At 70.7% G+C, this 99,099-nt stretch carries 99 protein-coding genes and 5 tRNA genes (1 of these 104 cut by a window edge); 48 read left to right on the top strand and 56 right to left on the bottom strand.

The window, feature by feature from the left end:
• The 6 genes from ppk1 to DEIMA_RS17130 all read right to left on the bottom strand — a co-directional run.
• On the bottom strand, window positions 1–492 hold the 5' portion of the coding sequence (ppk1, locus tag DEIMA_RS16040) for a polyphosphate kinase 1 (protein WP_425358169.1). 1,011 nt of this gene lie to the left of the window's left edge; the window shows 492 of its 1,503 coding nt (coding positions 1–492); it begins with the start codon at window positions 490–492; the stop codon falls past the left edge of the window.
• Complete coding sequence (locus DEIMA_RS18975; RefSeq protein ID WP_148234988.1) at window positions 489–1,046, bottom strand: polyphosphate kinase; 558 nt, start codon at window positions 1,044–1,046, stop codon at window positions 489–491. The genes ppk1 and DEIMA_RS18975 overlap by 4 nt, the downstream gene beginning before the upstream one ends.
• A gap of 153 nt (window positions 1,047–1,199) precedes the next feature.
• Window positions 1,200–2,123: a hypothetical protein gene (locus tag DEIMA_RS16045; protein ID WP_013558337.1), complete on the bottom strand. Its 924-nt coding sequence runs from the start codon at window positions 2,121–2,123 to the stop codon at window positions 1,200–1,202.
• A gap of 93 nt (window positions 2,124–2,216) precedes the next feature.
• Complete coding sequence (locus tag DEIMA_RS16050; RefSeq protein WP_148234989.1) at window positions 2,217–2,465, bottom strand: hypothetical protein; 249 nt, start codon at window positions 2,463–2,465, stop codon at window positions 2,217–2,219.
• Between the two features lie 88 nt (window positions 2,466–2,553).
• Entirely contained in the window at window positions 2,554–3,477 is a 924-nt protein-coding gene (locus tag DEIMA_RS16055; RefSeq protein WP_013558339.1) for a hypothetical protein, read from the bottom strand.
• Between the two features lie 9 nt (window positions 3,478–3,486).
• Window positions 3,487–6,606 carry an eCIS core domain-containing protein gene (locus DEIMA_RS17130; protein WP_013558340.1) on the bottom strand — a complete coding sequence of 1,040 codons (3,120 nt, stop codon included), beginning with the start codon at window positions 6,604–6,606 and terminating at the stop codon, window positions 3,487–3,489.
• A gap of 203 nt (window positions 6,607–6,809) precedes the next feature.
• On the opposite strand from DEIMA_RS17130, the gene DEIMA_RS18900 reads away from it, so the two are divergent.
• Entirely contained in the window at window positions 6,810–6,941 is a 132-nt protein-coding gene (locus DEIMA_RS18900) for a hypothetical protein (RefSeq protein ID WP_280985074.1), read from the top strand.
• A 254-nt stretch (window positions 6,942–7,195) separates the two neighbouring features.
• Here the strand turns inward: DEIMA_RS18900 and fabF are convergent, their stop codons facing one another.
• The 6 genes from fabF to DEIMA_RS16095 all read right to left on the bottom strand — a co-directional run bounded on the left by fabF (window position 7,196) and on the right by DEIMA_RS16095 (window position 12,835).
• The gene (gene fabF, locus DEIMA_RS16070) at window positions 7,196–8,431 is read right to left on the bottom strand and encodes a beta-ketoacyl-ACP synthase II (protein WP_013558341.1); all 1,236 of its coding nucleotides are present in this window, start codon (window positions 8,429–8,431) and stop codon (window positions 7,196–7,198) included.
• A gap of 181 nt (window positions 8,432–8,612) precedes the next feature.
• Entirely contained in the window at window positions 8,613–8,843 is a 231-nt protein-coding gene (gene acpP, locus DEIMA_RS16075) for an acyl carrier protein (RefSeq protein ID WP_013558342.1), read from the bottom strand.
• Window positions 8,844–8,930: 87 nt separating this feature from the next.
• Window positions 8,931–9,689: a 3-oxoacyl-[acyl-carrier-protein] reductase gene (gene fabG, locus DEIMA_RS16080; RefSeq protein ID WP_013558343.1), complete on the bottom strand. Its 759-nt coding sequence runs from the start codon at window positions 9,687–9,689 to the stop codon at window positions 8,931–8,933.
• Complete coding sequence (gene fabD / locus DEIMA_RS16085) at window positions 9,686–10,612, bottom strand: ACP S-malonyltransferase (RefSeq protein ID WP_013558344.1); 927 nt, start codon at window positions 10,610–10,612, stop codon at window positions 9,686–9,688. Before fabD ends, fabG begins: the two co-directional genes overlap by 4 nt.
• Complete coding sequence (locus DEIMA_RS16090) at window positions 10,609–11,595, bottom strand: beta-ketoacyl-ACP synthase III (protein WP_013558345.1); 987 nt, start codon at window positions 11,593–11,595, stop codon at window positions 10,609–10,611. Before DEIMA_RS16090 ends, fabD begins: the two co-directional genes overlap by 4 nt.
• A 139-nt stretch (window positions 11,596–11,734) precedes the next feature.
• The gene (locus DEIMA_RS16095) at window positions 11,735–12,835 is read right to left on the bottom strand and encodes a S1C family serine protease (RefSeq protein WP_013558346.1); all 1,101 of its coding nucleotides are present in this window, start codon (window positions 12,833–12,835) and stop codon (window positions 11,735–11,737) included.
• Between the two features lie 49 nt (window positions 12,836–12,884).
• Between DEIMA_RS16095 and DEIMA_RS16100 the strand changes: the two genes are divergently transcribed.
• The 4 genes from DEIMA_RS16100 (at window position 12,885) to tig (ending at window position 14,965) form a co-directional block, all read left to right on the top strand.
• On the top strand, window positions 12,885–13,322 hold the full coding sequence (locus DEIMA_RS16100; protein WP_013558347.1) for a gamma-glutamylcyclotransferase family protein: 438 nt from the start codon (window positions 12,885–12,887) through the stop codon (window positions 13,320–13,322).
• 53 nt (window positions 13,323–13,375) lie between these two features.
• Window positions 13,376–13,452: transfer RNA gene (locus DEIMA_RS16105), tRNA-His, on the top strand.
• 41 nt (window positions 13,453–13,493) lie between these two features.
• Window positions 13,494–13,578 (top strand) — tRNA-Leu (locus DEIMA_RS16110).
• Between the two features lie 73 nt (window positions 13,579–13,651).
• Window positions 13,652–14,965: a trigger factor gene (gene tig, locus DEIMA_RS16115; protein ID WP_013558348.1), complete on the top strand. Its 1,314-nt coding sequence runs from the start codon at window positions 13,652–13,654 to the stop codon at window positions 14,963–14,965.
• Window positions 14,966–15,028: 63 nt separating this feature from the next.
• On the opposite strand, the gene DEIMA_RS16120 is transcribed toward tig, so the two are convergent.
• The gene (locus DEIMA_RS16120) at window positions 15,029–16,312 is read right to left on the bottom strand and encodes an HD domain-containing protein (protein WP_013558349.1); all 1,284 of its coding nucleotides are present in this window, start codon (window positions 16,310–16,312) and stop codon (window positions 15,029–15,031) included.
• Window positions 16,313–16,382: 70 nt separating this feature from the next.
• Between DEIMA_RS16120 and DEIMA_RS16125 the strand changes: the two genes are divergently transcribed.
• From DEIMA_RS16125 to DEIMA_RS16135, 3 genes are read left to right on the top strand one after another with little or no spacing between them, the layout of a single operon-like run.
• Entirely contained in the window at window positions 16,383–17,267 is an 885-nt protein-coding gene (locus tag DEIMA_RS16125) for a DMT family transporter (protein WP_043817515.1), read from the top strand.
• Entirely contained in the window at window positions 17,264–17,803 is a 540-nt protein-coding gene (locus DEIMA_RS16130) for an MOSC domain-containing protein (RefSeq protein ID WP_013558351.1), read from the top strand. Before DEIMA_RS16125 ends, DEIMA_RS16130 begins: the two co-directional genes overlap by 4 nt.
• Before the next feature lie 39 nt (window positions 17,804–17,842).
• Window positions 17,843–18,025, top strand: a complete 183-nt coding sequence (locus tag DEIMA_RS16135; RefSeq protein WP_013558352.1) for a hypothetical protein — start codon at window positions 17,843–17,845, stop codon at window positions 18,023–18,025.
• Window positions 18,026–18,071: 46 nt separating this feature from the next.
• On the opposite strand, the gene der is transcribed toward DEIMA_RS16135, so the two are convergent.
• Together der and DEIMA_RS16145 are read right to left on the bottom strand one after the other, a co-directional pair.
• Window positions 18,072–19,397: a ribosome biogenesis GTPase Der gene (der, locus tag DEIMA_RS16140; protein ID WP_013558353.1), complete on the bottom strand. Its 1,326-nt coding sequence runs from the start codon at window positions 19,395–19,397 to the stop codon at window positions 18,072–18,074.
• A gap of 196 nt (window positions 19,398–19,593) precedes the next feature.
• The gene (locus DEIMA_RS16145) at window positions 19,594–20,076 is read right to left on the bottom strand and encodes a DUF4188 domain-containing protein (protein ID WP_013558354.1); all 483 of its coding nucleotides are present in this window, start codon (window positions 20,074–20,076) and stop codon (window positions 19,594–19,596) included.
• A gap of 69 nt (window positions 20,077–20,145) precedes the next feature.
• Between DEIMA_RS16145 and DEIMA_RS16150 the strand changes: the two genes are divergently transcribed.
• From DEIMA_RS16150 to DEIMA_RS16160, 3 genes are all read left to right on the top strand, one after another.
• Complete coding sequence (locus DEIMA_RS16150) at window positions 20,146–20,670, top strand: PadR family transcriptional regulator (RefSeq protein WP_013558355.1); 525 nt, start codon at window positions 20,146–20,148, stop codon at window positions 20,668–20,670.
• Window positions 20,671–20,787: 117 nt separating this feature from the next.
• Window positions 20,788–21,270, top strand: a complete 483-nt coding sequence (locus DEIMA_RS16155) for an FKBP-type peptidyl-prolyl cis-trans isomerase (protein ID WP_013558356.1) — start codon at window positions 20,788–20,790, stop codon at window positions 21,268–21,270.
• Between the two features lie 111 nt (window positions 21,271–21,381).
• Entirely contained in the window at window positions 21,382–21,732 is a 351-nt protein-coding gene (locus DEIMA_RS16160; protein WP_013558357.1) for a hypothetical protein, read from the top strand.
• 9 nt (window positions 21,733–21,741) lie between these two features.
• On the opposite strand, the gene DEIMA_RS16165 is transcribed toward DEIMA_RS16160, so the two are convergent.
• The gene (locus tag DEIMA_RS16165; protein ID WP_043816875.1) at window positions 21,742–22,065 is read right to left on the bottom strand and encodes an FUN14 domain-containing protein; all 324 of its coding nucleotides are present in this window, start codon (window positions 22,063–22,065) and stop codon (window positions 21,742–21,744) included.
• 73 nt (window positions 22,066–22,138) lie between these two features.
• On the opposite strand from DEIMA_RS16165, the gene DEIMA_RS16170 reads away from it, so the two are divergent.
• Both DEIMA_RS16170 and DEIMA_RS18395 read left to right on the top strand, forming a co-directional pair.
• The gene (locus DEIMA_RS16170; RefSeq protein ID WP_013558359.1) at window positions 22,139–22,717 is read left to right on the top strand and encodes an RNA polymerase sigma factor; all 579 of its coding nucleotides are present in this window, start codon (window positions 22,139–22,141) and stop codon (window positions 22,715–22,717) included.
• An 82-nt stretch (window positions 22,718–22,799) separates the two neighbouring features.
• Window positions 22,800–24,308 carry an anti-sigma factor family protein gene (locus DEIMA_RS18395; RefSeq protein WP_013558360.1) on the top strand — a complete coding sequence of 503 codons (1,509 nt, stop codon included), beginning with the start codon at window positions 22,800–22,802 and terminating at the stop codon, window positions 24,306–24,308.
• A gap of 11 nt (window positions 24,309–24,319) precedes the next feature.
• Here the strand turns inward: DEIMA_RS18395 and DEIMA_RS16180 are convergent, their stop codons facing one another.
• Complete coding sequence (locus DEIMA_RS16180) at window positions 24,320–24,583, bottom strand: hypothetical protein (protein ID WP_013558361.1); 264 nt, start codon at window positions 24,581–24,583, stop codon at window positions 24,320–24,322.
• A gap of 53 nt (window positions 24,584–24,636) precedes the next feature.
• On the opposite strand from DEIMA_RS16180, the gene DEIMA_RS16185 reads away from it, so the two are divergent.
• Together DEIMA_RS16185 and DEIMA_RS16190 are read left to right on the top strand one after the other, a co-directional pair.
• Complete coding sequence (locus tag DEIMA_RS16185; protein WP_013558362.1) at window positions 24,637–26,277, top strand: adenine deaminase; 1,641 nt, start codon at window positions 24,637–24,639, stop codon at window positions 26,275–26,277.
• 34 nt (window positions 26,278–26,311) lie between these two features.
• On the top strand, window positions 26,312–26,674 hold the full coding sequence (locus tag DEIMA_RS16190; RefSeq protein WP_013558363.1) for a 2Fe-2S iron-sulfur cluster-binding protein: 363 nt from the start codon (window positions 26,312–26,314) through the stop codon (window positions 26,672–26,674).
• A gap of 74 nt (window positions 26,675–26,748) precedes the next feature.
• Here DEIMA_RS16190 and DEIMA_RS16195 read toward each other — a convergent pair whose 3' ends face one another.
• Entirely contained in the window at window positions 26,749–26,946 is a 198-nt protein-coding gene (locus tag DEIMA_RS16195; RefSeq protein WP_342622111.1) for a hypothetical protein, read from the bottom strand.
• A gap of 67 nt (window positions 26,947–27,013) precedes the next feature.
• Here DEIMA_RS16195 and DEIMA_RS16200 point away from each other — a divergent pair, with 67 nt between their 5' ends.
• The 3 genes from DEIMA_RS16200 (at window position 27,014) to DEIMA_RS16210 (ending at window position 29,599) form a co-directional block, all read left to right on the top strand.
• A complete protein-coding gene (locus DEIMA_RS16200) occupies window positions 27,014–28,060 on the top strand; it encodes an LptF/LptG family permease (RefSeq protein ID WP_052303336.1) in 1,047 nt (348 codons plus the stop codon).
• Window positions 28,057–29,157 carry an LptF/LptG family permease gene (locus DEIMA_RS16205; RefSeq protein ID WP_013558366.1) on the top strand — a complete coding sequence of 367 codons (1,101 nt, stop codon included), beginning with the start codon at window positions 28,057–28,059 and terminating at the stop codon, window positions 29,155–29,157. The genes DEIMA_RS16200 and DEIMA_RS16205 overlap by 4 nt, the downstream gene beginning before the upstream one ends.
• Window positions 29,158–29,341: 184 nt before the next feature.
• A complete protein-coding gene (locus tag DEIMA_RS16210) occupies window positions 29,342–29,599 on the top strand; it encodes a hypothetical protein (RefSeq protein WP_013558367.1) in 258 nt (85 codons plus the stop codon).
• A 63-nt stretch (window positions 29,600–29,662) separates the two neighbouring features.
• Here the strand turns inward: DEIMA_RS16210 and DEIMA_RS16215 are convergent, their stop codons facing one another.
• Window positions 29,663–31,114: an MBL fold metallo-hydrolase RNA specificity domain-containing protein gene (locus DEIMA_RS16215; protein WP_013558368.1), complete on the bottom strand. Its 1,452-nt coding sequence runs from the start codon at window positions 31,112–31,114 to the stop codon at window positions 29,663–29,665.
• A gap of 112 nt (window positions 31,115–31,226) precedes the next feature.
• Between DEIMA_RS16215 and DEIMA_RS16220 the strand changes: the two genes are divergently transcribed.
• The 6 genes from DEIMA_RS16220 (at window position 31,227) to DEIMA_RS16245 (ending at window position 36,799) form a co-directional block, all read left to right on the top strand.
• A complete protein-coding gene (locus tag DEIMA_RS16220; RefSeq protein ID WP_013558369.1) occupies window positions 31,227–31,670 on the top strand; it encodes a universal stress protein in 444 nt (147 codons plus the stop codon).
• A 46-nt stretch (window positions 31,671–31,716) separates the two neighbouring features.
• Window positions 31,717–32,421 (top strand): AIM24 family protein, encoded by a 705-nt coding sequence (locus tag DEIMA_RS16225; RefSeq protein ID WP_013558370.1) that lies wholly within the window; start codon window positions 31,717–31,719, stop codon window positions 32,419–32,421.
• Between the two features lie 409 nt (window positions 32,422–32,830).
• Window positions 32,831–33,715 carry a hypothetical protein gene (locus tag DEIMA_RS18400; protein WP_013558371.1) on the top strand — a complete coding sequence of 295 codons (885 nt, stop codon included), beginning with the start codon at window positions 32,831–32,833 and terminating at the stop codon, window positions 33,713–33,715.
• Window positions 33,716–33,866: 151 nt separating this feature from the next.
• Window positions 33,867–34,445, top strand: a complete 579-nt coding sequence (locus tag DEIMA_RS16235; RefSeq protein ID WP_043816877.1) for a precorrin-2 dehydrogenase/sirohydrochlorin ferrochelatase family protein — start codon at window positions 33,867–33,869, stop codon at window positions 34,443–34,445.
• On the top strand, window positions 34,442–35,545 hold the full coding sequence (hemA, locus tag DEIMA_RS16240) for a glutamyl-tRNA reductase (RefSeq protein WP_013558373.1): 1,104 nt from the start codon (window positions 34,442–34,444) through the stop codon (window positions 35,543–35,545). The genes DEIMA_RS16235 and hemA overlap by 4 nt, the downstream gene beginning before the upstream one ends.
• Before the next feature lie 93 nt (window positions 35,546–35,638).
• Window positions 35,639–36,799, top strand: a complete 1,161-nt coding sequence (locus DEIMA_RS16245; protein WP_013558374.1) for a DUF418 domain-containing protein — start codon at window positions 35,639–35,641, stop codon at window positions 36,797–36,799.
• Window positions 36,800–36,885: 86 nt separating this feature from the next.
• Here the strand turns inward: DEIMA_RS16245 and metK are convergent, their stop codons facing one another.
• On the bottom strand, window positions 36,886–38,091 hold the full coding sequence (metK, locus tag DEIMA_RS16250) for a methionine adenosyltransferase (protein WP_013558375.1): 1,206 nt from the start codon (window positions 38,089–38,091) through the stop codon (window positions 36,886–36,888).
• 190 nt (window positions 38,092–38,281) lie between these two features.
• On the opposite strand from metK, the gene DEIMA_RS16255 reads away from it, so the two are divergent.
• Both DEIMA_RS16255 and DEIMA_RS18905 read left to right on the top strand, forming a co-directional pair.
• A complete protein-coding gene (locus tag DEIMA_RS16255; RefSeq protein WP_013558376.1) occupies window positions 38,282–39,196 on the top strand; it encodes a class I SAM-dependent methyltransferase in 915 nt (304 codons plus the stop codon).
• 202 nt (window positions 39,197–39,398) lie between these two features.
• Complete coding sequence (locus tag DEIMA_RS18905; RefSeq protein ID WP_013558377.1) at window positions 39,399–39,953, top strand: CAP domain-containing protein; 555 nt, start codon at window positions 39,399–39,401, stop codon at window positions 39,951–39,953.
• A gap of 145 nt (window positions 39,954–40,098) precedes the next feature.
• Here the strand turns inward: DEIMA_RS18905 and DEIMA_RS16265 are convergent, their stop codons facing one another.
• The 14 genes from DEIMA_RS16265 to DEIMA_RS16325 all read right to left on the bottom strand — a co-directional run bounded on the left by DEIMA_RS16265 (window position 40,099) and on the right by DEIMA_RS16325 (window position 52,367).
• Window positions 40,099–41,763 (bottom strand): long-chain fatty acid--CoA ligase, encoded by a 1,665-nt coding sequence (locus DEIMA_RS16265; RefSeq protein WP_013558378.1) that lies wholly within the window; start codon window positions 41,761–41,763, stop codon window positions 40,099–40,101.
• Between the two features lie 105 nt (window positions 41,764–41,868).
• Window positions 41,869–42,105 (bottom strand): ferredoxin, encoded by a 237-nt coding sequence (locus DEIMA_RS16270; protein WP_013558379.1) that lies wholly within the window; start codon window positions 42,103–42,105, stop codon window positions 41,869–41,871.
• Between the two features lie 129 nt (window positions 42,106–42,234).
• Window positions 42,235–42,996: an NTP transferase domain-containing protein gene (locus tag DEIMA_RS16275; protein ID WP_013558380.1), complete on the bottom strand. Its 762-nt coding sequence runs from the start codon at window positions 42,994–42,996 to the stop codon at window positions 42,235–42,237.
• Between the two features lie 46 nt (window positions 42,997–43,042).
• On the bottom strand, window positions 43,043–43,582 hold the full coding sequence (locus DEIMA_RS18100) for a hypothetical protein (RefSeq protein ID WP_148234991.1): 540 nt from the start codon (window positions 43,580–43,582) through the stop codon (window positions 43,043–43,045).
• Between the two features lie 118 nt (window positions 43,583–43,700).
• On the bottom strand, window positions 43,701–44,072 hold the full coding sequence (locus DEIMA_RS16280) for a YkvA family protein (protein ID WP_013558381.1): 372 nt from the start codon (window positions 44,070–44,072) through the stop codon (window positions 43,701–43,703).
• Window positions 44,069–45,409, bottom strand: coding sequence for a sensor histidine kinase (locus DEIMA_RS16285; protein WP_013558382.1), 1,341 nt, complete (start codon window positions 45,407–45,409; stop codon window positions 44,069–44,071). Before DEIMA_RS16285 ends, DEIMA_RS16280 begins: the two co-directional genes overlap by 4 nt.
• 11 nt (window positions 45,410–45,420) lie before the next feature.
• Window positions 45,421–46,080 (bottom strand): response regulator transcription factor, encoded by a 660-nt coding sequence (locus tag DEIMA_RS16290; protein WP_013558383.1) that lies wholly within the window; start codon window positions 46,078–46,080, stop codon window positions 45,421–45,423.
• Between the two features lie 18 nt (window positions 46,081–46,098).
• Complete coding sequence (locus tag DEIMA_RS16295; RefSeq protein ID WP_148234992.1) at window positions 46,099–46,551, bottom strand: hypothetical protein; 453 nt, start codon at window positions 46,549–46,551, stop codon at window positions 46,099–46,101.
• 114 nt (window positions 46,552–46,665) lie between these two features.
• Window positions 46,666–48,489 carry an ABC transporter ATP-binding protein gene (locus DEIMA_RS16300; RefSeq protein WP_013558385.1) on the bottom strand — a complete coding sequence of 608 codons (1,824 nt, stop codon included), beginning with the start codon at window positions 48,487–48,489 and terminating at the stop codon, window positions 46,666–46,668.
• Window positions 48,486–50,261, bottom strand: coding sequence for an ABC transporter ATP-binding protein (locus tag DEIMA_RS16305; RefSeq protein ID WP_013558386.1), 1,776 nt, complete (start codon window positions 50,259–50,261; stop codon window positions 48,486–48,488). Before DEIMA_RS16305 ends, DEIMA_RS16300 begins: the two co-directional genes overlap by 4 nt.
• Before the next feature lie 54 nt (window positions 50,262–50,315).
• On the bottom strand, window positions 50,316–50,768 hold the full coding sequence (locus DEIMA_RS16310; protein WP_013558387.1) for a hypothetical protein: 453 nt from the start codon (window positions 50,766–50,768) through the stop codon (window positions 50,316–50,318).
• Window positions 50,769–50,833: 65 nt separating this feature from the next.
• A complete protein-coding gene (locus tag DEIMA_RS16315) occupies window positions 50,834–51,703 on the bottom strand; it encodes a metalloprotein (RefSeq protein ID WP_013558388.1) in 870 nt (289 codons plus the stop codon).
• 9 nt (window positions 51,704–51,712) lie between these two features.
• Entirely contained in the window at window positions 51,713–51,895 is a 183-nt protein-coding gene (locus DEIMA_RS16320) for a hypothetical protein (RefSeq protein ID WP_013558389.1), read from the bottom strand.
• A 34-nt stretch (window positions 51,896–51,929) separates the two neighbouring features.
• A complete protein-coding gene (locus tag DEIMA_RS16325; protein WP_013558390.1) occupies window positions 51,930–52,367 on the bottom strand; it encodes a hypothetical protein in 438 nt (145 codons plus the stop codon).
• Window positions 52,368–52,566: 199 nt separating this feature from the next.
• Here DEIMA_RS16325 and DEIMA_RS16330 point away from each other — a divergent pair, with 199 nt between their 5' ends.
• The 7 genes from DEIMA_RS16330 to DEIMA_RS16360 all read left to right on the top strand — a co-directional run bounded on the left by DEIMA_RS16330 (window position 52,567) and on the right by DEIMA_RS16360 (window position 59,897).
• Window positions 52,567–54,084, top strand: a complete 1,518-nt coding sequence (locus tag DEIMA_RS16330) for a phytoene desaturase family protein (RefSeq protein ID WP_043817519.1) — start codon at window positions 52,567–52,569, stop codon at window positions 54,082–54,084.
• Window positions 54,081–55,043, top strand: a complete 963-nt coding sequence (locus DEIMA_RS16335) for a carotenoid biosynthesis protein (protein WP_013558392.1) — start codon at window positions 54,081–54,083, stop codon at window positions 55,041–55,043. The genes DEIMA_RS16330 and DEIMA_RS16335 overlap by 4 nt, the downstream gene beginning before the upstream one ends.
• Window positions 55,019–55,672, top strand: a complete 654-nt coding sequence (locus tag DEIMA_RS16340; RefSeq protein ID WP_013558393.1) for a lysophospholipid acyltransferase family protein — start codon at window positions 55,019–55,021, stop codon at window positions 55,670–55,672. The genes DEIMA_RS16335 and DEIMA_RS16340 overlap by 25 nt, the downstream gene beginning before the upstream one ends.
• Entirely contained in the window at window positions 55,669–56,745 is a 1,077-nt protein-coding gene (locus tag DEIMA_RS16345) for a glycosyltransferase family 2 protein (protein ID WP_013558394.1), read from the top strand. The genes DEIMA_RS16340 and DEIMA_RS16345 overlap by 4 nt, the downstream gene beginning before the upstream one ends.
• A complete protein-coding gene (locus DEIMA_RS16350) occupies window positions 56,742–58,154 on the top strand; it encodes a phytoene desaturase family protein (RefSeq protein WP_013558395.1) in 1,413 nt (470 codons plus the stop codon). The genes DEIMA_RS16345 and DEIMA_RS16350 overlap by 4 nt, the downstream gene beginning before the upstream one ends.
• A complete protein-coding gene (locus tag DEIMA_RS16355) occupies window positions 58,138–59,274 on the top strand; it encodes a cytochrome P450 (RefSeq protein ID WP_013558396.1) in 1,137 nt (378 codons plus the stop codon). Before DEIMA_RS16350 ends, DEIMA_RS16355 begins: the two co-directional genes overlap by 17 nt.
• A gap of 98 nt (window positions 59,275–59,372) precedes the next feature.
• Window positions 59,373–59,897: a DinB family protein gene (locus DEIMA_RS16360; protein WP_013558397.1), complete on the top strand. Its 525-nt coding sequence runs from the start codon at window positions 59,373–59,375 to the stop codon at window positions 59,895–59,897.
• 27 nt (window positions 59,898–59,924) lie between these two features.
• Here DEIMA_RS16360 and DEIMA_RS16365 read toward each other — a convergent pair whose 3' ends face one another.
• Window positions 59,925–60,461, bottom strand: a complete 537-nt coding sequence (locus DEIMA_RS16365; RefSeq protein WP_013558398.1) for a DUF2231 domain-containing protein — start codon at window positions 60,459–60,461, stop codon at window positions 59,925–59,927.
• A 127-nt stretch (window positions 60,462–60,588) separates the two neighbouring features.
• Between DEIMA_RS16365 and DEIMA_RS16370 the strand changes: the two genes are divergently transcribed.
• Complete coding sequence (locus DEIMA_RS16370) at window positions 60,589–61,593, top strand: NAD(P)/FAD-dependent oxidoreductase (protein ID WP_013558399.1); 1,005 nt, start codon at window positions 60,589–60,591, stop codon at window positions 61,591–61,593.
• A gap of 34 nt (window positions 61,594–61,627) precedes the next feature.
• Window positions 61,628–62,173, top strand: coding sequence for an NADPH-dependent FMN reductase (locus DEIMA_RS16375; protein WP_013558400.1), 546 nt, complete (start codon window positions 61,628–61,630; stop codon window positions 62,171–62,173).
• 1 nt (window position 62,174) lies between these two features.
• Here the strand turns inward: DEIMA_RS16375 and DEIMA_RS16380 are convergent, their stop codons facing one another.
• From DEIMA_RS16380 to DEIMA_RS16410, 7 genes are all read right to left on the bottom strand, one after another.
• Window positions 62,175–63,356 carry a molybdopterin molybdotransferase MoeA gene (locus DEIMA_RS16380; RefSeq protein WP_013558401.1) on the bottom strand — a complete coding sequence of 394 codons (1,182 nt, stop codon included), beginning with the start codon at window positions 63,354–63,356 and terminating at the stop codon, window positions 62,175–62,177.
• 101 nt (window positions 63,357–63,457) lie between these two features.
• Complete coding sequence (locus tag DEIMA_RS16385) at window positions 63,458–65,983, bottom strand: polynucleotide kinase-phosphatase (RefSeq protein WP_013558402.1); 2,526 nt, start codon at window positions 65,981–65,983, stop codon at window positions 63,458–63,460.
• Window positions 65,984–65,992: 9 nt separating this feature from the next.
• Window positions 65,993–66,715: a hypothetical protein gene (locus tag DEIMA_RS16390; protein ID WP_013558403.1), complete on the bottom strand. Its 723-nt coding sequence runs from the start codon at window positions 66,713–66,715 to the stop codon at window positions 65,993–65,995.
• A 61-nt stretch (window positions 66,716–66,776) separates the two neighbouring features.
• A complete protein-coding gene (locus tag DEIMA_RS16395) occupies window positions 66,777–67,328 on the bottom strand; it encodes a 3'-5' exonuclease (RefSeq protein WP_013558404.1) in 552 nt (183 codons plus the stop codon).
• On the bottom strand, window positions 67,325–68,080 hold the full coding sequence (locus DEIMA_RS16400) for a nucleotidyltransferase domain-containing protein (protein WP_013558405.1): 756 nt from the start codon (window positions 68,078–68,080) through the stop codon (window positions 67,325–67,327). Before DEIMA_RS16400 ends, DEIMA_RS16395 begins: the two co-directional genes overlap by 4 nt.
• A 13-nt stretch (window positions 68,081–68,093) precedes the next feature.
• The gene (locus tag DEIMA_RS16405; protein ID WP_013558406.1) at window positions 68,094–68,969 is read right to left on the bottom strand and encodes a nucleotidyltransferase domain-containing protein; all 876 of its coding nucleotides are present in this window, start codon (window positions 68,967–68,969) and stop codon (window positions 68,094–68,096) included.
• A complete protein-coding gene (locus DEIMA_RS16410) occupies window positions 68,966–70,309 on the bottom strand; it encodes a 3' terminal RNA ribose 2'-O-methyltransferase Hen1 (RefSeq protein ID WP_013558407.1) in 1,344 nt (447 codons plus the stop codon). Before DEIMA_RS16410 ends, DEIMA_RS16405 begins: the two co-directional genes overlap by 4 nt.
• A 142-nt stretch (window positions 70,310–70,451) precedes the next feature.
• On the opposite strand from DEIMA_RS16410, the gene DEIMA_RS16415 reads away from it, so the two are divergent.
• Complete coding sequence (locus DEIMA_RS16415; protein WP_013558408.1) at window positions 70,452–70,661, top strand: hypothetical protein; 210 nt, start codon at window positions 70,452–70,454, stop codon at window positions 70,659–70,661.
• 157 nt (window positions 70,662–70,818) lie between these two features.
• Window positions 70,819–71,760, top strand: a complete 942-nt coding sequence (gene hemC / locus DEIMA_RS16420; RefSeq protein ID WP_013558409.1) for a hydroxymethylbilane synthase — start codon at window positions 70,819–70,821, stop codon at window positions 71,758–71,760.
• Between the two features lie 52 nt (window positions 71,761–71,812).
• Here the strand turns inward: hemC and DEIMA_RS16425 are convergent, their stop codons facing one another.
• Both DEIMA_RS16425 and DEIMA_RS16430 read right to left on the bottom strand, forming a co-directional pair.
• Window positions 71,813–72,595: an SDR family oxidoreductase gene (locus DEIMA_RS16425; protein ID WP_013558410.1), complete on the bottom strand. Its 783-nt coding sequence runs from the start codon at window positions 72,593–72,595 to the stop codon at window positions 71,813–71,815.
• Between the two features lie 144 nt (window positions 72,596–72,739).
• Window positions 72,740–74,359, bottom strand: coding sequence for an aminotransferase class V-fold PLP-dependent enzyme (locus DEIMA_RS16430; RefSeq protein WP_013558411.1), 1,620 nt, complete (start codon window positions 74,357–74,359; stop codon window positions 72,740–72,742).
• A 106-nt stretch (window positions 74,360–74,465) separates the two neighbouring features.
• Between DEIMA_RS16430 and DEIMA_RS16435 the strand changes: the two genes are divergently transcribed.
• Both DEIMA_RS16435 and DEIMA_RS16440 read left to right on the top strand, forming a co-directional pair.
• Window positions 74,466–76,802: a penicillin acylase family protein gene (locus DEIMA_RS16435; RefSeq protein ID WP_013558412.1), complete on the top strand. Its 2,337-nt coding sequence runs from the start codon at window positions 74,466–74,468 to the stop codon at window positions 76,800–76,802.
• A gap of 464 nt (window positions 76,803–77,266) precedes the next feature.
• Entirely contained in the window at window positions 77,267–78,196 is a 930-nt protein-coding gene (locus tag DEIMA_RS16440; protein WP_013558413.1) for a PEGA domain-containing protein, read from the top strand.
• A 47-nt stretch (window positions 78,197–78,243) separates the two neighbouring features.
• Here DEIMA_RS16440 and DEIMA_RS16445 read toward each other — a convergent pair whose 3' ends face one another.
• The 6 genes from DEIMA_RS16445 to DEIMA_RS16470 all read right to left on the bottom strand — a co-directional run bounded on the left by DEIMA_RS16445 (window position 78,244) and on the right by DEIMA_RS16470 (window position 84,663).
• Window positions 78,244–78,702: a hypothetical protein gene (locus DEIMA_RS16445; RefSeq protein ID WP_013558414.1), complete on the bottom strand. Its 459-nt coding sequence runs from the start codon at window positions 78,700–78,702 to the stop codon at window positions 78,244–78,246.
• Window positions 78,703–79,359: 657 nt separating this feature from the next.
• On the bottom strand, window positions 79,360–80,403 hold the full coding sequence (ahbA, locus tag DEIMA_RS16450; RefSeq protein WP_013558415.1) for a siroheme decarboxylase subunit alpha: 1,044 nt from the start codon (window positions 80,401–80,403) through the stop codon (window positions 79,360–79,362).
• A 157-nt stretch (window positions 80,404–80,560) separates the two neighbouring features.
• Entirely contained in the window at window positions 80,561–80,938 is a 378-nt protein-coding gene (locus tag DEIMA_RS16455; protein ID WP_013558416.1) for a RidA family protein, read from the bottom strand.
• Window positions 80,935–81,966, bottom strand: coding sequence for a Stp1/IreP family PP2C-type Ser/Thr phosphatase (locus DEIMA_RS16460; RefSeq protein WP_013558417.1), 1,032 nt, complete (start codon window positions 81,964–81,966; stop codon window positions 80,935–80,937). Before DEIMA_RS16460 ends, DEIMA_RS16455 begins: the two co-directional genes overlap by 4 nt.
• A 161-nt stretch (window positions 81,967–82,127) precedes the next feature.
• Window positions 82,128–83,486: a lamin tail domain-containing protein gene (locus DEIMA_RS16465; RefSeq protein WP_013558418.1), complete on the bottom strand. Its 1,359-nt coding sequence runs from the start codon at window positions 83,484–83,486 to the stop codon at window positions 82,128–82,130.
• A 241-nt stretch (window positions 83,487–83,727) separates the two neighbouring features.
• Window positions 83,728–84,663 (bottom strand): SRPBCC family protein, encoded by a 936-nt coding sequence (locus DEIMA_RS16470; protein WP_013558419.1) that lies wholly within the window; start codon window positions 84,661–84,663, stop codon window positions 83,728–83,730.
• 226 nt (window positions 84,664–84,889) lie between these two features.
• Here DEIMA_RS16470 and pheS point away from each other — a divergent pair, with 226 nt between their 5' ends.
• The 7 genes from pheS to DEIMA_RS16505 all read left to right on the top strand — a co-directional run bounded on the left by pheS (window position 84,890) and on the right by DEIMA_RS16505 (window position 90,299).
• Window positions 84,890–85,969: a phenylalanine--tRNA ligase subunit alpha gene (pheS, locus tag DEIMA_RS16475; protein ID WP_013558420.1), complete on the top strand. Its 1,080-nt coding sequence runs from the start codon at window positions 84,890–84,892 to the stop codon at window positions 85,967–85,969.
• Complete coding sequence (locus DEIMA_RS16480) at window positions 85,966–88,422, top strand: phenylalanine--tRNA ligase subunit beta (protein WP_013558421.1); 2,457 nt, start codon at window positions 85,966–85,968, stop codon at window positions 88,420–88,422. Before pheS ends, DEIMA_RS16480 begins: the two co-directional genes overlap by 4 nt.
• Window positions 88,423–88,527: 105 nt before the next feature.
• Window positions 88,528–88,604: transfer RNA gene (locus DEIMA_RS16485), tRNA-Pro, on the top strand.
• A 14-nt stretch (window positions 88,605–88,618) separates the two neighbouring features.
• Window positions 88,619–88,692 (top strand) — tRNA-Gly (locus DEIMA_RS16490).
• Window positions 88,693–88,723: 31 nt separating this feature from the next.
• A tRNA-Arg gene (locus DEIMA_RS16495) sits at window positions 88,724–88,800 on the top strand.
• Window positions 88,801–89,180: 380 nt separating this feature from the next.
• Window positions 89,181–89,621 (top strand): hypothetical protein, encoded by a 441-nt coding sequence (locus DEIMA_RS16500; protein ID WP_013558422.1) that lies wholly within the window; start codon window positions 89,181–89,183, stop codon window positions 89,619–89,621.
• Window positions 89,622–89,708: 87 nt separating this feature from the next.
• Window positions 89,709–90,299 carry a M23 family metallopeptidase gene (locus DEIMA_RS16505; protein WP_013558423.1) on the top strand — a complete coding sequence of 197 codons (591 nt, stop codon included), beginning with the start codon at window positions 89,709–89,711 and terminating at the stop codon, window positions 90,297–90,299.
• Between the two features lie 193 nt (window positions 90,300–90,492).
• Here the strand turns inward: DEIMA_RS16505 and DEIMA_RS16510 are convergent, their stop codons facing one another.
• Window positions 90,493–90,930: a response regulator gene (locus DEIMA_RS16510; RefSeq protein ID WP_013558424.1), complete on the bottom strand. Its 438-nt coding sequence runs from the start codon at window positions 90,928–90,930 to the stop codon at window positions 90,493–90,495.
• 195 nt (window positions 90,931–91,125) lie between these two features.
• A complete protein-coding gene (locus DEIMA_RS16515) occupies window positions 91,126–91,791 on the bottom strand; it encodes a response regulator transcription factor (RefSeq protein ID WP_013558425.1) in 666 nt (221 codons plus the stop codon).
• Between the two features lie 158 nt (window positions 91,792–91,949).
• Between DEIMA_RS16515 and DEIMA_RS16520 the strand changes: the two genes are divergently transcribed.
• Together DEIMA_RS16520 and DEIMA_RS16525 are read left to right on the top strand one after the other, a co-directional pair.
• Complete coding sequence (locus DEIMA_RS16520; protein WP_013558426.1) at window positions 91,950–93,611, top strand: ribonuclease J; 1,662 nt, start codon at window positions 91,950–91,952, stop codon at window positions 93,609–93,611.
• Window positions 93,612–93,724: 113 nt separating this feature from the next.
• Window positions 93,725–95,071, top strand: a complete 1,347-nt coding sequence (locus DEIMA_RS16525; protein ID WP_148234993.1) for a VanW family protein — start codon at window positions 93,725–93,727, stop codon at window positions 95,069–95,071.
• Between the two features lie 57 nt (window positions 95,072–95,128).
• Here the strand turns inward: DEIMA_RS16525 and DEIMA_RS16530 are convergent, their stop codons facing one another.
• Genes DEIMA_RS16530 through mnmG form a run of 4 tightly spaced genes read right to left on the bottom strand, consistent with a single transcriptional unit; the run spans window position 95,129 to window position 99,098 of the window.
• Window positions 95,129–95,980, bottom strand: a complete 852-nt coding sequence (locus DEIMA_RS16530) for a ParB/RepB/Spo0J family partition protein (RefSeq protein WP_013558428.1) — start codon at window positions 95,978–95,980, stop codon at window positions 95,129–95,131.
• Window positions 95,964–96,713, bottom strand: coding sequence for a ParA family protein (locus DEIMA_RS16535; RefSeq protein WP_013558429.1), 750 nt, complete (start codon window positions 96,711–96,713; stop codon window positions 95,964–95,966). The genes DEIMA_RS16530 and DEIMA_RS16535 overlap by 17 nt, the downstream gene beginning before the upstream one ends.
• A complete protein-coding gene (locus tag DEIMA_RS16540; RefSeq protein WP_013558430.1) occupies window positions 96,710–97,267 on the bottom strand; it encodes an RsmG family class I SAM-dependent methyltransferase in 558 nt (185 codons plus the stop codon). The genes DEIMA_RS16535 and DEIMA_RS16540 overlap by 4 nt, the downstream gene beginning before the upstream one ends.
• A complete protein-coding gene (gene mnmG, locus DEIMA_RS16545) occupies window positions 97,260–99,098 on the bottom strand; it encodes a tRNA uridine-5-carboxymethylaminomethyl(34) synthesis enzyme MnmG (protein ID WP_013558431.1) in 1,839 nt (612 codons plus the stop codon). Before mnmG ends, DEIMA_RS16540 begins: the two co-directional genes overlap by 8 nt.
• Window position 99,099 lies beyond the last annotated feature (1 nt).

Genomic DNA, 99,099 nt, shown 5'->3' on the forward strand with positions numbered 1-99,099 from the left:
GTGGTGCAGCAGCACGTCCCCCGCACGCAACGTCGCAAACACGCTCTCCTCCTCGTGATCGTCGTCGCCCTCCAAGTCCGGGAGGTGCGGCGTGAACGGCGGCGCACTCAAGTCCGGGCGGCTCGCCGGGAACCCCATCAGGTCCGCGGTGCCCAACGGCCCATCCAGCATGAACACGTCCTCCGGCGCGAGATTCAGACGCTCCCGCAGGAAATCCTGCACCGCCTCCGGCATGTCCCGCGTCACCTCCAACCGCACCGCCGCACCGAACCGCCGCCGCCGCAACCCATCCTCGATGGTCGCCAACAAGTCCTCGGCCTCCTCCTCCTCGAACTCGTAATCGGTGTTCCGAGTCACCCGGAACACGTAACTCGCCAGAACCTCACGCCCCTTGAAGAGATCCGGGAGGTGCGCCGCAATCACGTCCTCCAGCAGCAGGAACTGCCCGCCGGCCTCCACGATGCGCGGCAGCACCCCCACCGGCACCTTCACCCGCGCGAACTCCGGCCCTTCATCCCCCCCGCCAGCAGCACCGCCAGGTTCAGACTCAGGTTACTGAGGTACGGGAACGGGTGGCTCGGGTCCACGACGAGCGGCGTCAGCACCGGCTGAATCTGCGCCTCGTAATGCGCGCGCACCTGATCGCACGCCCGCCGCCCCAGATCCCCCATGCGCACCAACCGCACGCCCGCACGCCGCAACTCCGCCAGCGTCTTGCGGGTCGTCCGCTCAATCTCCCGCAGCATCACCCGCACACGCGTACGCACCAACGCCAGCGACTCCGGCGGCTGCAACCCATCCAGGCCCCGCGCGCTCACATTCGCGGCAATCTGCCGGTGAATGCCCGCCACGCGCACCATAAAGAACTCATCCAGGTTGCTGCCGCAGATCGCGCAGTACTTCAGGCGCTCCAGCGGGGGGTTTCGAAGGTCACGCGCCTCCGCCAGCACCCGCTCATTAAACGCCAGCCAGGACAGCTCGCGGTTCAGGAACGTCGCATCAGGGGCCGTGGTCGTGCTCAGGGTCTCGCGGGGGGAAGTCGTCACGTGAATCTCCGGGAGGGTAGGGTCGCTCGGTCAGGGCCCGTTCAGGCCACGACCCCGAGCGTACCCTTCCCGTCCCGCGCGCGCCAATGGGCGTTCCTTCAGAGCCGCGCACCACACCCCCACCCAGCACACCAACGCGGCCCTCACGGACCGTCACTCCCTGCGTTTTTTGGTGTGATCGAACCAGGGCGCATTGAACTGACCATGAAAGTAGTCAAGGCTCAGCGCGAACTGCTCCAGTGCCTCTTCCAGGACCGCTTCGTAGATGGGGCGCGCCTCGCTGCCCTTGGCGACCACCACCGGCATGCTCAGTTCCCGCCCACCATTCTCCGCGTAGATGAAGTTGCGGGCGAGCGGCGTGTGCACCCGTTCCCGGTCAATCTGGCGGTACACGTCCAACTTGGCTTCCCGTGATTTCCGCCAGTGCTCCTGGTAGTCATCCGTCGCAAATCGGTACGCTCCGATCATCGACTTATCCCGATGGGAAACGCTGCAAAGCGCTCCACCCATACGATAGGCAGTTTCTGCGTACGTGGATGAATCTACAGTAGTGCCAGGAGGAGCCGTTTTTGATCTCAGCCATCCAGCCATTGAAAGAGCAACGATAATGTTCTTTTTTCCATCGCAGTAGACGAAGTAGTCAGACGTGTATTCGTGAAACTCTTTGGAGATGTCCAAGCCCTGCGCGAGGTAGAAGACGTAGCCGATAGTCTGGTGCTGATCCCGCTGGAACTTCAGGTACAGCAGCGCGTCCACCACGTACACCCGACGCGTCCAGTCGATCGACACCCGGAACAGCGTGTTCCGCGTGCACAGCTCACTCACCGTCTCATGAATTACCAGCTCGTCGTCTGACGTGAACGGCAGCGTTGTCCGCAGACACAGCCACTCCGGCGCCCGCACTGTGAAGCCCTCGTACGCGCGCCCGTCCACTTCGAACTGGAACGTCCCCGCCGCCTGCGTGTACGGAATCTGCTCGTGCGTCAGATAGTACTCCAGGGCCGCCACCCCCGTCTCGAACACCGGGTGCTCGGATGCTAGCGGCTCCTCTTTCTTCCTCTTAAACAGGCCGAACATGCGCTCCTTCGAGGACGCTGGAGTATCTGGAAAACGCATAGACGCGGGCGCGGGTTCCTGACTTGTGGTCACCGCGCCCGCATCCGTGACGGGTTACTCGATGTCGCCGCGTAGGTACGCGACGATGCCTTCCAGGTCGGCGCTCGTGAGGTTCTCGCCCACCCACGTCTCGTCAATGACCAGCTGTTCGTTGAGGGCGCGCGCCTGGAGGAGGGAAGCGAGCGCCGTCATCATGGCGTGAACGGCGCGTTGCGCGTCCTCGCCCGACGCCTCTTCACTCTCCAGGGCGTCCGCCGGGATTTCCGCGAGGCGTAATTCCTCATTGACGCTCAGGCGACGCATGGTGAACTCCACGTCGTTGACGAAGAAGGTCGTTTGAGTTTCTTCTTGAGCCCGGGTTCCGAATCGTTTCTGTGTTGTGGTCATGTGATTACTCCTTGCGTTTTTTGGTGTGATCGAACCAGGGCGCATTGAACTGACCATGAAAGTAGTCAAGGCTCAGCGCGAACTGCTCCAGTGCCTCTTTCAGGACCGCTTCGTAGATGGGGCGCGCCTCGCTGCCCTTGGCGACCACCACCGGCATGCTCAGTTCCCGCCCACCATTCTCCGCGTAGATGAAGTTGCGGGCGAGCGGCGTGTGTGCCCGTTCCCGGTCAATCTGGCGGTACACGTCCAACTTGGCTTCCCGTGATTTCCGCCAGTGCTCCTGGTAATCGTCTGTTGTAAATCGGTATGCCCCAATCATCGTTTTTGACCGTAAAATTATAGTACATACGGCTCCGCCCATTCGATATGAACTCTCTCCATAAGAGAATGAATCTATCGTTGTTCCCGGTGGAGCAGTCTTGGATCTCAACCATCTAGATATTGACAGTGAAACATTGATATTTTTCTTTCCATCGCAGTAGACAAAGTAGTCGGATGTATATTGTTGAAACTCTTTGGAGATATCCAAGCCCTGCGCGAGGTAGAAGACGTAGCCGATAGTCTGGTGCTGATCCCGCTGGAACTTCAGGTACAGCAGCGCGTCCACCACGTACACCCGACGCGTCCAGTCGATCGACACCCGGAACAGCGTGTTCCGCGTGCACAGCTCACTCACCGTCTCATGAATTACCAGCTCGTCGTCTGACGTGAACGGCAGCGTTGTCCGCAGACACAGCCACTCCGGCGCCCGCACTGTGAAGCCCTCGTACGCGCGCCCGTCCACTTCGAACTGGAACGTCCCCGCCGCCTGCGTGTACGGAATCTGCTCGTACGTCAGGTAGTACTCCAGGGCCGCCACCCCCGTCTCGAACACCGGGTGCTCGGACGCCAGCGGCTCCTCTTTCTTCCTCTTGAACAGGCCGAACATTCAGTCTCCTTAATGGTGGGCGGGATGCTGCGGCTGAGGCGCAGAGGGGCTAGGGGCGTCGTTTTCAGGAGCGCCCACCTCATAGGCGTCTGTGCTGGCGATGACGCCGTTTGTCTGCGCCGAGAGCTTCCAGAGGCGCTCAACAGGCATGGCCACAGTGACGATGTGTCCACTCTTGGTGGTGGCGTTCAGACCAGTGGCGGCCGTCAGGCCGAACTTCGCCATGTTCTCTGGACTCATGGTGTCCTCCATGCCTTTTTTGACGTGGCCGAGAGTGGGGTAGTCGGCCTGTTTGTCGTTCTTGTAAGTGCCGGCGACGTTGCCAATGGCGGCTTTCGTGCCTTCTTCGAACAGCCAACCACCCCCAATGGCTCCCGCGCCTGTCAGGCCGCCCGTACGGAACCCGTCACGCAATGCTGTGCCACGGTCGCGGACGTCCTGCAGCATCAAGCGTGCACCCTGGCGGTACATTCCGGGCAGGCGACTCAGGTAACCCTGCGCGGGGTCGTACCCGAGTTGGGTTGGCAGGACCTTGGCGTTGTACACCTGTTTTGCCTGCGCCAGCAGGCTCGGAGTGGCATGGGCTTTTGCATGCGCCGTGATCTGCTCGGGCGTGATGCTCGCCTTAGCCTGACGCTTCGCTGCGGCTTTGGTCATGCCCGCTGCACGCAGTGCCTGCGTCTCCTGCTTGATGAGCTGCCCACGGGCGCCTACCTGCGCGCGATGCCACGCGGCGGCCAGCGTGTTATCCACTGCGGCAGCAGCCTCGATCTGCGCAGTGGTCTTCAGCATGCTGGTACGGCCAGCCATTCCCGCCCACTGTGCCGCCACTTCACTACGAATCTCGTGCCCAACGCCCGAAGCATAAGCACGCACATCACGAGCCAGGACAGAGGCTTGGTTCGTCATACGGGCAGTCATCGAGCGCATGGGGTCCATTGAAAGTGTTTTGCCAAAGCGCGTATTGATTAAGTTTCTCGCTGCCATTTCGCCTTGCGTAACTTTTTCTGCTGCGTTTAGTCCCATAGCCTTGACAGCATTTTTTACTGGCGCGAATTGCGTTCCGGTCCAGTTTGCGACGTTGTTGGCGGCGTTTTTGATGCCTCGGCCTATGTATGCGCTGGCAAGGTTGGCTTGCGTGAGCCTGTTGTTGATGGCGTTGTCGAGGCCAACGCTCCGGGCGGCATTTTTGACGCCGTTCGCGGCGTGCCCGCCGATGAACTTCAGGCCGTTTACGGTGGGGGTCACGATGTGGTCTGCGCCTCTGAGGGCTTGCTTCCCGACCCAGGCGGCGCCGCGGCCTACAGCGCGGACGGCCTGACCGGGGAGGCTGTTACGGATGCTTTGCCTGATGGTGCCAGCGTGAGCGGCGGTGCTGGTGGCGAGGCCACGTGCGGCCGTCCAGGCGGCGGTCGCGCCGGTTTTGAGGGCGCTACCGGCGGCGACGAGGGTGGAGCTGCGGCTGGCGAGTCGGCCGACGGCGCCGGCGATGGGCCGGGCGATGAATTTGCCGGCGCCGCCGATGAGGCCTTTGGCGAGGCCGCCGACGACCTTGCCGGCGGGGCCGAGGACGACGCCGAGGGTGGCGTCGGTGAGGAGACTCTTGGGGGAGATGTCGTGGAACAGGTCGAGTGGCTTGCCTTTTTCGTGCTTGAGGGCGTTTTCGACGACCTGTCCGGCGGCACCGCCGGCAGCGCCGGACAGGGCGAGAGCGGCGATGAGGACGGGGGTGCTCATGCCGCCGGTGGCGACGGTGAGGGCGGCGGCGCCGGCGATGATGAGGCCGCCGACGAGGACGCTGGTGCCGATTTTGGCGACTTGGATGCCAGCGGCTTTGAGTTGCCGGCCGAGGGCTTTGACGCGGGGGTCGTTTTTGAGGGCGGTGATTTTCTGGACGACGGCGGTTTTGGTGGCGTTGAGGAACTTCTGCCCGGCGGCTTTGGCCTGCGCGTAGCGGGTGGCGATTTCCTTGCTGAGTTTCGTGGCGCCCTGGCTGATGCTGGTGCGGATCTGACTGCCGACCTGCACGGCTTTGTCGATGGTGGTTTTAATGGGTTTGGGGAGGTTTTTGAGGATCTGCTGGGCGAGTTTGGCGCGGGCTTTGGGGTCCTTGATGGTGTTGATGGTGGTGTTGACGCGCGTTTTGATGTTTTTGATGACGGCGTTGCGCGCTTTGGGGTCGGTGACGACTTTGTTGAGGGCCTGAGCGCCTTTTTTGATGGCCTGGCTGGCGCGGGTGAGGCTGGTGGTGACCTGGCGGGCGGCGGCCGCGCGGGCTTTGGGGTCGGTGATGAGTTTGGTGGTGGTGTTGAGGGCGCTCTTGGCGGCTTTGACGAGGGGGGTGTTCTGGACTTTCTTGAGGGTGGCGGCGCTGGCTTGCCTGAGGGTGCTGGTGGCTTTCGAGAGGGTTTTGGCGGCGTCGTCTTTGAGTTTGCGGGCTTTGTCGGCGAGGGCTTTGAAGGGGTTGGCGAAGCGTTGGATGCCGCCGGCGCTGCGGGTGGGGGTGGTGCGGGGGGCCGTGGTGGGTGCGGAGGTGGGGGTGGCGGCGCTGAGGGTGCGGCCCATGGTCTGGGCTTCCTGTTCAAGCCCCGCGTCCGGGTCGAGGCCGGGCGCGACGCGGCCTTGCGCCTGCTGCACCGTGTGCGTCGCTTCGTGCGCGAGCAGTTCCAGTCCGGAGGCGCTGTGCGGGTCGTACCGGCCCGCCTGGAAGTAGATGTCCTGCCCGCTCGTGAACGCCACCGCGTTCACGAGCTTGCTCAGCTTGTCCGCTTCGCCGTCCGTATGCACCCGCACGCGGCTCAGGTCCGCGTTCAGGCCCGCTTCCAGGTGTCGCTGCACGCTCGCCGGCAGCGCCTCCCCGCCCCCAGATCTCGCTTGCACGCGCTGCGTGACGCTCCGGAGGGTGTCCTCGTGGTGTGCGCGTTCCTGCTGTGCGTGCTGGCGTTGCAGGGCGTGGTGCGCGCGGAGCAGGTCGTGGGTGTGCTGCTGAGCGTGGGTGCGGGCGGTGCGCTGCACGCTGAGGTCGATGGCGCGCTGGAGGGCGGCGCGGGTGGGTTCGTCGGTGGCGCGTTGCAGGAGGGTGCTGCGCAGGGCGTCGGCGTTGGCGCCCTGCGCGGCGTAGCGCTGCACGGTCTGGATGGCGTGGTCGGCGCGTTCGGTGAGGGGGACGTAGCGGGCGTTGCTGGTGAGCGCGGTGTGCGCAGCCTGCTCGGCTTGCCGTTGGATGGCGGCGTTCGGGGTGGGGGCGCGTTGCAGGGGGGGTGGGGTGGGGGGGTTTGGAGGGGGTTGATGCCGAGCGCGCAGAGGTCGGTGGCTTGGCGTTGCAGGGTGGCGTGTTGCGCGCTGAGGTGTTCGGCGGTGCGCTGCAGGGCGGCCTGGTCGGTGCGGAGCAGGTGTGCGGCGTGGAGGGCGGGGGTGGCGGCGGCGCGTTGGAGGGGGTGGGGTGCGCGCGGCTTGGGGGGTGAGGGGGTCGTGTGCGGCGGGGGCGGGGCGGTCCAGGTGGGCGCGGTGGTGGCGGCGCGCATGACCGGCAGGGCGGGGGCGCGGGTGGTGGGGGTGGTGCGGGTTTTCTGTTGTTGCATGCCGGGGGTCCTCCGGGGGTGGGGCGCGAAGGCGTTTACCCTTGAGGGTACCGGTTGTGGTGGGGGCGTCAAGGCAGAATTGACCAACGCGCATGGGAGCTTCCTCATGCGCGCTGGCGGGTGGGTATTCGGTGGCGTTACGCGCTGTAGCGTTTGAGCAGCAGTACGGCGTTCTGCCCGCCGAAGGCGAAGCTGTTGCTCATGGCGTACTCGACCTGCTGCGTGCGCGCGGTGTGCGGGATGTAGTCGAGGTCGAGTTCCGGGTCGGGATCGTCGAGGTTGATGGTGGGCGGCAGGATGCCGTCCCGCAGCGCCTGCGCGGTCGCGATGGCCTCGATGGCGCCGGCCGCGCCGAGCAGGTGGCCGGTCATGCTCTTGGTGCTGCTGACCGCGAGGTTGTATGCGTGGTCGCCGAACACGGCCTTGATGCCTTGCGTTTCGTGCAGGTCGTTGGCGGGCGTGCTGGTGCCGTGCGCGTTGATGTACCCGACCTGTTCGGGGCTGACGCCGGCGGTTTTGAGGGCCATGCGCATGGCGACCTGCGCGCCGCGCCCTTCGGGGGCGGGCATGGTGACGTGGTACGCGTCGGCGCTGGTGCCGTACCCGACGACTTCGGCGTAGATGCGCGCGCCGCGGGCGAGGGCGTGGTCGAGTTCCTCGAGGATGACGATGCCGGCGCCTTCGCCGAGCACGAAGCCGTCGCGGGTGGCGCTGAACGGGCGGCTGGCTTTTTCGGGTTCGTCGTTGCGGGTGCTGACGGCTTTCATGTTGCTGAAGCCGCCAATGCTGATGGCGGTCACGGCGGCTTCGCTGCCGCCCGCGATGACGATGTCCGCGAGGTCGAGCTGGATGAGTCGCGCGGCGTCGCCGATGGCGCCGCTGCCGGTGGCGCAGGCGGTGACGACGGTGCTGCTGGGGCCGGTCGCGCCGTACTGCATGGCGACGTGGCCGGTGGCCATGTTGGCGATCATCATGGGGATGAAGAACGGGCTGATGCGGCCCGCGCCGCGTTGCGCGAGGACGAGGGCTTGCTCCTCGAAGGTTTTGACGCCGCCGATGCCGCTGCCGATGAGCGTGCCGGTGCGTTCACCCTGGAGTTCTTCGGGGCTGAGGCCGCTGTCCTGCACGGCGAGGTGCGCGCCGGCGAGAGCGAGCTGCACGTACCGGTCGAGGCGTTTGGCTTCGCGGGGGTCGACGTAGACGCTGAGGTCGTCTTTGACTTCTCCGGCGATTTTGCAGGCGGTGGCGGTGGCGTCGAAGTGCGTGATGGGGCCGATGCCGCTGCGGCCGGCGCGGAGCGCTTCCGCGAAGGCTTCGGCGCCGGTGCCGACGGGCGTGACGGGGCCGACGCCGGTGATGACCACTCGTTTCATAGTTCACCTCCGTGGGCGGGGGCAAAAGGGACGCGCGCTTTTGTCCGGGCGGCCCTGCGGGTGGGCGCCGTGCCCAGGTGTCTTGCACAAAAAGGGGCGCGGGCGAGGGGGTGTCCCTGCCCGCGCGGCGTGTGGCCGCCGGGGGGCGCCGACCGGAGGTCGGCGGGCCGCCCCGTCCGGCTTACTGTTTGCTGCTGATGTAGTCGACGGCGGCCTGGACGGTGCGGATCTTTTCGGCGTCCTCATCGCTGATGCTGATGCCGAAGGTGTCTTCGAGGCCCATGATCAGCTCGACGGTTTCGAGGCTGTCCGCGCCGAGGTCTTCGACGAAGCGGGCTTCGGGCACGACTTTGTCCGCGTCCACGCCGAGTTTCTCGACGATCACATTTTTCACTTGATCAAACGTATCCATGATTTACCTCCGTACTCGGGTAGTTTACACGTGCGTTCTCACTGAACCACGCCATTTGGACGAGGTGCAAGTGCGGCCGGCGGGTGGTCAGTGTGGGTAGAGGCCGCCGTCGACGCCGATGACCTGACCGTTAATGTACCCGGCGGCGTCTGCGGCGAGGAACGCGACGAGCGCGGCGACGTCTTCGGGCTGGCCGAAGCGCCCGGCGGGGATGCTGTCCAGGTAGGCTTTCTGGACGTTTTCGGGGAGTTGCGCGGTCATGTCGGATTCGATGAAGCCGGGCGCGACGGCGTTCACGGTGAGGCCGCGCGCGCCGTACTCCTTGGCGAGGGCTTTGGTGAGGCCGATCAGGCCGGCCTTGCTGGCGACGTAGTTGGCCTGGCCGGGGTTGCCCATCAGGCCGACGACGCTGGTGATGTTGATGATGCGGCCCGAGCGGGCGCGCATCATGTGCTTGATGGCGGCGCGGCTGGCGCTGAAGGCGCTCGACAGGTTCGTCTGGAGGACGGCGTCCCAGTCTTCGTCTTTCATGCGGACGGCGAGGGTGTCGCGGTTGATGCCGGCGTTGTTGACGAGCACGTCGAGGCGCCCGAGGGCGGCGATGACGTCCTCAACGAGTTTCGCGGCGTTGGCGGGGATGCTCAGGTCGGCGCCGAAGGCCTGGGCGTTCACGCCGAGGGCGCGGGCGGCGTCCACGACGCTTTCGGCTTCGGTCTGGTTGCGGCCGTAGTGCACGGCCACGTCGAAGCCGTCGTGCGCGAGTTTGAGGGCCATGGCGCGGCCCAGGCCGCGGCTGCTGCCGGTGACGAGGGCTACCTTGCGGGCGGGGGATTGCGGTTCGGTCATGCCTGCTCCTGAACGGCCTGCTGGAAGGCCGCGAGGTCTTCGGGGGTGTGGATGTTGAAGGTGCGCGCGTCGGGCAGGATGCGTTTCACGAGGCCGGTCAGGACGGTGCCGCTGCCGAATTCGACGAAGGTGTCGGCGCCGGCGGCGGCGAGCGCCTGGACGGTTTCGACCCAGCGGACGCTGCCGGTGATCTGCTGCGTGAGCAGGTCCGCGACGCGCGCCGGGTCGCGGTTCGCTTCGGCGGTGACGTTCGCGTACACCGGGAAGGCGAAGGCGCCGTAGTCGGTGGCGTGCAGGGCGGGCGCGAGGGCGTCCGCGGCGGGCTGCATCAGCGTGCAGTGGAACGGCGCGCTCACCTTGAGGGGAATGGCTTTGAGGCCGCGCGCCTTGAGTTCGGCGCTGGCAGCGTCCACGGCGGCCTTCTCACCGGAGATGACGGTCTGCGTGGGGGCGTTGTAGTTCGCGGGCTGCACGACGCCTTCGCTGCTCGCGCAGACCTCGCGGACGACGTTCGGGTCGCCCATGACGGCGCTCATGGCGCCCGCGCCGGGGGGCACGGCGGCCTGCATCAGCTCGCCGCGCTGGCGGGTGAGGCGCAGCGCGTCCGGGAGGCGCAGGGTGCCGGCGGCCACAAGGGCGCTGAATTCGCCGAGGCTGTGTCCGGCGGCGAAAGCGGGCGTGAAGCCCGTCGCGGCCTGCCACGCGCGGTACGCGGCGACCGACGCCGTAACGAGCGCGGGTTGCTGGTTGGCGGTGAGCGTGAGGGCGTCGAGGGGACCTTCGCGCATCAGGGCGGTGAGGCCAGGGAGGGTGTCTTCGGCTTCGATGAAGGCGACGCGCGCGGCGTCGTTCGCTTCGGCGATGTGGTGGCCCATGCCGAGGGCGTGTGACCCCTGACCGGGGAACAGGGCGGCGATGTTCATGCCTCTCCACCGTACCAGCGCATGGCGCCCGCGGCCCAGGACAGCCCGCCGCCGAACGCGACGAGCAGCAGCTGCTGGCCGTGCTGGATGCGGCCGTCGTCGAGAGCTTCCTGCAGGGCGAGGGGAACGGTGGCGGTGCTGGTGTTGCCGTAGCGGCCGAGGTTCACGACCGTGCGGTCCATGGGAATCCCGAAGCGTTCGCTGGCCGCTTCGATGATGCGGATGTTCGCCTGGTGCGGCACGAGCCAGTCCACCTGGTCGGCGGTGAGGCCGGCTTTTTCGAGGGCCTGTTTGCCGCTCATGCCGAGGACGCGTACGGCGAACTTGAAGACTTCGCGGCCGTTCATGCCGATCTGGCGGGTGGCGTCGTCAGGGTTCACGCCGGGGATGCGGTCGGCGACGGCGAGTTTGTACAGGCTGGGGCCGCCGGCGCTGTCGGCGCCGAGCACGAACGACTGGAAGCCGTACCCGTCGGGGACCTCGCCGATGACGGCAGCGCCGGCGCCGTCGCCGAACAGGATGCAGGTGCCGCGGTCGGTCCAGTCGACGATCTTGCTGAGGGTTTCGCTGCCGATCACGAGGACTTTGCGGGCGACGCCGCCGGCGATGAGGCCGTGGGCGGTGGCGAGGGCGTACACGAAGCCGCTGCAGGCGGTGGAGACGTCCATGGCGCCGGCACCGGCGAGGCCGACCTCGCCGGCGATGAGGGCGGCGGTGGAGGGGAAGAAGGCGTCGGGGCTGCTGGTGGCGCACACGACCATGTCGACGCCGTCGAGGGCGGTCGGGTGGCGGCGCACGAGATCCTGGACGGCGCGGATGCCGACGGTGCTGGCGTATTCGTGTTCGTCGGCGATGCGGCGTTCGTTGATGCCGGTGCGGCTGGTGATCCACTCGGCGGTGGTGTCGACCATGGTTTCAAGGTCGGTGTTGGTCAGGATGCGGTCGGGTGCGTAGGTGCCGAGCGCGGTGATGCCGATGGCCATACGGTCCTCCTGCCCGCACCCTAGCATTCGTTGAACAGCCGTTCAATGAATTGAGTCCAAGCAGGGCGCAGGCACGCGCGAGGGGCGCCGCACCCGCAGCGCCCCTCGCGCATGCCCACCCCTCAGCGGGGCAGCCCGTTCAATTCTCGTCGCTGCCGAACACCTGCGCGTGCCCCGCGAGCTTCAGCTGCACGCTCAGCGGCTGCCCGTCACGCAGCAGCTTCAGGGTGACGGTGTCGCCCACCTTCAGGGCCCGCACCGCGTTGATGAACTCCTCGAAATTCTGCACGCGCGTCGCGTTCACGGCCAGCACCACGTCCCCCTTCAGGCGCGTGATCTCGCCGCTCTGACTCTGCGCCGCGACCTCCACCGGCCGCAGGCCCGCCCGCGCCGCCGGGCTGCCCGGCTGCACGTCCGTGAACACCGCGCCGCGCTGCCCACCCAGGCCGAGCGTGAACGCGCGGTCCGTGAGGTCCCCGGCGGTGCGCACGCCCACCACCGGCGCGTCGCGCTGGACGCCTGCGCGCAGCTCCGCGAGTTTCGGGTCGCGCGCGGTGATCGGCACGGCGTACGACACGATGCGCTCCCCGTCCGTGCGGATGTAGCTGGTGACGCCCACCACCTCGCCGCGCGCGTTCACGATGGCGCTGCCGCTGTCGCCGGGAATCAGGTTCGCGCGCAGTTCAAGCGTGCGGTCCGGGAAGTCGCCGCGCAGCGCGCGGGCGTCCAGCGCCGTGAGGCTGCCGCTCACCCGGCGGAAGCGGGCGCCTCCGCCGTTCCCGATGGCGCCCACGCGCTCGCCCACGCCAGGCGCGGCGCTCGCAATCGGCAGGGCCGGCGTGGCGCTCTTCGCGCCGATCTGCAGCAGCGCGAGGTCGACGGTCTCGTCGTAGCCGACGACCTTCACGGGGTAGCGTTGGCCGTCGGGCGTGACGGCGCTCAGGGCGGGCGCGCCGAACACCACGTGGTACGCGGTAAGCGCGAGGCCGGTGGTGCTGATGTAGAAGGCCGTGCCGATGCCGTTGGCGCGGGTGCAGTTGACCGGCGGGCAGTGCTCGATGCGCAGGCTGGCGGCGCGCGCGCGCGTGAGGGCCGTGTCGAGGGCGGTGGCGGTGGCGCTGGGGGCCGGGGCGGGGCGGGCGGTGGGCGCGGCGGGGGTGGTGGATTGCGCGTGGGCGCCGCTCGCGAGCAGGGCGAGCAGCGTCAGCAGGCGCGCGGTGCGGGCCATGCGGTGAGACATACCCCAGTGTGCGCCTTACGGCGTTGTCAGAACGTGGCATGCTGCGCACATGACCCGTTCCGCCAGCCCGGATGACCCCCCGCGCGTGTTCGTGTACGGCACCCTGATGCCCGGCGAGCGCAACGCCCACGTGGCCGGCGCGGGCGTGCACGCGGCGCGCGCCACGCTGGCGGGGTTCGCGCTCTTTCACCTGGAGCCCGAAGGGTACCCGGTGCTGCGCCCCGACCCGGACGCGGCGCCCGTACAGGGGTGGGTGTACACGTACGCGCCGGCCGCGTGGACCGCGGCCCTGCCGGGCCTGGACGCGCTGGAGGGCGTGCACGATCAGCCGCCGCTGTACGCGCGCGTCCGTGCGGTCGCTCAGGCGGCGGGCAGCGCGCTGGAGGCCTGGGTGTACGTGTTCGTGCGCCACGAGCGGCTCCGGCAGGGTGGCGCGGTACGCGTTCCGGGCGGGGACTGGGCGGCGCGGCGGCACGGGTCGCCTTGACACTCCGGGCGCAAACTCATAGCATAGGTGGGCTCCCAGATTTGGGGCGTGTGGTGGGTTTAGCTCAGTCGGTTAGAGCGCCGCTCTGTGGAAGCGGAGGTCGTGGGTTCAAATCCCATAACCCACCCCAAACTTACTCTTTATCCAGGTCGCGCGCACTCCACGCCGCTCGCGAGGATGGCGGAACTGGTAGACGCACCAGACTTAGGATCTGGTATCGAAAGATGTGAGGGTTCAAGTCCCTTTCCTCGCACCAACGCGCGCGGCGGCCCGAACTCACGGGCCGCCGTTTCGCTTGAATAACCTCACCACCTCTAGGGAGTCACACCATGGCAGAGCTGATTAGGCAAGAAGGCAACCAGGTCGAGTTCAAGGTCACCGTGCCCGCCACGGACGTCACCCGCGCGTACCAGCAGGTCTGGGCCGCCCTCGCCCGCGACGTCCGCGTTCCCGGCTTCCGCCCCGGCAAGGCCCCCAAAAAGGTCCTCGAAAGCCGCGTCGGCACCGGCTACGTCGAAAACGAAGTCCGTGACCGCCTCCTGCAGGTCCACTACCCGCAGGCCGTCCGCGACCTCAAGCTCAGCATGGTGGACGCCGAAATCAACCCCGATCCCCTCAAGGACGGCCAGAGCTTCGAGTTCACCGTCAAGGGCGACACCTACCCCGAAGTGAAGCTCGGCGACTGGAAGAGCGCCACCCTCCAGGCCAGCGCGCCCGACATCACCGACGACGTGCTCGAGCGTACCCTCGCGGACCTGCAGGAGCGCAACGCCACCTTCGAAACGGCCGAACGCGCCATCGAAGCGACCGACATGGTCACCATCGAGGAGCAGGGCGAAGAGGGCGGCACGTACCCCGTGTACCTCGACGTCGCCGAAGCGCACGTCCGTGACGCCCTCGTGGGCAAGAACCAGGGCGACACTGTCGAGATCACCGTGCCCGCGCACAGCCACGGCGACCACGAGCACCCCGAGCACACCGTCACCGTCAAGATCCTCGACGTGAAGCACAAGCAGCTCCAGGCGCTCGATGACGAGTTCGCCAAGAGCCTGAACTTCGAAAGCCTCGAGCGCCTCCGCACGGACCTCAAGGCCGAACTCGAGCGCCGCGCCCGTCAGGAAGGCGACAACGCCCGCCGCGAGGAGTTCGTGAACCACCTCGTCGAAGGCATGACCGTCGACATCCCCAGCGTGATGCTGGAGCGCCGCCGCGAAGCGATGCTGGGCGAAATCAAGGACGATCTCAGCCGCCAGGGCGTCAAGTGGGACGAGTACGAGACGTTCATGAAGGAGCAGGGCAAGCTCGACGACTTCATGGCGGACCTCGGCAAGAACGCCGAAACCCGCGTGAAGCGTGACCTCGCGCTCGAGCAGCTCGCCGAGGACACCGGCACGACGCTCAGCGACACCGAGTTCAACGCGCAGCTCTCCGCGCTCGCGCAGGCGAACGGCATCACCGTGCAGCAGCTCCGCAGCCAGTTCGGTCCGAACGGCCTGAACAGCTACTACGCGTCCATCGTGCGCGAGAAGGCCCTGCAGGGCGCCATCGCCAGCCTCGGCAGCAGCGCCGCGAGCAGCGAAGGCGAAAGCGCCGATGCGGGCGAAGAGCAGCCCGCGCAGACCGAAGAAGCCCAGGCCGAGTAAGCCGAACGGCAGAGAGGCGCCCACCGCATGGTGGGCGCCTCTCTGCCGTTCGGGACCGGCCCTTCAGGTTGGGCGTTCCAGGTCCGGCAGCGCGCCGCGCAGCCACGCGCGCGCCTCGTCTCGCACCTCCGGCGCGATGAACACGAACTCCGCGCTGATCGGCGTGTTCGCACGGACCAGCCGGGAACGCTCGGACGCGGGAACGACCTGCGTGCCTTCCAGCAGCAGGAAGTTCAGCGGGCCGGGCCGGCGCTCCACCGGGTCGAATACCACCTGGCTCGCGCCGAACGCCTCGCGGGCGAGCGTCGCGACGCGCGCGGCGGTGCGCTCCTCGGGCCGCTGCCGCGCGCGGTACAGCAGGCGGTAATGCTCGCGGCACGTGACGCGCCGCGCCCAGCGGTGCCCGGGCAGGCTGGGATCGCGGGACGCGCGGCGCAGCGCCGCGAACACCTCGTCGTCCGTGAGGGCGAGGTGCGCGTTCACGTCCGCGCGGAACTGCCCGGCGTCCCCTTCGGGCAGCAGGGGCGTGCCGAGCGCGGCGCGCAGGAACATCCCGAGGTGATGGTCGAGGATGCGGCGCACCGGGTGGAAGTACAGGCTCTCGTACAGGAAGTCCCGGGTGCTGAGCAGCATCTCGGCGGCCTGCAGCGCGCCCGCCTGTACACCCACGACGCTCTCCCCCGCCACGCTAGGCAGCAGGAGCAGGCGGCTCACGAGGCGGTCCGCGTCGAAGCCGCCGCCGACGGCGCCGCTGTGGTGCGCGTCGCGCAGCAGGTAGTCGACGCGGTCCGCGCCGAACGCACTTCCGGTGATCAGTTCGCTGAGCGCCCGCTCCCAGGCGCTCAGCGGCGCGTCGCCCGCGCGGGCGCCCACAGCGACGCGCGCCACGTCGCGCGCGGCCACGCCCAGGCGCCGCCACGCGGGCGCGAGCGCGTCCGAGCGGATCACGCGGTCACTGAGGTCCTCGTGGTCGAGGCCTTCGGGGAGGAGGTCCTCGGCGGCGTGCGAGAACGGCAGGTGCCCGAGGTCGTGCGTCAGGGCGGCCATGCGCACGACCGTGCGCCAGTACGGCAGGTCCGCGTCGTCCGGCGGGGGGAGCGCACCGGGGAAGCGTGCGTGGTTGGTGGTGATCGCGTCGAACGCGCGGCCCGCGAGGTGCATGACGCCCAGGGAGTGCTCGAAGCGGCGGTGCGTGGCGCCCGGGTACACCATCATGCTCAGCGCCAGCTGGTGAATGTGCCGCAGGCGCTGCACGGGCGGCGTGTCCAGCAGGGCGCGTTCGGCGCTGCTGAGGCGCACGAAGCCGTGAATGGGGTCCTTGAGTTCGTGCGTGCGCGCGGTCGTCACGCCCGGATTGTACGCGCGCCTGCTCAAACAGCGGCGGCGCGCGTGGTCGGGCGCGCGGTACAGTCACGGCGTGAGTTCCGCTGCGCCCGCCCGTTCGTCGTCGTCGGGGGTGCTGCTGGCCCTCGGGTCCGCCCTCGCGTTCAGCAGCCTCGCGGTGTGGGGCAAACTCGCGGGTGAGGTGGGCCTCGCCACGTACACGCTGCTGCCGTGGCGGTTCGGGCTGGTGGCCGCCGCCCTGTTCCTGGTGGCGGGTGGGCGCGCGCCGCTCGGCGTGCGCGCCCGCATGCTGGGCAGCGGCGTGCTGTACAGTCTCGCGACGACGTGTTACTTCCTGGCGCTCGCGCGCATCACGGCGGGCGCGACGGGGTTGCTGCTGTATCTCAGCCCGGCGTTTGTGGTGCTGTTCGCGGCGCTGCTGGGCCGGAAGCCCGCGCGGGCGCAGCTGGCGGGGGTGGCGCTGGCCGTGGTGGGCCTCGCGGTCGTGATCGGCCTGCCGGGCGCCGGGGACCGCGACGCGACCGGCCTGGCGTTCGGGGTGCTGACGGGCGCGCTGTACGGCGCATACCTGCTGTACGCCGAGCGGTTCCTGAAGGACACGCCGCCGTTACAGACGACCGCGCACATGAGCCTGGTGGCGGCGGTGGTGTTCGCGCTGCTGGGCGCGGGGACGGGCACGCTGGACGTGCCGCGCGGCCTGGACGCGTGGGGGGTGGTGCTCGCCACCGCCATCTTCCCGACGTTGCTGGCCGTGCCAACACTGTACGCGGCGATCACGCGGCTGGGCGCGGCGCGCGCGTCGGTGCTCGCCACGACCGAGCCGCTGTGGACGGTGCTGCTCGCGGCGCTGGTGCTGCACGAGCCGCTGCGCCCGGCGGTCCTGATCGGCGGGGGCCTCATTCTTGTGGGGGCGCTGGTGGCGCAGCGCGCGCCTGTGCATCCGGGGGAGCATGTATGACAGGGACCGTGACCGCCGTGAGCCGCAGTGAGGCGCATGGGTTCAGCAAGCACGCCGAGCCGGGCATTCGCCTGCTTGCGGGGCTGGGGGTGGAGGGGGACGTGCACGCGGGCGTAACCGTGAAGCACCGCTCGCGCGTCGCGGTGGACCCGGCGCAGCCGAATCTGCGGCAGGTGCATCTGATGCACGCGGAACTGCACGATGAGCTGCGGGCGGCGGGGTTCGACGTGCGTGCCGGCAGCCTCGGGGAGAACGTCACGACGCGCGGCGTGGACCTGCTGGGCCTGCCAGTCGGGGCGCGCCTGCAGCTGGGGGCGTCGGCGGTGGTGGAGGTGACGGGCCTGCGGAACCCGTGCGCGCAGATCGAGGCGTTCCAGCCGGGCCTGCTGGCGCGCGTCGCGTACCGCGCGGCGGACGGCACGCTGGTGCGCCGTGCGGGCGTCATGGGCGTCGTGCTGGTGGGCGGGACGGTGCGCGCGGGCGACGTGGTGACGGTGACGCTTCCGCCGCCTCACCGGCCGCTGGAGCGCGTGTAACGGGGCATATGCTGGGTGGGCGCTCGGTAGACTGACCCGGTGAATCCCTCGCAGATCTTCCGCATCATCCGGTACGTGGCCCTGCTGCTGGTCCTGCTGGCTTCCATGAACAACTGGGTGGTGCTCGGCCTGGACCGGCGCGGGCTGTGGGTGGTGGCGTTGGTGGTGTACGCCGTCACGTACGCGCTGGAGTTCAGCCCGAAACGCAACCGCCGGTCGTAAAGCAGGAGGCGCCCGCATGCGGGCGCCTCCTGCTTGTGGTGGGCGGTTACTCGTCGTCCGCTTCGCCCTTTTTGCCTTTCTTGTACGGGCCTTTTTCCTTCCAGACGATCTTCACGGGAATGCCGGCGAGCTGCAGGTCCTCGCGGATGCGGTTGTGCAGGAAGTTCTCGTACGAGCGGGTGACGTAGTCGGCGCGGTTCGCGAAGATCACGAAGGTGGGCGGCGCCGTTTCGGCCTGCGTCATGAAGTACATCTTGAGCTGCTTGCCGTGGAAGTTCGGGACGCGCTGGCGCATCTGCCACACGCCGAGCCAGCGGTTGAGTTCGCTGGTGGGGATGCGCGACTGCCACTTCGCGTAGAGTTTCATGGCTTCGGCGAGCAGGTCGTGGATGCCGTACTCGTTGATGGCGCTGGTGTACACGCGCGGCGCGAACGCGATGTGGAAGAGCTTCTGGTCGAGGTCCTTCTCGGCTTTCTTGAGGTCCTCGTCGGGCACGAGGTCCCATTTGTTCACGACGACAATCACGGGTTTGCCGCTGTCGTACGCGAGGTTCGCGAGCTTGAGTTCGTGGTCGCCGAGTTCGGTGACGTTCAGGACGAGCAGGATGACGTCGCTGCGCGTGATGGCGGCTTCGCTGCGCATCATCGCGTACTCCTCGATGCTGGTGTCGGGGCGTTTGCGGATACCGGCGGTGTCGACGAGCACGAAGCGCTGCCCGGCGTAGTCCCATTCGACGTCAACGCTGTCTCGGGTGGTGCCGGGCACGTCGCTGACGATGACGCGTTCGCTGCCGGTGATGGCGTTCAGGAGGCTGCTCTTGCCGACGTTCGGGCGGCCGATCAGGCTGATGCGAATGGGCGCGACTTCGGGCACGTCCGCGTCGTCTTCGGGGAGGTAGTCGAGGACGCGGTCCATCAGGTCGTCGAGGCCGCGGGCGTGCTCGGCGCTGACGGGGAGGGGCTCGCCGAAGCCCAGGCCCCACAGTTCCGCGAGGTACGCGTCGTGTTTGGGGTTGTCGATCTTGTTGGCGACGACGATGACGGGCTTGCCGAGGCGGCGGAGCCACTCGGCGACCTCGTAGTCGGCGGCGGAGAGGTCGTCGCGCGGGTCGAGGACGAAGATGACGCACTGCGCGCCTTCCATGGCCCATTCGGCTTTCTGGCGAATGGCTTCTTCCCATTCGTCGCCGCTCCAGAGGCCGCCGGTGTCGATCAGGACAATGCGGTGGTTCTGGTAGAGCATGACGCCTTCCTTGGCGTCGCGGGTGACGCCGGGGAAGTCGGCGACGACGGCTTCGCGGCGGCCGACGAGGCGGTTGAACAGGCTGCTTTTGCCCACGTTGGGGCGGCCCACAATGGCGACTTTGTGCATGGTGACTCCGGGCCGCGCGCCCCGGGGCGGCGCTGTGGGCGCGCGCGGGGCGGTGGCGGCGTTGTGCGCTCCTGCTCGGTGTCGCGCGCACAGGAGCGTGGGGTGCGCGCGCCGCGCCCGCCCGAATTGGCGGGGTAGACAGGCAAGTGTACCGCGCGCACCTGAAGTCGTGGTGAGGGCCGCGCCCGGGCGCGGGTCAGGGGGTGGTGGGGGCGACTGGGTTGCCGAGGCGGCCCTGGGCGGTCTGGCGGTGGCCGGTGGCGGGGCGGAGCGTGCCGGCGCGGCCCAGGCCCGTGGGGGGCATGTTCACGTAGATGCTTTCGTGCGCGCCGGCGGGCACGAGGTACGTTTCGTGCCAGATGCCGACGGCGCCGCCGGCGGCGCGGGCGTGGCGCTGGTAGGCGCGCCAGGCGGGAAGGTGCGCGCGGTCCTGGGCGCGGGCGTAGGCGTGGAGGTGTTCAATGCTGCGCCAGTACTGCACCTGGGTGAGGCCGTGGAAGTGGGCGCCCAGCAGGCCCAGTTCGGGTTGGCTCTGCAGTTCGCGGAGCATGCGGGGCATGGCGAGGAACACCGGGAGCCAGGCGCGGATCTTCCAGGGCTGGTTGATGCGCATGCCGATCAGGAAGACGACGAAGTCGCCGGACAGGTCAGCGGTCACACGGTCATAGGCACGGTTCATGGGTTCCTCCGGACCATCCATTTCAAACAGTCTATTTTGGACGGTCTAAACGAAGCGTACACTCAGGGCATGTCCGATGCAACCCTCGGCCCGTCCGCCTACATCGTGCTGGGCCTGCTGGCCCAGTACGGCCCCGCCACCTCCTACGACCTCAAACGCTGGGTGGATGACTCCATCGGGTATTTCTGGAGTTTCCCGCGCTCCCAGCTGTACGCCGAACCGCAGCGCCTCAGCGCCCTCGGCCTCCTCAGCGACGCCCAGGAACAGGACGGCCGACGCAAACGCACCTACACCATCACCGACGCCGGCCGACGCGCCCTCAGCGCGTGGTTGGCCGCCCCCGCCGGACCGGTGGAACTCCGCGACCCCGGCCTGCTCAAGCTGTTCTTCATCGGTGTCGCGCCCGGCGGCCAGCGCGCCCTGGCGGCCGAGCAGCTCGCCCTGCACCGCGCGCGCCTCGCCGAGTACGAAGCCCTCGCCGCGAATCTGTGCACCGACGTCACGCAGCAGCCTCTGGGCATGGGCCTGCTGTACGAGCGCGCCAGCCTCGCGTTCTGGTCGACGCTGCTGGACGGCGCGCCGCAGGACCAATGACCGGAACGCCGCAGCGCTGACCGGTCCCCGAGGGGCGGATGGTATGCTCCCGTCAGGCCCGCCGCGCGCGGACAGGGACGGTCAGGTCCGCCGCATACTGGCAGATTGGAGATCCGCATGAACATCACCCAGGACAAGGTCGTCGAACTGGAGTACGTGCTCAAGGTGGACGGCGAGGTCGTTGACCAGAGCGAACCGGGCGAGCCGCTCATCTACCTGCACGGTCACAACAACATCATTTCCGGCCTGGAGCGTGCCCTGGAGGGCAAAGCGGTCGGCGACGAACTGAGCGTCACCGTCAACCCCGAAGACGGGTACGGCGAACACGACGAGGAAAACGTGCAGACCGTGTCGCGCGCGGACTTCGACGAGGAAGAAGTCGAGGTCGGCGCACAGTACTTCGCGCAGGCCGACGACGGCAGCGTCATGCCGTTCACGGTCGTGGACGTGCAGGGCGACGAGGTCACGGTGGACTTCAACCCGCCCCTCGCCGGTGAAACGCTGCACTTCGACGTGAAGGTCCTCGCGGTGCGCGACGCCACCGCCGAGGAACTGGAGCACGGGCACGCGCACGGCGACGGCGCGCACGACCACGAGTAACCCCTTCGGGACAGGCAGGGCCGGGTCACGCGACCCGGCCCTGCCTGATGGTGTCTAACGCGCCGGGCAGGATTTCACAGCGGCACCACGCGCGCCGCTGTACCCTGAGGTATGCTTCACAATTTGCTGGTGTGGGCGGTCCTCGCGACGGCCCCGGCCATGAACTCGTTGTTGGTAGACGCGAACCCGTCGCCGTGCCTGAAGGTGCGCGTGCAGACCTGGGAGGGCGACAAGCGGCTCAGTGAGGTGTTCCTCGCGCCGGACGGCAACCACGTCGTGCGGCCCGGCGAGACGTTCCCGAGCTTCCAGAAGGGGCACAGCTACCGGCTGATGGCGTCATGCTTCACGGCGAAGGGCACGCAGCAGTCCGCCGGGCTGGACTTCAAGGCGGACGGCCGCACGGTCATCGTGGCGTTCACCAGCAACGGCTTCCTGTTCCGCCGGGGCGGCGTGGCGTACTAAAGGACCGCGTCAACGGGTGCGCAGGCCCAGCAGCAGCGCCGCCGTGAAGCTCGCGCCGAACGGCAGGTTGGTGGTCAGCACCTGCAGCACCCGGTCCCCGAGGGCCCGTCCGCCCTCCTCGAGGAGCGGCTGGAAGGCCGACTGCACCCGCGTCCAGTCGACGTGCACGAACCCCTGCGCGGCGAGCAGCTGCACCGCAATGAACAGCAGGCCCAGGATCAGCAGGGCGGCGCGGCCCGCTTTTTTGAGGGCGTAACCACAGGCGAAGCCAAGCACCGCGCCGACGCTCAGGTCGGGCAGGTGGTCGCGGAGCAGGGTGGTGAAGTCAGGCACGGCGTTGCCCGGTATGCTAGCGCGCACATTCGGGGGTGCGTGCCCTGCACGCGCGGTACAGTGACGATGAGGTATGGACGCAACCGCCGAGCAGGACATCCTGACGCTCCCCGAACTGGAGCGCCTGCGCGCTGGGGACGAGGTGGCGTGGCACGAGTTCGTGACGCGCTACGAGCGGCGCATGTACGCGTACCTGTACCGCCTGGAAGGCCACCAGGAAGAAGCGCTGGAGCTGACGCAGGAGGTGTTCTACCGCGCGTGGCGCTCCATCCGGACGTTCCGCGCCGGGGAGCGCATCCTGCCGTGGCTGTACCAGGTGGCGCGCAACACGCAGATTGAACGGCACCGCCGCAAGCAGCTGCCGCGCTTCTCGCTGGAGGAGGCGCAGGAGGACGTAGGGTTCGAGGCGATCAGCGCCCGGCCCGGCCCGGTGCAGGCTGCCGAAAGCGCCGACGCGCAGGACCGCGTGCAGCGGGCGCTGATGCAGCTCGCGCCGGAGTACCGCGAGGCGGTGGTGCTGCGGTTCGTGGAGGACCTGCCGTACGACGAGATCGCGCGGCTGCAGGGCGTGGCTGTCGGCACGGCCAAAAGCCGGGTGTTCCGCGCAAAGGAGCAGCTGGCGGGCGTGCTGGGAGGCGTGTTCAGCGAGTGAGCGCGTTCATGAAGGCCGCCTGAAGGTGTGCGCGGGAACCATGGGCCGCGCGGCCGCGTAAAAGCATACAGGTGAAGCCTGTGTGACCGACCGCGCGCGTGAACTGCTGCATCTGGCCCTGGAGGGCGACCTGACGGTCACGGACCGTGAGGCGCTGACTGCTGCCCTGAAGGACCCGGAAGTAGCGGCGCAGTACGCGCGCCTGCAGGCCGTTCAGGCCGCGCTGCGGGAGACGCCGGTCATGCCGCGCAGCGTCGCGGCGGACGTGGCGCGCGAGGTGGCACTCACCGCGGCCCTCGTGCCGCCCGCCATGCCGGCGTCGGTGGCGGCGCGCGTCGTTGAGGACGTCCGCGCCGCGCGCGCCCTCAGCGCGGACCGGCCGACCATGCCGCGCAGCGTCGCCGCCAGCGTGACCGCCCGGATCGGCGCGGCCAGCGCCGCATCCACGCCACTAGCCGGGGAGGACGCGGTCGAGGCGGCGCTGCGCGGCCTCACGCCCCCGCCCATGCCGGCGTCGGTCGCGGCGAGCGTCGTCGCGCGCGTCTCGCGCGACGCCCGCCGCAATCCCGCCCCCACCCTGCTGGTGGGTGGGCTGGTGGTCGCCCTCGCCCTGATGGGCGCGTCCCAGGCCGGCGAGAACCTCACCGCCGGCGCCACGGTCCTGCGCGCGCTCGCTGCGCAGCTGTCGCCGCTCGCGGTGGCGGGCTTCGCGCTGCTGATGCTCGCGAGTCTGCTGGTGAGCGTGCGCCCCACCCCGCGCCTGCAACGCGCGGGCGGCCTCGCGTTCGCGCTCGCGGCGATCCTGACCGTTCCGGGCCTGTGGTCGTTCGCGGGCGGTGACGGCACGAACCGCGTGCGCGTGGGCGGGAACGTCGTCGTGGACCGCACGGTGCCCGGCAACGTCCTCGTGGTCGGCGGCGACGTGATCCTCAAACCCGGCGCGGACGTGCGCGGCGAAGTTGTCGCGCTGCTCGGGGACGTGCAGCAGGAGGAAGGCGCGCACGTGGAAGGCACCGTGGGCGCCCTGCTCGGCACCGTGGACAGCCGCGACCGTGACGCGCTCAGCACCGCGCCCGTCGCGCGGCTCGGCACGGCCAGCGCGTTCCAGCCGCTGCTGTCCTGGCTGGGCAGCGGCGCGTGGCCGCGCGTGTACGTGGCGTTGCTGGGCGGCCTGATGGCGCTGCTGTTCCTGCGGGGCGTCGCGCCACGCCTCGCGAGCGCGCAGCGGCACGCCCCGGTGCGCACGCTCGCGCTCGGCACGCTGGCGCTCGGCGTGACGCTGCCGCCCCTGCTGCTCGCCGCCATGAGCGGCTTCCTGGCGCCCGCGCTGGTCGGCGCGGCGCTGCTCGTCGTGGCGTTCAGCGTCGGCCTCGTCGTGAGCCTGTACGACGCGGGCCGCGCCGTGACGCGCCGCGCCGGCCTGCCGCTCCCCGACACGGTCGGGGCGCTGCTGGGCCTGAGTGCCTTCACGGCGACGCTGGGCGTCCCGCCGCTCGCGCTCGCCGCGTGGCTGATCGGCGGCGCGTGGGGTGCGGGCACGCTGATCCTCACGCGCCGCGACTGGCTGGGTGGCCGCGGCGCCGTCCGCTGAGCGCCCGCGTGTCAAGCGAGCAGGTACGGACGGGCGGCCTCGAAGCCGTCCAGCGCGCGCGGGTCGAGCAGAACGTCGTCGTCCTCGCGGCGCGCCAAGCCCGCCTGCACGAAGCGGTTGAGTTCCGCCTCGACGCGCTGCTGCACGCGCCGGAGCATCAGGGTGTCGGCGTCCGGCACGCCGCGCCACGTCAGGAACGCCCGGTGAAAGGTGGGCAGGGCGTCCAGGCCCACGCGGGTTTCCAGGTTCCGCCACGACAGGGAAAGAGCAGTCATGCCTGTATGACAGCATGCCGCGCGCTCCCGCGGGGCGCCGGGTAGACTGGCGCATGTTGTCCGAGGCTTCACGTCAGCGGCTGGTGCGCGTCGCCCTGGGCGCGGAGGCCGGCGACCTCCTGATCCGGGACGCGCGCGTGGTCAGTGCCCTCACGGGCGAGGTGTACGGCGCGGACGTCGTGATTGCCGGTGGCGTCATCGCGGGCGTCGGGCGTGGGTACCGCGCGCGGGACACGCTGAACGCGGGCGGCGCGTACCTCGCGCCGGGGTTCATGGACGCGCACATTCACATCGAGTCGAGTTTCCTGACGCCCGCGCGGTTCGCGGAGGCGGTACTGCCGCGCGGCACGACGGCGGTGGTCGCCGAGCCGCACGAGATTGCGAACGTGCTGGGCGTACCGGGCGTGGCGTGGATGCTGGACGCGGGGCGGGCGAGCGGCCTGCGGGTGTTCGCGTCCATGCCGTCGTGCGTGCCGGCCAGCGCGTTCGAGCAGGGCGGCGCGAGTGTCGGCGCGGCGGAGGTGGAGGCGGGGCTGCGCCTGCCAGGCGTGCTGGGCCTCGCGGAAATGATGAACTACCCTGGCGTGCTCGGCGGGGACGAGGAGGTGTGGGCGGTGCTGGGCGCCGCGCGGGGTGCGCGGCTGGACGGGCACGCCGCGGGCCTGAGCGGCCGCTCGTTGCAGGCGTACGCGGCAGCGGGCCTGCATTCGGACCATGAGGCGGTCACGCCGGACGGCGCGAGGGAGCGCCTGCGCGCCGGGCTGTGGTTGATGGTGCGCGAGGGCAGCGCCGCGCGGAACCTGCAGGCGCTGCTGCCGGTGCTGCGCGAACGCCCGCGCCGCGCGATGCTCGTCAGCGACGACGTGTCCGTGGATGAGCTGCTGGATCTGGGGCACCTGGACCGGCTGCTGCGCGCGTGCGTGGCAGGCGGCGTGGACGCGCTGTACGCGCTGGGGCTGGTAACGCACGCGCCCGCCGAGTACTGGGGCCTCACGGCGCACGGGGCGGTCGCGCCGGGGTACGCGGCGGACCTGGTGCTTCTGGACGACCTGGTGGAGTTCCGCGTGCGCGAGACGCTGGTGGGCGGCGTGGTGGCGCGCGGGGGCGGGGCGACGCCTCCGCTGGCCGGCGGGGGGACGCATCTGGGGCCGGACTGGGCCGGGGTGCCGCTGGACGTGCCGGCCCACTGGCCGACCATCGGGGTGTCCGGGGACCAGATCGAAACGCGGGCCCTGCCGCCGGGGCAGGGCGACACGAAGCTGGTGGTGGCCGAGCGGCACGCGGGCGTGACGCGGGCGGCGGCGGCGTTCGCGCGGGGAGTGGGGTTGCGGTCCGGCGCGCTGTCGCTGAGCGTTCTGCATGACGCGCACCACGCGATCATTGCGGGCGCGACGGACGCGGAGATCCGCGCGGCGGGCCGCGCGCTGGAGGCGCAGGGCGGCGGGGCGGTGTTCGTGGAGCGCGGGGAGGTCGTGGCGGCGTTCCCGCTGCCGCTTGCGGGCCTCATGACGGACGCGCCCCCCGCCGAAGCGGCGCGGGCCGCGCGGGCGGTGAGCGAGGCGGCGCGCGCGCGCGGCTGCCCGCTGCCGCAGCCGCTCACGACGCTCAGCTTCCTGGGCCTGACGGTGATTCCGGAGTTGAAGCTCACACCGCAGGGCCTGTTCGACGTGCGCGCCTGGGCACTGGTGGAGTGAGGGGTCCAGCGCGCTGGGCGGGTACACTCGCGGTATGGCTACCATCACCATCGAGGGGTTCGGGACGGTCGAGGCGCACGCGGATGAGCGGTTGGTGCTGGCGCTGGAACGTGCGGGCACCGGCGTTCTGCACCGCTGTGGGGGCGTGGCGCGCTGCACCACGTGCCGCGTGGAGTTCCTGCGCGGGGAGCCGACACCCATGACCGCCGCCGAGCGCGACAAGCTGGACGAGAAGGGGCTGCTGGGGAGCGCGCGGCTGTCCTGTCAGATCCCCTGTACGGGGGACATGACTGTGCGCGTCGTGCAGACAGAAGCCAGCACCGGCTTGGAAGCCGGCAAGGCCCCGGCTCCACAGATCGAGCCGGAGCCGGTATGGGTGGAGCGGCCCAGCGCCTGAGCTGATGTTTCACGTGAAACAGGCGGCTGCACCCGGCCGCAGCCTGTTTCGCTGAGCGGCTCCACCCGCCAGTCTCAAGGGATCGGCTCGTTGTCCGGGTGCAGGCCCAGGCCGGCCAGCACCTGCGCCCGGGACCAGCCGATCAGGGCCCGCAGGTCCTGCAGCGCCGCCTCGAATTCCGCCTGCCCCGGCGCCCCACGCTCCGCCACTTCCCGCAGGCACGCCCAGCGGGCATTGCGTTCCCGCAAGAACTCCGAGCGGCTCATGCTCATGCCCGCAGCGTACACCGACGCGGAGCTGCTGCGTCGCTCCTCATGGCCTCAAGGTACAATCCTGGGCGTGCTGAAAAAACTCGCGCCCTACGTGCTGCGGGAAGTGCTCCCCCTGTATGTGGTGGGCGCGTTGGTGTTCCTGCTGCTCACCACCACCGACCTGATCAGCGGCGTGGTCGGCATTCTGCTCAGCTACCACCCCACACCACGGCAGGCCTGGCTGCTGTACGTGACGCAGGTGCCCCGCCTGCTGAACCAGTCCCTGATCCTCGCCATTCCCTTCGCGGTGCTGGTCGGCTTCGGGCGCCTCGCGAAGGACAGCGAACTCAAGGCCACGGCCGCCGGCGGCGTCCGCCCCCTGAACCTCGCGTGGCCGCTGCTGCTGCCCGCCGCGCTCATCGGCGCGTTCGTGTTCTACAACGGCGCGTACCTCACGCCGCAGGCGCAGGCGCAGTGGAACACCGCGTGGTTCAGCGTGTACCGGCAGGCGCCACCGCCGCCCGTGACCACCACGTACACGTACGCGCAGGACGGCACGCTGTTCAGCGCCAGCCGCGTGGAAACGCCGCAGGGCGCCACCGTCGCGAACCTCACGGGCGTACTCGTGCAGACGCCCACCGAAACCATCACCGCCTCCACCGGCAGCTGGGACGCCCGCGCGAAAACCTGGACGCTGCCCGGCGGGTGGGTCGTGCGCGGTGACGCGCGCCCCGCCGAGTTCCACACGCCGCGCACGTTCCCGCAGCGTGACGAGATCGCGCGCCCCACGCCGCCGCCCGCCGAATCCACCCTGCCGGAACTGCGCGCGGAACTGGCGTCGGGCCGCCTGAACGTGCAGGAGCGGCGCACGTACCAGTTCAACATCGCCCGGCGGTACGCGGACGCCTTCACGGCCCTGGGCTTCGCCTTCGCCGCGAGCGCCCTAGGCCTGATGGTCCGCAACCGCGCGTGGGCGGTCACGAACGTCGTATTCCTGATCCTGGGCTTCTACATCGTGTGGAGCACCGTCCCGCAACTCGCCGGGAGCGGCGCGCTCCCCCCGAACCTCGCTGCGTGGCTGCCGCCGGGACTGCTGACGCTGCTGGGCGCCGCGCTCGCCTGGAGGCTGCGATGAGCCGCCCGTTCCTGCGCCGCTACGACCGCTACGTCATGGCAGAGATCCTGCCGCTGCTCGTCGCCGGGCTGGTCGTCGTGATGCTCGCCGTGCTGGTCGGCGCGCTGCTGGAAGTCATCGCGCCGCTGCTCGCCAAGGGCGCGTCCCCGGCGCTCGTGGCGCGCCTGGTGGCGCTGCAGCTGCCCGAAGCGATCAAGATTGGCCTGCCGGTCGGGTTCCTGTTCGCCACGCTGCTGGGCCTGTCGCGCCTGTCCAGCGACGCGGAAATCAAAGCGGCACTCGCGGGCGGCGTCGCGCCCGGGCGGCTGTTCCTGCCGGTGCTGCTGATGGGCGTGGGCGTCACGGTCGCCGCGTTCGTGATCGGCGAGACGCTCGGCCCGCGCGCGAAAACCGAAAGCCTCAGTGTGCAGCGCCAGATCGTCCTCGACAACCCGCGCGTGCTCGGCCTGGACCAGCCGGGCCTGATCCTGCGTGACGCCCTGAACCGCGCGATCAGCGTCACCCGCGTCCGCCCGGGCGGCGTGCTGGAAGGCGTGCGCGTCGTGGCGCTGCGCGAGTCCGGCGGGCCCTCGTCGATCATCACGGCGCGCGAAGGGCACCTGCGCGACAGCAACGTGCTGGAGCTGCTGGACGGCCAGCGCATCACGTACCAGGACGGCCGCCCCGTGACGGTCATCCGCTTCCGCCGTGGGGAGCTGCCCGTACAGGACCTGCAGGCGAGCTTCAAGACCAGCGACGCGCCCAAACCCATCGACACGCCGCTGCCGCAGCTGTGGGCGAAGGTGCAGACGTACGCGCAGCAGCACGTGAACGCCCCGCAGGAAACGACGGCGCTGCAGCGCAAGTTCGCGGAGCCGCTCGCGGCGCTCGCCATGGGGTTCTTCGCGGTGGCGCTCGCGCTGTTCACGTTCCGCAGCGGCCTGAACGTCGGCCTGGTGTGGGTGCTGCTGCTGACGTTCGCGTACTACGCGTCGTGGAGCGTGTTCCGCGTGATGGGCGAGTCCGGCGCGCTCCCGCCGGTCGTGGCCGCGTGGACGCCGGACGTGCTGTACCTCGTGGCGGGCCTCGTGCTGCTCGCCATTGCCGCGCGCCGCTGAGCGCGCCCAGGAGGGGGCCGCCGGTGTGCCCGGCGGCCCCCTCTGCTGTCCCGAGCCGCCGGGTCTTCCGGGCACCCGGGCGGGTCAGGGCCCTGAAAAGTGCGCCCTGCACGCAATTACGCCACGGACGAAACAGTATCAAGTCCTAATCTCATGCGGCGCACCTTCCTACACTGAATCACCGATGGAACGCCCGCCGCTCGACATCGTTTCCCTGCGCATGGCGCATTGCCGCGCTGAACGCGCCGCGTCCAGCGGCCAGTACCACCTTGCCGTGCAGCAGTACCGCGCGTGTCTGGAAGCCGCCGAACGGCGCGAGGACTGCCGCGCCGTGCAGTTCTTCGCATTGCAGCTCGCCCGTTGCTACACCAGCATGGGCCTGCCCGACAAGGCCGCGAGTTTCCACGCGCTCGGCTGCGCCGACGAGAACCCCATCGCCTAACCCCACACCTCACGCCGGAGGGGAGGCCGCGCGGCCTCCCCTCCCCTGTTATGTACCCCGGCGTTACTCGTCCGGGCGGCGGTCGTGGCCACTCCCGACTGGCAGGCCCGGCGGGCGCCCCCCCGGGAAATACGTGGCGCGCAGGTCCACCGCCTCCGCGCGCGGCACGATGTCGCCCGTGACGCCCCGCGCGGCCAGCACGTCCAGGTAGCGGGTCATGACGTCCACCTCGCCGTGCACCAGCCAGGTTTTCGGGTTCCCGGCGCTCTCCACGAACGCGAGCAGGTCATCCTGGTCGGCGTGCGCGCTGAACCCCCCGATGGTGTGCACCTGCGCGCGCACCGCGATGTCCTCGCCCATGATGCGCACCGTCGGCTCGCCCGCCACGATGCGCCCGCCGAGACTGTGCGGGCTCTGGTACGACACGATTACCAGGCTGGTGTCCGGCTTCCACAGGTGGTGCTTGAGGTGGTGCTGGATGCGCCCGCCGCTCATCATGCCGTTCCCCGCAAGGATGATGGCGCTGCCTTCCAGGCGGTTAAGCCGCTGACTTTCCGCGCTGGTCGTGACGACGTGCAGCGTGCTGGGCCGGAACGGGTCGCCGCCCGCGTGCAGTTCGTCGCGCACCTCGGGGATCAGCTCGTCGCCGTACTCGAAGTACTCGTGCGTGGCGCGCGCGCCCATCGGGGAATCGAGGAACACCGGCACGTACGGGATCTGTCCGGCGTCCATGAGGTGCTTGAGGTAGTACAGGATCGCCTGGGTACGCTCGATGGCGAACGTGGGAATCAGGATCTTCCCGCCGCGCGCGACGCTGCGTTGCAGCGCGTCCGTGAACTCCGCGAGGGTCTGCGTGAGTGGTCGGTGCGTGCGGTCCGCGTACGTCGTTTCGGTCACGAGGACGTCCACGTGCGGCGGCAGCGTGAAGTCCTGCTGCAGGCCGCTCTCGCGGTTCCCGAGGTCGCCGCTCATCAGGAGGCGCCCGTCGGGCGTGTCGAGCAGCAGGTACGCGCTGCCGAGAATGTGCCCGGCGCGGCCCGGCGTGACGCGCACGTTCCCGACGCTGAGCGTCTCACCGAACTCCAGCTGCGGGCGCAGCAGCGCCTGCACGGTGTGCACGTCGTCCTCGTCGTAGAGGGGTTCGGGCACGCGGTCCTCCTCGCCGACGCGGCGGGCTTTGCGGACGTCCCGGCGGTAATCCTCCACCTGCAGGCGCGCGCTGTCGAGCAGCACGATGCCGGCCAGGGCGGCCGTGGCGGGCGTGCAGTAGATCGGGCCGCGGTAGCCGAGGCGCGTGAGGACCGGGAGGCGCCCCACGTGGTCGAGGTGCGCGTGCGTCAGCAGGACCGCGTCGAGGCTGCGCACGTCGAACGGGAAGGGCTCGCGATTCAGGGCTTCCAGGTCGTCGTCACCCTGGTACAGGCCGCAGTCGATCAGGACGCGCGTGCCCGCCACCTCGAGCAGGTGACAGGACCCGGTGACGGTTTCAGCCGCGCCGAAGCTGGTGAGATGCATGACCCAGCGTAAGTCCGGCGGCGCGGACCCGCCCTGAAGAAAACCCGAAGGCGCCCTTCACGTGTTCCTGACGCGCTCCGACGCCGCAACGGGGCGCGTGGTACGGTGCGGCATGACGGAACGTTCCTCCAGCTTCGAGCGCATTCTGGTCGGCGTGGACTTCTCGGATACGGCGGATGAGGTGCTGCGCGTCGCGCGCTCGCGCTTTCCCGGCGCGGAGTTGCGCGTCGTGCACGTCGTGGACGCCCGCGCGGTCGGCGTGCCGGACCTGAGCAGCGGCAGCCTGATGCCGGTCACGCCCGGACGTGACCTGACCGACGCGCTCAGCCACGCGGACTTCGCGCGGCTCACGCCGCTGCTGCAGGACCACGAGCAGGGCGACATCCTGGTCGGTGACCCGGCCACGGCGCTCGTGGAGGACGCGGCACGTTCCGGCGCGGACCTGATCGTGGTGGGCGCCCACAACCGTGGCGCGCTGGAGCGCTTCTTCGTGGGGTCCGTGGCGGAGCAGGTGGTGCGCCGCGCGCACGTGCCGGTGCTGGTCGTGAAGCACTGAGCGGACCTGCGGCAACCCGCGCCCGACCCGGCGCGTACAGTGAATCATGACCAACGATCCCACCCACACCCTGCGGGACTTCCTGGCGAAAACGGCGGAGCGCGACAACCCCGGTGACGTGTTCGAACTCGAGAGCAGCAAGATGCTCGAGGTGAAGGTCAACGGGCGCATCTGGAGCAAGCTGGGCGCGATGGTCGCGTACAAAGGCAACCTCAGCTTCAAACGCGAGGGCATGCTGGAAGGCGGCGTCATGAAGGCCCTGATGCGCGCCGTCAGCCAGGAAATGAGCCCACTGGCGAAAATCGAGGGGAACGGCGTGTGTTACCTCGCGGACCAGGGCAAGGAGATCACCATCCTGCGGTTGGAGGGGGACGCCCTGAACGTGAACGGCAACGACCTGCTGGCGTTCGAGGACAGCGTGCGGTACGACATCACCATGATGCGCCGCATTGCGGGCATGGCGGCGGGCGGGCTGTTCAGCGTGCGCGTGCAGGGGCACGGGATGGTGGCGATCCTGTCGCACGGGCACCCGCTGACCCTGCCGGTCCGCCCGGGCCAGCCGGTGTTCACGGACCCGAACGCGACGGTGGCGTGGAGCGCGAACCTCACGCCGGAACTGCGCATGGACACCAGCTTCAAGGCGCTGTTCGGCCGTGGCGGCGGCGAGACGTTCCAGATGGTCTTCCAGGGTGAGGGGTTCGTGGTCGTGCAGCCGTACGAGGAGAAACCCGAGATCACCAACCACAGCTGAACCACGCGCCGATGCGGGCGGCCAGGGGCGTCCCTGGCTGCCCGCACTGCGTTCGCCGAACGCCTAAGGTGAACATGAGAAACGCGGCTGTACACCTCAGCTTTAAACATGTCAGTGAGAGCGTGTCCAACAGTTTCGCCCGCGCAGGACGTGGAGAAGTTGAAAAGTCCAGACGCGCAACCAGCGAACAACCAGGACGTCACGTGTCGTTAAAGGGCTTTTTCGTCGTCCTCAGTCGTTTTTCCGTGAGAACCCTTAGCGGGTCTTTACATTCTGGTGAGGAGCGCGTCGGGATCGTCCTGAGGGTTCTCGGGCGGCGCACACATGCGCCCTGCCTACGCTTGACCCGTGAAGCCGCACGACCTCACCGCCACTCGGGCGTGACGTGCCTTCCGGAAGGAGAACGCCCATGACCCGAGAACAACGCACGGGACGCCGCCTTTCCACCCTGGCCGCCACGGCCCTGCTGAGCCTCAGTGTCGCCGCCGTCGCGCAGACCACGCCGACGGCGCCGTCCACGACGCCCGCCGCCCCGGCCACCACGGCGCCGGCGCAGACGCCCAGCACCACCGATCCGGCCACCACGGCGCCGACCACGGACCAGTCCTCGCCGGAGCAGAGCGCGGAGCAGAGCACCGACCAGACCACCACGGACCCCGCGCAGACCACCGATACTGCGCCCACCACCACGACGACCAGCACCGCCACGAGCGACGACAGTGCCGTGCTGAACCTGCGCAGCGGCGCCCTGCCGGTGCCCACGGTGGACGGCGCCACCGTCCTGCGCACGGTCCGCACCGTCCTGGGCGGCGCCATCATCTACCAGGGCAACGTCGACAACGCCGTTCAGGCGACCGTGAGCAAGCTGACCGCGCAGGGCTTCCAGCCGGCCACGGGCGAGAGCATCGCGACCGGCACGGCCCTGGAACGCGACGGCGAGCGTGTGTTCGTCAGTGCCGAGCAGAAGATGGGGCTGACCATCGTGCGCGTCACCATGAACCCGACCGGGCCGAGCGCGGCCGCCCCCGCCGCGAGTAGCCAGGACGCGAGCGGCACCGACAGCGCCGCGACGGACAGCACCGGCACCGACAGCGCCACAGACAGCAGCACCGAGGAGACCTCCACGGATGGCGCAGCGACCAGCACGGACACCGCGGCGCCCACCGACACGACCGGCACCGGGACGGACGGCAGCACCGGTACGGGAACGGGCACAACCCCGGCAACCGGGACGGGCACCGGCACGGGCAGTGGCACCACACCGCCTGTGACGCCCCCGCCCAGCGCCCCCTGAGCAGCACCCCTTCTGAATGCCCGCGGCGGCCACGATGCATCGTGGCCGCCCTCCTGGTTCCGGTGGCTTCCTTGAGAATGCCGTGCTGGCGCGGGTTTCTGACCGGTCGGTCGGGGACGTTGCTCCCTCGTCCGCCCCGTATACTGACCGGGTGAAGCTGTACCCGGCGTTCCTGGACCTGCGCGGCGAGCGTGTGCTGGTGGTCGGCGGCGGTCCCGTCGCTCACCGCCGCGCGCGCGCCCTGCTGGACGCCGGCGCCCACGTGAGCGTCGTCGCCCCGGACGTTCTCCCGGACCTCGCCGGCCTGCCCGTGCAGGTGGAGCGCCGCGCGTTCCGCCCGGCGGACGTGGCGGGCGCGCGCCTCGTGTTCGCCTGCACGGACCGCGACGACGTGAACGACGCCGTCGCGGCGGCCGCCCGGGACGCCGGCATTCTCGTGAACCACGCCGGTCGCGCGGAGGGCGGCAGCGTCCGCCTCGGCGCGACGCTCACGCGCGGGCCGGTCACGGTCGCCGTGAACACCGGCGGGGAACTCCCCATGCTCGCGCAGGCCCTGCGCGACCACCTGAACGCCGCCTTGCCCGAACACCTGCCCGTGGACGACTGGACCGCGGCGCGGGAACGGGCCCTCACCCACCCCGAACCGGAACGCACGCACGCGCTGAACGCCCTGCGCGCCCGCATTCACGCGGCCCTTCAGGCCGCCCGACCCTCGGAGGCCCACGCTTGACGCCCACCACCACCCGCCTCCCCCTCACCTGCCCGACCGCCCGTACCCTCGCGCGCCTCGACGCGCCCCGCCTGGATTTCGCGGTGGTCGGCCTGAACCACAAGACCGCGCCCGTGAGCGTGCGTGAGCGCGCGACCGTGCGCGACGGCGAGCAGGACGCCATTCTCGCGCACCTCGCCCGGCACGCCTCGGAAGTGATGCTGCTCGCCACCTGCAACCGCACGGAGGTGTACATGGCGGGCGTGGACGGCGACCCGATGAGCGCTTTCGAGGGCGCGTGGGGGCACCGCCTGCGCGATCACCTGTACCTCAAGCGCGGCGAGGACGCCGCCACGCACCTGTACCGCGTGGCGGCGGGCCTCGACAGCCTCGTGCTGGGGGAAACGCAGATTCAGGGCCAGGTGAAGCGCGCGTGGCAGGACGCGCACGGGCGCGGCCACGCGGGCGCGCTGCTGAACAAGGCCGCGCAGGGCGCCCTCGCCACTGGCAAGCGCGTTCGCACCGAAACGGGCCTGTCGGACAAGGTCGTGAGCGTCTCGAGCGCCGCGGTGGAGCTCGCGCAGGCAATCTTCGAGGACCTGTCGGGCCGCACGGCCCTGATCGTCGGCGCGGGCGAGACGGCCGAGCTGACCATGACGCACCTGCGCGCCGCGGGCGTGGAGAACGTCATCGTCGTGAACCGCACGGTCGAGCGCGCCCGCGCCCTCGCGGACAAGCTGGGCGGGCGCGCGTGCGCCACCGAGTACCTGCATGAGGTGCTGCCCGAGGCGGACGTCGTGATCGCGTCGAGCGCGGCGCCGCATTACGTCCTGCGGCCCGAGCACGTGCGCGCGGCGCTGGGTGGGCGCGCGCACCCGATGTTCCTGATCGACATCAGCGTGCCGCGCATCCTCGACCCGGCCATCGGCGCGGTGGACGGCGCGTACCTGTACAACCTCGACGACCTGCAGAACATCGTGCAGCGCAACCTGGAGAGCCGCCGCGCGTGCCTGCCGCAGGCGGAGGGGATCGTGCATGAGGGCGTGCAGGATCTCGCGCGCTGGCACGCGTTCCGCGAGCGCAAACGGCAGGAACGCGAACTGGCCGTCGCCTGCGACTGACCGGGACGGCGAAAGGGGCGGCGCAGCGGGACGCCGCCCCTTTCGTGCGGCAGGTGGGACGCTGACGGGCCGAGCTTCACGGTAGCCTGCGGCATGACGACGCCCGACGTGCCCGCCTCGCCGCCCACCGCGCCGCCCCCGGCGGGCGCCGTGCCCCTTCAGGCGCGCGACACCCTGCCGGACCTGCTGCGGGGCGTGGCCATCGGCATGATCCTCCTCGTGAACATGCAGGACTTCGCGGGGTTCGCGGTGTGGCAGCAGCACGGCCTGGACCGGGCTGCGCAGGTCCTGACGGACACCCTCGTGAACGGTAAGGGCATCTCGCTGTTCGCGATGCTGTTCGGGGCGGGCGCGGCCACCGTGCACGCGCGGCATGGTACGAGCCGGCTCGCGCGGCGCTTGGGGGCGCTGCTGCTGCTGGGCGCCGCGCACTTCGTGCTCATCTGGCACGGCGACATCATGGCGCAGTACGCGCTGATTGCCCTGCCGCTGGTGCTGTTGCTCCACCTGCCGCCTCGGGGGCTGCTGGTGGCAGCGGCGGCGACGGCAGCCGCGTCGGTGTTCGCGCCCACGGGCGTGGTCGCGCTCGGCACGCTCGTGAGCGGCGTCCAGCAGCTCGGCGAGCCCCGGTACGCGCCCACGGAGGTGAGCGCCACCCTCCCGTACCTGAACGCGGTGCAGGCGCGCGCGCAGGACCTTGTGCACACAGAGTGGGGCGTCATTACGTACGGCGGAACGTGGCTGCTCACCCTGATGCTCCTGGGGGCGTACGCACAGCGCGCGGGCCTGCTGTCCCGCCCGCACGAGCACCAGCCGGCGTGGCGGGCCGTGATGCTCGTTGGGTTCGGGTTCGGTGTGCCCACGTCCGTGGTGCTCGCGCTGCTGAACGGCGTTCCGCAGGAATGGGCGGATTACGCCGCGGACCCGGCGCGTTTCGTCAGCGGCGTGCTGCTGGCGTTCGGGTACGCGGGTGCGCTCGCGCTGCTGGTAGTGCGGGGCCGCGCGTGGCTGCCGCTGGTGCAGGCCGGTCGCCTGAGCCTCACCACGTACCTCACGCAGTCGGTCGTGATGACGTTCGTGTTCTACGGCTGGGGTCTGCGGCAGTACGGCACGTGGGGCGCTGCGGCGAGCCTGCTGCTCGGCTTGGTCGTGTACGCCGCGCAGGTGGCGTTCGCGCGGTGGTACGTGCCGCGGTACGGGCGCGGCCCGATGGAACGCGTGCTGCGCTGGTTGGTGTACGGCCGGGCCGCGTAGGCGGGTGGGTTCCGCGCCCGCTCGGCGGCGCGCACGCACGAAGACGCGGCGGGCCCCAGTCCGGGCCCGCCGCGTCTTCGTGCGTGTTACGCCAGTTCGGCTTTGAGGGCGTCGACCTTGTCGGTCTGTTCCCAGGGGAATTCCGCGCGGCCGAAGTGGCCATACGCGGCGGTCTGCGCGTAGATGGGGCGCAGCAGGTTCAGTTCCGCGATGATCGCCTGGGGGCGCGCGTCGAAGTGCTTCGCGACGATCTCGGCGAGGCGTTCGTCGGTGACGACGCCGGTGCCGTAGCTGTCCACGCGCAGGCTCACGGGGTGCGCGCGGCCGATCGCGTACGCGACCTCCACGAGCGCTTTTTTCGCGAGGCCCGCGGCAACGAGGTTCTTGGCGATGTAGCGGGCGTAGTACGCGGCGCTGCGGTCCACCTTGGTGGGGTCCTTGCCGCTGAACGCGCCGCCGCCGTGCGGCACGGCGCCGCCGTACGTGTCGACGATGATCTTGCGGCCCGTAAGGCCGGTGTCGCCGTGCGGCCCGCCGATGACGAACTTGCCGCTGGGGTTGATGAAGTATTTGGTGGCGTCGCGCAGGTACGTGGCGGGAATCACGGCGCGGATGACCTTCTCGATCATGTCGGCGCGGATGGTGTCCTGCTCGATGTCCTCGTCGTGCTGGGTGCTGATGACCACGGTGTCCACCCACGTGACCTCGTGGCCGTCCTGCTGCTCGCGCACGACGGTCACCTGCGCTTTGGCGTCGGGACGCAGGTACGCGATCTCGCCGTTCTTGCGGAGTTCCGCGAGGCGCCGCGTGAGCTTGTGCGCGAGGCTCACGGGGAGCGGCATCAGTTCCGGGGTTTCGTCGGTGGCGTACCCGAACATCAGGCCCTGGTCGCCGGCGCCGGTGGTGCTGTACTGGTGCTCCGGGAGGGCGCGCTGCTCGTCGGTCATGGCGCGCCATTCCTCGCTGTAGTTCACGCCGCCCGCAATGTCGGGGCTCTGCTCGTGAATGGCGACGAGCACGGCGCTGTAGTCGGCGTCGAAGCCGTACCGGGCGCGGGTGTAGCCGACCTTCTTGACGGCTTCGCGGACGACGCGTTGCACGTCGACGTGCGCGTCGTGCGCGCTGACCTCGCCGGCGATGACGGCCATGCCGGTCGTGACGAGCGTCTCGACGGCGACGCGCGCGGTGGGTTCCTGCCGCAGGAATTCATCGAGGATGCTGTCCGAGATGAAGTCCGCGAGTTTGTCCGGGTGCCCTTCGGACACCGACTCCGACGTGTAGTACTTCCGCATGTGTGCTCCTGGCGCCAGGCCCGTGCGTGGGGCCTGTTCGGGGTTGCGTCTCACAGAACAAACCTGGAGAGGGATGCCGCTGTGCCCCGGCGCCGCGCGCCCGATGTCGCGGGCCGCGCACGAGTAGCTTAACGGCCTGGGGGGGGCGGCGGGAAGGGACGCGCGCCCGCCCCGGCGGCATACTGGGCGGATGCCGGATGCGCCGTTCCCTGCGGAGTTGTCGTTCTCGTTCGAGCCGCTCTCAGCGGTGCTGCCGGCGTTGCGGGCGGCGCTGGCCGCCGCGCCGCTGGTGGCGTTCACGGCGCCGGACCCGGACGCTGGGGTCGGGTTGTATGCGGGGGAGGTGACGGCGTGGGGCGTGCACCGTCCGTACGGCGTGTGGGTGGACGTGGCGGACCGTCTGGGCGCGCACCTGCTCACGCCGGAGCGCGCGGAGGAGGGGCGCGTGCGGCTGCGGCTGCGGCGGGACGCTTCGGGGGTGCTGCGCGGCGGCGCGGGCGGGTACGGCGCGGACGCGGCGTTTCAGCGGGTGGACAAGCTGGAGGACCCGGCGTTCCTGGAGGACTTCCTGGAGGCGTTGGGGCGCGCGCCGCTGCGGGCGGGCGCGCGGGTGCTGGCGGTGGGCGTGAACAGCGCGCGGGAGTTGCGGGCGCTGGCGCTGGCGTACCCGGACCTGGCGCTGGACGTGGTGGGGGTGGACGTGGACGCGTCGGCCCTGGCGCTCGCGGCGCAGCGCTTCCCGGCGTTCACGTTCGTGGAGCGGGACGTGAACGCGGCGCCGTGGGCGGACCTGGGGCGCTTCGACCTGATCGTGGCGTTGTCGGTGCTGCAGAGCCCCGGGGTGGACCTGGACCGGGCGGTGCGGACGCTGACGCGCGCGCACCTCGCGCCGGGCGGGACGGTGGTGTTCGGGTTCCCGAACGCGCGGTACGTGGACGGGCGACTCAGTTACGGGGCGCGCCTGCGGAATTTCCAGCGGCCCGAACTGAGCCTGCTGATGAAGGACGTGGCGCAGGTGCGGCGTTACCTGCAGAAGCACGCGTTCCGGGTGTTCGTGACCGGGAAGCACGAGGTGTTCGTCACCGGTCAGCAGTTTGAACTCTGAAAAAAGTGGTCCTCCAGACACCGAAAAAATGAGAAGGTCTTCATTTTTGCTTAATCGATGCGGCTTGTCAGACTCTGACAAGAATAATTCCGACGAAAACGCCACAAATCCCCACTGAAAACGTGCGATTTCCGTTGTTCAACGGCGTCCCAGGGCAGGTTTTCTAACATGCGCCAGCAGAGTCGGCTTCTACGCTAAATACATGAAAGCGCGCCTCCCCGTCGCCCTGATGATCGCCTCCTTCGCCCTGACCCTGACCGCCTGCGGCGGCACCAGCAGCACCGCCAGCGTCCCCACCCCCACCGCCATGACCGCCGAGCCCACCACCACCGAACTCGACGCCGTCGCCGCCCTGAACGCCCAGATCAGCAGCACCACCAAGTGCGGCGCCAACAACGTCACCGCCCGCGCCGCCCTCACCGAAAACGTCCTGCTCAAGAGCGCCGCCCAGGAGCGCGCGCAGTGGATGGCCCAAAACGCCGAACGCAACCCCAGCAGCGACTTCGAACAGACCACCTGGGCGCGCATCAGCCAGAGCGGCTTCCCCGCGCAGGCCGTCGCCGAAATCCGCGTGTACGGCCCGAACAGCGCCGGCGCCCTCGCGCAGGCCATCATCAAGAACGCCGACTTCTGCCGCAAGGTCATGGACGCGACCTTCACGCACATCGGCGTCGCCCACGAGCAGAACGCCCAGGGGCACTACTGGGTGCTGGACCTCGCCCAGCCCATCCCGCAGGCCACCAAGCCCGCCTCCTGATCCAACACCCCACACCCGCACTGGGGAGTGCGCGCGCGGCGAACGGCCAACACCGTTCGCCGCTTTCATTGTTCCGCCACCAGCTACAGCCGCCGCACGCCGAGCGGGGGAGGGCGCGCGCCCTCCCCCGCCCCACCATGCCCGCTTACTGCGGCAACGTGTACCCCGCGTACTGCTGGCGCATCTCGCGCTTCAGGACCTTCCCGGTCGCGCCGATCGGCAGGGCCTCCACGAACTCGTACGCGTCCGGCAGCCACCACCGCGCGAACCGCGGCGCCAGGAACGCCCGCAGTTCCTCCGGCGTCACCTCATGCCCCTCGCGGCGCACGACGACGGCCATGGGCCGCTCGTCCCACTTCGGATGCGGCACGGCAATGACTGCCGCGTTCGCCACCGCCGGGTGCGCGATCAGCGCGTTCTCCAGGTCCACGCTGCTGATCCACTCCCCGCCGGACTTGATCAGGTCCTTCGCGCGGTCCTGAATGTGCATGAACCCCCGCTCATCCAGCGTCGCGATGTCCCCCGTATCGAACCACAACGTCCCGTCCAGCGTCACGAAACTGCCGCGCCCCTCGTCCTGATGGTAACTGGCCGCCACCCACGGGCCGCGCACCAGCAGCCGCCCCATCGTCCGCCCATCATGCGGCAGGCGCTGATTGTCCTCGTCCACGACCTCCACGTGAATCAGTGGCACCGTGCGGCCCTGCTTCGCCTGCAGGCTGTACCCCTCGTCGCTGAGTTCCTCCACGCCCGGCGGCGTGGTGCTCGCCGTGCCGAGCGGACTGGTTTCCGTCATGCCCCACGCGTGCGCCAGCTTCAGGCCGTGCCGCTCGCGGAACGCGCGAATCAACGCTTCCGGCGCCGCGCTCCCCCCCACCACCAGCCGCGTCAGCAGCTGCAGGTCGTACGGCTCCCCCGCCGCCTTCGCGCGGTCCAGTTCATTCAGCAGGCCCATCCAGATGGTCGGCACGCCCGCCGTGATCGTCACCCGCTCGTCCTGCAACAGCCGCGCCACCGTCCGCCCGTCACTGAACGCCCCCGCGAACACCTGCCGCGCGCCGAACAGCGTGCACGTGAACGGCAACCCCCACGCATTCACGTGGAACATCGGCACGATCGGCAGGACCGTGTCCGTCTCACCGACATTCAGCGCGTCCTTCGGCGCGGCCACCAGCGCGTGCAGCATCGTCGAGCGGTGCGAGTACACCACGCCCTTCGGGTTGCCGGTCGTGCCGCTCGTGTAGCACATCATCGCCGCCTCGCGCTCATCCAGGTCCGCCGGGACCGGCAGCGTCTCCGGGTACGGTGCAATCCAGGTGTCGTAATCCACCACGCCCGGCACCGCCTGCGGCAGCGGCCCCATCACGACGACCTTCTGCAACATCGGACAGTGCGGCAGCAGCGCCGGCAGCATCGGCACGAACACGTTGTCGATCAGCAGCACCTTGTCCTGCGCGTGATTCAGAATGAACGCCACCTGCTCCGGGTGCAGGCGAATATTCACCGTGTGCAGCACCGCCCCCATGCTCGGCACCCCCAGGTACGCCTCCAGGTGCCGGAAGCTGTTCACGGCCAGGGTCGCCACCCGGTCCCCGCGCTCCACGCCCGCCGCCTGCAGCGCGTTCGCGAGCTGCGCGGCGCGCGCCGCCACGCGACCCAGCGTCGTCCGGTGCGTATGCGGTACGGGGTTCCCCTGCTCGTCGCGCCCCGCGACCAGCAGACTGACGACTTCACGATCACGGTACAGGGTGCGCGCGCGCTCCAGAATCTCCGGAATCAGCAGCGCGCCGTCCATCATGTTGCTGCGCATGGTCGGCCTCCTCGAAGTTGATTGCCGACATTCTAGCGGCAACCCCGCCACGCACACGCAGCGGCGCCCGGCCCCCAGGGGGACCGGGCGCCACCCGCACCACCCTTACAGGCCGAAGTGCGCGCGGTTCTTCTCAATGAACGGCACCTGATCGCCCGGAACATCCTCCTCCGGGAAGATCGCGCTCACCGGGCACGCGGGCACGCACGCACCACAATCGATGCACTCGTCCGGGTGAATGTAGAACTGGTCGCCACCGTCATAGATGCACTCAACGGGGCACACTTCGGTGCAGGCCTGGTCCTTGACGCCAATGCAGGGGCTGGTGATCACGTGCGGCATGCGGCCATTATGGGGATGCACCCCCCCCGGCGCAAGCGAAACACGCACGCTGTGTAGAGCGGTGAAACCCTCACGTTGCTCAGGAACACCCCAGGCGCACCAGCCCCGAAAACCAACGCCCGGACCGACTCAGGCGTCCGGCAACCCCAGCGCCCGCCGCGCCAACGCCAGATCCTCCAGCTTATCCACGTCCGTCCCCACCGACGCGCGCGCCGTCACCAGCGCCCGCGCCTCCACGCCCAGCAGCGCCCCCACCCGCGCCTCCAACGCCGCGATCCTCAAGCGCCCCAACAGCAGCCGCACCAGCACCCCCGGCCCGATCATCAGCGCCAACCGCGCCGGATTCTTCCGCGCCGCCAGCAACGCCCGAAGGCGCGGCAGGAACCGCCCGATCAGCGACGGATCCAGCAGAAACACGTTCCCCCCCGTGAACACCCCGTCCCGCAGGCGCGCGTACGTCCGCTTCACCCCCGGGTACGCCGCCTCGCACGCCGCGCGCGTCACCACCGGATACACCAGCCCCGCGTTCGGCGCGGCGTCCAGCACCTCCGCCAGTTCCGCACCCGTCAACATCGGGATATCCGCCGTCACGACCATCACGCGCCGCCCAGCCTCGCCCGCGAGCGCCGCGACGCCCGCCTCCAGGTTCCCCAGCAGGCTCCCCTGATCCGTCACGCGCACGTCAATCCGCGCGTCCAGCTCCGGCGTCGTCGGGCCAACGTACGCCACCCGCCGCACCCGCCCGCTCGCGCGCAGCGCGTCCAGCACCCACGCCGCCATCGGCCGCCCCCCCAACGCCAGGAGCGGCTTGACCGCCACGCCCTGCGACGCCGCGAACTCGTCCCCGGCGTCCCCGCCGCCCAGCACCACCGCATCCCACATCTCGCTCATGCACGCGAGTGTAAAGCGTGACCGGGCGGTCACGGGCAACTTCAACTCACCAGATCATCCACATGACACCGCGCCGCTGCGGTTGTGGGTCAAGCTCCTCGGCGCGGTCCATGTCACCCAGTCGCGCCAGACGGCAGATGTTATGGCCTGCGCGGCGCCATCGTCGGCGATATGGCCGCGTGGCGTCGCCAACGCCACCTTTCAATCCGCCCTTTTTCACCCACTTGCGCGTGATCCCGAAAAGATGCATGCGCGTCTTCTCCTCCAAAGCCCAGGTCATGACCGGCTCGCGGAACGCTGCACCGATCGACTCGTCATACCCAACACTGAAGCCTTGAATGGACTCGGGTCGGCGGTACGCCCGTTTCGTCTGAACCCGCGCCCCTGCTCTTGTGGAAGCGAAATACTGGGCTTCGGCCGCGGTTTCAAAGAAGCTGTATTCCACCCATCGAGTACGCGGGAAGGCCGCGCGAACCTCTTCAGGTTCGCGCGGCCCACTTTTGGGGTGCACGAACACCTGCCGAGTCAGGCGGGTATGCGTCTTGCGGCGAAGGTGCTGTTCCCGGTTCCAGATTCGTCCAGCCATTGCAGGCCCCTCCTCAGGGCCTACAAGCTGTGGTCTCGCCATTCCACCATGCCTTTAGGGTAGCCAGCAAAAAAATCAGGCACATCCGAAGATGTGCCTACCACGCCGCCGGTGAGGTTCAGGCGTGACCCTGCTGGAGCGCATTCCAGAACGCGTAGCCGATCAGGCACACGATCAGCACGAATCCAGCAACCACGAACGGCAGGAGCCAGGGGAGGCGTCGGCGCAGGCGATTGACGCGTTCGCGTGATTCTGCGAGGACGGGTGCCGGGAGGGTGCGCGCCGCGAACGCGAGGATGGCGGGTACGACCAGCAGGTCGTCGGTGACGCCCAGCACGGGCAGGACGTCCGGAATGAGGTCCACGGGGGACGCGGCGTACACGAGGGCCAGGAGGGCGATCAGGCGGGAGCCGCCGGGTGTGCGGCGGTCCCCGGCGGCGAGGAGCAGGGCGAGCGCGTCGCGCCAGACGCTGCGGAAGCGCGTGATCATGCGGCGTCCTCGTCAATGTCGTCGTCCTCACTGAGGTCGAGGGCGGGAAGGGTGAGGGTGAATTGCGCGCCGCCGTCGCGGCGGTTCCCGCCGGTGAGGGTGCCGCCGTGCAGTTCGGCGATCTGTCGGGCGACGCTCAGGCCGAGGCCGCTGGAGCCGCTGCCGCTCACGAACGGTTCGAAGATCTTCTCGGCGAGGTGTTCGGGCAGGCCGGGGCCGTTGTCGCAGACGGTGAAGCGCATGAGGGTGGGGGTGTCCTCCAGGTTGATTTCGACGGTGCCGTCGGGGCCGGCGGCGCGGCGGGCGTTCGCGAGGAGGTTCCGGAGCGCCTGGGTGAGGCGGTCGGGGTCGCAGAGGATCATGCCGTTCCAGTGGCCGAGGAAGCGTACGTCGGGGACGAGGCGGTCGAGGCGGTCGCGGAGCGTGCGCGCGGGGATGAGGTGCCACGCGAGTTTGAGTTCCAGCTGGCCGCGCGCGAGCTGCATGAGGTCCTGGGTGGTGAAGGTGAGTTCGTCGGCGACGAGGGCGGCGCGGCGCACTTCGTGGTCGCCGGTGCGCTGCGCGGCGCGGTCCAGGGAGGCGCGGAGGACGGTGAGGGGCGCGCCGAGTTCGTGGACGATCTGGCCGAGGAGTTGCTTTTCGCGCGCTTGCTGCGCGTCGATGCGGGCGAGCAGGCGGTTGATGGCGTCGAGCAGGTCGTACACTTCGTCGCGGCGTTTGGGGAGGGGGATGGCGGAGATGCTGCTGCTGGGGTCGAGGCGGCCGGCGACGCGCGCGGCCTGCCCGAGGCCGCGCAGGTGGTGGCGGCCGAGCAGCAGGCCGGTGAGGAGCATGGCGAGCGGCGTGAGGATCAGCGCGAGCGTGAGGGTCTGCAGGGTGGTCTGGCGGGTGGCGATGAGTTCAGTTTCGGGGAGGGCCACCCAGATCAGGCCGCTTTGCTGCCCGCCGAAGAATTTGAGGGGGCGGGTGGTGACGCGCAGGGGGAGGTCGTCTTCGACGTAGCTGCCGCGGGTGGGCGCGGAGAATTGGGTGTTCTCGGCGTTTTTGAGGGCGCTGGACGCGGCGGTGATTTTGCCCTTGGCGTCGATGAGCATCACGAGGGTGCCGCCGCTGGAGGGGAGGCCGGCGCCGCTCTGGAGGGCTTTGATGGGGTCGTTGAAGTTCTCGGCGATGGTGTCGGCGCGTTCGTTGAGGCGGGCGGTGAAGGCGTTGTCGAGCTGTCGGAGCAGCAGAAACGTCAAGCCGCCCGCGACGAGCGCGAGCAGCAGGAAGGCGGTGAGGGTGTAGGCGAGGGCAAGGCGGAAGCGGAGGCTGTGCGTCCAGGCGGGGGTGCGCACTGCGGGTCCGTTCAGGATTGCAGGACGTAGCCGACGTTGCGGATCGTCCGGACGCGCAGGTCACTGCCGACCTGCTCGAGTTTCTTGCGGAGTTGCGAGATGCGCACTTCGACGCTGTTGCTGTTCGGCGTTTCCCAGCCGTACAGGTGCGATTCGATGTCGGCGCGGCTGAACACGCGGTCGGGGGTGCGCATCATGAGTTCGAGGATGCGCGCTTCGTGTTCGGTGAGGGCGGTGCTCTGCTCGCCGGCGGTGAGGGTGAGGCTGCTGGTGGAGAGGCTGGTGTTGCCGAGGTTCACGCCGGTGCCGGCGGCGGTGCGGCGCAGCAGGGCGCTGATGCGCGCGTCGAGTTCCGGCATGGCGAACGGTTTGGTGAGGTAGTCGTCCGCGCCGGCGTTGAGGCCGGCGACGCGTTCCTGGACGTTCGAGCGGGCGCTGAGGACGAGGACGGGGGTGCTGCTGTACTGGCGGAGGGCCTGCACGAGGTCGAGGCCGTCGCCGTCGGGGAGGTTCAAGTCGAGCAGGATCAGCTGGGCGCTGTGCGTGCCGAGCCACGCCTGGGCGTCTTTGAGGGTGGCGGCGTGGTGCACCTGGTAGTCGGCGCTGAGGTACTCCTTGAGGAGCGGGCCGAGGTGGGGATCGTCTTCGACGACGAGAATCTGAGCGAGCATGGGACCTCCGCTGTGAGCTTACTTCTTGGCTTTGTCTTTGGTCTGGCCGGGCGCGTCCTTGTTCTGGCCGGGCGCACTTTTCAGGCCGGGCAGCGTGAACGGCTTGCCGCCGATGGGCTGCACGGTGAGGGTGACGCCGCGCGCGGCGAGGAAACGCGCGAGCGGCTGGCCTTGCACGGTGATCTGGCCGTCGCGGACGACGCCGGTGTAGGTGCTGCTGCTGCCGTCGTCGTTGCGGATGACGACCATGACGTTGCCTTCGAAGCTGGAGACGAGTTGGAGGGTGAGTCGGCCGCCGCTGGATTCGCCGGCCCCGACGGGCTGGAAGTCCTGGTCCGGGTTGGTCAGGACGAGTTGGAGCGCGTGGGCGGGCGCCGCGAGCACCATGAGGGTGAGCAGCGCGCGCAGGACGCGGAACAGGGTCGTGAGGTTTTTCATGGGTTGCCTTGGTGGGCCCAGCGTGGGCGTCACTGGCTTTATCGTAACGCGTCAACCTGACGGGCCCTTGACAGCGCCACCCTGCGCCCTTAAGGCAACGGGGGACGCGCGGGCTCACCCCCGCGCGTCCCCCGTGATGGTGGGCGCCTACGCTTCAGCGCTGGTTTCCTCGGCCCACAGGGCGCGCATGTGCGGGCTGGTGTCGAGCAGGTCGCTGAGCGTGCCCTGCGCGACGACGCGGCCCTCGTCGAGGACGACGATGTGGTCTGCGCGGGTAAGGGCGGCGCGGCGGTGCGACACGACCAGGCAGGTGGCGGCGCGGTCCTCGAACAGGCCCGCCCACAGCTGCCGTTCGGTCTGCGCGTCGAGGGCGCTGGACACATCGTCGAACACCAGCAGTTCCGCGTCGTGCGCGAACATGCGGGCGACTGCGGCGCGCTGCACCTGCCCGCCGCTGAGCTTCACGCCGCGCGCGCCCACGGTGGTGTCGAGGCCGCTGGTGAGCTGCGCGAGGTCCGGGCGCATAACGGCGAGGTCGAGGGCGCGGCCAAGGCGGGCGGCGTCCTGGCCGAGCAGGACGTTCTCGCGCAGCGGCTCGCTGAACAGCGTGGGGAGCTGCGCGGTGTACGTGCTGCGGGGCGGCACGAAGAAACTCGCGGGGTCCTCGACGACGCGGCCATTCCAGGTGATGGTGCCGGTCTGGCGGGGCGTGAGGCCCAGCAGGGCGCGCAGCAGGGTACTCTTGCCGCTGCCGATGCGGCCGGTGACGACCACGAACGCGCCGTGCGGGACGTGCAGGCTGACGTCCTCGATGCCGCGCCCGTTGTCGTAACGGGCGGTAAGGCCGTCCACGCGGACCTCCTGCAGGGGTTCGCGGGCGGGCGGCGCGGACGGCGCGGCGGGATCGTCGTGGAGGTGCAGCGGGTGGTGCTCCACGATCACGTCGGACGGGGCGTCCTGCAGTACGCGCGTCATGCGGTCGAAGCTGACACCGGTGCGGCGGTGCCGGGCGATCATGTCGCCGAAGAACCCGAGGCTGCCGGTGAGGCGTGGGAGCAGCGTGGCGAACAGCGCGAAGTCCCCGACGGTGAACGTGCCGGTGCGGAACTTCGCGGCGGCGAGCAGCAGCACGAGGCCCATGCCGACGTTCACGAGGTTGGTGTTCACGCTTTTGATCAGTTCGGTGAGGAGCACGTCGCGCAGGGCGGCGCGGCGGCGCGTCTCGCCGAGCGCTTCGAGGTGCGTGACCATGCGGCCCTCACGCGCGGCGAGTTTCACGGCGCTGACCGCGCCGAACGTCTCACCGATGAAGTCCGTGACGCGCGCCGTCGCCTCGCGCATGCGGCGGCGGTACGTGCGGATGGTGGGCGAGAGGCGCTGCACGACGAACACCATCAGCAGCATGGGCGCGCACACGACGAGCGTGATGAGCGGGTCGACGCGCGCCATCAGGGTGACGGCCACGACGATGTACAGGCCCAGGCCGAGCGCGTCCACCCACGCTTCGGTGTACGCGGCGACGTCGTCCACGTCGTCGCGGAAGCGGCTGACGGCCTCGGCGGGCGTGTCGGGCAGGCGGCGCGTGCCGGGCGCGCGCAGCAGGTAGCTGAGCAGGTTGCGGCGCAGCAGGGCGTCCAGGGTGTACCACAGGGTGATCCAGGCGCGGAACGCGAAGTGGAACACCGTGAAGCGCGCGGCGTTCGTGACGGCGAACACGGCCACCATCACCCACGCGGCGGCAATCAGGGCCGCGTGCGACTGGCCGCCGCGCAGGGCCTCGTCTGCGCGGCCCAGGCGGTCGAACACCTGACTGGCGGCGTACCCGGTCAGGACCGGCAACAGGTGGAAGGTGGCCCACAGCGCGACGTTCAGGCCGAACAGGCCCGTGTCGTACCGGAACAGCCGGCGCATGAGGCGCAGGGTGCGCGGCCCGTCGGTGGTGGGGCGGGCGGGGTGGGGCGTGGTCGTCATGCCAGGACCTCTTCGGCGTGGTGCGCGCCGGCGCGGAGGAGCGCGGCGTACTGGGAGCGGGGGTTCGCGGCGAGGCGCGCGCGCGGCGCGAACTCCAGCACGCGGCCCTCACCGAGCACAAGGATGTCGTCCACGCGCGCGACGGTGTCAAGGCGGTGCGCGATGATGATGGCCGTGCGGCCCTCGGTGAGGCGGCGCATCGCGGCGGTGAGTTTCGCTTCGGTGGCGGGGTCCAGGCGGCTGGATGGCTCGTCGAGAATCACGAGGCCCGGGTCGCGCAGGAGCACGCGCGCGAACGCCAGCAGTTGCGCCTCACCAGCCGAGAGGCTCCCGGCGGGCAGCGACGAGTGCAGCCCTTCGGGCAGGCCGGCGAGCCAGCTGTCCAGGCCGACTTCCGTGAGCGCCTCGGTGATGCGCGCGTCGGGGAGGCTCGGGTCGAACAGCGTGAGGTTGTCGCGTACGGACGCCTGGAACAGCTGCACGTCCTGCGTGACGACCGCGACGCGTTCGCGCAGGGCGTGCAGGTCCGCGTCGCGGGTGTCGACGCCACCGAGGATGACGGCGCCCGAGGTGGGGTCGTACAGGCGCGACAGCAGGCGCGTCAGGGTGGTCTTGCCGCTGCCGGTGCGCCCGAGCAGCCCCACGGTGTGCCCGGCGGGGATGGTGAGGTGCACGTCCTGCAGCACGCTCGCGTCGCCGTACGCGAACTGCACGTGCTCGAAGCGGACCTCCAGCGCGCCGACCGGCACGGGCCGCTCCCCGCCGGGCAGGTCCGAGCGGAGCGCGAGAATCTCCGAGACGCGGATCAGGCTCGCGCCGGCTTTCTGGAGGTCCTGCAGCTGCTGCGCGAGCTGGTTGATCGGCTCGTCAATCATGGTCATGTACTGGTAGAGCAGGAACGCCGTGCCGAGCGTGATGGCGCCCGCCGCGTACAGGCCCACCGCGGACGCGATGACGATGGCGTACGCCAGCGTGAACAGGAAGAACGACAGCTGCCATACGGTGCTGCGCGCCAGCCACGCGGCGCGCGCACGCGTGTAGAAGTCGCGTTGCACGCGCAGGAACGCGTTGAGGGTGTGGTGCCCGGCACCGAGCGCGCGCACGTCGTCCAGGCCGGTGAGGCGCTCCTCGATGAACCCGAACAGGCGCGCGCTCGCCTCGCGTTCGCGGCGGGTGGGTTCCACGCCGGGCTTGCGGGCGACGTTCAGGGCGAACAGGGTGCCCACCGCGAACACGCTGATGCCGAGGCCCAGGCGCCAGTCCTCGCGCCAGAACATCACCAGGGCGCCGAGCAGCAGCAGCAGCGCGCCGAACACGCGCACGGCGAACTGCGAGAAGAAGTTGCTCAGCGCCGTGACGTCCCCGTCGATGCGTTCGATCATCTCGCCGGGCGTGCGGTCCTTGTGGTAGCTCATATCGAGGCCCAGCAGGTGCCGGGCGAGGTCCGCGCGCAGGCGGTTGGTGGCGGCCCAGCCGACGTCCGCGCCGGCGTACGTGGCTCCCGCCGACAGGAGTTGCACGGCGATGGACACGCCCAGGAACACGCCCGCGAGCCGCACGAGCACGCCGACGTTCACGTCGTGGTTCGTGGCGGCGTCCAGGAAGGCGCGCAGGACCTGCGGCGCGAGCAGGTTCAGGCCGACGGAGCCGAGCAGCAGCGCGGCCATCAGGAGCGCGCGCGGCCACAGGGGCTTCAGGTACGTGCCGAGGACCGGCAAGGCCGCCCGCGCGGACGCTGCTGACGGAGGATGGTCGGGGGTGGAAGCGCTCATCCTCCCACCCTAGGGGGTGGGGGTGGGCGGCGCATCGGCATCATGGCGGGGCGGTCAGTGCATCTCGCGGACCAGCAGGTAGTACGGCCCGCCGGGTTGGCCGCGGCGGTACTCGGGCAGCAGTTCGTCGCTCGGGCCGAACTCCAGGTTCACGGTGCGCGCGCCCTGCGAGAGGCTGGCGGTCACGTGCTTCCCGAACACGTACTTCGCCCACGGCTGCCCGGCCATGACCGTGAAGCCCGCGCGTTTGAACGCGGCGTTCAGGGCGTCCGGAAGGGCGGCGGGGGCGGACGGCATCCAGTAGAGCTGCACGGTGGTCTTCATGTTCATGCCGCTCATCTGGGCTTTGAGGGCCTGATCGAAGGCCCGCCAGGTGGGGCCGCAGTCGGGCCGGGCGGCTGCGGGGACGGGCATGACGCCCGCGAGCTTTCCGGTGGTGGAGGGGCAGGCGGCCGCGGCCGCGCACGTGGCGGCCAGCAGCGCGGCGGTGGTCAGGGTCGCGCGCATGCCCCCACCGTACGGGTCGCCCGTGCGGGCGCGAGCGGCAGGTGCGCTTGACAGGTGCGGGGCGTTCAGGTGAACCAGCGTGTGAGGACGCGCCCGCCGTCCACGATGGTGGCGGGCGCCGTCCCGTCCGCGAGGGACAGGGGGAGGCCACTGGCGGCGAACGGCACGCGCGCGACGGTGTGGCTTTTCACGTGCAGGTCCTCGAAGTTGCCGTGGTCGCTGCTGATGGCCACGCGGGCGCCCGCGTGCAGCAGGCCCTCCAGCAGCGCGTTGAGGTGCTGCAGGTACGTGCGGGCCGCGCGCCACAGGCCGGGAGGGGTGGGGTCGCGGCCCGCGTGGCCGAGCGCGTCACTGAACCACAGGTCGGCGGTGAGCAGGTCGTGGTCGCGGGCGGCGCGCGCGACCTGCTCACCGAGGCGGCGCAGGTCGTCGGGCGTGGCGGTCGCGTCGTGCGGCTCCGCGAACGCGAGGCCCAGCAGCGGGCTGATGGACGGAAGGCCCGGGGGGTTCAGGGGGCGCCCGGCGTGCAGGAAAGCGTGCGGGAAGCTCCCGTGCGCGAGGTGGACGCGCCCGCCCTGCGCGGGGTCACGCGCGGCGAAGTACGCGGGCGGGTAGGGGTTCAGCAGGTCCACGCGCGCGCCCGCGCGGGCGAGACGTCCGGGCAGGCTTTCGGCGTCGAGTAGGGCGCGCAGGGTCGGGCCGGGCTGCGGCCCGAAGTGGCCGCCCATGACGCGCACGGCGTCCTGCCCGGTCAGCCAGCAGGCCTGTCCCGTCGCGCTCTGCGGCAGGCCCTCCACGCCGAGGGTCGCGTCGAGGACGAGCCCGGCGTCCAGCAACGGGCGCAGGGTGGGCAGGTCGGTCGCCCACGGCGAGTCCGTGGGGGCGTCCTGCGGGTGGCCGACGCCGTCGAGGGCCAGCCACACGACGCCGGTCACGCGCGCACCTCAGCGATTGCGGGACCAGCCGAGGGCGCGGATGCCGTCCACGGCGAACCACACGGCGACGGCGCCCCACAGCAGCGTGGGCAGCCAGTTGTGCGCCAGGCCGTAGCGGACGGCGGGGATGGCGCACAGCGCGGCGGCGAGGAGGCTGAGGATCGCGACGGTTTGGGGTGGCAGGCGGCGCATGCCTCAGGGTACGGCACCGGCAGTGGGGTGGCGTTCAGCGGGCGCGTTTGAGGACGCCGCGGCCGTTGATGTCTGCCTCGGTGGGGGCGTCCTTGAGGGTGGTGCGGGGGGTGTAGACGGCGTAGTCGAGGGTATTGGGGTCGCCGGGCGTCAGGTACAGCAGGGTGTCGGGGGCGCAGCGGTCGAGGCCGTAGCGGAGTTTCTCGCGGACGACGAGGGTACGGTCCTGGGTGGTCACGGCGATCAGCTGGCCGCCGCAGCCCAGGCCGGGGTAGTCGATGCCGCCGATGACCTTGCCGGGGACGGCGTTGTCCTTGAGGGTGAGGGTGACGACGTGGCGCGTGCCGGTGTCCTGGCGGGTGATGAAGCCTCGCCAGGTGCCGGTGGCGTCGCCGGGCGTCATGGGCCCGGGGGCTGTGGCCAGGGTGGGGGCGGACAGCAGGGCCAGGGCCAGCAGGGCAAGTGCTCTCATACTTCTCAAATGTAGAGGGCCCGCGTCGGCCCGAAGGGCGCACTTCCGGTGGCCGCGGCGCGGCCTTCCGAATAGACTGACCTGCTGCCCACTACGCCTAGGCGCGCACCTGCGGGAAATCTGACCGTTCCCCGCCGGCGTCCCTCGGTAGACTCGGGCGCGAGAGGCGGCGCAAACAGTGGACTACGACGTGATCGTGATGGGCGGCGGGCATAACGCCCTGGTGACCGCCGCGTACGCCGCGCGGGCCGGGTACCGCGTGGGCGTGTTCGAGCGGCGGCACGTGATCGGCGGCGCCGTCAGCACCGAGGAACTCGTGCCCGGCTACCGCTTCGACTACGGTGGCAGCGCGCACATCCTGATCCGCATGACCCCGGTCGTGCAGGAACTGGAGCTCGCGCGGTTCGGGCTGCAGTACCTCGAACTCGACCCGCTGTTCCACTGCAGCGACGGCGACACACCGTGGTTCATTCACCGCAGCGCCGACCGCACCGCGCACGAACTGGAAACGCTGTTCCCCGGGCAGGGCGACGCGTACGCGCGGTTCATGCGCGACTGGACGCCGTTCGCGCGCGCCGTGAACGATCTGTTCCTGAGCGCGCCCAGCCCGCTCGAAATGGGCAAGATGATGCGCCGCAGCGGCGGCGAACTGGGCATGCAGGCGCAACTGGCGCGCATCCTTAGGCCGTACGGGGACGTCGCGCGCGAGTACTTCACGGAGGAGCGCGTGCGCGCGCCGCTCACGTGGATGGCGGCGCAGTCCGGGCCGCCCCCGACCGAGCCGCTCAGCGCGCCGTTCCTGCTGTGGCACCCGCTGTACCACGAGGGCGGCGTCGCTCGCCCCCGCGGGGGCTCCGGAGGCCTCACGCGCGCCCTGGCGCGCGCCATCGAGGCGTACGGTGGGCAGGTGCACCTGAACGCGGCCGTGTCACGGATTCTGGTGGAGCGGGGCCGCGCGACGGGCGTGGAACTCGCGGACGGGTCGCGCTTCACGGCGCGCGCCGTCGTGAGCGGCACGCACGTGCTCGCCACCGCCGGAGCGCTGCCGCCGGAGCACGTGCCGGAAGCGGCGCGCAACGTCCGCGTGGGCAACGGGTTCGGGATGGTCCTGCGGCTCGCCCTGAAAGAGCAGGTGCGCTACCGCGTGCACCACGAACCCGCGAGCCGCGTCGGCCTGGGCCTGCTGATCCGCGACGAGCGGCAGCTGGCGCGCGCGTACGGCGACTACCTCGCGGGCGAACCCACCCGCGACCCACCCCTCGTCGCCATGAGCTTCTCGGCGGTGGACGACAGCCTCGCTCCGCCCGGCGGGGAGGTGCTGTGGCTGTGGGCGCAGTACTACCCGTTCCAGCTCGCGCGCGGCACGTGGGCGCAGCGGGAGCTGGAGGCGCGCGAAGGCATCCTGAACGCCTTCGAGCATTTCGCGCCGGGCACGCGCGACAACATCGTCGGCGAGCTGGTGCAGACGCCGCAGTGGCTGCACGACCACATGGGCCTCGTGCACGGCAACGTGATGCACCTTGAGATGGGCTTCGATCAGATGTTCGCGTTCCGGCCATTCATGGCCGCCAGCCAGTACCGCTGGCCGGGCGTGCGCGACCTGTACCTGACGGGCGCGAGCACGCACCCGGGCGGCGGCATCATGGGCGCGTCCGGGCGGAACGCCGCGCGGGCGCTGCTGCACAGCCTGTCCAGACGCGGGTGGCGCCGAGCGTGACGCGCGCGTGGGTGCGGTGGGGCGGCGCGGCGCTCGGCCTGGGCGTGGCGTTCACGGGGGCGCTGCTGCTGAAACTGGCCGGGCTGACCGGGCCCGGCACCGCGCTGATCGTGCTCGGCCTGGCGCTGGGCGGCGCGTGGGCGCTCGCGGGGGACGCGGGCGGCTGGGCGGAGGGGTGGGCGCTGCTGCGGGCGCGCGCCCGGCACCTCGCGCGGACGACGCCCGCTTGGGCGTCGTTCCTCGCGGCGTCCGCGCTGCTGAAGGTACCGGTGCCGCTGTGGCCGGCGGGGTTCACGCTGCTGGGCACCCTCAGCACCGTGTGCCTCGCGCTCGCCGCGACCGCGTGGGCGTGGCGGGCCGTCGGGCGGCGCCGCGCACTGGCCGCCACGGGCCTCGCGGTGATCGCCGGCCTGGGGGTGGAGGTGCTCGGCAGCCGCACCGGCTTCCCGTTCGGGACGTACTCGTACGCGGGCGCGCCGGGCGTCACGGTGCTGGGTGTGCCGATCATCGTGCCGCTCGGATGGTGGGCGCTGACGCTCGCCGCCGCGCACCTCGCGCGCGGGCGGGCGTGGCTGGCGGGCCTGTTGCTGGTCGCGTGGGACGTGGGCCTGGAGCCGCTGATGACCGCGCAGGGCTACTGGACGTGGACGGCGCACACGCTGCGCGGCGTGACGGTCGAGGGGTGGGCGCAGCCTCCGGTGGGCCTCTGGGCGGGCGCGCCCCTGCAGAACTTCGTGGCGTGGGGCGTGATCGGCGCCCTGCTGGTCCTCGCGCTGCGGCGCGTCGCGCCCGGCCTGGTGCCCGCCGTGGGCGGCGCGCGCGGCGGCGTCGCGGCGGCGTACGCGGTGGAGGCGTTCTTCCTGCCGGGCGGGCTGCTGCTGCTGGGTCGCCCGCTGGAGGCCGCCGTGACCCTGCTCGTGATGGGGGTGAGTGCGTGGATCTCGTGGCGGCGGGCCTGAAAGCGAACATCAGGCGGGCGGTCCGCACGGGCCTACGGGGCGTGTGGGTGGCGGGTCCCTTTCCGGACGGCGGGGCGCTGCTCGCCCCCACCCACCATAGCTGGTGGGACGGGTACGTGCTCGCGGTTGCCGGGTGGAGCGTCGGGCAGGCCGTGACGGTGATGATGACGGACGCGCAGCTGGCGCGCTTTCCGTTCCTGCGGCGCGCAGGCGCGATTGGCGCGCGGGAGGTGCGCGGGGCGCTGCGCGCCCTCCGGGCAGGCCACTGGGTGGTCGTGTTCCCCGAGGGCGAACTGCGCCCCACGGGCGGGCCGGGGCCGCTGCAGCCGGGGGCGGCGTGGCTCGCCGAGCGGGCGGGCGCGCCGCTGGTGCCGGTGGCGGCGCGCGTGATCCTGCGGGGGGCGCAGCAGCCGGAAGCGTACGTGCGGTTCGGCCACGCCTCCACCGGCGCGGACCTGCCCGGCGCGCTCGCGGCCCTCGTCGGCCGGGTGGACGCGGATCTGCGCGCCGCGCCGCCCGAATCGCCCCCGGGCGGGTACCTGCGCCTGGCCGGCGGCGCGCGCAGCCAGCACGAGCGCCTGAGCGGCCCGGGGCGCCTGCTTGCGCGCCTGCTGCGGGAGCGGTCATGACGGCCGCGCGGTGGTTCCGGACGCTCACGCGCGGGTTCGTGCTCACCAAACTGGCGGTGCTGGCCGTGAACGCCCTGGTGTTCCCGCGCCTGAGGCGCGGGCGGCCCGGTTCGGGCGCGCGCGTCAGCCTGCTGGTCCCGGCCCGCAACGAGGTGCACAACCTCCCCCGGACCCTGCCGGGCCTGCTCGCGCAGGGCGCGCACGAGGTGCTCGTGCTGGACGATGGCAGCACCGACGGCACCGCCGACGTGGCGCGGACCCTCGGGGCGCGCGTCCTGCCTGGCGCGGCCCTGCCGGACGGGTGGTGCGGGAAGCCGTGGGCGTGTCAGCAGCTCGCGCAGGCCGCGACGGGCGACGTGCTGGTGTTCACGGACGCGGACGTGACCTGGGCGCCGGGCGCGCTGCACGCCGTGCTGCACGAGCTGGAATGCTCGGGCGCGCACCTGCTGAGCGTGTACCCGCGCCAGGATGCCCGCACGCTCGGGGAGCGCCTGCTGGTGCCGCTCGTGGACGACGTGCTGCTGGGGCTGCTGCCCGCGCCGCTGCTGCGCTGGCCGGTGGCGAGCATGGGCGCCGCGAACGGGCAGGTGATGGTGTTCCGCGCGGGCGCGTACCGACGCCTGGGCGGGCACGCGCTCGTGCGCGCGGAGGTGCTGGAGGACGTGCGGTTCGGCACGCGCGTGAAGGCGCGCGGCGGGCGGCTGGCGCTCGCACTGGGCGGCGGCCTGATTCACGTGCGGATGTACGGTGGGTACCGCGAGGCCACGCGCGGCTTCGCGAAGGGGCTGGTGGCGGCGCACGGCGGTTCGCGCGCGCTGGCGGCGGCGTCGTGGGCGTGGCACGTGGCGGTGTACACGCTGCCGTGGGTGACGGGTCGGCCCGCGCTGGGAGCACTGACCCTGCTGGAGCGCGTCGCGGCGAACGCCGTGGCGGGCCGCACGCGCCCAGCGGACCTCGCGGAGGCGCTGCTGATGCCGGTCACGCCGCTCGCGGCGCTGCCCGTGTACCTGCGCGCCCTGCTGGGCCGGACTGCCTGGAAGGGGCGCACGTACCCGCGCCGGAGGGCCCCGTGAAGGTGGTCGTGCTGGGCGCAGGCTTCGCGGGGCTCGCGGCGGCGCTGCGGCTGCGGCTGGCCGGGGCGGACGTGACGGTGCTGGACGCGCTGGACCGCCCGGGCGGGAAGGCGGCGCTCGGCGAGGCGGACTTCTCGAGCGGCCCGACCGTCCTGACCATGCCGGACGTGTTCCGGGCGTTGAGCGCCCGCGCCGGCCTGCCAGCGCCGACGCTGGAGGCGGCACTGCCGACCACGCGGTACGCGTACCCAGACGGGCGGACCTTCGCGCCGGGCGCGGTGCGGGTGGAGGGACTGGACGGCACGCTCGCACAGCTCCGCCAGTCGGAGGGCGCAGCGTACCTGCGGCTGCTGCGGGCCTCGCGGACGATGTTCCGGGACGCGGCGCGGACGTTCCTGTTCGCGCCGCCCCCCACCCCGCTCGCGCTCGCGCGGTACGCCCGCACGGGCGGCCTGAACGCCGCGCCCCACCGGACGCTCGCGCAGTTCGTGACGTCGGGACCGCACCTCACGCCGTTCTGGCTGCGCTTCGCGACGTACCTGGGCGCGAACCCATACCGTGCGCCTGCGGTGCTGCACAACATCGCGTGGGTGGAGCTCGGGCACGGCGTGTGGCACCTGCGCGACCCCTTTGAGGGTCAGCAGGGGCTGCTGGGCTTTGCGGCGCGGCTGCAGGCGCGCGCGGCCGCGCTGGGCGTGCAGTTCGAGTGGGGCGCGCGCGTGGAGCACCTGCTGACCGAGCGGGGGCGGGTGGTCGCGGCGCACACGCGGGCGGGCGTGTTCACGGCGGACGCCTGGGTGAGCGCGCTGGACACGGCGTTCACGGCGCAGCTGCTGGGACGCGCTGCGCCCCGGACCGCGCGGGGCGTGAGCGGGTTCGCGCTGCAGCTGCGCCTACGTGAGGACCTGGGCCGCGCGCACCACGTGCTGTTTCCGGAGCGGTACGCGCAGGAGTGGCAGGACCTGCAGGCCGGGCGCCTGCCGGCGGACCCGACGCTGTACCTGCACCTGGACGGCGAGCGGGCGTTCCTGCTGGTGAACGCGCCGCCACGCCCGGAGGCCGTGCACGACCGCGAGGAGTACGCGCGGTTCCTGCTGGCGCGGCTCGCGGCGCGGCTGCCGCTGCCGGTGGCGTCGTGGCGGGCGCTCGGGCCGGGGGAGTACGCGCGGACGGGCCAGGGGGGCGCACTGTACGGGCGGGCGCCGCACGGGCTGGTGGGGAGCCTGCGCCCCGGGTGGCGGCATGCGGGAGTCCTGAACCTCGCGCAGGTGGGCGGCACCGTTCACCCAGGTGGCGGCGTGCCCCTGTCGATGCTGAGCGGCTGGAACGGTGCGGGCACGCTGCTGGACCTGCCGTACGACGACCTGGGCGGCGAGATGCTGGAGGTGGACGATGCGCTCCTGGCGTGACCTGCCCGCGCCCGCGGCGCTGCCGGGGTCCGGGCACCTGCTGCGCTGGTCGCGTGCCCCCCTGGCCCTGCTGGAGGAGGGCGCGCGCCTTGGGCCGATGTTCCGGCTGCAGTTCGGGGTGCCGGCAGTCGTCGGGTCGTGTTTCACGTGGAACAAACGGCTGCTGACGGATCTCGACACCTTCCGCAGCGCGGGCAGCTTTTCGAGGATGGTGCCGTACCTGTCGGGTGGCATCATCCTCACGGACGCCCCCGCGCACAAGCCCCGCCGCGCGGACCTGAACCGCCCCTTCGGCCCGCAGGCCATGACCGCCCTGCGGGCGCGCGTACAGGCGGCCCTGCACGGCGAGCCCCCCCGGGGCCCCTTCGACGCGCTCGCCTGGGCAGACCGCGTAACCCTGCGGATGTTGAATGCCGCCTATTTCAGCGGCGACTTCGACGAGGGCCTGCTGCACGCCTTCCTCGCGCCCCTGCGCCACCCCTTCCCCACCCCCGCGCTGCCCCGCCCGGCCCTGTTCGCCCGCGTGCGCCGCGAACTGAACCGCCTCGCGGAGCGGCGCCTGCTGCACGGCGGCGACGACCTCCTCGCGCACCTTGCCCGGCTGCCCGGCGGCGTGCAGGAAGCGCGCATCAGCCTCGCGGCCGGGCACGACACCACCACGCACACCCTCGCGTGGACCATCTGGCACCTCGCGCAGCACCCGCAGTGGTTCACCCCCGAAGGCCTGCGCCCCGCCGTACGGGAAACGCTGCGGCTCTACCCGCCCGGCTGGATGGGCAGCCGCCGCCTGCACCGCGACGTCACCTTCGAGGGCGTGCACCTGCCGCGCGGCACGCTGGCGCTGTACAGCCCGTACCTGAGCGCCCGCGACCCGGGCCTCTGGAGTGCCCCCACGCAGTTCCGCCCGGAACGCTTCGAGCAGGCCCCGCCGCCCTGGGCGTACCTGCCGTTCGGCGGGGGCGAGCGCGTGTGCCTCGGCATGCACCTCGCGCACCTCCTGCTCGACGAGGCCCTGCGCACGCTGCTCGGCGCGCCCCTGACCGCCTGCCAGGGCGACCCGACCCCGCGCCCCGGCGTGACGCTTGGCCCGGCCGGCCCCCTCGTCGTCCAGCGCGGCTGAACCCGCCCCTCAGGCCGGAGGCAACAGGCTGAATGGCCGACCCGCCCTCAGCGATGACCCGGATGCCCTCCCCCGCACCCGGACGTACCGTGCAGGGGATGCGCAAACACCTCCTCGTCTCCGACGACCTCCACCCCGAACCCGACATCGCGCGCGCCCTGTGGACCCTGCAGGAAGCCCGGCAGCGCACCCTAGACGCCCTGACGGGCGACCTCGACCCGGACGCCGACGCCGGACCCGGCGTGAACACCGTCGGGACGCTGCTCTACCACATCGCCGCCATCGAACTCGACTGGCTGTACGCCGAGGTACGCGAGGAGGACTACCCCGAAGCTGCCGCCGTCTGGTTCCCGCAGGACGTGCGCACCACCGCCGGACAGCTCACGCCCGTGCAGGGGGAAGCGCTGGACCGGGCACTGGAGCGGCTGGCGTGGGTGCGGACCCAGCTGATGGACACCTTCCGGACGATGACCCTGCACGACTACCGCCGCGTGCGGACGCTCCCGCCGTACGACGTGACGCCCGAGTTCGTGCTCGCGCACCTCGCGCTGCACGAAGCGCAGCACCAGGGCCAGATCCTGCTGCTGCGGCGCCTGAACGGGCAGCCCGCACCGCGCCGCTGAAGGCGGCGCCGACGCGCCCGCGCGGCCTCAGCCCTGCGGTCGGTCCAGCGTCTGCCCGACGCCCAGCCCGTGATGGTACACGAGGTGCCCGCCCAGGAAGCCGCTCACGCCGGACAGCGCCAGCGCCGTGTTCGACAGCGCGCGGCCCAGCCCGCGCTGCCCACGCGCCCGCGCCCACAACGAGACGACGTTCAGCGTGAACGCCGTCTCGTTGAGCAGGCCGTGCACCACGCCGATGTTCCGCGCGGTGCCGCGCGTGTTCGCCCAGTCCAGCCACCCCAGCGCGATGGTCGGCACCGCGCCCACCGTGCCGATCAGGAGCGCCCGGTCCGCAGCCTCGTCATGTCCGGCGGCGTCCAGCACGCCCGCCACCACCCACCCGCCCAGCGGCAGGTGCACGATGGCGGGGTGCAGCGGGTGGCCCAGGCCGCGCCCGTGCACGGCGTCCGGCAGGGCGCGCTCCACCACCTGCACGTGCGGCTGAAGGGCGTCCGCGAGGGCGCCCGGCCAGGTCTGGGCCTCGAAGAATTCGTCAATGCGGTCGGCGGTCGTGGTGTGCGTCATGGGGCCTCCTTCCGCCCACCGTAAGCGCCGCCCGCGCGGACGCGCGTGAGCCGCGCCGGAACGCCCCTTCATGCGAGCGCACGCGACACGACAGTTCCGTGCGCCCGACCGGCGGTACCCTGCGCGCATGACCACCCCCGACGTCCTGATGATCGGCGCGGGCCTCGGCGGGCTCGCGTGCGCCCGCGACCTCGCCCGCGCGGGCCTGCAGGTCCGCGTGCTCGACAAGAGCCGCGGCGTGTCCGGCCGCGCCGCCACGCGCCGCACCGAGCACGCCGCCCTTGACCACGGCGCGCCGTACTTCACGGCCCGCAGCGAACGCCTCGCGCGCCTCGCGGACGGCTGGACGCGCGAAGGGTGGCTGCGCGCCTGGACGCACGGCTTCCCCACCTGGCAGGACGGCCACGTCACGCCGGCCGACGACGGCCACGCACGCTACGCGCCCACGCGCGGCATGAGCGCGCTCGGGCGGCACATGGCCGCGGACCTGAACGTCACCACGGAAACGCACGTGACGACCATCACGCGCACCGCGAGCGGCTGGCGGGCCCTCACGCCCGGTGGGGACGTGTGCGAGGCGCGCACGCTGCTGCTCAACCTGCCCGCCCCGCAACTGGCGACCCTGCTGGAAAGCGTCCCACTCGGCGACGCGGGCGGGCCACTCGACGCCGTGCAGTTCGAGCCGGTGTGGGCGCTGCTCGTCCCGCTGCGCGAGGATGTCCGCGCGGACTGGCCCGCGCTGCGCACCGACCACCCCGCCGTGACGTGGGTGGCGCGCGAGCACACCAAGCGGGCCCCGGGCGCTCCGCCGGCCCTGGTGGCGCACGCCTCGCCGGACTGGACGCGCGCACACCTGAATGCCCCCCGCGAGGAGGTCGCCTACGCGCTGCTGCAGGTGGTGCAGGGCATCACGGGACCGCTGGCGGTGCAGGACGTCAGCGCGCACCTGTGGCGGTACGCACGGCCTACCCGGCGCTTTCCGCACCCGCACGGCTGGGACGCGGGCCTACGCCTCGGCTGGTGCGGCGACTGGTGCACGCCCGACCCGCACGGCCCGCGCGTCGAGGCGGCCCTTCTCAGCGGCTGGAGCCTCGCGGGGGCCGTGCAGGACACCCCCGCGCCAAACCTCTAAACGGGGGTGCCCGGCGCGCGGTACGCTCCGCAGCATGACGAGCGTCCCCACCGTCCTGCTGCTGTCCGGGAGCCTGCGCGCCCACTCCACGAACACGGCCGTGCTGCGCACCGCGCAGGCGGTCACCCCCGCTGGCCTGCACACCGTCCTGTCAGACGATCTGGGCGCGCTGCCGCACTTCAACCCGGACGACGATCACGACCCGCTCCCGCCCGCCGTCGCAGCCTTCCGCGCGCGCCTGCGCGCCGCGGACGCGCTGCTGTTCTGCACGCCGGAGTACGCGGGCGGCCTGCCGGGCGCCTTCAAGAACCTGCTGGACTGGACCGTGGGCGGCGGCGAGACGTACGGCCGGCCCGCCGCGTGGATCAACGTGTCGGGCGTGGCGGCCCCCACGGGCGGTGAGGACGCGCACGCGGCGCTGCGCAAGGTCCTGGGGTACACGGGCGTGCGGGTCGTGGAGGCCGCGTGCCGGCGCCTCCCGCTCGCGCGGCAGGATGTCGGCGCGGACGGCCTGATCGCCTCGCCCGAGGTGCGCGCGCACCTGCAGGCCGCGCTGCTGACCCTCGCCGCGCACGCCTGAGTCACAGCAGCAGAACGTCCACCTCGTCGCCCACGCCCACGCTCGACCCGGCCGGCAGCACCGCGAGGGCGTCCGTGTCGCTCAGGGACCGCAGGACGCCGCTGCCCTGCGCGCCGTACTCGTGCACGTGCGCGCCGTCCACGGTGGCGCGCCAGTACGCGGTCTTGTCCGGCAGGCTGCGGAACGGCGTGGCGGCGCGCAGCCGCACGGTCCGTGCGGGCTGGCCGGTGAGGGCGGGCCGCGCAATCACGTGGAACACCACGAGGGCGCTCACGGGGTTGCCGGGCAGGCCGAACACCGGCAGGCCCCGCCACTCGCCCAGCAGGGCCGGCCCGCCGGGGCGCATGCGGACCTTCCAGAAGTGCACGCGGCCCCGCTCGATCAGCAGGTCACGCATGAAGTCGTAGCGGCCCATGCTGACGCCGCCGCTGGTGAGCAGCAGGTCCGCGCCGCCCACGGCGTCCAGCTGCGCGGCGAGCGCGTCCGGGGCGTCCGGCACTCGGCCCAGTGGGCGCACGTCGCACCCGGCGTCGTGCAGCAGGCCCGTCAGGCCGAAGCGGTTGCTGTCGTACACCTGCCCGGCGTGCAGCGGCTCGCCGGGCGCGACCACCTCGTCGCCGGTGGACAGCAGCGCCACGCGCAGGCGGCGGCGCACCGGCACGGTGGCGTGCCCGAGCGCCGCGGCGAGGGCCACGCGGGCGGGCGTGAGCCGCACCCCGGCCCGCATGACCACCTCGCCCGCGCAAAAATCGTTCCCCTCGTGGCGGATGTCGCGCGGGCTCGCGGGGCGTTGCAGGTGCACGGTGTCGCCGTCGCCCGTGAGCTGCTCCACCGGGCAGATGGCGTCCGCGCCGGTCGGGACGGGCGCGCCCGTGTAGATGCGCACGCACTCCCCTGCGCCCACCGTCCCGGTGAAGGGGGCGCCCGCGCGGGACTCCCCGACCACCCGCAAGGCCACGGCCGCAGTGGCGGTGGCGCCGAGTGTGTCCGCCTCGCGGCACGCGATGCCGTCCAGCGCACTTTCGGTGGCGGACGGGTGGCTGACCCGCGCGTCGAGGTCCGCGGCGAGCGTCCGCCCGAACGCCGCGCTCAGCGGCACGCGCTCCAGACCAGGGTCGGGCAGCAGGGCCGCCAGAGCGTGCACGGCGTCCGGTACGGCCACATGCATCGGGAAGTCAGGCATGACGGGAGTATACGCAGCCCAAAAGAGAAAGCCCGCTCTCGGAGCGGGCTTTGATGGTCATAAGTATAGGGCAGTATGCACCGCCGGTCAAGGCTATGCGCTCAGAGGCGCGGGTCCACCGGGTCCGTCTCGAAGGCCAGCACGCCCAGCACGCACTGATGCACGCGCCACAACGGCTCGCGACCCACAAAGCGCGTCAGGCCCTCCACGCCCAGCGCGAACTCCCGCAAGGCCCGCGCGCGCTTCGCGCCCAGGTGCCGCTCGCGCAGGCGCGCCAGGTGCTCCGGCTGCGTGTACTCCGCGCCGTAGATGATCCGCAGGTACTCCCGCCCGCGCACCTTCAGCGCCGGCTGCAGCAGCCCCTTCGGGCCGCGCGCCGTGAACGCCGCCGGTTTCACGACCATGCCCTCCCCTCCCCCACGCGTGAGGTCCAGCCACCACTGCGTCGCGGCCGCCTCGCTCGCGTCGTCACCGAGATCCACGACCGTGTGCCGCGTGGCGAGGAACAGGTCCGGCGCGGCCTCCGCGAGGCGCGCGAGCTGCTCCAGGTGCCACGCGTGCGGCTGCCCCATATGCACCCCCCCCTCGCTGGCGAGCAGGTGGAAGGGCGCCACGCGCACGTCCGCCACCGACGTGACCCGCTGCACGTACCGCCGGTACGCGTCCCGGTACGCTCCTACGTCCTGCGCGCGCGCCGCCGTGCGCTCCAGCAGGCCCTGCACCTGCAGGCCGCGCGCGCACGCGGCCTGCAGCGCCTCCACCGCCGCCGGCAGCGTCGCGTTTGCCACTGCGCCCACCGCCGCGTACTGCTCGCGGATCAGGCCTTCTGCCTTCAGGCTCCACGGCAGCACCTCCGCGTCCAGCACCACCCAGTCGGTGCCCAGCACGTCCCACAGGCCCGCCCGCTGCACGGCGGCGCGCGCGCGCTCCACGACCGCCGCTTCCAGCGCCGCGTCGAAAAACGCCCGCCCGGTGCGGGTATACACCACGCCCGCGCGGCCGTCCGCCACGCCAAACCGCCGCGCGGCCGCCGCCGCGTCCCGCGCGAGGACCAGCACCGCGCGTGACCCCATGTGCTTTTCTTCGCACACTACGCGCGCCACCCCCAACCGCCGGTAGTGCGCGAACGCCTCACGCGGGTGTTCCAGCACGTCCGCTTCCACGCTCGTCTCTGACGGGCTCATGGTGGGCGGCAGGTACACCAGCCAGCGCGGGTCCACCGCAAAGCGCCCCAGCACCTCCAGCGCGCCCGCCGTCTCCTCCTCGCGCAGCGTCACGCGGCCCAGCAGGCCCGTCTCCACCACCTGCTTCCCGAGGAAGTCCGTGACGACCAGCGGCGCCGCCGCTTCGATGCCCGCCACCTCCCGCGCCTTGAACGGCCGCGCGGGCACCGCGTACGCCCGCAGCGCCGGCACGCCCACCGTCTCCCCCTCCGGGTACCGCAGGGCCGACAGGGCCCCCCCGAACACGCACCCGGTGTCCACATTCAGGGTGTTGTTCAGCGCGCGCGGCACCGCCACGGGCGTGTGCCCGTACACGACGAGCGCCCGACCACGGTAGTCCGCCGCCCAGTCCCGGCGCAGCGGCAGCCCCGCCGCGTCCACGCCCTCGGTGTCGCCGTACAGCGCGAACTCCCGCACGCGGCCCGACGTGCGCCCCTGGTACCGCTCCGGCAGGCCCGCGTGCGCCACCACCAGCCGCCCGTCGTCCAGGACGTAATGACTCACGAGGCCACCCAGGAAGTCCAGCACCTCCGCGCGGAACGCGGGCGGCTGCGCCTCCAGCTGCGCGAGGGTGAGGTCCAGGCCGTGCGTCGCCTGCACGCGCCGCCCCGACAGCGCCCGCTCCAGCTTCACGTCGTGGTTGCCGGGCACGCACAGCGCCGCTCCGGCGCGCACCATACCCATCACGAGCCGCAGCACACCCGGCGCGTCCGGCCCACGGTCCACCAGGTCGCCCACGAACACCGCCGTGCGCCCGGGCGGCGGTGTGACGCGCAGGTCGTCCTCCACGACGTACCCGAGCGCGGTGAGCAACGCCCGCAGTTCCTCCAGGCAGCCGTGCACGTCCCCGATGATGTCGAACGGGCCCTTCAGCTCACGCCGGTTCACCCACAGCGGCACCCGCTCCACCACCGCAGCTTCCACCGCCGCCGCGCCGCGCAGGTGGAACACGTGCCGGAAGCCTTCCTTCTCCAGGTTCCGGACGCTCCGACGCAGGTCATGCGCGTGCCCGCGCACCACGCCCGCCCCGAACGGACGGTCACCGCGCACCTCGTGCCGCGCCACCAGCACGTCCTCCTCCACGTCCAGCACCACCGCGACGGGCAGCACGTCATGCGCGCGCGCCAGCTCCACGATGCGTTTGCGCGCGCTCGGCTGCACGTTCGTGGCGTCCACGACCGTCAGCAGCCCCCGCGCCAGGCGTTTCCCGGCCACGAAGTACAGGCTGTCGAACGCGTCCTCGTTCGCGTCCAGCACGTTCTCGTCGTTCGCGACCAGCGCGCGGAACGCGTCGCTTGACAGCACTTCCGGCGCGCGGAAGTGCCGCGCGGCGAACCTCGACTTCCCACTCGACGACGCCCCGATCAGCGCGACGAGACTCAACTCAGGTAATGGAATGTTCATGGACCTCGTTTACCTTCCCAGGAACAGCAGCGCGTCGCTGATGTCCTGCGCGTCCTCCTCGGACGCCTTGAAAAAAGCCTGCTCTAGAAACAGGGCAACGCTTTCGGCGGACAACCAGCGGTGCAGGTCCGGCAGGATGGTGCGGTCCTTCAGGTAGGCGTTGAAGCTTCTGCCCAGGGCGATCTGCTGCGCGTGGTCCTTGATGAACTGCGCCAAGTGCGCCGCGGCCGTCGGTGAGGTCTGCAGGAGCCAGGCGTCCAGCAGGGGCCGCAGGGACTGGCCGGCGTTCAGGGCGCTGACCAGCACGGTGGCGGTGTCCGGCCACGCCCCGGGGGTTTCCAGCGTGCGCATCCACCACGCCTGCAGGAACGTGTTCACCGCTCGCTGTTCCCCGGGCGTCAGGCCTGAATCCGCCGGCAGGTGCCGCACCCGACCGAATAAGGACTCGGGGTCCGTACCCGCACAATCAAACGCGTCTTGCGCGGCGAGGTCGTACAGCCGAGGCAACAGGAACTTGAAGTCCGCCGCGCCCCCCACCGTGAACAGCGCGGACGACGCATACGCCCGCAGGTCCTCCGGCGTCAGCGCCCGCAGGGCTTTCGTGGAGATCGGCCTCAGGTCCCGCTCGTCCGCGCAGCAGGGGCAGGCGTCGATATGCGTGGGGCGCGCGTACGCCGCGAACGTCCCGTACAGCTGTTCGAGCGCCTGGGGGTAGGCCGGTGCCGCCGTCATGCCCTGTACGCTAGCGCGCCGCCCCCGTTGGGGCATCGGCAATCCAGCGCACCGCCCCCACTCAAGTGGACGGCCAGCGCCCACCGCGCAGAAGCCCGAGGATCAGCGCGGCGATGTTCCAGGCGTCGTCCTCCCCACGGTGGTGTCGGCCCTCCAGGGGAAGGCCGGCGTGCTGCAGGGCTTCGGCCATGCCCATCCTGCGCAGGGTGTGGGCGAGCGCGTACTGCGCTTTGGCGTTCGTGTGGCGCGCGCTGAACGGGTACGGCGTGCCGGTGGCAACGCACTGCCGCTCAAACTGCTTGCGGTCGTAGTCCCCCCAGCTGGCCCAGGGGCGGCTGTCCGCGTGCAGCTCGCGGCGCAGGATCGCGCACGCTTCGGTGAACGTCACGCCATCCGCGACATCCCGGGCTGTGATGCCAGTGAGGTCCGTGCAGAACGCGCTGATCTCGGAGCGTCCGGGCCGCACCATGACGCGTCGACGGTCCACGCGTTCCAGCGTGCGCAGGTCCACGACGCAGATGCCGACCTCGATGATCTCGTTTGTCTGGCCGGGCGGGGTGGGGCCGTCCCAGCAGGTGGCCTCCACGTCAATAACGTTCAGCAGGTTATTCATGGGGTGGCCAGCCGTTCGCGGACCAGCAGGTCACTCAGGGCATTCACGACGCGCTCGTCCACAGCGTCCGGGAGGGGTGCGTTGTCCCGCGCGCGTTCCAAGTCTGCCATCAGGCGGGCGTGCTCGGCGCGGTACCGGTCGAGGGGGTCCGGCAGGGGTTCCTTTTCGGCACCGCCGACCTTCAGGGCGATCAGGTCGTTGAGGTACGGCAGCTTGAACGTATCGTTCAGGGCGATCAGGTTCGCCTCTATGGTCCCGGTGCGCATCAGGTGAATGCCGGTGAGGACCGTGCGGAAGGCGTACAGGAGCGGCTTGACGCGCGCGCGTTCCTCTTTCTCGAGGAGGCTCCACTGGTTGGTGCTGAACCCGAGATAATGGTGCGCGTGCCAACGGGTAACGGTGCGCGGCGCGAGGTCCATCAGCGCCGCGTGCGCGGGCGTGGTGTGCACGACCAGCGGCGAGAGCAGCTGCTCCAGCACGTACCCGTTGCGTTTCAGGAGGAGCCGCGCGAACTTGCCGAGGTCGTGCGTCACGAGGTCCAGTTCGATGCGCTCGTCCCGGTTCACTTCGAGGGTTTCGGCGGGCTCGTGCAGGCCGAGCAGGTCGCGGGCGGGCAGGAGGTGCGCGCCGCGCAGGTCCCAGTCGCTGTCGGCGCTGGGGAAGCCGTACAGGTGCGCGCCGCTGACCGTGGCGAACACGAGCGGGTACGGGTGGGTGGCGACCGCGGTGTGCAGTTCGGGCGGGTACGTCATGGGTGTGGTCCGTTCAGAGGGTGCGGGCGTGCTCGCGGGCGCGGAGCAGGTAGGCGTTCACGCGGTCCACGTCGGGGTGTTCGGGGAGGCGCGTGCGGGTGCGGGCGTCGTCGAACTGGCGGTGCAATCGGAGGCGCCAGGCGTTCACGTCCTCCCAGGGCATGCGTCCGGCTTTGATGTCGAGGAGGGCGTCGCGGTGCGCGCCGACGTGCACCATCACCTCGCCGCCCTCCAGCACCGCGATGCCGCTCAGCAGCAGGCGGATGAGGTGCATGGCGTGTTTCGGGCGGGGCGCGCCCACGGTGCGCCAGTCGGCTTCGAGCTTCGCGAACTGGCTGAGGACGTAGCCGTTGTAGGTGTCGTAGACGTTCGTGCTGAGGAACGCGCCGCGCAGGTCGAGAAGCTCGCGCGCAAGTGGCGTGGCGTGCGTGACGAGCGGCGTGTACAGGCATTCGAGGATGTTCGGGTTGCCTTTGAGGCCGAGGGTGAGAAACTTCCCGATCTCCCAGTACGCTTCCTCGCCCCATTCGAGTTGTTCGGGCACGCCGCGCAGGCTCCAGTGGTCCCGGGCGGGCGGGAGGTAGAAGCCGCGCAGGTCGGTGTCGCTGCTTTCGGTGTCGAGGCCGAAGGCGCGGCTGCCGACGACGCAGGTGTACTGGATATACGGCGCGAAGTCGCGCGGGTCGCGGGCGGGGAGGAGCGCTTCGCGGCGGCTGATTTTGCGCTGCACGAGGGCGTCCTCGGGGAAGGTGGCGTGCGTGCCGTCCGGGAAGTCGACGCGGGCGGTGCCGTCGCCGTTCAGGCGCGCGATCACGCCGACGGCGCCGGCGGGGTGGTCACCGTGCGCGGCGTTGAGTTTCACGTGGGTGCCTTTGTTCAGGGGGGTCATGCGGGGCCCTCGCGGGTGAAGGTGGCCATCTGGGTGGGGGGGCCGAAGGTGGGGTGCTCGTCGCCGATGCCGCTCAGAGTGACGCGGTAGCCGTGGTGGGCGGCGCTCGCGTCGGCCCAGGCGCGGAATTCCTCCCGCGTCCATTCGAAGCGGTGGTCCGCGTGGCGCACGCCGAGTTCACCCCAGACAGCGTTGTACTCGACGTTCGGCGTGGTGACGATGACGGTGGCGGGGCGGGCGTCGCCCAGGACGCTCGCGGTGAGCGCGTGGAGGCGCGGCGGGTCGAGGTGCTCAATGACCTCCACGAGCGTGGCGGCGTCGAAATGCCGCAGGCGCGGGTCGCGGTACGTGAGCGCGCCGTGCAGCAACGTGACGTGCGGGGCGGTGTCGCCGAGGCGTTCGCGCGCGCGGCGCAGCGCGGTAACGCTCACATCCACGCCGGTCACGCGCCGGAACTGCGGGTCGCCCGCGAGGCGCGCGAGGAATTTCCCCTCGCCGCAGCCGAGGTCAAGGACCGTGACAGCGCCGGCGGCGCGCAGGGCGGCGTGCACGGCGGCGTAGCGCTGCTCGTTGAGGGTGGGGCCGCGCGGTTCGGTCGGCTCGGCGGGCGCGGGGGTGCCGAGGGCCGCGCGGGCGTACGCGCGAAAACGCAGGTACCGGCGCGTGATGAACGCGCGCTCCGGGTGCGTGTCCAGCCAGCCGCCCGCGTGGCGCAGCAGCTTCTCGATCTCGTCCTCCCCGATGAAGTAGTGCTTGGCGTTGTCGAGGACGGGCAGCAGGACGTACAGGTGCTGCAGGAGGTCCTGCACGCGCTGCGGCGCGTGCAGCGTGACGTTCAGGTACGGACTGTCGCCCCACTCCGGGAACTGCTCGTCCAGGGGGAGGCGCGCGGTGTGCACGCTGTACCCGAGCGGTGCGAACAGGCGCTCCACGAGGCCCGCGTCGAGATCGCCGTCGTCGGCGCGGGCGGGCACGGCGGGGAGCGTGGCCGTGAGCGGCAGCGCCACGTCAGCCAGTTCCGGTCGGCCCGTGCAGCGTCCGGTGAGGGCGGTGCGGTACGCGGCGTTCAGCGCGACACTCATGAAGCTGCCGGGCACGTACGGGCGGTCGTTCACGTACGGCTCCAGGGGCGCCCCACCGGGGCGGGCGCGGCGTGAGAGGCGCACGGGGTCCACGTCGAGCAGCAGCGTGAACGCGGTGCGCGCGTCGGTCGCCTCGGGCGCGAACACGTGCACCGTCCCGAACGGCAGGTCCGTGCTGTACGGGTGGTCCGGGTGTTTGTGCAGCAGGAACCCGAGGTCCCGCGCGGGGGCGTGCGTGGTGGCGATGGTAAGCAGCAAGGCGACCTCCGGTTCCGAGGGTAGCAGCGACCTCCGTGGCGGGCATGCGCACATCGGCCTGCATGAAGGCCCGTGAACGCTGCGTTCAGAGGCGTGGGGGTGGGGGCGCGTAGCGTGGGACGTACCTGAAGGAGGTGCTCGTATGACCAGCCCGTACGACCGTCCGTCCGCCCCGGCGACCGAGCCGACCGACGCGCCCGCCCCCATGCCGGAGCAGATGCCCCCGCACGACGCGCCCACACCCGTCATGGACCCGCCCGCGAACCCGGACCTGCCGGGCCTGCCCGAGCCGGACCCGACCAGCAACCCGGACACGCCGGGCCTGCCTGAACCCATGCCCGCCATGATCTGAGCGCGCCGCCGCCCCGGTGGGTGCAGGGAACCGAAGGTGGGTTTGCTGCACCCACTGGGGAAAACCGTGTCCCCGCGCGGCCCGGCGGTGGCCGCGGCGGCCACCGCCGGGGTGGTTCATGAGGCAGGCCACGGCGCGCACACGTGCGGATGCCATAATGCGGGGCGTGAGTCGTTCGATTACTGTCGGGACGCGCGGCAGCGCGCTCGCCCTCGCGCAGACCCGCTGGGTCGTGGCGCGCCTCAAGGAGGAATGGCCGGACACGGAGTTCCGCATTCAGACCATCAGCACCAAGGGTGACCGGGACCGCAGCAGCCTGGAGACGCTCGCGCAGAAGGGCGACAAGGGCTTCTGGGTGAAGGAGATCGAGGACGCGCTGCTGAGCAGCCGCATCGACATTGCGGTGCACAGCCTCAAGGACCTGCCGACCGCGCAGCCGGAGGGCCTGGAGATTTCCAGCATTCCGAAGCGCGTGGAGGCGCGTGACGCGCTGATCGGCAAGGAAGGCATGAAGCGCCTCGTGGACCTGCCGCAGGGCGCGCGCATCGGGACGAGCAGCGTGCGCCGCAAGGCGTTCCTGCGGGCGTTCCGCCCGGACCTGGACGTGAAGGACCTGCGCGGCAACGTGGATACGCGCCTCGCGGCGCTCGCCGGGAACGAGTACGACGCGATCATTCTCGCGGCGGCGGGCCTGACGCGCCTGGAGATGCGCAACCGCATTGATGAGCTGGTGGACCCGGACATCCTGCTGCCCGCGCCGGGGCAGGGGGCGCTCGCGCTGGAGACCCGTTCGGACGACGACCTGGCGGTGGAGGTGGCGTACGCCATTCATGACCGCGCGACGGATGACCGCACGACGGCGGAACGCGAGTTCCTCGCGGGCCTCGGGGCGGGCTGCATGGCGCCCGTGGGGGCCCTGGCGACCCTGAAGGGCGGCGTGCTGACCCTGGAAGGCTGGGTGGGGGCGCTGGACGGCACGCAGGTGATTCGCGCAACCATCGAGGGGGACGCGGACGAGTGCGCGGACCTCGGCGCGCAGCTGGCCGAGGACATGCTCGCGCAGGGCGCGCAGGCGCTCATCGACGCCGCGAAGGTCTGACGTTCCGAGGGCAGGGGCCTCCGCGTGTGCGGAGGCCCCTGCCTTGCGAGGTTCAGCGGAGCAGGGAGGCGCCGCCGTCCACGTAGATGTCCACGCCGGACACGTGCCGACCGAGGTCCGATGCGAGGAACAGGCAGGTGTCGGCGACGTCCACGGGTTCGCCTTCGCCGCCGTGCAGGGCCGGGTTCCCTTCGGGCAGTTCGACCTGAATGCCGATCTGGTCCGTGTCGCGCTGCTCGGTGCGCTGCTCGATGTTGGTGTGGATCTTGCCGGGGCAGACGGCGTTCACGCGGATGCCGTGCCGGCCGAGTTCCAGCGCGATCATTTTCATGAACGCCACCTGCCCGGCTTTGCTGGTGCTGTACGCGCTCGCGCCGGGGGTGCTGAAGGTGCGGTTGCCGTTCACGCTGCTGGTAATGATGATGCTGCCGCCGCCCGCGCGCTTGAGGTGCGGGACGGCGTAATGGACGGTGAGGTACGTGCCGGTGAGGTTGATGGCGAGCGTGCGGTGCCATTCGTCCGGCTGAAGTTCGTCGATGGGCGTCCAGACGCCGTTGATGCCGGCGTTCGCGAAGACGATGTCGAGGCGGCCGTACGTGTCGACGGCGGTGCTGATGGCCGCTTCGACAGAAGGTGCGTCACTGACGTCGCAGTGGACGTAGGTGGCGCGGTGGCCGGCACGTTCGAGTTCCTGCTGGAGCTTCTGGCCCTCGTCGTCCTGCATGTCGGCGAGGACCACGTGGGCGCCTTCCTGCGCGAAGCGCCTCGCGGTGCCGGCGCCGATACCACTTGCGGCACCGGTGATGAACGCAACCTTGTCTTTCAGCATGGCCATGACGGTCTCCTTTGGGACGATGGGGCGTTGCCGCCGCGGCCTGGGGTGGCGCCGCGGCGGTTGAGCCTGTCATAACACCCACGGTCCGGGCGCGCGTGGGCGCGTCATCATGGAAGCTTCGCGGGACCTTGAGGATTCTCGTGTTCAGTACGCGAAGAACACGAGGTCGCGGGGCACGCCGTCCGGGATGGCGCGCGCCTGGCCACGTTCAAGGCGCGCGGCGAGCGCGCGGGCGTCCTGCAGGTACTGCGCGTACGGGACGGGCGCCTGCTCGGTGGCGAGCGGCGGGAGCGTGAACAGGTCCGGCAGGGGGGCGTCGGCCGGGTGCGTCCACGCGCCGCTTTCCCAGTCGAAGTCGTACTGCGGCACGAACAGCGGTCCGTATTCCGCGATGAACTCGATGGCGCTCAGCAGGAAGTCCACCTCGTCGTCGCTGATCCACGGCGCGAGGCTCAGGCGCGTCCAGCCGGGTTTCAGGCCGCCCTGGTGCCCGAGGATGCAGGTGAGGTAGCGGGCGCTGCGGTCGTCGTCGATGCCGAGCAGGGCGTGGCCGTACGGCCCGGCGCACGCGCAGCCGCCGCGCGCCTGAATGCCGAACAGGTCGTTCAGGAGGCGCACGACGAGGCGCGGGTGCAGGTACGTGCCGTCCTGGTCGGTGCGGATCAGGAAGCTGAGGAACGCGAGGCGCTCCGCGTTGGGGTTGCCGAGCACGTGCACGCGGGGGTTTGGCGTGAGGCGCGCGAGGGCGAGCCGGGCGAGCTGGTGCTCGCGCGCCTCGATGCGCGCCAGGCCGAGGTGTTCCTTGGCGCGGAAGGCGAAGGCGGCGCGGAGCTTGCCGAGGATGGCGGGCGTGCCGGCGTCCTCGCGCGCCTCGACGTCCTCGATGAAGTGGTGCGCGGTGCGGCTCACGTAGTGGACGGTGCCGCCGCCGGCGGTGCTGGGCGCGGCGAGGTGGTAGAGGTGCCCCTGCAGGCACAGCAGGCCGGGCGTGCCCGGCCCGCCCGCGAGTTTGTGGGGGCTGAGGAACACGGCGTCGTACCCGTCGCTCTGGCCGGGTTTCATGTCGATGCGGACGTACGGGGCGCTCGCGGCGAAGTCGAAGCAGGCGTACGCGCCGTGCGCGTGCAGCAGGCGCGCGAGGGTGCGGGTGTCGGTGAGCAGGCCGGTGACGTTGCTGGCGGCACTGAACGACCCGATTTTCGGGCGGCCGTCGAAGCGCGGGTCGCGCAGCAGGGTGCGCAGGGCCTCCAGGTCGATGCCGCCGCGCGGGCACAGGGGCACCTCGATGACTTCCGCGAGCGTTTCGCGCCAGGTGACCTCGTTGCTGTGGTGCTCGTACGGGCCGACGAACACGACGGGGCGTTCGGTGTCGGGCAGGGCCGCGAGGACGCGTTCGCGGTGTGCGGAGGGCACGGTGAGCCCGAGGATGTCCTGCAGGCGTTTCACGGCGGCGGTGCTGCCGCTGCCGCAGTACAGCAGGTGGCAGGTGCTGTCCGCGCCAAGCTGCGTCTTGAGGTACGTGGTGGCCTGGTGCGTGAGGTGCGTGAGGTACGCGCCGGTGGCACTGTCCTCGGTGTGGGTATTGGCGTACAGCGGGAGGACGCGTTCGGTGAGGGTGCGTTCGACGCTGCGCAGCGCGCGCCCGGACGCGACGTGGTCGGCGTAGGTGACGCGCCGCTCCCCGAACGGCGTGCGGATGAGGGTGTCCGTGCCGATCAGGTCCGCGCGGAAGGCGGCGAAGGCGTCCTGGGTCGCGTCATGCATGCTTCATGGTACGCGGGTAGCGTCTGGAACGGCAAAAAAACCACTTGATGAGTCATCTTGTCATCGGGTGCTAGAGTGCCAGCCAGAGTCAAAGGAGGAAACGTTAATGCTGCGCTTAAACAGGGTGGGTGGCGTGCTGCTGCTGCTCGTGGTGTTGGTGGGGGCGGCGCTGGTGGCGCTCGCGACGGTCACGCGCCCGCGCACGACCGGGGCGCTCCAGTTGCGGGGCCTGAACGGCCCGGTGACGGTCACGCGGGACCGCTGGGGCGTGCCGCACATCCGCGCGTCCGCGTCCGACACGGACGCTCTATACGCCCTGGGGTTCGTGCACGCCCAGGACCGGTTGTGGCAGATGGAGTTCCAGCGGCGCGTCGCGCAGGGCCGCTTGAGTGAGGTGCTGGGCGAGGCGGCCCTCCCGCAGGACAAATTCCTGCGCACCTGGGGCTTTTACCGCGCGGCGCAGGCGGCGCTGCCCACCCTGAACGCGCGCACGCGCGCCCTCGTGAGTGCTTACACGGCCGGCGTGAACGCCGCCATCGCGCAGGACCGCGTGCCGCTGGAGTTCCGCCTGCTGCGCTTCCGCCCGGAACCATGGACGGACGTGGACAGCATCGCGTGGCAGAAGCTGATGGCGTACGACCTGGGCGGCAACTGGGACCAAGAGCTGCTGGGCCGCGAGGTGCTGGAGAAACTCGGCCCGGACCGCCTGAACCAGGTGCTCCCGCCGTACCCGAAGTCCGGCCCGACCATCCTGAGCGGCCAGGACCTGCCGCGCGCGCGCACCGCCTCCGACCAGGGCGCGGCGCTCCCGCAGGAGGCCCTGCGGGAGTTGCGGGGCACGCTCGCAGCGGCGCGCGCGCTGGGCTTCGAGAACGCGCCCGGCAAGGGCAGCAACGACTGGGTGCTCGGCCCGTCACGCACCACGACGGGCGGGCCGATCCTCGCGGACGACCCGCACCTGAAGCTGAGCGCGCCGATGCTGTGGTACCTCGCGGACGTGCGCGGCCCGGACCTGCACGTGATCGGCGCGACCATCCCAGGCCTGCCCGGCGTCGTCATCGGCCGCAACGACCGCGTCGCGTGGGGCGTCACGAACGTGAACCCGGACGTGCAGGACCTCTACGTGGAGGGCGCCAGCGCGAAACTCACGACGCGCACCGAGGTGATCCGCGTGAAAGGCCAGGACGACGTGCGCCTCACCGTGCAGGAAAGCGCGCACGGCCCGATCATCAGCGGCGTGAATGACCGCGCCGGGCACGTCGGTCCGCGCGTCGCGCTGAAATGGACGGCGCTGATGGGCGGCGACACGACCTTCGACGCGTTCCTCGGCCTGAACTACGCGCGCAACTGGACGGACTTCACAGCGGCGCTGCGCGCGTACGTGGCGCCCAGTCAGAACTTCGTGTACGCCGACGTGGACGGCAACATCGGCTACTACGCGCCCGGCCGCATCCCCATCCGGCGCGGCTGGGACGGCAGCCTGCCCGTGCCCGGTGACGGCACGCACGAGTGGACGGGGTACATCCCGTTCGAGGCGCTGCCACACACCTTCAACCCGCCCGAGGCGCAGGTCGTCACCGCGAACAACAAGGTCGTGCCGGACAGCTTCCCGTACGCCCTCGCGAACGAACGCCTCTGGTCGGAACCGTACCGCGCCGCGCGCATCCTCGAAGGCCTGAACGCCCACCCGAAACTGGGCGTGGAGGACGTGCAGCGCGTGCAGCAGGACACCCGCAGTTCGGTATGGCGGGACCTGAAGCCGTTCCTGCTCGCCACCCGCCCGGACGGCGACGCGAGCGCACGCGCGCTGGACCTGCTGCGCGCGTGGGACGGGCAGGAACGCACGGACAGCGCCGCACCGACCGTGTTCGAGGGGTGGCTGCTGAACCTGCAGAACATGGCGCAGGACGAACTGGGCGCCGGCGTACGCCTGAACAGCCTCGCGGTCCTGAACCAGCTGCGTGCGCGCGGCCCGCTGTGCGCCGAGGGCGGGCAGGGCGACTGCGCGCGCCTGCTCACGCGGACGCTCGCGGCGACCGTCACGGCCCTGCAGGGCCGCCTTGGGCAGGACCCGAACGGCTGGACGTGGGGCCGCGTGCACGTGAGCCGCAGTGACCACGGCGCGTTCGGCGGCGTGCAAGCCCTCGCGTGGCTGTGGAACCGCAGCGTCAGCGCGCCCGGCGGCACGAACACCGTGAACGTCGCCCGCCCCGCCGACGCGTCGCTGGCGTTCACGCACGCGCCCAGCTACCGGCAGGTGATCGATCTCGCACACCCGAACCGCAGCGTGTTCATCGGCACGCTCGGGCAGTCCGGGAACGTCTTCAGCGAGCACTACGCCGACCAGCAGGCACTGTGGGCGCGCGGCGCGTACCTGCCCATGAGCACCGACCCACGCGACTGGGGCCGCACGCAGACGCTCACGCTCACGCCCGGCCAGTAACCACACGTCCCCAGTTTCCGCCGGAACCGAACACAAGCGCCCCCGCTCACGTGGGGGCGTCCGCATGCATGACCCCATCCACCGGCCCAACCTGCTCCTGCCGGACGTCACGCGGCCCGCCACGGACAGCAAGCGCGTGCGCCGCGTGGTGCGGGACGTGTACCCCCGTCCCGCCCGGCCCAGCGAGGCCCTGAACGACGGGGACGTCGTTCAGGGCGGCGTGGCTGCACGCCGCCGGCCTGCGCCTCCTGGAATCACCATGCGGAACTCCAGGGTCACCGCGCGCCGGTGTACGGCCTCAGCCCCCAGAGCACCGCCGATCAGCGCTCAGCGGCCGCTTTGCGCTCCGCTCATCGCGGGGGGCGGCTCGTCCGGCATGTCATGTACCCGGTGTTCCCGCCGGACCGGAACGCGCCCAGACGTCCTTTCATGGTTCGCGGCGCAGCCGGCCCTACACTGAGGGTATGAAACGCCTCGCAGGTCTACTGCTGCTGGCGGGCGGCCTGAGCGCCTGCACGCCCCTGGTGCTGCTCGGAAAACCCGTCGCGGACGTGCGCGTGGGCGCCAACGTCCGCGGGAACATCGCGTCGGACGGCGGGGTGCAGCAGGGCGACCCGCTGAATCTGGAGGTCCGCGTCTCCCGGGACGCGTACGTCACCGCGTTCCTGCTGCCGCCCGACGGTCACGCCGTCCGGCTCGGCGCGGCGAACACGCCCGCCACGGCCAGCAATGCCCTCACCTTTGCGCTCCCGACGAACGCGCTCGGGCGTACGGAGGTGTTCGCCGTGGCCGGCACGTCTCCCCTGCCCTTCCCGGACACCACGCCGGGCGGCGGCACGAACGGCTTCGCGGACTGGCTGAAGGCCTCCCTCGCGGGCGTGCCAGACCGCGCGTGGAACGTCACCCCGCAGTATTACCGCGCGACGCAGTACGGCGCGCTGCGCGTCACGGCCTTCCCGGCGGGCGCGACCATCCAGCTGGACGGCCAGACGGTCGGCGTGGCCCCCGCCCTGCTGGAGCGCGTGGAGGTTGGCGCGCACACCCTCACGGTCAGCGCCGCCGGGTACGCGCCGGAGCAGCGGCCTGTGAGCGTCCGCGCGGGCGCCGTCGGCACCGAGGCGTTCACGTTGCGGCGCCTCCCACGCCCCGCAACGCTCGTCGTGACCAGCGACGCGCCTGCACGTGTCAGCCTGGATGGGCGCGAGGCAGGCCGCACCCCCTTCACGGCGCGCATTCGCACGGGCGAGCGCACCCTGAAAGTCACGCCCGACAACACCGCGCTGGCCCCCGCCACGCTGCGGCTGCGGGCGCCCGAGACGGCCGTCCTGACGGTCGAGTGCCGCACCGGCACCACCTTCACGTGCGCGCTCGTGAGCGTCCTGCCCGGCGAGTAACCCCCACTGAAGGCGGCGGCGTATCACGCCGCCGCCTCCGGGTAGCGTCAGCCGCCCGGGTTGTAGGTGCAGTTCACGGAGAACTGCTGGAAGAGCTGCCAGCGGGACGGCACGAACAGCGGCCCGATGCGTTCCTTGCTGATGGCCTTGCGGCACACAGCGCCGTAGAGCGCCATGAGCGCCGGCGGGTCGGGTTGCTGGTGGGTTTTCACCTCCAGCGTGGCGGCGCGCTGCAGGAGGGTCAGACTCAGGCTGTCGTTCCGGGGCACGCCGGGACGACCCTGCTGCAGGATCCGGGCCGCGCGGTACAGGGCGGTGCTGCTGCGCAGCTGGTCCAGCAGCCCCAGGGCGCGCGCGTACTGCCCGAGGTCCGCGTACCTCCCAAATAAGTCTTCGGTGATGTCCACGTCGTCAGGCGCCAGCTGGTGCGCTTCTTCCAGGTACTGGAGGCTGCGAGCGGCGCTCACCTGCACGAGGGCGCGGACGGGGTTGCCGTCCGGGTTCACGTTCGGGTCGGTCAGGCGCGCGAACTCCAGCGCGACCTGCGCCCGCTCGGCACCTTTGGCGCCTTCGTAGGCGCGGGTCAGCCAGGTCAGCGCGAGCGGCCCGTTGCGGGGCTGTTCGAGCAGCCCGTAGGCGGACGTGTAGCAGCATCTGCGCGTCGAACTGACGCGCTTCAGCGGCGCGTGTGTACCACAGTAGCGCGGTCTGTCGGTCTTCGACGGCGCCCTGTGTGACCCCGCCGAGGTCGAACGTGCGCGCGTAATCGTACTGCGCGACCGGGTTGCCGGCCAGCGCGAACGGCTTCACCTGAGCCCTCAACGCCAGGACGCGCGGGCGGTTGAGCGTCTGGAAGGACAGGGCGCGCGTGAGTTCCTGGCGTTGCGTGAGCGTCCAGGCGTTCGTGCGGGTCTGCGTGGAGGCGGCAGGAGCCGCGAGTCCGCTGAGCAGGCAGGCGCAGGCGAATACGGCACGCCGTGGGAATGGTGGGTGGTGCAGCATGAGAGCCTCCGTAACCCCTGGGCGCTGGGGGTCGTGACGGAAAGTACCGATCACCCGGGGTGCGGCGGTGTGCGAACTTGCGCCGCCCGGGGGTTCCCTCATGCTTCGCGGCAACGCGAAGGGACGGTGCCGACGCACCGTCCCCTGAACCATGGTCTGCGTTACGCTTCGGTGCCGAGCTGTTCGCGCGCCCAGGCGTAGAACTCGGGCTTGTAGAACTCCAGGCGCACCTTCTTGTACTCCTTGGTGCTGTACAGGATGGCGTGGTCCACGCCGGGCGCGACCTCGTCCGCGATGGCCTGGATCTTCCCGAACGCTTCTTCCTTGCTGCGGCCGTGCACCATGGTGAAGATCGTGTACGGCCACTCGGGGTAGGTGGGGCGCAGGTAGCAGTGCGACACGGCCTTGAATTCCGCCATTTTGCGGCCCGTCTCGGCGACGTCGGCTTCCGGCACCGCCCAGACGCCCATGGCGTTGAACGTGAAGCCGGCCTTCTGGTGCTTGAACACGGCGCTGACGCGGCGGAGCGCGCCGGCGGCCTTCATCTGGTCGGCGTGCGCGGCGAGTTCGTCGATGGTCATGCCGAGCGCCGCGCACGCTTCGGCGTACGGCTCCTCGGTGAGGGGGAGGTCCTTCTGGAACTCCAGCACGAACTGCCGGTCGGTGTCGGTCACCTGGTAGCCGATGTTGCGGTTCTCGTTGGTGTACTGCGGGGCGCTCTTGGCGTTCCACGCTTCCTTGCCGGTCATGTCGAACTCCACGCCGATCTTGAAGAGGTGCAGGGTGGGCATCAGGCGCGTGAGGCGGGCGCCGCTGAGCTCGTGGAGTTTCTGGACGTGCGCTTCGAGGTCGCTTTCGGACGGCACGGCGATGGTGTACCAGAGGTTGAAGTCGTGGTTGCGTTTGTAGTTGTGGCTGACGCCGGGGTGTTCATTGACGATTTCGGCGCCGGCGTCGAGGTGGTCCTCGTCGTATACGGCGGCGACGAGGCTGCTTTTGTACCCGAGGGTGCGCGTGTCGAAGATGGCGCTCACCTGGCGCAGTACGCCGGCGGCTTTGGTTTCGCGGAGGATGTCGAGCGCTTCGGCTTCGGTGAGGCCGACGTCCTGCGCGAGCACCTGGTAGGGGCGCGCGACGATGGGGATGTCTTTTTGCACGCGGTTGAGCAGCAGCTCGCGCGGGGTGGTCTGGTCGAGGACCGTCATGCGTTTAGGCTACCACCCGGTGGACGGTCGAACGTCCCTCCAGCACGGCATTTTCGGCCCTTGAGGCCCGACCGACCGGTCAGGCAGGCCGGGCCTCAGGGGCCGCTCAAGGGGGCGGCGGGGGCCCCATGCAGGGACCCCCGCTGCGGCGCGGTGCTCAGTGGAGTTCCGCGATCACTTCGATTTCGACGAGGACGTCGCGGGGCAGACGGGCGACCTGCACGGTGCTGCGCGCCGGGTAGGGCTCCGCGAAGTGCTCCGCGTACACGGCGTTCACGACCGGGAAGTCGTTCATGTCCGCGAGGAACACGGTGGCCTTCACGACGCGCGCGAAGTCGGTGCCGGCAGCGGCGAGGACGGCGCGCAGGTTGGTGAACACCTGGCGGGCCTGGGCGTCCACGCCGCCCTCGACGAGCATGCCGTCGGGCGTGAGGGGAATCTGGCCGCTGGTGTACACGAGACCGCCGGCGATGACGGCCTGGCTGTACGGGCCGATGGCGGCGGGGGCGTGCGGGGTCTGGATGGCGTCTTTCATGCGTCCTCCTCGGAGATGATGGTGTTGCGGTGCGCGCGGCCGAGCGTGCGCTGTTCGCCGCGCCGCCGCGTGTCCCAGGCGGTGATCAGCAGGGCGATCAGGAACACCGCGCCGCCCAGGGCGATGCCGAGCCGGCGTTCCGGGTAGAGGATCATGCCGAGCAGCGTGAAGTACAGCGCGACGAGCGCGGCGTAGGTGATGGGGCTGCCGCTGCGCCGCGCGGTGAGGAACACGTCGACGCTGAGGGGCCCTTCGTCGCGGCGGGCGGGCAGAGGGTAGTGCGGGAGGCCGCGGGGGTGGTGCACGTCGACGACCAGAACGGTGATGTTGTCGGGGCCGCCGCGGGCGTTGGCGAGGTCTACGAGTTGGCCGGCGGTGACCTGCGGGGGGTGGTCGGCGCTCAGGATGCGGGCGATGTCGTCCTCGTCGGCGACGCCGCTGAGGCCGTCGGTGCACAGGAGCAGGCGGTCGCCGCGTTGCAGGGGCACGCCGAACAGTTCCAGGCGGATGCGTTCCTCGCCGCCGAGGGCGTTGCTGACGATGTTGCGCCACTGGTGGTCGCGCGCTTCGGTTTCGGTGAGGTAGCCGTGGCGGACCTGTTCGGCCACCCAGGAGTGGTCGTCGGTGAGGCGCAGGAGGGTGTCGCGGCGCAGCAGGTACGCGCGGGAGTCGCCGACGTGGGCGATCAGGGCTGCGCCGCGGTCAATGAGGGCGGCGATGAGGGTGGTGCCCATGCCGGCGAGGTCGCCGGTGGCGCGGCGCAGTACGGCTTCGTTGGCGGCCTGGACGGCTTCGGCGAGGCGTTCCGGGGCCTGACCGCGGGCGTTCTGGTAGGTGTTGATGAGGGTTTCCAGGGCGACGTTCGCGGCGACCTCGCCGGCGGCGTGGCCGCCCATGCCGTCGGCGACGGCGTACAGGCCACCGTGGGGCAGTTCGACGCTCAGGGCCGCGTCCTGATTGTTGGAGCGCTGGCGACCGGAGTCGCTCAGCATTCCCGAGGAGAGGGGCGGCGTCGCGCTGCGGCGCATGCCCCCACTATATGCCTCCCAGCGACCTTTACGCAGAACTTACTGCTTCCTCATGTATAACTCATTCCGTTTCTGGTGGGGCCTCGCCAGTGTCCGTCCCGCCTGCGGATTGCCGCGCCGTGACCGGGCGCTCCGCTCGGGGCGCCCGGCCGGACGCTGCGTCAGAGGTCGCCGGCGAGCCAGCGCACCACGTTCTTGCCGAGGTTCGCGTTGCTCAGGTTACCCCAGTTGGTGTGCTGCCCGATGGAGCCGTCGCTGAGTGTGTCGTCCTCGAAGGCGCTGCTGTCCCCCCACGCGACCACGCGGCCCGACCCGTACGTGTTCGCAGCGAGGTACGTCTTGCCGTTCGCCCCCATGAGCGCCGTGCCGCTCAGCACGTCGATGCTGGTGCCCACGTACACGCCGGCGCTGGTCACGTCGTCGGCCGTGCCGGTGCTGCCCGACAGGATCGGGTGGCTGGTGAGGGGCGTGGCCGTGTACACCGGGTCGCTGAAGCTCGACGCGAAGCTGTGCTTCAGGCCGAAGACCGTGTCGCTGTCGAGGCTTTTCTGCAGGGCAGCGCTGACGCTCGCGGGCGTGCTGCCGTCCCAGCCGTTGAAGACTTCCGGGCTGTCCCAGCCGTCGTTGTCGCGGTCGCTGCTGCGGTGGTCGCTGATCATGAACAGGCCGCCGCCGCCCTGCACGAACGCCTGAATGGCCGCGCGCTCGCTGTCACTGAACGGATTCTGCGGTTCGGCGATCACGAGGACTTTCGCGCCGCTCAGCGCCGTGCTGGTGATGCTGCTGCCCGTGAGGCTCGCCACGGTGTACCCCAGGCCGCGCAGAGCATTGGCGTAGTCGCTGTACGCCCCGTCGATGCGCCAGTCGCTGTTCCCCGCGTCCTCGTGCTTGGTGAGGTCGAACAGGACCTTCTTGCCGGTGGGATTGGGGGTGGGCGTGGTGCCGCCCCCGGTGCCGCCGTTGCTGGCGCCGGGCGTGGGGGTCGCCGCGCGGAAGTCCACGCTGTTCGCGTTCGAGTCGGCCCCGTCCGGGGTGCGGGCGAGTGCCTGACCGGCGCTCACGCCGCCGGCGCTGCTGCCCTCGCCGAGGTTGCTGCTCGGGTTGCCGTACGCGACCGCGTCGATGAGCGCGCCGGATTTCGTGAGGCGCACGCTGCTGCTGGTGTTGTACAGGTCGACGCTCGCGTTCACGAGGGTGCGGTTCGTGACGGTGGTGTCCTGCGCGACCACGAAGTAGCCGCTCGCGGGAATGGTGCCGCTCAGGTTGATGGTGGCGTAGCTGTTGCCGGTGCTGCCGTACGCCGTGAGGGTGTACCCGCTGAGGCTCAGCCCTGCCGGGCCGCGCAGCTCGATGAAGGTGCCGCTGTCGGTGCTGGGCGCGTCGTAGTACACCTCGTTGATGACGGGTTCGCCCGCGGCGGCCAGGGTGCGGAGCGCGGCGCCCTGCGCGGTGGTGGTGGGCTGGCCGCAGGCGGCCAGGGTGAGTGACAGGCCGAGCAGCAAGGTGGTGTGTGTACGCATGTGGTTCCCTCCCCAGGAAACCGCGGCGGCGCCGGTGCAGCCCAGCAGGGCGCGCCGTGCGAGGGCCGCCGCGGGCGTCAAATGTGGTTTTGACTCCGCGACAGTATCGGCAGGGGGTCAGGGGGTCGTCAACCGCAGACCCCTCACGCTTCCCACACGAAGGCGGCTGCAAGACGGGCGGACACGCGGCTCACACGGACTCGCGCCCGAATCTGTCACCGGGCCGGAAACGCAAACGCTCTCAGAGGAGACCTTCGGCGCGGCGCCGGATCACGCGCAGGATCGTGCGCTGCAGGTCATGCATGGTGGCGCGCACCACCAGCCGCGTGTACCCGCCCAGGTGCGTCGTCACCCGCTGCGTGCTGGTGAGGTGCAGCACCGTCACGCCCGGCGCGACTTCCTCCACGTCGTACTGCCCGGACAGCACGTCGAAGAACTGGCCGCCCACCCGGACGTGCGGATCGAGCTTCCCGTCGTCGCGCGCCCGAATGCGGAAGGCCAGGCTCCGCGCCGGCACCCACGCCGTCACTTCCTCCGTAAACGACAGCCCGCCGTCGAACGTCGCCACGCGCACGCCCCCCACGCCGTCCCGGTCAAGCACCGCCTCGCGCGGGCGCGGCAGGCCGATGGCATGCGACCAACTCGTCTGCAGTTCTGCGTCCTCGATACGTGGCACGCTGCGGATCTGCGCCCATACAGCGCTGGCAGGCGCGTGAATCACGACGCTGTCCGCCGTCGCGAGGTACGTATCCGGAACGGGCTGCGTGCGCTCCAGCGGGGCGAGCAGCGCCGGCAGGGTCAGGCTCAGCAGCACCATCGGCGTGCGGTGCCGCCACCCGCGCACCGCCCAGCCGATCGCCACGCCCAGCACCGCCATGACGAACAGCACCGGGAACGCGAACGCCGCGCAGATCAGCCCCTCCAGCGACGTAAGCAGCGACGTGAAGATGAACACCGCGACCGCGACGGCCGCCGCGCCGAGCGCCTGCCCGAACGTCGCCGCGCGCGGCATGAACGCACTCACGATCAGGCCCAGCACCAGGGGCACGCCGAACAGGTACGACGCCAGCATCACGCCCACCGCGTCGTCCTGCGCGCGCAGCAGCAGGTACATCAGCAGGCCGTACGAGGTGCCCACCACCGCGCCCAGAATCGCCGACTTCCACCATGGAGACATGCGCCCAGTGTGCGCCGCCCGCCGGCCTGGCAGACGCGCACTTGCGGCGCCCCCCCGCACCCGTTACCCTGAACGGCATGACGCCCCGCTCGGAAAGGACCACGGTCGAAGCACGTTCGCCGTTTACGCCGCGCGGGGCCACGCTCGCCTGACGCGCAGCGTTCCATCACCCCGCCCCCACATCGTCTGGGGGCGCGTTTCTTTGACCCACCCGCAAGGAGACCCCATGCAACAAGAAGCCCTGCAGGCCATCCAGGACGCCCCCACCCTCGACGCCCTGCAAGCCGTGAAGACCAAGTACGTCGGGAAGAGCGGCCTGATCACCCGCGAGCTCGGCACGCTCGGCAAGCTCCCACCCGAGGAACGCAAGGCGCGCGGCGCGGAAATCAACGCCGTGCGCGCCGCCGTCGAAGCGGCCCTCACCGAGCGCGAGGCGACCCTGAAGCGCGCCGCGCTCGACGCGAAACTCGCCTCCGAAGCCATCGACGTGACGCTGCCCGGCACGCCCCTCCCGTCAGGCGGCCTGCACCTCATCACCCGCATTCTCGACGACCTCACCGACATCTTCACGCGCCTCGGGTACGCCGTCGTGGAAGGGCAGGAGGTCGAGGACGACACGCACAACTTCGACGCGCTCAACATCCCCTGGTACCACCCCGCGCGCGACCTGTGGGACACCTTCTGGCTGGAAGACGGGCGCCTGCTGCGCACGCACACCAGCCCTATGCAGGTGCGCTACATGCTGGAGCACACGCCCGCCCTGAAAATCGTCGTGCCCGGCAAGGTGTACCGCTACGAAGCCACCGACGCCACGCACGAAAGCATGTTCCACCAGCTCGAAGGGCTCGTGGTGGGCGACCACATCAGCATGGCGGACCTGAAGGGCACCATCGCGGAAATGGCGCGCGGGCTGTTCGGCGCGCGCGCGAAGGTGCGCTTCCAGCCCAGCTACTACCCGTTCGTGGAGCCCGGCGCGGACTTCGCGGTGTGGTGGGAGAACCCGCGCGGCGAAAGCAAGTGGCTGGAGCTCGGCGGGTGCGGCATGGTCCACCCGAACGTCTTCAAGGCCGTGGATGACCTGCGCGAACAGATGGGCAGGCAGCGCATCTACGAGGGCAAGACCGGCTTCGCGTTCGGCCTCGGCCCGGAACGCATCGCGATGCTGAAGTACGGCATTCCGGACATCCGGTACTTCTACGCGAACGACCTGCAGATCCTCGGGCAGTTCCGCGGCGACCTCGAGAACCGCGCGCCCGTACCGCCCCCCAGCACCCCCAACGCGGACGCCGCGCAGGAGGCCCTGTGAAACTCCCGTACTCCTGGCTCAAAGAGCTCGTGCCCGCCCTGCCCTCGGCGCACGACCTCGAACCGATCCTCGCGAACCTCGGCCTGCCCCTGGAGGGCGTGGAGGCCGTGCCCGCGCCGCCCGAAGGCGTGCTGCTCGCGACCGTCACCCGTGCGGAGGCCATCGAGGGCACGCAGCTCACGCAACTGACGCTGGACGTCGGCGCGCACGGTGAGCGGACCATCGCGTCCGGCGCGCCGAACGCCGTGGGCCTCCCGGCGGGCACCATGGTCGCGCTCGTCACACCCGGCAGCCGCCTCGGCGACGTGGAGTACGGCGTGCGCACCCTGCAGGGCGTGGAGTCGTGGGGCATGTGCGCGAGCGCGAAGGAACTCGGCATCGGCGAGGCCAGCGCCGGCCTGCTGCTGTTCCCCGCCGGGACCGCCCCCGCCGGGACGCCCATGCGCGACGTGTGGGCCGCCGACGAGGTACTGGACGTGGAAGTCACCCCGAACCGCGCGGACGTGCTGAGCGCCCTCGGTCTCGCCCGCGACCTCGCCGCCGCGCTCGAACTGGAACTGCGCGACCCGCCCGCCGGGCCCGAAGCGCACGGCGACGGCGAGATTACGGTCACGCTGCCCCGTGACCGCGTGGTCATCGAGAACGACCCGGAACGCAAACCGCGCGCCGCGTGCGACGCGTTCGTGGCGCGCACCGTTTCGGGCCTGCGCAACGGCCCCAGCCCCCTGTGGATGCAGCGCCGCCTGACCCTCGCGGGCCTGCGCACCATCGACCTGATCGTGGACACCAGCAACTACGTGATGCTGGAACTCGGGCAACCCACCGCGCTGTACGACCGCCGCGACGTCACGAACGACCAGATTCACGTGGGCCTCGGCCTCGGGCAGGGCGAACGCGTAGCGGACCTGATGGGCGCCGAGCACCTCGTTCACCGCGAGGACCTCCTGATCCGCAACGGCGACGCGTACCCTATCCTCTCCCCCGGCGCGGCCCTCGCCGGCATGGATGCACCGGAGGACGGCCGCAACGTCATCGGCATCGCCGGCATCATGGGCGGCCACCGTGGCCGCGTCCGCGCCGACACCACCAACATCGTCGTCGAGAGTGCGCACTTCGACCCGGTCATGCTGCGCCGCACCAGCACCCGCCTGGGCCTCAAGACGGACGCCGTGTACCGCTACGAGCGAGGCGTGGACCCCGCCCTGCCGCTGCGCGCCGCGAACCGCATCGTCGGCCTGCTCGGCGAGGCGGGCGGCACCGTCCACCCCGGCGCGACCGTGGCGGGCCAGCCGGACGCGCCGCGCGACCTCACCCTCACCGGAGACCACGCCCGCGCGCTGCTCGGCATGAACGTCCCCACCGCCGAGATGGCCGCGTTCCTCACCCGCCTCGGCTGCGCCGTGCACGCGAACGGCGACACCCTCACCGTCACGCCCCCCACCTGGCGCGTGGACATGCTGATCCCCGAGGACCTCATCGAGGAGATCGCGCGCCTGCACGGCTACCGCAACCTCCCCGAAACGCTCCCGACCGTGCAGGTCCACCCGGACAACCTCGGCGCGGACGACGAGAGCCGCGCGCGCCGCACCCTCAAAGGCACCCTCGCGGGCCTCGGCTTCCAGGAAGTCGTGACGTACACCTTCACGAACGACGCGGAAGCCGAAGCGGCGCGCACCGAACGCCCGAATGTCCGCCTTCGCAACCCCCTCACCGCCGACCGCACGGGCCTACGCACCGCGCTGTACCCCAGCCTGCTGCGCACCGCGGGCGCCAACAGCAAGGCCCCCCGGCAGCTGCTGTTCGAACTCGGGCACGTGTTCCCCGCGAGTGGCGAGGGCGAACGCCTCGGGCTGCTCATGCGCGGGCCGCTCGCGCCCCGCAACTGGCAGCCGGGCGTCGCGGGCGGCTTCAGCGTCTTCAAGGGCCTCGTGGAAGCCTTCGCGGGCACGCTCGGCGCGGACCTGCAGGTGGAGCAGCTGCGCGGCGACGCCGTTCCCGGCGCGCTGCACCCGGGCATTGCCGGGCGCGTGCGGTGGAACGGTGCGGCCGCCGGGTGGATCGGCGCGCTCCACCCCGAGGTCGCGGCGGCGTTCGGGCTGAAGGGTGACACGTTCCTGATGGAGCTCACGCTGCCCCTCGCTGGCCGCGCGTGGGCGTTCCGCGACCCGAGCCGCGCGCCGGTCGCGTGGCGCGACCTCGCCGTGATCGCCCCGCGTGACGTCAGCTACGCGGAAGTGGCGGACGTCCTGCGCGCAGAAGGCGGGCCTCTCCTGCGCGACCTCGCGCCGTTCGACGTGTACGAGGGCGAGAGCATCCCCGAAGGTACCCGCTCGGTCGCGGTGCGCCTGAACTTCCAGGGCGAACGGACCCTGACGGACGCCGACGTCGACCCCGTGATGGAGCACCTGATGGCCGCGGTGCGCGCGCGCCGCTGGAGCATCCGCGAGAAGTGACCAGCAACGCCCGGGGCGCGCACGTGCGCGCCCCGGGCTGCCTTCAGCCGGAATGAACGTGCAACCGCCGTCCGGTTGCGCTATGATTTGTGCGCGCGAGACTGCCGAGGCGTAGCGCAGGCCGGTAGCGCACTTGGTTTGGGACCAAGGGGTCGCTGGTTCGAATCCAGTCGCCTCGACCAACAGCTCTCGACGCGCGGGATTGGTGTAGTGGTAGCACAGCAGCCTTCCAAGCTTCTGGCACCGGTTCGAACCCGGTATCCCGCTCCAAAACGGCCCTCCGGGGCCGTTTCTTCTTCGGGCGCCCTTAGCTCAGCTGGATAGAGCAGCCGCCTTCTAAGCGGCTGGTCGCAGGTTCGAGTCCTGCAGGGCGCGCCAGGATTCCCGAAGCAGACGCCCTTCCCTCTAAAGAGGGGAGGGCGTCTGCTTTGACCGTACTTGATCAGTGGTGCCGCGCCCTTATACGTGCGGCTCCGGTGTCCTGGCACAACATTGAAAAGCGCAGGGCTGGAAATCGCCTGATGTTAAGCGTTTAAAAACAGGCGTCGGGATAAGCATCTCCGGACCGGTGGCTGCCACCGTACAGGCATTTATGATGCATGTTCACCCACTCTGAATCGAAACCAGCCCCAGAAACCATTTATGGGTCGCTCCTGCTGCATGTATGGCCTCGTATGAGGGCACGATGGACGGTTGGAAATCCGCGCGAAGGCTTGTGTCCTGATCACCGGACCGCCATACTTCATGCGGAGGTTGCCATGGCATACCGTAAACTCAGTGAGCAGATTGAAAAACTCACCAACCCACAACGCAGCGACACGTTCGTCAAAGCGTTCCGTGACGCGGTGCGTGAAGGTGACATTGATGCGGCGTTCCTGCCCGAACGCTTCACGCTCCCGAAACAGTTCAGCGTGCGCGGCAGTGATGAGGTCCGCACGAAAGACGTGAAGGACATGCTGTTTGAAGTTACGCCCGATTTCGACGAGTGGTTCGAGAACATCAACCGTGAACTCAGCACTGGCCGTCGCGGCGCGCGCGTGAAACCCACTGCTGACAACATCACGGCGGGCCTCGTGGACTTCAAGGCGCTCGCGGAAGAAACCCGCAAGAAGATGGAAGCCAGCTTCAGTAAAGGCCAGACGCTCGGCAAGAGCCGCGCGAAAGGCGACAAGAAGCCCGGCCGTCCCCGCAAGAAGTAACGTTTCCGCAAGAAGGCAGGCGCCTATGCTTAGGCGCCTGCCTTCTTGCGTACATTTCCGCGTGGGCGCCGTCGTTTACGCTGCAGCATGCGTTTGGCCTGCCTGGTGGTGCTGTTTGGTTCGGCGTTCGGAGCGCCGCTGTGTCAGCCGGAACCCCGTGACCCTCCGGCGGTGGAGGCCGCGTGGGACGCGAGCATCCGCGCGCTGCCGTCGCTCGCGCGGACGTTGCCGGGCACGCCGGACCGGGTGCTGCGCATGCCCGTCGACGGCGTGCGCGTCCGCGAGGTGCGCGACACCTGGGGTGCCGACCGGGGAGACGGCCTGGTGCACGCCGGGCAGGACATCTTCGCGCGGCGGGGCACGCCGGTGCGGTCCGCCACGGACGGCCTGGTGTGGCGCGTGGGCAGCAGTGAACGGGGGGGCCGCTGGGTGTACGTGCTGGGCGCGGGCGGGCGCCGGTACTACTACGCGCACCTGGAGCGTGTGGCGCCCGGCCTGAAGGAGGGCGCGCGCGTGCAGGTGGGGACGCTGCTCGGTTTCGTGGGGCAGACGGGCAACGCGGAAACCACGCCGCCGCACCTGCATTTCGCGATGTTCGATGGGTACGACCCACAGGGGCCGTGCCGCTTTCCCGCGCTCAATCCGCTCCCGCTATTAAGGGACCGCGCCCCGGACTGAGGGGTCAGCAGCTGCCCCAGCCCGGCCCGGAAGGTGCGGGAGGCGGGTGGAGTACGCCGGGGGTACGCCGTTCGGAGGATGCCGCGCGGCCGGCCGGACCGTAGGGTGAGAGCGTCACCGTGCATTCGGCCCCTGTTCGGGCTGACGGTAGCCCCCGCGCGCAGCGGGGGCTTTCTCATGCGGGGACGCCTAGTCAGTGCCGCGGGGGGAAGCGCACGAAACTCAGCCAGTAGCCTTCGAACGCGCGGATGGCGTCGTAGAAGTTGTCGAACCCGACGGGTTTCACGATGTAGCTGCTGGCGTGGCTCTGGTAGGAGCGGAGGATGTCCTCGTCCGCCTGGCTGGTCGTGAGGACCACCACCGGGATGCTGCGCAGGTCGGGGTCGCCCTTGAGTTCCTCGAGCACTTCGAGGCCGTTCTTGCGGGGCATGTTGATGTCGAGCAGGATGACGTCCGGGCGGGGTTTGCCGGCGAATTCGCCTTCGCGGCGCAGGAACTCCAGCGCTTCGACACCGTCGCGGGCGACGTGCAGGTGGTTGGCGACGCGGGCTTCCTCGAACGCTTCTTGCGTGAGCAGGATGTCAGGCTCGTTGTCCTCGACCAGCAGGATTTCGATTGGCGTGTGGTTCATGGGTCTCCTGTCGGGCGGTGGAGGCCCGGGGCCGCCGCGGCGCGGCGCTCTTCAGCAATCAGGGGGGGGACTGGGGGCACCACACGAGGCGTCCCGGGCGGCTTCCTCATGCAGGAGGCCGTCCGGGACGTGAACGAGGCGACGGGCACGCCCCCCAGGATAGCGGAGGGGTGCCCGTCGCGGTAGGGGCGGTGGTCAGCCGCGCAGCGCGTAGCCGACACCGCGCACCGTGCGCAGCAGCCCGTACCCTTCGAGGTCGCGGAGTTTCGCGCGGAGGTTCGCCATGTGTACGTCCACGACATTGCTGCCTTCGGGCAGGCGGCCCTGCCAGATTTCCTGGCCGATTTCCTGGCGGGAGTACACGCGGCCCGGCTGGCGCATCAGCAGCGCGAGAATGTCGAACTCCTTGGGGCTGAGGCGCAGCTCTTCGCCTTGGAACAGCACGAGGCGTTTTTGCGGGTCGAGTTGCAGGTCGCCGAGCGTGAGGGTTTCGCTGCCGCGCTGACGCAGCTGCACCTTGATGCGCGCGAGCAGTTCGTCCGGGTGGAACGGCTTGATGACGTAGTCGTCCGCGCCGAGGCTGAGCAGGCGGACCTTCTCGTCGACGGTGTCGCGCGCGGTGAGCACGATGACGGGCACCGTGCTGTTCTTGCGCAGACGCTGCACGACGTCGCCGCCGTCGAAGTCCGGCAGGCCCAGGTCGAGGAGGATCAGGTCCGGGTTGTCCTCGCGCGCCTTGATCAGGCCGGTCATGGCGGCGTCGGCGTGCTTGACCTCGAAGCCCGCGTCGGCGAGGTCCATGCGCAGGACGTTGGCGATATCGTGATCGTCCTCGATCACCAGGATGGTTTGTGCGTTCACAGTGCTCAGGATACCGCAGTGGTGTTCACGTGCCGTCACGGTCCCCGGAAGGGCGCTGTGGTACGCTGGACGCACCGCGCTCCATGGGCGCTCCAGATTTCACACGTATTGCACGTTCCGCCGCGCCCACCGAGGCTCGCGGCGCACAAGGAGAACATATGACCGAGCACAACGCAGGCGGCCAGCCGGGCCACCTGGAAGTCATCCCGTTGGGCGGGATGGGCGAGATCGGCAAGAACATTCTCGCGTACCGGTACGGCGACGAGATCCTGCTGGTCGACGCGGGCCTCGCCTTCCCCGACAGTCACCAGGTGGGCGTGGACCTGATCATCCCGCGCATCGACTACCTGCAGCAGCACGCGGGCCTCATCAAGGGCTGGGTGATCACGCACGGGCACGAGGACCACATCGGCTCCTTCCCGTACATCCTGCCGCGCCTGCCGCGCATTCCGATTTACAGCGCGAAACTCACGCTGGGCCTGCTGCGCGAGAAGCTCAGCGAGTTCGGCATCAAGGACAGCGACGTGGACCTGCGCGAAATCGAACCTGGTGAGCGCGTTCAGGTCGGCCGGGCCTTCACGGTGGACACCTTCCGCATCACGCACAGCATCCCGGACAACATGGGCTACGTGCTGCACACGCCGGTGGGCCGCGTCGTGCACACCGGCGACTTCAAGCTCGACGCGCACCCTGCCGACGGACGCACCAGCGACCTCAGCAAGGTCGCGCAGGCCGGGCAGGACGGCACGCTGCTGCTCATCAGCGACAGCACCAACGCGGAACGTCCCGGCACGACCGCCAGCGAGTCCGACGTGGCCCGCAACATCGAGGCGATCGTGAAGGACGCGCGCGGCCGCGTGTTCATCACGACGTTCGCGTCGAACGTGCACCGCATCCAGAACATCGTGACGCTCGCGGAACGCAACGGCCGCCGCGTCGCCATGGAAGGCCGCAGCATGCTGAAGTACGCGCAGGTCGCGCAGGCGGTCGGGCACCTCGAGTTCAAGGACCCGCTCATCACCGCCGAGGAGATGGCGGACCTGCAGGACAGCCAAGCGCTGTTCGTCTGCACCGGCTCGCAGGGTCAGCCGATGAGCGTGCTGTCTCGCCTCGCGTTCGGTACGCACGCGAAACTCGCCCTGAAACGCGGCGACAGCGTGATCCTCAGCAGCAACCCCATTCCCGGGAACGAGGAGGCCGTGAACCTCGTGATCAACCGCCTGTACGAGCTGGGCGTGGACGTGTACTACCCGCCCACGTACAAGGTGCACGCGTCCGGGCACGCCAGTCAGGACGAGCTGGCGACCATCCTGAACCTCGCGCGGCCGAAGTTCTTCCTGCCGTGGCACGGCGAGCCGCGCCACCAGATCAACCACGCGAAATTCGCGCAGTCGCTGCCGCACCCGCCGCGCCGCACCCTGATCGCCAAGAACGGCGACATCGTGAAGCTCACCCCGGACGACTTCCGCGTGACCGGCACGGTCCCGGCGGGCGGCGTGTACGTGGACGGCCTGGGCGTCGGCGACATCAACGACGACATCATCCTGGAACGCATGGGCATGAGCCAGGAGGGCGTCCTGCTGCTCACGGCGGTGCTGCACCCCACGCCGCACGTGGAGGTCGTGTCGCGCGGCTTCGTGAAGACCAACCGGGACCTCGAGGCGCAGATCCGCCGCGTGGCGCTCGAAGCGGTCGAGACGGGCCTGCGCGAGAAGCGCCGCATGGAGGACGTCCGCGACGACCTGTACGGCGCCGTGCGCCGCTTCGTGCGCAAGACGACGGGCCGCAACCCCGTCCTGATTCCCACCATCGTCGAGTGACCCTGAACGGCCGTGGAGGCGACGGTCGGCCGTCGCCTCCACGGCCGTTCTGACGGGTGGTCGTTCATGCGCCTGTCAGAAGCGTGTTCACGTGCGCGTGGGATACTGCGGACGTGAATCGCTCCGTCCTCCCCGCCCTGCTGGGCGCGGCGTTGCTGCTCGGCACCGTCGCGCGCGCTCAGGACACCGTCCCGCCCGCGCCCGCTCCGGTGCCCGCGACGCCCCCGGTCGCCCCCGCACCTCCCGTCTCGCCGCAGCCAGTCCCGGACCCGGTCACGCCGCCCCCTGCAGAGCCAGCCCCGGCCACGCCGGCGCCGGTGGCGCCCAAACCGGTGCAGCCCGCCACGCCAAAGCCCAAGGGGGGCCTCGCGCCCGCCAGCGTGGGCCTGCAGGTCACACTGGACGCGCCGCTGCCGCTCGCCGTGGACGGCGTGAAGAAGTACCCGAACTTCAACCTCACCTTCGACCTGGACGCCACGCGCACCGCGGCGCTGCGCGCGCGCGGCACCATCACGCAGAGCCTCGACGATGACCTGCGCAAGTTCTTCGCGCGCATTCCCGCGAAAGCCACCGACGCGCACTTCGAGGAGTTCGCGGAAGGGTGGGCGCTCGTGCAGCGCAACGGGTACACCGTGGACGTCGAGGCGACGCGCGCGAACGTCCTCGCGGCCCTGAAGGACCCCAGCGCGAAACGCGCGCGCGTGGTGTTCCAGACGATCATGCCGAAACGCACGCTGGACTTCTTCCTGAAGCAGGGCATCACGGCACACCTCGCGGACGGCGAGACGAACTACTACGGGTCCAGCGCGGCGCGCGTCACGAACATTCACGTGGGCGCCAGCCACTTTCAGGACGTCCTGCTGAGCGGCAAGGAGGTGTCCTTCAACCGCATGGTCGGCCCCATCGAGACCAGCACCGGCTTCGTGACGGGCCTGGTCATCAGCGGGGAGCGCACTGCGAACGGCGTGGGCGGCGGCATCTGCCAGGTGAGCAGCACGGTGTTCCGCGCGCTGTACAACGCCGGCCTGCCGGTCGTGGAGCGCCGCAACCACAGTTATCAGGTGCACTACTACGACCCGCAGGGCCTCGACGCGACCATCTACCAGCCCAGTCAGGACCTGCGCTTCACGAACGACACGGGCGGCGCGCTGTGGTTCCAGACGGAATGGGATGACAAGGCCGCGAACCTGCGCGTGAGTGTGTTCGGCAAACCGCGCGACTTCACCGTGCAGGTCGAGAAGCCCCGCACGCTCAGCAGCACGCCCGCTCCCGCTGACCGCCTGATTCCGGATGCGTCGGTGCCCGCCGGGCAGCGCCGTCAGGTGGACTGGGCAGCGCCCGGCGCGACCATCGAGGTGACGCGCAACTTCCTGCGCGACGGCAAGGTCTTCAGGTCGGACACGCTGCGCAGCGTGTACCGTCCGTGGCCGAACATCTTCCTCGTCGGCGCGAAACGCTGAACAGCGAGCAGGCCCGCCCTCACAACGGGGCGGGCCTGCTCGGGCAGCGCCGGGGCGTTACGCTTCGTCCTGCGGGCCGAGCAGGGCGAGCAGGCGACTGAGTTCCTCCTGACTGGCGTAGCTCAGTTCGATCTTGCCTTTGTCCTCGCCGGTGATGCGCACGCGCGTGCCGATGCTGCGCGACAGGTTCAGCTCCCATTCCCGCCACGGGCGCGGGCCTTCGACCTTGCTGGGCGTGCGGGCGGGCGTGGCGTCAGCGCGGTCACGGCGGAGCGCTTCGGCCTCGCGGACGTTCAGGCCGCGCGTCATGATCTGCTCCAGTGCCCACGCGCGGTCCTGCTCGGGCTGCGCGAGGATCGCGCGGGCGTGCCCGGCGCTGATCTCGCCGTGCTCCAGGGCGCGCTGCGCGGCGTCGCTGAGGGTCAGCAGGCGCAGCGCGTTCGCGATGGTGCTGCGCCCCTTTCCGACGGCCTGCGCGACGCCCTCCTGGTTGAGGCCCTGGTCCATCAGGGCCTGGTACGCGCGGGCCTCCTCGAGCGGGCCGAGGTCCTCACGCTGCAGGTTCTCGATGATGGCGATTTCGAGCGCCTCGCGGTCACCGAGGTCGCGGATGACGACCGGCACCTCACTGAGGCCGGCGAGGCCCGCGGCGCGCCAACGGCGCTCCCCGGCGACGATCTCGAACGCGTCACCCTTCGGGCGGACCAGCAGGGGTTGCAGCACGCCCTTGTCGCGGATGCTCTGCGCGAGTTCCGCGAGCGCTTCCGGGTCGAACACCTGGCGCGGCTGGTACCCGGCCTGCACGATCTGGCTGAGCTTGAGGGTCTGCGGGGCGGCGCCGCTCACAGCGACGTCCTTGCGGGCGAGGAGCGCGTCGAGCCCGCGGCCCAGACTAGAGCGCTTGGACACGTTCGCTCACCTCCTCCGCGAGGCGTTTGTACGCGGCGGCCCCGCTCGACAGCGGCGCGAAACTGTTGATGGCGCGCCCGAAGCTGGGCGCCTCGCTGAGGCGCACGTTGCGGGGCACGACCGTCATGAACACCTGCTCGCCGAAGTGCGCGCGGGCCTGCGCCTCCACCTCCTGGCTGAGGTTCAGGCGCGCGTCGAACATGGTCACGACAATGCCGAGCGTCTTCAGGTCCGGGTTGAGGCTCTCGCGGACGCGCTCGACCGTCTCGGTGAGGCTCGCGATGCCTTCCAGGGCGTAGTACTCGGCCTGCAGGGGGATGATCAGGGCGTCGGCCGCCGCGAAGACGTTCACGGTGAGCGGCCCGAGGCTGGGGGGCGCGTCGATCACGATGACGTCGTAGTCAGCGAGGCGGCGCAGCAGGTCCCGCAGCGCGTACGGTTCGTCCACAAGCTCCACGCCGGCGCCCGCGAGGTCCGGGGTGGCTGGCAGCACCGAAAGGCCGTCCTGTTCGGTGTCGTGGATGAGTTCAGCGGCGCGTTGCGGCTCGGCGAGCGCCTCGTAGACGCCGCCCGCCTGCGGTTCGACGCCGAGACCGCTGGTGGCGTTGCCCTGGGCGTCCATGTCGACGAGCAGCACGCGCTGACCGTCGGCGGCGAGGTACGCGGCGAGGTTGACGGCGGTGGTGGTTTTCCCCACCCCGCCTTTCTGGTTGACGATGCCGAGGATCTTCACGCGTTGGGGTCTCCGTTGCCCGTGCGTGTCAGGTGCAGCTCGACGAGGTCGTGCGCGTCGTCGAGCGCTTCACGGGCGGCCGTGATGGTGTAACCCATCCGATGAGCCGGAGGATACCACGCACGTGCCCGGCGGGTGAGTAAGGTCCACGTGTCAGTGGTCACGCCCTGCAACAGCCCGATCAGGTCGTCGACGTCCGCAACGGCCTGCGCACTCACCCAGTTCGTCTGCCCGCGCCAGTCACGCACGTCGCCGGCGAAGACGTCCGCGTTCGTGAGGCCGAGCCGCGCGACGGCGAGCTTCAGGAACGTGGCGCGGCGCTCCCGGCGCTCGCACAGCGTCACGTGCACGTCCGGGCGTTCGCGCGCGATGACGATGCCAGGCAGGCCACCGCCGCTGCCCACGTCGAGCAGGTGGGCGCCAGCGGGCAGGCGGGCGGCGTACTTCATGGCGGTCGCTTCGTGCCGCGCCCAGTCGCGCAGCACGGCGGGACCGAACAGGTCGAGGGCGGGGGCGTACTGGCGAACCAGCGCTTCGTAACTGGGGTTATTCACGGGTTGTTCTCGCCTCACGAGAAGCGCCCTGCTGACGCAGATGCACCAGCAGCGAAGTGATGTCGGAGTGGCGCACGCCCGGCACGCGGCTGGCCTGATCCAGCGTGAGCGGCTGAGCGCGCGTGAGCTTCTCGCGGGCTTCCTGCGACAGCGAGGGGACCCGCGCGTAATCCACGCCGGTCAGCGCGAGATCGCGGGCTTTCGCCTCGGAAGCGAGCTGGCGCCGCGCGCGGTCAATGTAGCCGGCGTACTTCACGCGGATTTCGAGCGCCTCGCGCTCTTCCGCACTCAGCAGCGGCAGCGTGAACCCCAGGGCGTCCAGATCGGAGAGGCCGAACTCCGGACGGCGCAGGTACGCCGTGCCGTCCGTACCGTTCACCCGCTGGGCCGCCAGCTGCGCTTCTGCTTCAGCGATCCGCCCGTACTTGGTCTGCACGCGTGCGCGTTCCTCGGCGTCCACCAGCCCCAGAGCGTGAGCCAACGGCGTCATGCGCTCGTCGGCGTTGTCCTGACGCACCAGCAGGCGGTGCTCCACCCGGCTGGTCATCATACGGTACGGCTCGTCGCTGCCCTTGAAGCTCAGGTCATCGAGCATCACGCCGATATAGCCTGTTTCACGTGAAACAATTTCCTCTCCCAGGCCCAGCGCCCGGCGCGCCGCGGCCGCTCCCGCAACCAGCCCTTGAGCGGCCGCTTCCTCATAGCCGCTGGTCCCGTTGATCTGCCCCGCCGTATACACCCCCGCTAGCCTCCGGGACTCCAGGTTCAGGGTCAACTCGGTGCTGTCGACCACGTCGTACTCCACGGCGTACGCGTAACGCTGGATCACCGCCCGTTCAAACCCCGGCAGGGTCCGCACCAGCTGGTCCTGCAACGCCGGCGGCAGGCTGCTCGAGAAGCCCTGCAGGTAGACCTCGCTTGTCTCCACGCCGTCAGGCTCCACGAACAGCAGGTGACGGTCATGGTGCGCGAACCGCACCACCTTGTCCTCGATACTCGGGCAGTACCGCGGCCCCAGCCCCTCAATGTCGCCCGCATACATCGGTGATTCATGCAGGTTCTCGTTGATCAGCCGGTGCGTCTCGGGCGTCGTGTGCGTCTGCCACGTCGGCGACTGCGCTGCGCGCGGACCCGGTCGGCCCGTGAACCCCCGCGGCTGCGGGTCCGCCGGAATGACCTCCAGCGCCTCGAAGTCCACCGCGTCCGCGCGAACGCGCGGCGGCGTGCCCGTCTTGTACCGCTTCAAGGCGTGCCCACCCCGCGCGAGCGGCGCGCTCAGGAACCGCGCAGGCGGTTCCCCCTGCCGGCCCTCAGGCCGGGACTGCCGCCCGTACCACGTGACGCCCCGCATAAACGTGCCTGCTGCAATTACGACGCTGCGCGCGTGAAAGCGTCGCCCGTCGGTGCTCACCACGAACCAGCCGCCGCGCCCGTCACTTTCCAGGTCCGCCGCCTCGGCGCGCAGAATGTCGACGTTCGGGTGGCCCAGCATCACGTCCTGCGCACGCTCCGCGTACGCGTCCCGCTCGTTCTGCACGCGCAGGGACTGCACGGCCGGGCCCTTGCTGGCATTCAGGACGCGGGTGTGGATTGCCGTCTCGTCCGCCAGGCGGCCCATCAGGCCCCCCATGGCGGTCAGTTCAAAGACGATCTGGCTCTTGCCGGGTCCACCCACCGCCGGGTTGCACGGCATGCGGCCCAGCGTGGCCGGGTTGCTGATCATCAGCGCCGTGCGGGCATACTTCGCCGCGGCCCACGCCGCCTCGATGCCCGCGTGCCCACCGCCGATCACCAGCACGTTCCAAGTTGTCTGCGCCACACCCGTACCCATA

It is taken from the genome of Deinococcus maricopensis DSM 21211, from assembly GCF_000186385.1.
GTDB classification, from domain to species: domain Bacteria; phylum Deinococcota; class Deinococci; order Deinococcales; family Deinococcaceae; genus Deinococcus_B; species Deinococcus_B maricopensis.

Excerpts from the sequence above, each read along its gene's own strand:
- DEIMA_RS16255 (WP_013558376.1), top strand. The coding sequence starts at position 38,282 with ATGCCGGATGCGCCGTTCCCTGCGGAGTTGTCGTTCTCGTTCGAGCCG.
- DEIMA_RS16460 (WP_013558417.1), bottom strand. The coding sequence starts at position 81,966 with ATGCGCCGCAGCGCGACGCCGCCCCTCTCCTCGGGAATGCTGAGCGAC.
- DEIMA_RS16055 (WP_013558339.1), bottom strand. The coding sequence starts at position 3,477 with ATGTTCGGCCTGTTCAAGAGGAAGAAAGAGGAGCCGCTGGCGTCCGAG.
- DEIMA_RS16150 (WP_013558355.1), top strand. The coding sequence starts at position 20,146 with ATGTCCGATGCAACCCTCGGCCCGTCCGCCTACATCGTGCTGGGCCTG.
- DEIMA_RS16320 (WP_013558389.1), bottom strand. The coding sequence starts at position 51,895 with ATGCGCCGCCTGCCACCCCAAACCGTCGCGATCCTCAGCCTCCTCGCC.
- DEIMA_RS18905 (WP_013558377.1), top strand. The coding sequence starts at position 39,399 with ATGAAAGCGCGCCTCCCCGTCGCCCTGATGATCGCCTCCTTCGCCCTG.
- fabG (WP_013558343.1), bottom strand. The coding sequence starts at position 9,689 with ATGACCGAACCGCAATCCCCCGCCCGCAAGGTAGCCCTCGTCACCGGC.
- DEIMA_RS16205 (WP_013558366.1), top strand. The coding sequence starts at position 28,057 with ATGAGCCGCCCGTTCCTGCGCCGCTACGACCGCTACGTCATGGCAGAG.
- DEIMA_RS16370 (WP_013558399.1), top strand. The coding sequence starts at position 60,589 with ATGACCACCCCCGACGTCCTGATGATCGGCGCGGGCCTCGGCGGGCTC.
- DEIMA_RS16375 (WP_013558400.1), top strand. The coding sequence starts at position 61,628 with ATGACGAGCGTCCCCACCGTCCTGCTGCTGTCCGGGAGCCTGCGCGCC.
- DEIMA_RS16170 (WP_013558359.1), top strand. The coding sequence starts at position 22,139 with ATGGACGCAACCGCCGAGCAGGACATCCTGACGCTCCCCGAACTGGAG.
- DEIMA_RS16405 (WP_013558406.1), bottom strand. The coding sequence starts at position 68,969 with ATGACCCCCCTGAACAAAGGCACCCACGTGAAACTCAACGCCGCGCAC.
- DEIMA_RS16310 (WP_013558387.1), bottom strand. The coding sequence starts at position 50,768 with ATGCGCGCGACCCTGACCACCGCCGCGCTGCTGGCCGCCACGTGCGCG.
- fabF (WP_013558341.1), bottom strand. The coding sequence starts at position 8,431 with ATGAAACGAGTGGTCATCACCGGCGTCGGCCCCGTCACGCCCGTCGGC.
- DEIMA_RS16225 (WP_013558370.1), top strand. The coding sequence starts at position 31,717 with ATGACCAACGATCCCACCCACACCCTGCGGGACTTCCTGGCGAAAACG.
- DEIMA_RS16345 (WP_013558394.1), top strand. The coding sequence starts at position 55,669 with ATGACGGCCGCGCGGTGGTTCCGGACGCTCACGCGCGGGTTCGTGCTC.
- DEIMA_RS16045 (WP_013558337.1), bottom strand. The coding sequence starts at position 2,123 with ATGTTCGGCCTGTTTAAGAGGAAGAAAGAGGAGCCGCTAGCATCCGAG.
- DEIMA_RS18100 (WP_148234991.1), bottom strand. The coding sequence starts at position 43,582 with ATGGCTGGACGAATCTGGAACCGGGAACAGCACCTTCGCCGCAAGACG.
- DEIMA_RS16500 (WP_013558422.1), top strand. The coding sequence starts at position 89,181 with ATGGCATACCGTAAACTCAGTGAGCAGATTGAAAAACTCACCAACCCA.
- DEIMA_RS16455 (WP_013558416.1), bottom strand. The coding sequence starts at position 80,938 with ATGAAAGACGCCATCCAGACCCCGCACGCCCCCGCCGCCATCGGCCCG.
- DEIMA_RS16130 (WP_013558351.1), top strand. The coding sequence starts at position 17,264 with ATGACAGGGACCGTGACCGCCGTGAGCCGCAGTGAGGCGCATGGGTTC.
- DEIMA_RS16395 (WP_013558404.1), bottom strand. The coding sequence starts at position 67,328 with ATGAATAACCTGCTGAACGTTATTGACGTGGAGGCCACCTGCTGGGAC.
- pheS (WP_013558420.1), top strand. The coding sequence starts at position 84,890 with ATGCAACAAGAAGCCCTGCAGGCCATCCAGGACGCCCCCACCCTCGAC.
- DEIMA_RS16280 (WP_013558381.1), bottom strand. The coding sequence starts at position 44,072 with ATGATCACGCGCTTCCGCAGCGTCTGGCGCGACGCGCTCGCCCTGCTC.
- DEIMA_RS16390 (WP_013558403.1), bottom strand. The coding sequence starts at position 66,715 with ATGACGGCGGCACCGGCCTACCCCCAGGCGCTCGAACAGCTGTACGGG.
- metK (WP_013558375.1), bottom strand. The coding sequence starts at position 38,091 with ATGCGGAAGTACTACACGTCGGAGTCGGTGTCCGAAGGGCACCCGGAC.
- DEIMA_RS16185 (WP_013558362.1), top strand. The coding sequence starts at position 24,637 with ATGTTGTCCGAGGCTTCACGTCAGCGGCTGGTGCGCGTCGCCCTGGGC.
- DEIMA_RS16100 (WP_013558347.1), top strand. The coding sequence starts at position 12,885 with ATGACCCGTTCCGCCAGCCCGGATGACCCCCCGCGCGTGTTCGTGTAC.
- DEIMA_RS16510 (WP_013558424.1), bottom strand. The coding sequence starts at position 90,930 with ATGAACCACACGCCAATCGAAATCCTGCTGGTCGAGGACAACGAGCCT.
- DEIMA_RS16380 (WP_013558401.1), bottom strand. The coding sequence starts at position 63,356 with ATGCCTGACTTCCCGATGCATGTGGCCGTACCGGACGCCGTGCACGCT.
- DEIMA_RS16195 (WP_342622111.1), bottom strand. The coding sequence starts at position 26,946 with ATGAGCATGAGCCGCTCGGAGTTCTTGCGGGAACGCAATGCCCGCTGG.
- DEIMA_RS16325 (WP_013558390.1), bottom strand. The coding sequence starts at position 52,367 with ATGAGAGCACTTGCCCTGCTGGCCCTGGCCCTGCTGTCCGCCCCCACC.
- DEIMA_RS16365 (WP_013558398.1), bottom strand. The coding sequence starts at position 60,461 with ATGACGCACACCACGACCGCCGACCGCATTGACGAATTCTTCGAGGCC.
- ahbA (WP_013558415.1), bottom strand. The coding sequence starts at position 80,403 with ATGACGGTCCTCGACCAGACCACCCCGCGCGAGCTGCTGCTCAACCGC.
- DEIMA_RS16425 (WP_013558410.1), bottom strand. The coding sequence starts at position 72,595 with ATGGCCATGCTGAAAGACAAGGTTGCGTTCATCACCGGTGCCGCAAGT.
- DEIMA_RS16265 (WP_013558378.1), bottom strand. The coding sequence starts at position 41,763 with ATGCGCAGCAACATGATGGACGGCGCGCTGCTGATTCCGGAGATTCTG.
- DEIMA_RS16215 (WP_013558368.1), bottom strand. The coding sequence starts at position 31,114 with ATGCATCTCACCAGCTTCGGCGCGGCTGAAACCGTCACCGGGTCCTGT.
- DEIMA_RS16190 (WP_013558363.1), top strand. The coding sequence starts at position 26,312 with ATGGCTACCATCACCATCGAGGGGTTCGGGACGGTCGAGGCGCACGCG.
- DEIMA_RS16090 (WP_013558345.1), bottom strand. The coding sequence starts at position 11,595 with ATGGCCATCGGCATCACCGCGCTCGGCACCTACGCACCCGACCGCATC.
- DEIMA_RS16355 (WP_013558396.1), top strand. The coding sequence starts at position 58,138 with ATGCGCTCCTGGCGTGACCTGCCCGCGCCCGCGGCGCTGCCGGGGTCC.
- DEIMA_RS16520 (WP_013558426.1), top strand. The coding sequence starts at position 91,950 with ATGACCGAGCACAACGCAGGCGGCCAGCCGGGCCACCTGGAAGTCATC.
- DEIMA_RS16275 (WP_013558380.1), bottom strand. The coding sequence starts at position 42,996 with ATGAGCGAGATGTGGGATGCGGTGGTGCTGGGCGGCGGGGACGCCGGG.
- hemC (WP_013558409.1), top strand. The coding sequence starts at position 70,819 with ATGCGGGGCGTGAGTCGTTCGATTACTGTCGGGACGCGCGGCAGCGCG.
- DEIMA_RS16270 (WP_013558379.1), bottom strand. The coding sequence starts at position 42,105 with ATGCCGCACGTGATCACCAGCCCCTGCATTGGCGTCAAGGACCAGGCC.
- DEIMA_RS16300 (WP_013558385.1), bottom strand. The coding sequence starts at position 48,489 with ATGACGACCACGCCCCACCCCGCCCGCCCCACCACCGACGGGCCGCGC.
- DEIMA_RS16360 (WP_013558397.1), top strand. The coding sequence starts at position 59,373 with ATGCGCAAACACCTCCTCGTCTCCGACGACCTCCACCCCGAACCCGAC.
- DEIMA_RS16145 (WP_013558354.1), bottom strand. The coding sequence starts at position 20,076 with ATGAACCGTGCCTATGACCGTGTGACCGCTGACCTGTCCGGCGACTTC.
- DEIMA_RS16430 (WP_013558411.1), bottom strand. The coding sequence starts at position 74,359 with ATGCATGACGCGACCCAGGACGCCTTCGCCGCCTTCCGCGCGGACCTG.
- DEIMA_RS16415 (WP_013558408.1), top strand. The coding sequence starts at position 70,452 with ATGACCAGCCCGTACGACCGTCCGTCCGCCCCGGCGACCGAGCCGACC.
- DEIMA_RS16305 (WP_013558386.1), bottom strand. The coding sequence starts at position 50,261 with ATGAGCGCTTCCACCCCCGACCATCCTCCGTCAGCAGCGTCCGCGCGG.
- DEIMA_RS16465 (WP_013558418.1), bottom strand. The coding sequence starts at position 83,486 with ATGCGTACACACACCACCTTGCTGCTCGGCCTGTCACTCACCCTGGCC.
- tig (WP_013558348.1), top strand. The coding sequence starts at position 13,652 with ATGGCAGAGCTGATTAGGCAAGAAGGCAACCAGGTCGAGTTCAAGGTC.
- fabD (WP_013558344.1), bottom strand. The coding sequence starts at position 10,612 with ATGAACATCGCCGCCCTGTTCCCCGGTCAGGGGTCACACGCCCTCGGC.
- DEIMA_RS16435 (WP_013558412.1), top strand. The coding sequence starts at position 74,466 with ATGCTGCGCTTAAACAGGGTGGGTGGCGTGCTGCTGCTGCTCGTGGTG.
- DEIMA_RS16210 (WP_013558367.1), top strand. The coding sequence starts at position 29,342 with ATGGAACGCCCGCCGCTCGACATCGTTTCCCTGCGCATGGCGCATTGC.
- DEIMA_RS16505 (WP_013558423.1), top strand. The coding sequence starts at position 89,709 with ATGCGTTTGGCCTGCCTGGTGGTGCTGTTTGGTTCGGCGTTCGGAGCG.
- DEIMA_RS16050 (WP_148234989.1), bottom strand. The coding sequence starts at position 2,465 with ATGCGTCGCCTGAGCGTCAATGAGGAATTACGCCTCGCGGAAATCCCG.
- der (WP_013558353.1), bottom strand. The coding sequence starts at position 19,397 with ATGCACAAAGTCGCCATTGTGGGCCGCCCCAACGTGGGCAAAAGCAGC.
- DEIMA_RS16180 (WP_013558361.1), bottom strand. The coding sequence starts at position 24,583 with ATGACTGCTCTTTCCCTGTCGTGGCGGAACCTGGAAACCCGCGTGGGC.
- DEIMA_RS16095 (WP_013558346.1), bottom strand. The coding sequence starts at position 12,835 with ATGTCTCACCGCATGGCCCGCACCGCGCGCCTGCTGACGCTGCTCGCC.
- DEIMA_RS16155 (WP_013558356.1), top strand. The coding sequence starts at position 20,788 with ATGAACATCACCCAGGACAAGGTCGTCGAACTGGAGTACGTGCTCAAG.
- DEIMA_RS16160 (WP_013558357.1), top strand. The coding sequence starts at position 21,382 with ATGCTTCACAATTTGCTGGTGTGGGCGGTCCTCGCGACGGCCCCGGCC.
- DEIMA_RS16385 (WP_013558402.1), bottom strand. The coding sequence starts at position 65,983 with ATGAACATTCCATTACCTGAGTTGAGTCTCGTCGCGCTGATCGGGGCG.
- DEIMA_RS16245 (WP_013558374.1), top strand. The coding sequence starts at position 35,639 with ATGACGACGCCCGACGTGCCCGCCTCGCCGCCCACCGCGCCGCCCCCG.
- DEIMA_RS16330 (WP_043817519.1), top strand. The coding sequence starts at position 52,567 with ATGGGCGGCGGGCATAACGCCCTGGTGACCGCCGCGTACGCCGCGCGG.
- DEIMA_RS16470 (WP_013558419.1), bottom strand. The coding sequence starts at position 84,663 with ATGTCTCCATGGTGGAAGTCGGCGATTCTGGGCGCGGTGGTGGGCACC.
- DEIMA_RS16440 (WP_013558413.1), top strand. The coding sequence starts at position 77,267 with ATGAAACGCCTCGCAGGTCTACTGCTGCTGGCGGGCGGCCTGAGCGCC.
- DEIMA_RS16290 (WP_013558383.1), bottom strand. The coding sequence starts at position 46,080 with ATGCTCGCTCAGATTCTCGTCGTCGAAGACGATCCCCACCTCGGCCCG.
- DEIMA_RS18400 (WP_013558371.1), top strand. The coding sequence starts at position 32,831 with ATGACCCGAGAACAACGCACGGGACGCCGCCTTTCCACCCTGGCCGCC.
- acpP (WP_013558342.1), bottom strand. The coding sequence starts at position 8,843 with ATGGATACGTTTGATCAAGTGAAAAATGTGATCGTCGAGAAACTCGGC.
- mnmG (WP_013558431.1), bottom strand. The coding sequence starts at position 99,098 with ATGGGTACGGGTGTGGCGCAGACAACTTGGAACGTGCTGGTGATCGGC.
- DEIMA_RS16220 (WP_013558369.1), top strand. The coding sequence starts at position 31,227 with ATGACGGAACGTTCCTCCAGCTTCGAGCGCATTCTGGTCGGCGTGGAC.
- DEIMA_RS16400 (WP_013558405.1), bottom strand. The coding sequence starts at position 68,080 with ATGACGTACCCGCCCGAACTGCACACCGCGGTCGCCACCCACCCGTAC.